We start from the raw sequence: 83,055 nt of genomic DNA, 5'->3' as shown, positions 1-83,055 counted from the left end.
CAGAGTCAAGCGTTTATTTTCGCTTTTCTCTGCTGACCCGGCGGCGTGTGTGCCGTTGTTCCGTGTCAGTGGAGGCGCATTATAGGGAGTTATTCTGAAGTGACAAGCACAAAATACAAAAAACTTTTCGTTCGCTCACTTTTCAAACTTAACGCTTATTTATGTCGCGAATCGCCCGTTAAATGTGCGATTTCTCGCGCAAAACTGGCTACCTGCGACCAGTCGGTATAAACCACTTCTTTACGCGTGTCGGTTTCGCCCCCCGTCATCTTCATAATAAGACGGATCATAAAGCGGTCATACCAACGGTAGCGAGGGTAGCGCAGCGCGCCGGCAAAGACGGCGCACAGTTCTGGCTGCCACGGCGAGTTGAGTAAAAACTTGCGCGTGTAGCTGTTGGTCTGCGGCGTGCGCTTCTCGGGTTTACGCGCGACCAGATTGACCGAGTAGAACGCGCCGGGCAACGTATTAAGCTTCGCCGTATGCTTTTTCACAAAGCGATCCAGCGCCGGATGGAAATGCCCGTAACGAATAGATGCACCAATCACCACGCGATCGTAATCCTGCCAGGTAATCTGATCCGCACGGTTCAGGTTTACCACATCCGAGTAAATCCCGAGCTCTTTGAGTTCAGATGCCAGATAGGCGGCAATCTCACGCGTTTGCCCGTCTCGCGTAGAGAAAAGAATCAGTGTTTTCATCAACGGCTCCTTACTCGCGCCAGAATGTAGGGGTGAACAGCACCAGCAGCGTAAAGACCTCAAGGCGACCAAACAGCATATTGGCGATGAGGATCCATTTCGCGACAGGGTTCATACTGGCAAAGTTATCCGCCACCACGCCCAGGCCAGGCCCGAGGTTATTCAATGTTGCGACGACGGACGCAAAGGCGGAGAAATCATCCACTCCCGTCGCGATAATCGCCAGCATACTGACGATAAAGACCAGCGCATACGCCGAGAAGAATCCCCACACCGCTTCGAGGATACGTTCCGGCAGCGCGCGGTTCCCCAGCTTGATGCTGTAGACCGCGTTCGGGTGGACCAGACGCTTCAGCTCACGGTTGCCCTGCTTAAACAGCAGCAGAATACGAATTACCTTCAGACCACCGCCCGTCGACCCCGCACAGCCGCCGATAAACGCGGAACAGAGCAAAAGCACCGGCAGGAACAGCGGCCAGCGCGCGATGCTGTCCGTGGTAAACCCGGCGGTCGTCGCCATCGACACCACCTGGAAGAAAGCCTGGTTTAGCGTGGTCAACGCGGAGTTATAGACATCATGGAACCAGAGCACCAGGGTGCAGATGATCACCAGCGTCAGCTGGACGCCAATAAACATGCGGAACTCAGGGTCACGCCAGTATACCTTCAGGCTGCGCCCGCTCAGTAAAGAGAAATGCAGACCGTAGTTACAGCCAGAGATCAGCAGGAAAATGGCAATGATAGTGTTAATCGTTGGGCTGTCGAAGTAGCCCACGCTGGCATCGTGGGTAGAGAACCCGCCAATCGCAATCGTTGCAAAACTGTGCCCGATAGCATCAAACGCGGGCATCCCGGCAAACCATAGCGCCAGCGCACAGGCAACAGTCAGCAAGACATAAATCAGCCACAGGGTTTTCGCCGTCTCGGCAATACGCGGCCGCATCTTATTGTCTTTCAGCGGCCCGGGCATTTCCGCGCGATAAAGCTGCATCCCCCCGACGCCCAGTATAGGCAGGATAGCTACCGCCAGGACGATAATCCCCATACCGCCGAACCACTGCAGCATCTGACGATAAAAGAGAATCGCGTGCGGCAGCGAATCCAGTCCTACCAGCGTCGTCGCCCCGGTCGTCGTTAAGCCGGAGAAGGATTCAAAGAAGGCATCCGTGATGCTCAGGTTAGGCTGTTCAGAGAAGATAAAGGGCAGCGAACCGACGCTCCCCAGCACCGTCCAGAACAGCACGACGATCAGAAACCCTTCGCGAGATTTCAGTTCACCTTTCTGACGACGGTTCGGCCACCACAGCAGGGAGCCGATCGCCAGCGCGACAAAGAAGGTCTGGGTAAATGCCCGCCCCGCGCCGTCCCGGTAGATAAGCGCCACCAGTCCAGGGAGAATCATCGTCCCGGAAAAGAGTATGACCAGCAGTCCAACGATTCGGGTTATGGCACGAAAATGCATCTCTGCCGCTTCCTTTGGTATTCAAAAGTGAGGTGGGGATTATTCTTCAATCGGCAGCAATTGCAACGAACCACGACTAAAATCAGCGAGTTTTGCTGAAAAAGCAGCCAGTTCCGCCTGAGGAAGCGCCACGCGTAATTGCACCATTGCCTGATATTCACTGTGTGCGATGACACCGTTAAACTGCCGCAGCAGCGCTTCAATACCCGATAGCTGGGCGTAATCGCATAATAAAGTATATTCGGTAAGCGGCGTTTTGCGGGTAGTGACCAGCATATTAAGCGCCTGCTGCACGCCCCCGCCATAGGCTTTAACCAGCCCACCGGTGCCTAACAAAATGCCGCCGTAGTAACGCACCACCACGGCGGTTATTTCGCCCACGCCGCTGCCCATAAGCTGGGAGAGCATGGGTTTACCGGCCGTGCCCGCCGGTTCACCGTCATCGGAAAACCCCAGCTGCTGCGAATCGTCCGGCGGCCCTGCTACCCACGCCACGCAGTGGTGACGGGCGTCAGGATGCTCAGCCCGGACGGACTCGACAAACGCTTTTGCCGCCTCTACGCCGTCGGTATGCGCCAGCAGCGTAATAAAGCGGCTTTTCTTGATTTCCTCAACAAAGGTGACCGGTTCAGCCGGTATTAGCCAGCTTTCCATCAGGCCAGCTTCAGGTCTCGCGTCATATTCTCGATACCGTTTTCGTGAATCACCACGTTATCTTCGATACGAATACCGCCAAATGGCTTCAGCGCGTCAATTTTTTCCCAGTTGAAGTGCTTGCTGAACTGGCCTTCACGCCACGGCGCCAGCAGGGATTCGATAAAGTAGATCCCCGGTTCAATCGTCAGCACCATGCGCGGTTCCAGAATGCGGGTGCAGCGCAGGTAAGGATATTTAGACGGTGCCGCCAGGTGCGTACCGGTATCATCCTGCATAAAGCCCGCAACGTCGTGCACCTGCAGGCCCAGCGGGTGACCAATGCCGTGCGGCATGAAGGGCCCGGTCAGATCGTTCTCGACCATCGCCTCTTCGCTCATGTCTTTCACAATCTGGTGCTTACGCAGCAGTTTGGCGATGCGCTGATGGAACTGGATGTGGTAATCCACATAGCTGGTGCCCGCCTTCATGGTGGCAATCAGCGCCAGCTGTTCATCGTTCACGTCTTTGATCAGCTGCGCGAACTCGGTGTCCGCATTCGCCGCCCAGGTGCGGGTCAGGTCGGCCGCGTAGCCGTTGTACTCTGCCCCTGCGTCCAGCAGGAAGCTGCGCATTTCCGACGGAACCTGGTGATCCAGTTTGGTGTAGTGCAGGACGGACGCGTGCTCGTTGAGCGCGACAATGTTGCTGTACGGCACGTCGGTATCGCGATGACCGGTGGCGGTCAGGTACGCCTGGTTGATATCGAACTCGCTCATGCCGGACTGGAAGGCTTCATGCGCCGCACGGTGACCGTTCACCGCGGTCTTTTGTGCTTCACGCATGCAGTAAAGTTCGTAGTCGGTTTTATACGCGCGGTAATAGTGGAGGTAATCCAGCACCCCTTTCGGGTTGAGTTTGTCTGCCGCAATATCCAGGCCCAATGCACGCTCCGGAACAGGGCCAATATAGGCGATGTTGCCACGTGCGGCAGGCAGCTGGCTGCCAATACCGTCCGCTTTTGGCAGCGCAATGACCTCAATCTCTTCCGTCCAGAAAGAGGTCGGCAGCGGCTCAACGTTGTGCCAGTAATCGACCGGCAGGTAGAACCACAGTTTCGGCTTGTTCACGCCATCCACCAGCAGCCAGCAATTGGGCACCTGCGTCACCGGCACCCACGCCTTAAACTGTGGGTTCACCTTGAACGGATAAGCGTGGTCATCCAGAAAGGTATTCATCAGCTCGCCGGAGTGGATCAGCAGCGCATCCAGCTTAAAGCGGGCCAGTACATCGCGGGTACGTTCCTGTAGGGTAACGATATGATTTTTATAAAGCGAAGCCAGTGAGTCCATCATTATTCCTTTCGTTTTTTGACCTCAAGTCATCGCATCTTAGCACACCTCACTCCGCCTGCGTGATTTCCACCGACCGTGATCAATGCAGCAATTTCTTAATGAGTAATTTGCATTTTATTAACATAAATCCCACACTCCGATTCATCTGGTATGACCAGATCCAATTGCTGGATTCAGGAGACTGACATGCTCTACAAAGGCGACACCCTGTACCTCAACTGGCTGGAAGATGGCATTGCCGAACTGGTGTTCGATGCCCCCGGCTCAGTGAACAAGCTTGATACCGCGACGGTGGCCAGTCTTGGCCAGGCGCTGGATGTTCTTGAAAAACAACCTGAATTAAAAGGGCTGCTGCTGCGTTCGAACAAAGCGGCCTTTATCGTCGGTGCCGATATCACCGAGTTCCTTTCGCTGTTCCTGGTCCCGGAAGAACAGCTGAGCCAGTGGCTGCACTTTGCCAACAGCGTCTTTAATCGTCTGGAAGATCTGCCTGTCCCGACTATTTCCGCCGTTAACGGCTATGCGCTGGGCGGTGGCTGCGAGTGCGTGCTGGCGACCGACTATCGCCTGGCGACGCCGGACCTGCGCATCGGCCTGCCGGAAACCAAGCTGGGCATTATGCCGGGCTTTGGCGGCTCCGTCCGTATGCCGCGCATGCTCGGTGCCGACAGCGCGCTGGAGATCATTGCCGCGGGTAAAGATGTCGGCGCAGAACAGGCGCAGAAAATTGGTCTGGTCGACGGCGTTGTAAAACCGGAGAAGCTTGTTGAAGGCGCACTCGCTATTCTGCGTCAGGCCATTAACGGCGATCTGGACTGGAAGGCCAAACGCCAGCCGAAGCTGGAGCCGTTAAAACTCAGCAAGATTGAAGCCACCATGAGCTTCACCATCGCCAAAGGCATGGTGATGCAGACGGCGGGTAAACACTACCCGGCGCCAATCACGGCGGTGAAAACCATTGAAGCGGCTGCCCGTCTCGGACGCGATGAAGCGCTGAAGCTCGAAAATCAGAGCTTTGTCCCGCTGGCGCACACCAATGAGGCTCGTGCGCTGGTCGGTATCTTCCTGAACGATCAGTTTGTGAAAGGCAAAGCCAAACAGCTGACCAAAAACGTTGAGACGCCAAAACATGCGGCGGTACTCGGCGCGGGCATTATGGGTGGCGGCATCGCTTACCAGTCGGCCTGGAAAGGCGTGCCGGTGGTGATGAAAGACATCAACGAGAAATCCCTGACGCTGGGCATGACCGAAGCGGCCAAGCTGCTGAATAAACAGCTTGAGCGCGGGAAAATTGACGGTCTGAAGCTTGCAGGCGTGATTTCCACCATTCAGCCCGTGCTGGAATACAGCGGTTTTGATCGTGTCGACGTGGTGGTCGAAGCCGTCGTTGAGAATCCAAAGGTTAAAAAAGCGGTGCTGGCGGAAACGGAAGACAAGGTTCGCCCGGATACCGTGCTGGCCTCTAACACCTCCACCATTCCAATCAGCGAACTGGCGAGCGTACTGAAGCGTCCGGAAAACTTCTGCGGTATGCACTTCTTCAACCCGGTACACCGTATGCCGCTGGTCGAAGTGATCCGTGGGGAAAAAACCTCTGACGACACCATCGCCAAAGTGGTGGCCTGGGCCAGCAAGATGGGCAAAACGCCGATCGTCGTTAACGATTGTCCGGGCTTCTTCGTCAACCGCGTGCTGTTCCCTTATTTCGCCGGTTTTAGCCAGCTGCTGCGCGACGGCGCGGACTTCCGCAAAATCGACAAAGTGATGGAAAAACAGTTCGGCTGGCCGATGGGACCGGCGTATCTGCTGGACGTTGTGGGCATTGATACCGCCCACCACGCCCAGGCAGTAATGGCGGCAGGCTTCCCGCAGCGCATGCAGAAAGACTATCGCGACGCGATTGACGCGCTGTTCGACGCTAACCGCTTCGGTCAGAAAAACGGTCTGGGCTTCTGGCGCTATAAAGAAGACAGCAAGGGCAAACCGAAGAAAGAAGAAGACGCGGCGGTTGATGGCCTGCTGGCCGATGTCAGTCAGCCGAAACGCGACTTCACAGACAATGAGATCATTGCCCGCATGATGATTCCAATGATCAACGAAGTGGTGCGTTGCCTCGAAGAAGGCATTATCGCCAGCCCGGCGGAAGCGGATATGGCGCTGGTATACGGCCTGGGCTTCCCTCCGTTCCACGGCGGCGCGTTCCGCTGGCTGGACACGCTCGGCAGCGCCCGCTATCTCGATATGGCTCAGCAGTATCAGCACCTCGGCCCGCTGTATGAAGTGCCGGAAGGGCTGCGTAACAAAGCGCGCCATAACGAACCCTACTATCCCGCAGTTGAGCCAGCCCGTCCGGTTGGCGAGCTGAAAACGGCTTAAGGAGTCACAATGGAAAAGGTTGTCATTGTTGATGCGATTCGCACCCCGATGGGCCGTTCAAAAGGCGGCGCGTTCCGTAACGTGCGTGCGGAAGACCTCTCCGCGCACCTGATGCGTAGCCTTCTGGCGCGTAACCCGGCGCTGGATCCGGCTTCGCTCGACGATATCTACTGGGGCTGCGTGCAGCAGACCCTGGAGCAGGGCTTCAACATCGCCCGCAACGCGTCGCTGCTGGCGGAGATCCCGCATTCGGTTCCGGCCGTCACCGTTAACCGCCTGTGCGGTTCATCAATGCAGGCGCTGCACGACGCGGCCCGCATGATCATGACCGGCGATGCTCAGGCTTGCCTGGTCGGTGGCGTCGAGCATATGGGTCACGTCCCGATGAGCCACGGGGTCGATTTCCACCCGGGGATGAGCCGCAACGTGGCGAAAGCTGCGGGTATGATGGGTCTGACCGCCGAGATGCTCTCCCGCCTGCACGGCATCAGCCGCGAAATGCAGGATGCCTTTGCCGCGCGTTCTCACGCTCGCGCATGGGCCGCCACGCAGTCTGGTGCCTTTAAGAACGAGATCATCCCTACCGGCGGCCACGATGCAGACGGCGTTCTGAAGCAGTTCAGCTACGACGAAGTCATCCGCCCGGAAACCACCGTCGAAGCGCTTTCCACGCTGCGTCCGGCGTTTGACCCCGTCACCGGTACGGTCACGGCAGGGACCTCGTCGGCGTTGTCCGACGGCGCCGCCGCGATGCTGGTAATGAGCGAAAGCCGCGCCCGCGAGCTGGGATTAACGCCTCGCGCTCGGGTACGCTCGATGGCGGTCGTGGGCTGCGATCCGTCGATCATGGGCTACGGCCCGGTTCCGGCTTCAAAGCTGGCGCTGAAAAAAGCGGGCTTAACCGCCAGCGACATCGATCTCTTTGAGATGAACGAAGCGTTTGCCGCGCAGATCCTGCCGTGCATTAAAGATCTGGGGCTGCTGGAGCAGATCGACGAGAAGATTAACCTCAACGGCGGCGCGATCGCCCTCGGTCACCCGCTGGGCTGCTCCGGGGCGCGTATCAGCACGACGCTGATCAACCTGATGGAACGCAAAGATGCCCAGTTTGGTCTGGCAACGATGTGTATCGGGCTGGGTCAGGGTATCGCGACGGTGTTTGAGAGAGTGTAAGGCTATAACGTAGGCCCGATAAGCATCGCGCCATCGGGCTTTTGCCGGGAGGCGCTGCGCTTTCCCGGCCTACGAGAGGTACCTCGCCGCCAGTCGTGTCACTGGCGAAGAGAAACAGTTTAGTTGCCGTTCTTCCCGCCTGTCAGGGGCGGGTTTTTTATTTAAATGAAGGCAAACGCATCGCCAAACAGGCGGTCTTCACGCGCATCACGTTCGTTACAGAACAGATCGCGGGCGATTTTCGCCATCTCGAAACGCCCTGCAATGTAGATATCATGCCCCGCCAGCGTACCGTGATCCTGCAGCACTGCCGTCAGCACCGTCCCGCTACGCCCGCGCCAGCCCTCTTCCGGCTGCTCAACCACCGGTTCAATGCGCAGGTTAGGATGGGTGACGCTCAGCGCTTCCAGTTCAGACAGGTCATACAGGTGTTTCTCTTCACGGCCACCCCAGTAGATCGTGATATCACGGTCAGGGTTACGCGCCAGGGCGGTCAACAGAATGGAGCGCACGTAGGAGAAGCCTGTACCACCGGCAATCAGGATCAGCGGACGGTCCTCGTCATCGCGCAGCCACGCATCACCGTGCGGAATATCCACTACGATCTCGCGCTCTTTCAGAATGCGGTCCATAACGGCCATCGCATACAGGTTAAGCTCTGACGCACCGATATGAAGCTCAATAAATTCCTGCTCCGCTGGCGTGGAGGCCATGGAGAAAGGACGCTTATCACGCTCATCCATCACGACCATCAGATACTGACCCGCGCGGAAAGAGAATGGCGCTTCTGGCACTAAACGGACGCGATATACGGTGTCGGTGATGGCATCTACCGAGGTCACTTTACAGCTTAAGGTTGTCATTCGCTCTCTCTGTCGGGAAGTCTATAGGGCTTAACGGTCAGCTCAGGGTTTACCGTTATTCATTATGGCCAGCTCGTCCCAGATCGCGTCAATGCGCGCGGTCACAGCAGGATCTTTTTTGATCGGGCGACCCCATTCACGGTCGGTTTCGCCAGGCCATTTATTTGTGGCATCCAGTCCCATCTTTGAGCCAAGACCGGAAACCGGCGAGGCAAAATCCAGATAATCAATCGGCGTGTTTTCGACTAACACCGTATCGCGCGCCGGGTCCATTCGCGTGGTAATGGCCCAGATTACGTCATTCCAGTCGCGGGCGTTAACGTCATCATCGCAGACAATAACAAATTTGGTATACATAAACTGGCGCAGGAAAGACCACACGCCCATCATCACGCGTTTAGCATGGCCTGGATACTGCTTCTTCATCGTGACCACCGCCATGCGATACGAGCATCCTTCAGGCGGCAGATAAAAATCAACAATTTCCGGGAACTGCTTTTGCAGGATCGGCACAAACACTTCGTTCAGCGCCACGCCCAGTACCGCCGGTTCATCCGGTGGACGCCCGGTATACGTGGAGTGATAAATCGCATCTTCACGCTGCGTAATGTGCGTCACGGTAAACACCGGGAAGTTATCCACTTCGTTGTAATAGCCGGTGTGGTCGCCGTAAGGGCCTTCCGGCGCCATTTCACCCGGTTCAATGTAACCTTCCAGCACAATTTCTGCACTGGCCGGGACTTCAAGATCGTTAGAGATACACTTCACGACTTCGGTTTTCGTTCCGCGCAGCAGGCCAGCAAAGGCATACTCCGAGAGCGTATCCGGTACGGGCGTGACGGCCCCGAGAATGGTGGCCGGATCGGCGCCCAGCGCAACGGAGACCGGGAAACGTTCACCCGGGTGCGCAGCACACCACTCCTGGAAATCCAGCGCGCCGCCGCGATGCGACAGCCAGCGCATAATGAGCTTATTCTTGCCAATCAACTGCTGGCGGTAAATACCGAGATTCTGGCGTTCTTTGTGCGGGCCGCGCGTGACGGTCAGTCCCCAGGTGATCAGCGGCGCGGCATCTTCCGGCCAGCACTGCATGATAGGGATTTTAGTCAAATCAACTGCATCGCCTTCCAGCACCTTCTGCTGGCACGGCGCGCCGCGCAGGCGTTTAGTGGGCATGTTCAGCACCTGCTTAAACTGCGGCAGCTTGTCGAAGAGATCGCGGAAGCCTTTCGGCGGCTCCGGCTCTTTCAGGAAGGCCAGCAGCTTACCGACTTCGCGCAGGGCCGTGACGTCTTCCTGCCCCATCCCCAGTGCGACGCGACGCGGTGTACCAAACAGGTTGCACAGCACCGGCATGGCGTACCCTTTCGGATTTTCAAACAGTAACGCGGGGCCACCGGCACGCAGGGTGCGGTCAGCAATTTCTGTCATCTCCAGATAAGGATCAACAGGAAGTGTAATACGTTTGAGTTCACCCTGCTTTTCCAGCAGCGTCAGGAAGTCGCGGAGATCGTGGTATTTCATGCAGTTAATCATGGCCTCTCTGTAAGCGCTTCATTATACGGCGTAAGCCTGCTTGATGCTGTAATTTTGTTAAATTAGCGTGAAGTTATGCGTTCTGTCCCATTTTCGCCCATTATAATCAACTTAGCGATCCCGCCAGGGTTTTGATATGCTTGCGCCCCGAACTAAGGGAAAGAGTGATTATGCAGGCCTGGTATTTACTGTATTGCAAACGCGGGCAACTTCAGCGCGCGCAGGAACATCTTGAACGTCAGTCTGTCAATTGCCTGACGCCCGTGATCACGCTTGAAAAAATGCAGCGCGGGAAGCGCACAACCGTGAGCGAGCCGTTGTTCCCGAACTACCTGTTCGTGGAGTTCGACCCTGAGGTGATCCACACCACCACCATCAGCGCCACGCGCGGCGTCAGCCATTTTGTTCGCTTTGGCGCTCACCCTGCGACGGTTCCCTCATCGGTGATCCACCAGCTGTCGATTTATCAGCAGCCCGAAGGCCTTACCGACCCGGAAACGCCCTACACGGGCGATAGCGTCGTGATTACTGAAGGGGCTTTCGAAGGCCTGCAGGCGATTTTTGCCGAGCCGGACGGGGAAGCGCGCTCCATGCTGTTGCTTAATCTGCTGAACAAGCAGGTGCTGCAGAGCGTTAAAAACACCGACTTCCGTAAACTTTAAACGTTTATCCCGAACAGCTTACGCACGTTGTCATCCGTCTGCGCGGAAAGCCAGTGCGGATCTTCTCCGCGCCACGTCGCGACGCGCTCAACAATGTGCCCCAGATAAGCGGGCTCATTGCGTCGCGATGCCGGTTTGGGTTTCATATCGCGCGGCAGCAGATAAGGCGCATCCGTTTCAAGGAGCAACCGGTCAGCCGGGATCGCTGGCAACAGTTCCCGAAGCTCAAGCCCGCGGCGCTCATCGCAAACCCAGCCGGTAATCCCCAGATAAAGCCCGCGCTCCAGGCACTCCAGCGCCTCCTGCCGTGAGCCGGTAAAACAGTGCAGCACTGCGCCCGGCAGTTTCTCAAGCCACGGATCCAGCAGAGTCAGGAAACGCTCATGCGCGTCGCGGCAGTGCATAAATACGGGCATTTCAAGCTCTGCCGCCAGCGCAAGCTGGGCAGTGAACGCCTTTTCCTGCTCTTCAGGCGTGGAAAAGTTACGGTTGAAATCGAGGCCGCATTCGCCAATCGCCACCACTTCCGGTGTCTTCGCCAGGCTGCGCAGGATTTCACCGCTTTCCGGGTTCCACTGGCTGCTGTCATGTGGGTGTACGCCCGCGGTAGTCCAACAGCGTTCGTAGCGTTGCGCCAGCTGCTGCGCCTGCTCGCTCTCATGCAGGTTGGTGCCCGTCAGCAGCAGTCCTTTCACCCCGGCGGCAAACGCGCGCGCAACCACCTCATCGCGATCTTTCGCAAACTGCGAGCTGGTCAGGTTAAGTCCGATATCAAACATGCGAATCCCCATATAACAACCGCCCTGACGGGCGGCTGGTTTTACTCTTCAGTGGTCTTGTCGGACGTCGCGTCTTCGTCATCCGACCGACGCCCTTTACCCACGTAGAACCGTGAGAAGAAGACGCCGACCTCAAACAGGCAGTACATCGGTATGGCCAGCAGCGTCTGGGAGAACACATCCGGCGGTGTCAGCAGCATGCCAACCACAAATGCGCCGACCAGGATATACGGACGCTTCTTACGCAGGTCATCCGGCGTGGTGACCCCTACCCAGCAGAGCAGCACAATGGCCACCGGTACTTCAAAGGCCACGCCGAACGCCATAAACAGCGCCATCACAAAGCTGAGGTAGCTGGCGATATCTGTCGACACCTGGACGCCTTCCGGCGCGGTATGCGTCAGGAAGCCGAAGGCCAGCGGGAAGACAACGAAATAGGCAAACGCCATGCCGATATAGAACAGCAGCGAACTGGACACCAGTAGCGGGATGACCAGCTTACGTTCGTGCTTATACAGTGCTGGCGCTACAAAGGCCCACACCTGGTACAGAATCACGGGCGCAGAGGCAATCAACGACACCCAAAAGGTCAGCTTGATGGGGGTAAAGAACGGAGAAGCAACGTCTGTTGCAATCATCGTTGCGCCCAGCGGCATCTGCTTGATCAGCGGCGCAGAAACCACCTGGTAGATATCGTTGGCGAAATAGACCAGGCATAGAAAAATAACGAGAACCGCAATAATGCAGTTTAACAGGCGCTTACGCAGCTCTATGAGGTGCGTAATCAGCGGTTGAGTATCATCTACAGCCATGTTTACGCTTTATCACTCGACGAGGGGGATGATTCGGAAACGGGCGCGGCGGGTTTTGCCTCGGCAGCATTAACCACGGGCTTTTCCGGCTGCACCTGCTTTTTCACTTCGGTTTCCTGCGGCGTCTGTTCAGGCGCAGCAGCCTGATGTTCAGCGCTGGCAGGCGTTACGCCCTCACGCTGCTCTTCGCTGCCCTTCACCACCGGGTTATGGATGGTGTTCGCTTCATCGCTCGCTTTTTCAGGATCGTTAATGCTGTAGGAGCGCTTCATGGATTCCGCCGCTTCGCGCAGCTCATCCATTGACGCTTTCAATTCCGGCGTCAGGTTATCCATGCTCGCCTTCTCAACCTTTTTCAGGCTTTCCTGAAATTCCTGCAGCTTAAGCTCCTGAGCCAGTTCATTCTGAACGGTCGATGCCAGCGATCTCAGCGCACGAACCCAGCCCGCAACGGTTTTCACCGCCACCGGCAGACGCTGAGGCCCCAGCACGATCAGGCCAATCACAAAGACCAGCAGGAGCTCACTAAAACCAATGTCGAACACGACTTACACCTGCTCTTTATCGTGGCGTTTAGCGTCTTCCTTTTTGGCTTCTTCTTGCTTGTCGGAGATGGATTTAGCAGTAAAGTCAGCGTCCTGGCTGGTTTTATCCTGCTTGCTCTCATCATCGCTCATCGCTTTCTTGAAGCCTTTGATAGACGCGCCCAGATCGGAACCAATAGAACCGAGCTTTTTGGTGCCAAACAACAGCACGACGATGACGGCAATGATCAACAATTGCCAGATACTGATACCACCCATACACGTTCCTCAGGGATAGATGATTAATGAGTCAGGTCGCATTATACGTATGCGACCCGTCGATAGCGACGCAAACTCAGCGCGTTTTTCGCCATCCGGCAAGCCAGACAACCACCCCGGCGGCCATCAGCCAGGCGGGCATCATCTGCCACTCCGGGCGGTTGATTAGCAGCAGCGTACCGCTCAGCAGCAGCGTTGCGCCAATCCCAAAGAGATAGCGTGACTGGCCCTGACGAACACGGCTGGACTGAAGTTCGCGAGCGATTTTATCCATGCTGTGCTGAAGGTTCTTGCTCTGACGCAAACTGTCATAAACCAGTTCAGGAATTTCAGGCATTTTTTCTATCCAGAACGGGCCTTTCTCTTTCAGCGAGCGCACCAGCGCCGGAATACCCACCTGATCCTTAATCCAGGATTCAAGGAAAGGTTTCGCGGTCTTCCACAAGTCTAACTGAGGATAGAGCTGTCGGCCTACACCCTCAACGTAAAGTAATGTTTTCTGAAGTAAAACTAGCTGTGGCTGAACTTCCATATTAAATCGGCGTGCCGTGTTGAACAGGTTCAACAGCACATGTCCGAAGGAGATTTCCGCCAGCGGTTTTTCAAAAATCGGTTCGCAAACGGTCCGGATCGCAAACTCGAACTCTTCGACGTTGGTGTCCGGCGGTACCCAGCCGGAATCGACGTGCAGCTCGGCCACCTTACGGTAGTCGCGGTTGAAGAACGCGATGAAATTCTCGGCCAGATAGCGTTTATCTTCTTTATTCAGCGACCCCACAATCCCGCAGTCGATACCGATATACTTCGGATCCTCAGGATGCTCGTAGCTTACGAAGATATTGCCCGGGTGCATGTCCGCATGGAAAAAGCTGTCGCGGAACACCTGGGTGAAGAAGACCTGCACGCCACGCTCGGCCAACAGCTTCATGTTCGTTCCCTGCTTCTCCAGGGCCACCACATCCGAAACCGGAATACCGTAGATACGCTCCATCACCATCATGTTCTGGCTGCAGTAGTCAGAATAGACTTCAGGGACATAGAGCATCGGGCTGTTTTCAAAGTTGCGACGCAGCTGAATGGCGTTTGCCGATTCACGCAGCAGGTTAAGCTCATCAATCAGCGTTTTTTCATATTCCCGCACCACTTCCATTGGACGCAAACGACGTCCGTCCGGAAGCAGACGCGGCACCCAGCGCGCCAGACGATAAATCAGCTTCATGTCTGCTTTGATGATGGGCAGGATGTCCGGACGAATGACCTTAATAACCACTTCCTTGCCATTTTCTTTCAGGCGCGCGGTGTGTACCTGAGCGATAGAGGCCGATGCCAGTGGCTGAATATCGAAATCGTCAAACCAGGTCTCAATGGGAATGTTGCCCATCGCCTCTTCAATTTGCTTTTTCGCGCGCGCACCGTCAAACGGTGCGACGCGGTCCTGCAGCATCGCGAGCTCATCAGCAATCAGCGGCGGGAAGAGATCGCGGCGGGTCGAGAGCATCTGCCCGAACTTAATCCATACCGGACCGAGCTCCTGCAATGCGAGGCGCAGGCGCTCACCCAGCGGCTGACCTTTATGGCGATTAGGCATCCAGAAGAGCATCCGCCGCCAGATGCGAAGCGGCAGCGTGATACGCATTTTGGGGATAAGCTCGTCGAGCCCGTAGCTCAAAAAGGTGCGAATAATGAAATAGAGGCGCCGAATTTCACCAGGCGTCATTTGCCCTCCAGTTTTTCCAGCCGTTTGGTTAAGGCATCAACCGCACGTTCAACAGCCGCGGTCTCTTCCGCAAACCATGCCACTTCCAGTGGACCGGGCGCCATTCGCCACTCCTCCGTCAGCACTTCCGCCGCATAGCGTTGCTGACGTAGCAGGCTTTTACGCGCAATGGACGCGCCACCATGAAGAACCTTCCCGATGCCTTCGGCGGCAATGTCGCCGATAAAGGGCGCGAGCAGTTCTGCCGGGTCGAACTCCGCCAGATCTGTGAGCGCAACGAAGTTCTGCACGACCTGAATGTCGCCTTCCACTTCCAGCTCACCGCTGCGGATAAGCGCCGTTAATTGCTGGCGATCGCGCAGTTTTGGCAGCACGCTCATGTGCGTGATGACCGAGCAGTTGGCGTCACCTTCCCACGCCCCCAGAACGTCAAGCTGGCGTTCGCTGAAGACCAGCACAAGCGGCGTCGAGAACTCTTTTAAAACAATACGTAATACCTTCCCGTTTAGCCGCTGACGCGCTGCTTTAAGCGCCGGAGCACGATAGAGAAAAGCATTCAGTACGTTTTCGATACCTGCGGTGACTAAGGGTTTAAAGGGCACGGGACACCTCCACTCAGAACTTGTAACCGCGATGCAGCGCGACGACACCCGCCGTCAGGTTGAAATATTCAACGTTCTCAAATTCTGCATCCTGCATCATGGCTTTTAATGTGTCCTGATCCGGGTGCATACGGATAGATTCCGCCAGATAGCGGTAGCTTTCCGCGTCGTTGGCCACCAGCTCACCGATGCGTGGCAGAACGTGGAAGGAATAGGCGTCGTAAGCTTTGCTCAGCGGCTCAATAATCGGTTTGGAGAATTCGAGCACCAGCAGGCGTCCACCCGGCTTCAGCACGCGATACATGGAGCGCAGCGCTTTTTCTTTGTCGGTCACGTTACGCAGACCGAAGGAGATCGTGATGCAGTCAAAGGTATTGTCCGGGAACGGCAGCGCTTCAGCATTTGCTTGCACATATTCCACATTCCCCACCACGCCGATGTTACGCAGCTTTTCGCGGCCCATTTTCAGCATGGAGTCATTAATATCGGCGAGGACAACGCGCCCGGTTTCGCCCACCAGACGAGAGAATTTCGCGGTTAAATCGCCCGTACCCCCGGCTAAATCCAGCACCGTTTGTCCGCGACGTACGCCGCTACAGTCAATGGTGAAGCGCTTCCACAAGCGATGAATGCCGAACGACATCAGGTCATTCATCACATCGTACTTCGCCGCCACGGAATGAAATACGTGGGCCACCATGTCAGCTTTCTGCGCTTTGGCGACAGTCTGAAAGCCAAAGTGCGTTGTGTCTTGTGAATCGTCAGCCATCTTAGAGCCTGCTTATCAGTAAAATGTTCGTGAAGTGTAACAGATTGGGCGCGTTTGCCCTACGTTTCAACCACCGCGAAAGAAACGCGCCGGAGTCTCGTCTGGTGATAAATCCACCGCTAACGTGTTGTCTTCACTGTTTGTCTTTTGTTCGTCCGCCCCTTCACGCAGGCGAAACTCGTCGTCCTGGGCGGTGGCCTGTTCCACCAATTCCGGATTAATCTCGCGTTTAACCTCTACCCCCAGGCTGCGGAATGATTCGGCCTGCGCCAGCAGATTGCCACGTCCCGAGGCGAGTTTTTTCATCGCCTGACGGTAGTTATCCTGCGCACGGTCCAGGCTCTGCCCGACGGAGGACATGTCGTCCACGAAGAGGCGCATTTTGTCGTACAGCTTGCTGGCGCGGTCAGCAATCTGCTGCGCGTTGCGGCTCTGGTGCTCATAGCGCCACAGGTTCGCAATGGTGCGTAAGGCCACCAGCAGCGTGGTGGGGCTGACCAGCATAATGTTATTTTTGAGCGCTTCGGTGATGAGTTCAGGCTGCCTGTCGAGTGCCAGCAGAAACGCGGGCTCTACCGGAATAAACATCAGGACATAGTCTAGCGATCGCAGGCCAGGCAGCTGCTGATAGTCTTTTCTGCCGAGCAGGCGAATATGATTGCGCACGGAGGCAATGTGCTCCTGCAGCGCCGATTCGCGGGTGTAGTCGTCCTCCGCATTGAAGTAACGCTCATACGCCACCAGGGTCATCTTGGCGTCAATCACCACATCTTTGCCCTGGGGCAGCCGCACGATCACATCCGGCTGCATTCGCGAGCGGGCATCATTTTCAATACTCACCTGCGTTTCGTATTCGTATCCTTCCCGAAGGCCTGAAGCTTCCAGGACGCGGGTCAGCACCACTTCTCCCCAGTTGCCCTGGGTTTTGTTATCCCCTTTCAGCGCGCGGGTGAGGTTGACCGCCTCCTGCGCCATCTGGGCATTCAGCTGCTGGAGATTGCGAATTTCATGCGCCAGGGTATGCCGCTCGCGGGCTTCCTGACCAAAGCTGTCCTGTACCTGACGGCGGAAGCCGTCCAGCTGTTCACGCAGGGGCGTCAGCAGGCTGTTCAGGCTCTGGCGGTTCTGCTCGTCAACGCGTCGGTTGCTGTGCTCAAAAATGCGGTTTGCGAGGTTTTCAAACTGTTCGCTGAGGCGCTGCTCGCTGTTGATCATCTGGCGGATTTTATCTTCCGCATGCAATTGAGTGGATTCCAGGCGGGTGGTCACTTCACGGAGATCGGCCTCCAGCGAGGTGTTGATATCACGGAGATTGCGCAGCTCGTTGTTGAGCAGTTCACACTCGTCGCGCCAGTGTTCACTCAGGGCAAGCTGTTGCCTGGCCGCGCTTAAATCGGCGACGATCTCTTCGCGTTCAGCCAGCTGATCGGCCTTCTGCTGCGCATGCTGATAGCTGGACATCAGCCAGCCTATCGCCACGCCCGCCAGCGCAATCACCGCATAAATCAGGATTGAGATATCCACAATGCCCCCTGCATCAACGCATTACCCGTACAAACTAAGATTGTGCTGTATAAACGTCCAGTTTGAAAGGGTTTTCCTGCGAGGCGCTACGCAAAAAATAAAGGCCGAACGTGTCGGCCTTTAATTTCGAAGGGAGAGGACTAGATCAGGCGACGCGCCGCTTCCACCACGATTTTCACCGCATGACTTTCGGTCTGCTTCATGGTTTCGGCGTTCGGGATCTCCTGCTGGGTACGGTTGACGATAACGCCCGCCACCATACCGGCACGCAGACCCTGGCTTGCACACATGGTCAGCAGCGTGGCGGATTCCATTTCGTAGTTCATCACGCCCATCGACTGCCACTCTTCCATGGAGCCTTTGAAGCGGCTTACCACGCGGCCAGAGAAGGTGTCATAACGCTCCTGGCCCGGGTAGAAGGTATCGGACGAAGCGGTTACGCCCACGTGGGTGGTGGCACCCACGGATTTCGCGGCTTCAACCAGCGCGGTGGTGCACTCGAAATCTGCCACCGCCGGGAACTCCATCGGTGCAAAGTGGAGGCTTGCGCCATCCAGACGCACGGACGCGGTCGTCACCAGCACGTCGCCGACGTTGATATGCGGCTGAATAGCGCCAGTGGTACCGATACGCAGGAAAGTACGAATGCCCAGTTGTGCCAGCTCTTCAACAGCAATCGAAGTTGACGGGCCACCGATACCGGTAGAACACACGATCACGGCTTTACCATCCAGCTCTGCGCGCCAGGTGGTGAATTCACGATGGGCTGCCAGCTTAACCGGCTTATCCATCAGCGCGGCGATCTTTTCCACACGCTCCGGATCGCCAGGGACGATAGCGAGCGTAGCCCCTTGTAAATCGTTTTTAGTGAGGCCGAGATGAAAAACATCAGACTTAGACATAGGTGACTCCTCTGTGGGTCGGTTAGTCAGAAGAAGTAAAACGGTACTTTACAGAAGCAGTAAGCATAATTTCGTGACGCATCTCACCATGAATGAAAATGATTGCATCGAATTTCCATCAAAAAGTGATTTACATCACATTAACAAGTTATATCGTCAGGTGCTGCACAAAAGATAGACCGTTTAAGGCACTGTGAGTTGTTAACCTGGTGTCTATATTTACCTTTGCGCTAACTGATTGGTACGGAGAATGCCATGACTGAAAAAACCGGTTTTGCACCTGCTGCGGCCCCGCATGCCTCAACCATCGTCTCAACGTCTGAAGATGCCATCGCCGCGGGTGAGACCTCTATTCCCACGCAGGGAGAGAACATGCCTGCTTACCATGCACGACCAAAATCGGCAGACGGCCCGCTGCCCATCGTGATCGTGGTTCAGGAAATTTTCGGTGTTCACGAACACATTCGCGACCTCTGCCGCCGGCTGGCGCTGGAAGGCTATCTGGCCGTTGCGCCAGAGCTCTACTTCCGTCAGGGCGATCCGAACGACTACAGCGATATTCCCACCTTGCTCAGCAACCTGGTCAGCAAAGTCCCGGACGCGCAGGTGCTGGCCGACCTCGACCACGTCGCCAGCTGGGCGGCGCGCAACGGGGGCGATCCCCATCGTTTGCTGGTCACCGGTTTCTGCTGGGGCGGACGCATTAGCTGGCTGTATGCCGCGCATAACCCGCAGCTCAAAGCCGCTGTCGCCTGGTACGGCAAACTGGTGGGTGAAAAAACGCTGAATTCACCAAAACATCCGGTTGATATCGCCACCGAGTTAAATGCCCCCGTGTTAGGGCTTTACGGCGGTCAGGACACCGGTATTTCGCTGGATTCGGTAGAAACCATGCGCCATGCGCTCCGCGCGGCAAATGCGAAGGCGGAGATCGTGGTATACCCGGATGCCGGGCATGCGTTTAACGCCGACTATCGTCCGAGCTATCACGCTGAATCGGCTAAAGATGGATGGCAGCGGATGCTTACGTGGTTCCGTCAGTACGGTGGTAAAAAAGGGTAAGCCTTTCCCATCATCATGACGTATAAGGAGTGCGTGTTATGGACAATTCCCTCGCGTTTCCACACGGTTTTTTATGGGGCGGCGCGATTGCCGCCAACCAGGCCGAAGGCGCATGGAACGTGGACGGCAAAGGGCCGTCCGTTGCCGACGCTGTCGCCTGGAAACCCAACCTCTCCGTGAAAGATTACAGCGGCCACATGGCCCTGACGGACGAGAATATCCGCGACGCGTTTGAAGGTAAAAATGATGCGCTGTACCCGAAACGCCGCGGCATCGATTTTTATCACCACTATAAAGACGACATCGCGCTGTTTGCTGAGATGGGTTTTAAGGTGCTGCGCGTATCTATTGCCTGGTCACGTATTTTCCCGACCGGAGAGGACGCCGAGCCAAACGAGGCCGGGCTGCAGTTTTATGAAGAACTGTTTCGCGAGCTGCGTCGTCATAACATCGAGCCGCTGGTCACCCTTTCCCACTACGAAATGCCGCTGGCGCTGAGCGAAAAATATAACGGCTGGGTGCACCGCAATGTGGTCGATGCTTTCGTTCGCTTCAGCAATGTTTGTTTCGACCGCTACAAAGAGCTGGTGCGTTACTGGCTAACCTTCAATGAAATAGACAGTATTCACCGCCATCCCTTTACGACCGCGGGCATTCGCGAAGAGAAAAGCGCGCCGGGCAACGCGAAACAGGATATCTATCAGGGTCTGCACCATCAGTTTGTCGCGTCTGCACTGGTCACGCGCGACTGCCACGCCAAAATTCCGGGCAGCCAGGTCGGGTGCATGCTGACCAAACTGACGACCTATCCGCACAGCTGCCGTCCGGAAGACGTTGAAGCCACGCTGAAGAAAAACCTGGAAAACTATTTTTATGCCGACGTGCAGGTATTTGGCGACTATCCGCCGCTGATCCTGCGCGATCTGGAACGACGAAATATCCATATTGAAATGCACCCTGACGATCGGCGTATTTTAAAGGCGCATACCGTCGATTTCGTCTCCTTCAGCTATTACATGTCGATGACCGAATCCACGCAGCCTGACGCCGAACGCATTCCCGGGAATACCGTTCTCGGTGTGAAAAACCCGTATCTGCCTGCGTCCGAATGGGGATGGCAGATTGATCCGCTTGGGTTGAAAATCTCGCTGCTGGAGCTGTATGACCGTTACCGGAAGCCGCTGTTTATCGTTGAAAACGGTCTGGGCGCGAAGGATGTGGTCGAAAACGGCAAGATCCACGATAGCTATCGAATCGACTATTTCCGCGCGCACTTCGCACAAACGCGGGCCGCGATTAATGAAGGCGTGGAGGTGATGGGGTTCACCACGTGGGGCTGTATCGACATCATTAGTGCGGGCACCTCGCAGATGTCCAAACGCTACGGTTTTATCTATGTCGATCAGGACGATGAAGGCAACGGTACGTTGAAACGGCTGAAAAAAGACTCCTTCTGGTGGTACCAAAAGGTGATTGCCAGCAACGGCGCAGATCTGCGCTAAGCATGCGCATTCCAGGCCGGGCAGACGCCCGGCCATCGCGCGTCACAATTATGCCTGACGCAAATTCTGTGCTGCCTTCACCATGTTCGCCAGCGCGGCGCGGGTTTCCGGCCAGCCGCGGGTTTTCAGGCCGCAGTCCGGGTTCACCCACAGGCGCTCAGCCGGAATGCGCTGGGCCGCTTTTTTCAGCAGGGCTTCAATCCACTCCACGCTCGGCACATTCGGGGAGTGAATGTCATATACGCCCGGTCCGATTTCGTTCGGGTACTCGAACTCTTCGAACGACTCCAGCAGCTCCATGTCTGAGCGCGACGTCTCAATGGTGATCACGTCAGCGTCCAGCGCGGCAATCGAATCCATGATGTCGTTAAATTCGCAGTAACACATGTGGGTGTGGATCTGCGTGTCGTCCTTCGCCACCGCGGCGTTGATGCGGAACGCCTCCACGCCCCACTTCAGGTAGGCATCCCAGTCGCTGCGACGCAGCGGCAGACCTTCGCGCAGGGCCGGTTCGTCAATCTGGATGATGCCTATGCCTGCAGCTTCCAGATCTGCCACTTCATCACGCAGCGCCAGCGCGATTTGCTTCGCGATGGTTTCACGGGTGACGTCTTCGCGCGGGAAGGACCAGCAAAGGATGGTCACCGGACCGGTGAGCATGCCTTTCACCGGCTTGTCGGTCAGAGACTGCGCGTATTTCGCCCACTCCACGGTGATCGCTTCCGGACGGCTGACGTCGCCGATGACCACCGGCGGCTTCACGCAGCGGGAGCCGTAGCTCTGCACCCAGCCATTCTGGGTAAACACAAAGCCGTCGAGATGCTCACCGAAGTACTCCACCATGTCGTTACGCTCGGCCTCACCGTGCACCAGCACGTCCAGCCCCAGCCGCTCCTGCTCGATAATCGCCTGCTTGATGTGTTCGGCGATACCGGTGCGGTAGTGATTCGCATCCAGGTTGCCCTTTTTGAAGTCCAGACGCAGGCCACGGATTTCGGTGGTTTGTGGGAAGGAACCGATGGTGGTGGTCGGCCACGCAGGCAGGTTGAAGCGGGCACGCTGCGCTTCGGCGCGCACCTCATATGGGCTCTGACGCTGGCTGTCCTGGGCGGTGATGGCCGCCAGACGTTTTTCCACCGCCGGGTTATGCACGCGCGCCGAGTGACGACGAGCCTGGATCGGCGCACTCCATGCGCTGATCGCCGCCGTGTCGCCGCTGTTCAGCGCATCGCGCAGCAGCGTCAGCTCTTCACATTTTTGCAGGGCGAAGGCAAACCAGCTTTTGACCTCAGCATCAAGACGGGTTTCCACGCTCAAATCGATCGGGCTGTGCAGCAGGGAGCAGGACGAGGCCACCCACAGCTCACGTTTGCCGACGATGTCCTTAATCTGCGCGTATTTCTCGGTCAGATCGGCGCGCCAGACGTTACGACCGTTAACCAGACCCGCGGAGAGCAGCCAGTCGGCGGGCAGTCGCTTGTGCAGTTCCGCTACATCGTCTTTGCCGTGAACCAGGTCAACATGCAGGCCCTGAACCGGCAACGCGGTAATGGTGTTCAGGTTCGGCGTGACGCCCTCAAAATAGGTGGTCAGCAGCAGCTTCACCTGCCCCGCCAGCGCGTCATACGCCGGTTTGAAGGCATCGAGCCAAACCTTGGGCAGTTCGAGCACCAGCGCCGGCTCGTCGATTTGCACCCACTGAATGCCGCGCTTGCCCAGCTCAATCAGCACCTGTTTATAGACCGGCAGAATATCCTTCAGCAGGCTGAGCCGGTCAAACGGCTCGCCTTTTACTTTGCCCAGCCACAGGTACGTTACCGGCCCAAGCAGCACGGGTTTCACCTGGTGGCCCAGCGCCAGCGCTTCGTCCACTTCATCCAGAAGCTGCGTCCAGGTCAGCCTGAACTGCTGACCTTTTACGAACTCCGGCACCATATAGTGATAGTTAGTGTTAAACCATTTAGTCATTTCCGCCGCTGCCGCTGGCTCACCCGTTGGCGCACGGCCACGGCCGATGCGGAACAGAGTATCGATATCTACCGATCCATCTTTGTTCTGATGACGAGCCGGCACGTTGCCAAGCAGCAGGCTGGTCGTCAGAACATGGTCGTACCAGGCGAAATCGCCCACCGGCAGCAGGTCAATTCCCGCCTGTTTTTGCTGATCCCAGTGACGGGCGCGCAGCTCGCGTCCCACCGCCAGCAGTTCTTCACGGGTGGCGTTACCCGCCCAGTAGCTTTCTTGCGCTTTTTTCAGCTCGCGACGCAGGCCAACGCGAGGGAAACCGAGTGTGTGATTGCGGATTGTCATGGTGTGCCCCTTATGAAATTCGTTATTTAGACGTCCAGATGTTTACACATCTATAATTGGCAGGTACTGTATATTCCTCAAGCGCAAAATGTTCATGCCGAAGTGAAGGACTTTCATGATCGAGATAAAACACCTGAAAACGCTACAAGCGTTGCGGAACTGCGGCTCGCTCGCGGCGGCGGCGGCCACGCTGCACCAGACCCAGTCCGCCCTTTCTCACCAGTTCAGCGATCTGGAACAACGCCTCGGCTTCCGTCTTTTTGTGCGCAAGAGCCAGCCGCTGCGCTTTACGCCCCAGGGCGAGATCCTGTTGCAGCTGGCGAATCAGGTCCTGCCGCAGATCGCCAGCGCGCTCCAGGCGTGCAACGAACCGCAGCAGACCACGCTGCGTATCGCCATTGAGTGCCATAGCTGTATTCAGTGGCTGACCCCCGCGCTTGAGAACTTCCGCCAGAAGTGGCCGCAGGTGGAGATGGACTTTAAATCCGGCGTGACGTTCGACCCGCAGCCCTCACTGCAGCAGGGCGAGCTGGATCTGGTGATGACGTCCGATATTCTGCCGCGCAGTGGCCTGCACTATTCGCCGATGTTTGATTATGAAGTACGCCTGGTACTGGCGCCGGATCATCCGCTGGCGGCCAAAACGCGCATCACGCCGGAAGACCTGGCGACGGAAACGCTGCTGATTTACCCGGTTCAGCGCAGTCGTCTGGATATCTGGCGACACTTCCTGCAGCCCGCGGGCATCAGTCCGCAGCTGAAAAGCGTGGATAACACCCTGCTGTTGATTCAGATGGTGGCGGCCAGAATGGGTATCGCGGCGCTGCCGCACTGGGTGGTAGAGAGCTTTGAGCGCCAGGGTCTGGTGGTGACCAAAACCCTGGGTGAAGGACTGTGGAGCCGGCTGTACGCCGCCGTGCGCGATGGCGAGCAGCGTCAGCCGATTACGGAGGCGTTTATTCGCTCAGCGCGGAACCACGCGTGCGACCATCTTCCGTTTGTGCGGAGCGCGGAGCGACCCAGCGGCGATGGACCCACAGCGAAGCCAGGATCACCGCTCCCCCAATAAGGAAGCTCGGCCAGTGCGGCTGTTGCTGCCAGATGGCAAGGTTGACCAACAACCCAGCCGGGACATGCACGTTGTTCATGATCCCCAGCGTACCGGCGTCGACCTGCGTCGCGCCGTAATTCCACATGAAGTACCCCAACCCGGAAGCCACGACGCCCAGCCAGATCAGCACGCCCCACTGCACGGGGGTAGTCGGCAGCTTTTGCGGGTTACCGAGCATAAACCACGCCGCCACCGCGACCATCGCGGCCCCCATGTAGAACCACGCGAACGCGTTATGCTGCGGCATCGGACGGGTTTCCATCAGGCGTTTGTAGCCCACCATGCCAATGGCGAAACTGATATTGGCGAGCTGGACGAACATCAGCCCGGTCCAGAAGTGATCGCTCACTTTGTCGTAGCGAATAATCGCCGCGCCGATCACCGCCAGCGCCGCGCTCAGCAGGTATCCCCAGCGCAGACGGCGTTTACTCAGCAGATCGTAAATCAGCGTGATGTAGAGCGGCGTCAGCACGGTAAAGAGCAGGAATTCCGAGACGGACAGATAGACGTAAGCCCGGAAGCTGAACAGGTACATGATGCCGAGCTGCATCGCCCCCACCAGCATGTACAGCACAATCGTTTTCAGCGACTGTCCGCGCGTGCGCAGAAACGGCAGGAACACCAGCGCCGCCAGCCCTACGCGCATCAGCACCGAGAAGTAGCTGTCGACTGAACCGGCAAGGTATTCGCCAATCAGGCTAAAGGAGAAGGCCCACAGGATAGTGGTGATAATGAGTAGCGCCACAATGCTTGTCTCTCAGAAAGAAGGACAGGCATTGTAGCGAACTCTTTAGTTGACATCTGAGCAATAAACAATCAAATGAAGATTATTCAAGGAACAGCTTGCGCAGGTATTTCGGTACCGCGTTGTCAGCATTAGAACCAATCACCTCCAGCTCCGGGTGCAGATCTTTCAGACGCTGATGCGCGTTCTGCATGATGCAGCCCTTGCCCGCCATCGACAGCATTTCGGCATCGTTCATGCCGTCACCAAAGGCGATACAGTCTTTCAGCTCGAAGCCCAGACGTTTCGCGACCGCTTCCAGGGCGTGGCCTTTGGAGACACCTCCCGCCATCACTTCCAGACAGGTGAGCGTTGAGAAGCTGACGTTAACACGATCGCCCCAGCGGGCATTGATCGCCTGTTCCAGCGGGAGCAGTTCTTCGTGGCTGTCGCAGGTGAAGAACACCTTACTGATCCCCTCTGGCTCAAGAAGGCCCGGCTCGTACAGGGAGTAGTTAAATACCGCTTCTTTGAAGAAACGCATTTCATCCGGACGGTGGCGGTTCATGAACCAGTCGTCGTCACGGTAAACGTTCGTGACGATAGCCGGATTATTGTGCACCACGCCAAACAGATCGGCGGCAATATCGCGATCCAGGTTGTGGGTGAAGATCAGGTTGCCGTCGGTATCATGCACGCGCGCACCGTTGGAGGTGATCATGTACGATTTGATCTCAAGATTATCGCGGATCTGCCCCACGTCGACGTGGTGGCGGCCGGTGGCAAACACAAAGTTCACGCCCCGTGCCGTCAGCAGCTTTAGGGTCTCTTTCGCGTAAGGCGACAGGGTGTGGTCAGGGGAAAGCAGCGTGCCATCTAAATCAGATGCAACAACCTGGTACATAGGGATTTCAACCTCTGGTGGAAAACGATAATCAATTATGCCTGTTGAAAAATTCAACAATGGCGTTGAGCGCGACTGAGCGCATAGCGTCCTTTTCGAAAAGGATCTCATGGTACGCGCCGTTGATGACCAGCGGTTTTCCCCCTTCGCAGGGATGACCGGCGGCGGCGCGCAGTTCACAATAGCGGTCATGCATGCGGTTATCCACCACACGCTCTTCTTCCGCCTGGATCAGAAGCGTTGGCGTGTCATCATCGCCCACGCCTGCCAGCACTTGCTCACCGGCCAGAATACCTTCCCGCACCCAGTGCCAGGTCGGGCCACCGACGCGTAAGCGTGGTTCATCGGCATAAAAGCGCAGGTTACGGCGATAACGCTGCCGACTGTGGGTTAAGACGTTGATGGCGAACGGCAGCGCGCGCCAGCGTCCGGTTCCGATGGCATAGCCTTCACGAATGCGCTGATGGCCCTCAGCCCAGTCGAGAAGATGGCGCACCATCCAGTCCGGGAATCGTATGACGATACCGTACATCGGCGCGGTCAGCGCAATGGCATCGCACTGGTGTTCATAACGCTGCAAAAACAGCGTCGATATCGCGCCCCCCATGGAGTGCGCAAGGATGTATCGCTTACGCCAGGGACCGGGCTGAACTTCCTGCTGCCAGAACGCGGCAAAATCGTCGACGTAATCGCTGAAGCGATCGACGTGCCCACGGTGCGTATCCGGAAGCATGCGCCCGGACAGCCCCTGTCCTCGATGGTCGATGATGAGCACATCGAACCCCATATGGACCAGGTCGTAGGCCAGTTCGGCGTATTTAACGTAGCTTTCAATACGCCCCGGGCAGACCACGATGACCCGATCATTTTTTTCATTACGGAAACGAACGAAGCGCACCGGGATGCCCCCGACGCCCGTAAACGCATCTTCCTCACGCTGGCGCCAGAAATCGGTCAGCGGCCCCATGGAGAAAGCAGCAAATGCGTTTTCTCGTGTTTCCCAGTCCTTTTTCTGCTGAAACATCGGGTTTCTACTCACCTAAGCCAAGGAATATCGTTTTTTCGTAACCGGTCACAAAATGACTCAACAATAGCGTATTGTGGCATAAAAACAGACGTTTCGGGAGTTTCAAATGACCTTCGAGTGGTGGTTCGCTTACCTGCTGACATCCATCATCCTTAGCCTTTCACCGGGCTCGGGCGCCATTAACACCATGACCACCTCCATCAACCACGGCTATCGCGGTGCGGCGGCATCCATTGCCGGTTTGCAGACCGGGCTGGGCATTCATATCGTGCTGGTCGGGATTGGTCTGGGGACCCTGTTCTCCCGCTCCGTGCTGGCCTTTGAAGTGCTGAAATGGGCCGGGGCGGCGTATCTGATTTGGCTCGGCATCCAGCAGTGGCGCGCGGCAGGCTCCATCAACCTCAACACGCTCGCGCAGACGCAAAACCGCGGTCATCTGTTTAAGCGCGCGGTGTTCGTCAACCTGACCAACCCGAAAAGCATTGTGTTCCTCGCCGCGCTGTTCCCGCAGTTTATCGTGCCGCATCAGCCCCAGGTGATGCAGTACGTGGTGCTGGGCGCGACCACCATTATTGTCGATATCATTGTGATGATTGGTTACGCGACGCTGGCGCAGCGGATTGCGGCGTGGATTAAAGGGCCTAAGCAGATGAAGGCCCTGAATAAAGTCTTTGGTTCGCTGTTTATGCTGGTTGGCGCGCTGCTTGCGTCAGCGCGTCATGCTTAGCGAGAAATAATAAGATGAATGCCGAAGCCGGCGAACAGCGCGCCGGCGAAGCCGTCAATCCACTTCGCGATACGCTGGTAGCCACGGCGCATCGCCGGTAAGGCAAACAGGCTGGCCACGATGGTAAACCAGGCAAAGGTTTCCACAACGATCAGCAGGAAGATGCCCCAGCGTGCGCCCGCACCGACGCTATCACCCACAAACAGCGAGAACACGGAGCCGAAATAGATAATCGCTTTCGGGTTCGCCAGGTTGGTCAGCAACCCTTTTACAAAGCTGCGGCCGCCCGTTGCCAGCTCTACCTTTGGCTCTTCCGGTTTTTTCTCTTCTTTCTTCAGCGCCCCACGCAGCATCTGGTAGCCCATCCAGCACAGGTACAGCCCGCCGCCAACCATAATGATGTTATGCAGCCAGGCCATCTTCGCCAGGATCAGGTTCAGACCAAGCAGCGCAACGGCCGCCCAGACCATAACGCCCATGGTGATACCGAGCACGCCCATCATCGCCTCTTTGCGGGAGCGGCTGACGGCCGTTTGTGACACGAAGAAAAAGTCAGGTCCCGGGCTCATCAGCGCAACAATGTGCACTAACGCCACGGTGAGAAATAGCATCAACATAATTAACTCGCGGGGAAATAATTCAGTGAGTCATCATCCTGGCACTTTTTCGCCCGGCTGACTACTCCTCATCATCACCGTCGGCGTGAGAACGGATGAGCGCCATAAACTCTTTACCGAAGCGCTCCAGCTTGCGCGTGCCGACGCCGTTGACGCTGAGCATTTCGCTGGCGCTGAGCGGCATCTGCTCGGCCATCTCAATCAGGGTCGCGTCGTTGAACACCACGTAAGGCGGGATATTCTCTTCATCGGCGATGGCTTTACGCAGCTTGCGCAGTTTGGCGAACAGCTTGCGGTCGTAGTTGCCGCCGTACGATTTTTGCATCACCCGCGGCTTGAGGGCGACCACGCGCGGCACGGCGAGCTTCAGTTCAACGTCACCGCGCAAGACCGGACGCGCCGCTTCAGTCAGCTGTAGCGCGGAGTGCTGAGCAATGTTCTGTGTGGCAAAGCCGAGGTGGATCAGCTGACGAATAATGCTGACCCAGTGCTCGTGGCTCTGGTCCTTGCCAATACCGTAGACAGGCAGCTTGTCGTGGCCCATGTCGCGGATACGCTGGTTGTTGGCACCGCGAAGCACCTCCACCACGTAGCCCATCCCGAAGCGCTGGTTCACGCGGTAAATGGTCGAGAGTGCCTTACGTGCGTCCATCAGACCATCGTACTGTTTCGGCGGATCCAGGCAGATATCGCAGTTACCGCACGGCTCCTGTCGCCCTTCGCCAAAGTAGTTGAGCAGCACCAGACGACGGCAGGTTTGCGCTTCGGCAAACGCGCCCATCGCGTTGAGCTTGTGGCGTTCGATATCCTGCAACTGCCCCTGCGGTTTTTCCTCCAGACAGCGGCGCAGCCACGCCATATCGGCCGGATCGTAAAACAGCATCGCTTCCGCAGGCAGGCCGTCACGCCCGGCGCGGCCAGTTTCCTGATAGTAGGATTCGATATTGCGAGGAATGTCGAAGTGCACCACAAAGCGCACGTTCGGCTTGTTGATGCCCATCCCGAACGCCACCGTCGCAACCACGATCTGCAGATCATCGCGCTGGAATTTCTCCTGCACGTCAGCGCGGATGTGGTTCTCTAACCCGGCATGATACGCGGCGGCGCTAAAGCCGCGGTTTTGCAGCCGCGCGGCGGTGTCTTCCACCTTCGCCCGACTGTTGCAGTAGATGATGCCGGACTTGCCGCGCTGCTCCTGGACGTAGCGCAGGAGCTGATCCAGCGGCTTGAATTTTTCCATCAGCATGTAGCGGATGTTGGGGCGGTCGAAGCTGCTGACCTGAATATAGGGGTCGTTCAGCCCCAGCAGACGAACGATGTCCAGACGGGTGGTATCATCTGCCGTGGCGGTAAGCGCCATAAACGGCAGCTCGGGGAAGCGCTGACGCAGCTGGCCGAGGGCGGCGTATTCCGGGCGGAAATCGTGTCCCCACTGGGAAATACAGTGCGCTTCATCCACCGCCAACAGGACCGGATTCCAGTGCGCGAGATGGTCGAGGAAGTTATCCAGCATCAGGCGTTCCGGCGCGATATACAGCAGGCGGATCTGCCCGGTGCGGCACCCGGCCATCACCTCTTGCTGCTGCTCCCGGGTTTGGGTCGAGTTAAGGCAGGCCGCCGCGACGCCGTTGGCGAGCAGCTGGTCAACCTGGTCTTTCATTAGCGAAATAAGCGGGGATACCACGACCGTCAGGCCGTTAAGCACCAGCGCGGGCACCTGATAACAGAGGGATTTACCGCCGCCGGTCGGCATCACCACCAGGCAGTCACGGCCTTCCAGCACCGTTTCAATGATGGTTTCCTGGCCAGGGCGGAACTGCTGGTAGCCAAAGGTTTCATGCAAAACCTGTTTAGCCAGCGACTCCTGATTCAATACTTCCGCCTGCGCCACATTAACCCCATATGCCTGAAATGAAACAGGCGCTATTTTCAGCGCCTGAGAGAGAAACTTCAACGTTTAACGCAAAAACATTCGAGCAACCTAGAGAATATCGTTCAGCATCACGCCCACGCCGACGCGGGTCTGGTTGAAGTTGTAATCGATAAGCGACTCGCCGTAGCCGCTGTAGACTTGCGTATAAAGGCGAACATGCTTGCTTACCGGATAGCTTAAGCCCACTTCCGCACCGCCGTAGCCGGTGTTCCAGTTGTACTGGCCTTTCGCACTCAGCACGGCATCACCTAGCTGGTAGCCGACTTTAAGCTGATAGTAGCCCATATATTTGGTGATGTCCGGGTTGTCATCCGTGCTGCCGACCACATACCACGGCTTCACTTCCACCATCCAGTTACCGTTCTGCGCCATCAGGCGCGTATAGGCGCGGTTCCAGCTACGGGATGTCGGATCGGAACGGCCGTTAGAATCATGGTTAAAGCCCACTTCGACGTCGCGCAGCGTCCAGCCGGCAAATTCATAGTCCGTAGCGAAGCCGAGGAACAGCTGCGGCTCATAGTTAGTTTCGCGGAACGGCGAGGATTCCCCGCTGTTAGAGAGCTGCCACCAGGACTTCTGCGTATAAGAGGCACCAAACACCGAGTTCGGCCCCAGAATGCCGCGCCAGAACGGGAAGGCGAGGCTGAGCTGGAACTTCACCTCATCTTTACGCGCATTATCAGACCAGTTATAGGAGCTTATCGCCTCTTTGTTGAGATCGCTGGTCTGGGTATAAATCACGTAGTTGGTGTCATACGGATAGAGCGTGAACGGATTGTCATGCTCCTGAAGAAGGTTCGCGATAATGCTACCGTGAACGGCAGGCTTATCGTGCACCTCTTTGATTGTCGCTTCCTGCGCATAGGCTGTGAGGGGCAGCGAAACCGCCGCCAGTAACCAGGCCAGATACGTCCGCATCGGTGGTGTTCTCCTGCAAAAGAGTAAAATTGATTGAATAGTTATGTGGCGAACATTCTACAGACTTCTGCGACAACTGCTGCATCCTCGTTTCTGAAAGTGGCATTCCTCGTTGCTGAGGCATAAAATCAACATTTCGTTAACAATAAGGATGTGATGCCTCATGTCAGCCATGCTTACCGCCGAAGAAGTGTTAAAACTCGTGGGCGAGATTTTTGTTTACCATATGCCGTTTAACCGCGCGCTGGGACTGGAGCTGGAGCGTTACGAGAAGGACTTTGCCCAACTGAGCTTCAACAACCAGCCGATGATGGTAGGGAACTGGGCGCAAAGTATTTTGCACGGCGGGGTGATTGCCTCCGCGCTGGACGTGGCGGCAGGTCTGGTCTGCGTGGGCAGTACGCTGACGCGCCATGACACCATTAACGAAGACGAGCTTCGCCAGCGTCTGGCGCGCATGGGCACCATTGATTTACGCGTCGACTATCTTCGTCCGGGGCGCGGAAATCGCTTTACCTGTACCAGCAGCCTGCTGCGCGCGGGGAATAAAGTTGCCGTGGCGCGCGTTGAGTTACACAACGAAGAACAGGTTTATATCGCCAGCGCAACCGCCACTTATATGGTGGGTTGAGGCGGCAAAATCGGGTAAAATTGATTCACTTTTTTGTAACGGATTTTCCCGATGGATGCTAAACAGACGCGGCAGGGCGTTTTACTCGCCCTTGCCGCTTATTTTATTTGGGGTATCGCCCCGGCGTACTTCAAGCTTATCGCCTACGTTCCGGCTGACGAGATCCTCACTCACCGCGTCATCTGGTCGTTCTTCTTTATGATTGCGCTGATGAGCCTCAGCCGTCAGTGGTCGGGCGTCAAAACGCTACTGCAGACCCCGAAGAAGATCTTCCTGCTGGCACTCTCTGCCGTGCTGATTGGTGGTAACTGGCTGCTGTTTATCTGGGCAGTGAATAACCATCACATGCTCGAGGCGAGCCTGGGATACTTTATTAACCCGCTGGTGAACATCGTGCTGGGGATGATTTTCCTTGGCGAACGCTTCCGCCGGATGCAGTGGTTAGCGGTGATTCTGGCCTTCTGCGGCGTACTGGTGCAGCTGTGGACATTCGGCTCGCTGCCAATTATCGCCCTCGGCCTGGCGTTCAGCTTTGCCTTCTACGGCCTGGTACGCAAGAAGATTGCGGTGGAAGCGCAGACGGGGATGCTGTTTGAAACCCTCTGGCTGCTGCCGGTGGCGGCGATTTATCTCTTCGGCATCGCCGACAGCCCAACCAGCCACATGGGCAGCAACCCGTGGTCGCTGAACCTGATGCTGATGGCGGCGGGCGTGGTAACTACCATTCCACTGCTGTGCTTCACCGGTGCAGCGACGCGCCTGCGTCTCTCCACGCTGGGCTTCTTCCAGTACATTGGCCCGACGCTGATGTTCCTGCTGGCAGTGGTGTTCTACGGCGAAGTGCCGGGGGCAGATAAGATGGTGACGTTCGCCTTTATCTGGGTGGCGCTGGCGATTTTCGTTGCGGATGCGATTTATACCCAACGCAGAGTGCGTAAAGGGCTGTAGTGCCTTTTTGCCGGATGGCGGCTGCGCCTTATCCGGCCTACAGGATCTGTAGGCCCGGTAAGCGTAGCGCCACCGGGCGGATTCTCAAAGCCAGTTACGACGCTTAAAGTACAGATACGGCGCCAGGCCCGCGAGGATCATAAAGATAATCGCCCCCGGGTAACCAAAGCTCCATTTCAGCTCCGGCATAAACTCGAAGTTCATCCCGTAGCTGGAGGCCACCAGCGTCGGCGGCAGGAACACCACGGACACCACCGAGAAGATCTTGATGATGCGGTTCTGCTCGATGTTGATAAAGCCCATCGCCGCCTGCATCAGGAAGTTGACCTTCTGGAACAAGGATTCGTTGTGCGGCAGCAGGGATTCGATATCTCGTAAGATCTCACGCGCCTGCTCCAGCTGACCGCCCGGCAGACGCGCCTTGCGCACCAGGAAGTTCAGCGCGCGCTGGGTATCCATCAGACACAAACGCACCTTCCAGCCGATATCTTCCAGCTCCGCCAGCGTCGAAAGCGCTTCGTCGTACTCATCGCCCTGATGGCCTTCCATGATCACGCGGCTCAGCTTTTCCAGATCGCTGTAGATGTTTTCAATTTCATCCGCCAGCTGTTCAATTTTGGTCTCGAACAGATCGAGCAGCAGCTCGTATGCGTTGCCGTCTACCATCGCCTGGCTACGGGCACGCATGCGGTAGAGACGGAATGCCGGTAGCTCACGCTCGCGCAGGGTAAACAGACGACCGTCGCGAATGGTAAACGCCACGGTGGAGTTGCCCGCGTGGTCTTCGGCATCTTCAAAGAAGAAGAAGGAGTGAATATGCAGACCGTCTTCGTCTTCAAAAAAACGCGCGGATGCTTCGATGTCTTCCAGTTCCGGGCGCGTTGCCAGGCTTTGCCCCAGCTCAGATTGTACGCGAAGGCGCTCATCGTCGTCCGGCTCGACCAGATCCACCCATACGGCATCAATGAGGGGCTGTGACTCTTCGGCTTCAAGCCGAGTCAGTCGGTTATTTTCGAGTTGAAATGCGCTCAACATGACCGGGACTCCCAATGCAAAAAATATCGGACAGTTCGGTGGGCACACAGAAACAAATTGGGTTTCAGACCATTAAACAGCCTGACTCAGCGCGACGGGAATAGAGCAGTCGCTGACAACCACTAAGGCCATCAGCAAGAGGAGATAGCCTTAGGAGTTGTTCCTGGATGACAGGGAATTGAGCCAGTATCTACTGGGTGTGTCCAAGGCGAATGTCCTCTTAGCGTAATCGTGCGCGCATGTTACGCCAGCTATAACTGTGGCGTCAACACGCAACGGAACGCTGAAGGGCATTAATTGACCTTCACTGTATAAGGCTAGCAGATTATTGCAAAATAATGATATTTTTCTGAATGTTAGACTGTTTCCAGCTTCGCGTAGGCCGCCACCAGCCATTTGATCCCCTGCCCCTGGAACGCCACCTGCAGGCGGCTGTGCTCGCCGCTGCCTTCCAGATTCACAATGGTACCTTCGCCAAACTTCGAATGGCGCACGCGCTGGCCCAGCTTGTAGCCGGTGTCGGTTTCCGCAATCGGCGAGCCCATGCGCTGATGGCTGACCGGACGGCTGATGCTCGCCCGCAGACGCACCTCCTCCACGCACTCTTCCGGCAGTTCACCGATAAAGCGCGACGGACGGTGATAGACCTCTTTACCGTACAGACGGCGGGTTTCGGCGTAGGTTAGCGTTAGCTTTTGCATCGCACGCGTCACACCCACGTAGGCCAGACGACGCTCCTCTTCCAGACGCCCGCCCTCATCCAGCGACATCTGGCTCGGGAACATCCCCTCTTCCATGCCAACGATGAACACCTGTGGGAACTCCAGACCTTTGGCGGAGTGCAGGGTCATGAGCTGAACCGCATCCTGCCAGGTGTCCGCCTGCCCTTCCCCCGCTTCCAGCGCGGCGTGAGAGAGGAACGCCTGCAGCGGCATCAGGTCTTCGTCTTCTTCGTTGTAGCTGAACTGGCGCGTTGCCGTGACCAGTTCCTCTAAGTTCTCAATGCGGGTCTGGCCCTTCTCGCCTTTTTCCTGCTCGTACATGGTGCGCAGGCCGGAGTCTTTAATCACCCGGTCGGTCTGCACGTGCAGCGGCATGTCGGCGGTTTCCTGCGCCAGGGCGTCAATCAGTTCAAGGAAGCGCTGCAGGGCGCTGGCCGCGCGTCCTGCAAGGGCCTTTTCCTGCAGCAGCTCGCGGCACGCCTGCCACAGCGTCAGCTGGCGGTCGCGCGAGGCCTGACGCACCACGTCCAGCGTACGGTCGCCAATCCCGCGGGTTGGGGTGTTCACCACACGTTCAAACGCCGCGTCGTCGTTACGGTTGGCAATCAGACGCAGATACGAGAGCGCATCTTTGATTTCCTGGCGTTCGAAGAAGCGCATGCCGCCGTAAATGCGGTACGGCATGCCCACCTGCAGCAGCGCCTCTTCCAGCACGCGCGACTGGGCGTTGCTGCGATAGAGAATGGCGCACTGCTCCAGCGCGCCGCCGTTGTTCTGCCAGGTTTTGATGCGGTTGACCACGAAGCGCGCTTCGTCGAGTTCGTTAAACGCGCAGTAAATCGAAATCGGTTCGCCGTCGACGCCGTCGGTCCACAGCTTTTTACCCAGACGCCCGTTGTTGTTCTCAATCAGGGCGTTGGCCGCGCTCAGAATGTTGCTGGTTGAGCGGTAGTTCTGCTCCAGACGGATAGTTTCCGCGCCGGGGAAATCGTTGAGGAAGCGCTGGATGTTCTCCACCTGCGCCCCGCGCCAGCCGTAGATCGACTGGTCATCATCGCCCACGATCATTACCTTGCCGGTATCACCGGCCAGCAGGCGGATCCACGCGTACTGGATGTTGTTGGTATCCTGGAATTCGTCCACCAGGATATTGGTGAAGCGTTCACGGTAGTGCTGCAGGATGTGCGGCTTGTTGAGCCACAGCTCGTGGGCGCGCAGCAGCAGCTCGGCAAAATCCACCAGGCCGGCGCGATCGCACGCTTCCTGATAGGCCTTGTAGACGTTCTGCCAGGTCTGCTCGACCGGGTTGCCGAAGCTCTGAATGTGATGCGGGCGCAGCCCTTCGTCTTTCTGGCCGTTGATGTACCACATCGCCTGACGCGGCGGCCACTGCTTCTCATCGAGGTTCATCGCCTTGATCAGGCGCTTCAGCAGACGGAGCTGGTCTTCGCTGTCGAGGATCTGGAAATCCTGCGGCAGGTTGGCGTCCATGTGGTGCGCACGCAGCAGGCGGTGCGCCAGACCGTGGAAGGTACCGACCCACATGCCGCCCTGGCTGGTGCCCATCAGCTGCGCGATGCGGTGGCGCATCTCCGCCGCCGCCTTGTTGGTGAACGTCACCGCCATGATGGAATACGGGGAGCAGTTCTCCACGCTCTGCAGCCAGGCGATACGGTGAACCAGCACGCGCGTCTTACCACTGCCCGCTCCAGCCAGCACCAGCAGGTTGGTGCGCGAGGCGGCAACCGCGTCACGCTGTTTGTCATTAAGGCTGTCGAGTAGGTAAGAAACGTCCATTGGCACCGTCACATAGTATTCAGGAACAGAGCAAAACGCCCGGTGGCGCTTCGCTTACCGGGCCTACAACTGCAAAACCCTGGTAATTTATACAATATTACTGGTGATTATATCAGCGTCGTGAGGGATGCCAACCGCGAAATTTCCACGTGCGGCAGAAGACGGCTATCAGAGGCGATCATCAGGTCAGCGTTTTCCGGCTTGATCCAGCAGGCCTGCATGCCGCAGCGGATAGCGCCCGCCACGTCTGTGGTCAGGTCATCCCCCACGTGCAGGATCTCACCCAGCGGCAGGTTAAGCTTATCTGCCGCCAGATGGTACATGTCACTGAACGGCTTCGCGCGCCCGTGAGGACCCGCACGCAGCACGAATTCAAAGTAATCGCTCAGGCCAAACAGCTCCGGCTGGGCATTGCCGTTGGTGATGGCCACCAGCGGCCACTTTTCGGCAAGCTTCGCCAGCGTGTCGTGGGTTTCCTGCGGCACGTCGATACGGCTGCGCCATTTGGCGAAGTTTTCCATGGCCGCTTCCGCGCCAATGGCGGCATCCTGCGCGCTCAGGCCCACATTCAGCATCGCCTGCTCAACCGCGCGACGACGCCATTCGGTCACGTCGTGGTAAATGTCCGGCTCGGTCTCCCGCAGGGACTGGCGCAGCTTCTGGAAATCCTTGTTCTGTATCGCCTTCAGCGCGGGATGGTAGTTCTGCACAAACGCCAGAGACTCCTGCTCGGTACGCAGGATCACCTCGCGGTTGTCATAAAGAGTGTCATCCAGGTCAAACGTCAGGGCTGAGATCTGACCGAGTGGGCGGTAAAAACGCATTATTTCCCCCGTTTGGCGCGTGGATGCGCCGCGTCATACACCGAGGCAAGGTGTTGGAAGTCTAAGTGGGTATAAATTTGTGTTGTCGACAGGTTCGCATGGCCAAGCAATTCCTGCACGCCGCGGAGATCGCCGCTCGACTCAAGCATATGTGTTGCAAAGGAGTGGCGCAGCTTGTGCGGATGCACGTGGCTGTTTAGACCCTGCTTAATGCCCCACTCCGCAAAGCGCTTCTGCACGTTACGCGCCGAGATCCGCTTGCCGAGTTTCGACAGGAACAGCGCATCTTCGTCGGAGCCAAACAGCCCGCGCAGGTCAAGCCAGTGCTCAATCCAGGAGACCGCATTGCGGCCAATCGGCAGGCGGCGCTCTTTGCTGCCCTTACCCATTACCCACACTTCGCCCGATTCCAGATCGAGATGCTTGAGATCAAGGTTGACGAGTTCAGACAGACGCAGCCCGGCACCGTACATCACCTCCAGCATCGCGCGGTCGCGCACGGCCAGCGGATCGTTCAGATCGATATCCAGCAGACGGTTTACGTCGTCAACGTCAATATTTTTAGGCAGATGGCGCGGCGCCTTCGGCGTGGCGATCCCTTTTGCCGGGTTGGCTTTTAAGCCCCCCTGGCTGACCAGCCAGTCGAAGAAGCTGCGCAGCGCTGAGAGCCTGAGCGCCAGGCTCGCCGGGCTGAGGTTTTTTTTACGGCTACGCACAACAAACCCGCGTACCGTCGCAGCATCACATTGTTGCCAGCTTTTCAGGCCGATTTCGTCGGCGATCTGCATGATGGCATCAAGCTGACGCTGATAGTTAAGCAGCGTAATCGGGCTAAGTTGACGTTCCACGCCGAGATAGCGCAGAAAGCGCGAGACGTCAGTGGCGAGCAGTCCGTCCGTCATACGCGCTCAATCCAGCGCTCCAGCAGCTCAGGCAGCATCAGGGCGATCTCCTGCAGCAGGTGCGTGGCTTGCCCCTGCTCATAGTGATGCGCGTCGCGGCTGGTAAATAAGATGACGCCCAGATCGCCATCGCGCCCCATCAACGACATCGCCACCGAGCCAATCGCTTTGGCCTCCGGCAACACCACCAGCAGCTCAGGTCCATTAAGCGGCCCCAGATAGTGGTGCTCATGGCCCAGACGCTGTATGCGCAGCGGTTCAAACGCCTGACGGCTCAGTGCCAGATGGGTAAATCCCGACGGCGCGCCGATGCGCCAGCGGTCAGGGAAAAGACGAATCGTTGCGCCCGCCAGCCCCAGCTCCCGCGCCCAGCGGTGGAAGCGGCTGAGGAACTCGTCAAGGCTGTGCGCCGACGCCAGACGCGCCTGCAGATGCAGCAGACGATAGAACAGGCTTTCGTTGGTGCTGGCCTGCTCCATCAGCAGCGTCATGTTCTCTTCGAGCTGGTTGATGTGGTTGCGCGCGCGCGCCATGTGCCATTCCACCAGCGACACGGTCCCGCGAACCGGATGCGGCACGCGCATTTCTTCGACGACGCGTGCATTGCGAATAAAAAACTCAGGATTGCGCAGCAGATAATCAACAACAGCCCTGTCGTCCAGTTCCGTCACTGTTTCCTGCAGTTCTTCCCCTGGTTGTTTCATAGATGGATAAACCCGTCATAGACATGTGCCGCCGGGCCAGTCATATACAGTGGATGACCCGGTCCTTTCCAGGCGATATCAAGCCGACCGCCCGGTAATTCCACGCGAACCTCTTCTGCCAGTAGCCCCTGGGAGATGCCCACGGCCACTGCCGCACAGGCTCCGCTTCCGCAGGCCTGAGTCTCGCCCGCGCCGCGCTCATAAACCCGCAGACGAATGTGCTCGCGCTTCACCACCTGCATAAAACCGATGTTCGCGCGCTCCGGGAAACGTTCGTGGCTTTCCAGCACCGGGCCGAGCGTTTCGACCGCCGCGGTTTCCACATCATCAACCTGAATTACGCAGTGTGGGTTACCCATTGAGACGACGCCGCACAATACTGTCTGCTCGGCCGCCCGCATAATATAGGTCTTTTCCGCTTTGTTTGCGCGAAACGGCACGACGGAGGGCTCGAAGTTAGGTTCGCCCATGTTCACGCGCACCAGCTCATCATCGGTGACGCTGAGCACCATGCGACCATTCGCCGTGCTGACGCGAATATCACGCTTGTTGGTCAGCCCTTTCAGGCGCACAAAGCGGGCGAAACAGCGCGCGCCGTTGCCGCACTGGTTAACTTCGCTGCCGTCCGCATTAAAAATACGGTAGTGGAAATCGAGGTCGGGATCGTACGGCGGCTCAACCACCAGCAACTGATCGAACCCCACGCCCAGATGCCGATCCGCCAGACGACGGATCAGTTCCGGGGAGAAAAACACATTCTGCGTTACCGCGTCGACGACCATAAAATCGTTGCCAAGGCCATGCATTTTAGAGAACTGCATCATTTGCTCCATTGCGCGGGTACAGAACGTTGTCGTCAGAGATTAACCTGAGTCGGGCCGCCGTTGTCGCCACGGTCGTTAGTGTTTGGCGTGGAAGACTCAATGCCGCTGTTAACCGGTTTCGTCGGCGGCGGTGCGGTTTTATCCGCAGGCGGAAAGTACAGTGGTCCCTTCAGTCCGCAGCCAGTCAGGCTAAACAGCGTGATGAGAACGGCAAGCGTTCGGAAAGCGTTTTTCATTATAAAGTTGCCCGTAAGTTCAAATCTGTTTCTATCATCGCAGGAGAAGACACAAAAGCAAGAGTTTGCCGCTTTCCTGCAACGGGAATTATTTAGGGTTATACTGCCGGCATCACGAAAAACAGGAACAAAACCATGAACGACAGTGAATTCCATCGCCTTGCCGACAACCTGTGGATGACCATCGAAGAGCGTATTGACGACTGGGACGGCGACAGCGATATCGATTGTGAAATCAACGGCGGTATTCTGACCCTGAGCTTCGAAAATGGCAGCAAAATTATTATTAACCGCCAGGAGCCGCTTCACCAGGTCTGGCTGGCCGCTAAACAGGGCGGCTATCATTTCGATCTGAAAGACGGGGAATGGGTTTGCGACCGCAGCGGCGTGCCGTTCTGGGATCTGCTGGAACAGGCCGCGACTGCACAAGCGGGTGAGGCGGTGAGTTTCAGGTAGTTTTGTCGCCCGGCAACAGCGACTCGAACCGTAGGCCGGGTAAGCGTAAGCGCCACCCGGCGAAAAGGCTCAGGAGAAATACTGCTGCAACAGCGGCGCGGTGTCCTGATTGGCAGGCGCGGCAGGCGTGACGGCCTGGGTGCGGAACGGAATCACCTGCGTACGACCGTCGACGTTCACAATCTGGTAGAACTGCGGCAGGTTAAAGTTGATAAAGCTTGAGCCGTAGGTAAAGCGGTCATGCGAAGAGGAGTAGAAGCGGCTGACGTCGCGCACCAGCTCCTCTTTACTGCCTTCACAGTGGTGATACACCTCGGCGCGGTTGGTCTCATCCAGAATGTAGATGTTAAACCCGGCGTTATCACCCGACTCCTCAAAGAAGAACTGAATAATCCCTTCACTGGCAAAGCCGTCCACCACCTGCGGAAGCTTAACGTGGTTGGTTTCCACCTGCACCGACAGGCCATGCAGCTTGTTATGCGAAATCGCGCCGTAGAATTCGATGGCGTTTTCCAGCTTCTGTACCGACACGTTGAGACGTTCAAAGAACAGGCCCCAGGTCTGACCGGAGACGCGCAGCGCCTTAAAGCGCCCGGTTTCCTGACGGGTACTGGAGAGACGCAGTTCGATACATTCCGAGACCAGCTGCTGCACGCGGGTACGAATCAATCCACGCAGGTGCTGGCTGTAGCAGAACACTTCTACGCTGTCCGGCGGCGCGGCATCCTGGTGCATCTTGCCGAGAATGGTTTTCAGCGCCTCGATCATCGCCTGCTCGCCGTTGAAGTGCAGGGTACGCACTTCGTTCCACGAGTTGCGGTAGAGCAGGTCCACGCTGCCGACCAGGCAGTTTTGCTGCTCGCCAAAGCTAAAGACGTCCAGCTTGCGGAAGTCAAAATGGACCACCTGATTGCGGAAGGCCGCCGTCGGGTCATATTCCAGGTTGACGATGATCGCCAGATGGCGAATCTCGCACGGGCTGTAGAGGGCTTTTGGCGTCGGCGCAGGCAGACGCAGCGGGAAGTGGTGCGACACATCCGCGACCATCTCCTGCAGCTTAGCGAGATCGACCACCTCGTTGCCTTTGATGAACAGGCGCGTGCGCGAGGTCAGCAGGCCGTTAAACCAGGCCCAGGCCACCAGCTTGTTCAGATAGCGGTTATATTCCAGCGGCTGATGGCTGATGATGGAATCCATGCTTGGCGCACGGTTATACAGATACCACCCGGTGCGGTTCGCGCGGCCCGGCGGCACATAGATAAAGGTCAGGTTTGGTTCTGACAGGTCAGGCGAAATCTGTGGGTTAACCAGCGTGACTTTACCCGGCAGCGCTTCAAACGCGGCGTACAGCTTACGGGTCAATACCCCAATGTCCTGCGGACTGGCGGAAACGCTGAGGTTGTTACGGCGCGCAAAGCGGATCAGGTTACGGTAGCTTTGCATCATCGCATCGAGCAGTTCGTTGTGTGCTTCACGCACCTGATCGATTTTCCAGTTGGCCCGGTTGTCGAGCATGGACAGACGCGCTTCGTCCCATCCCCACTCTTTGACTAACTGACTGACCACTTCACGACGCCAGCCCACGCAGGCGCGCTCGCGGCTCAACTTCTCACAGACTTTGAGATAGAAACATCGACGCACCAGGTCAAGACGCGTGGTGTCATCAATGGCTTTCAGGTATTCGGTCACGCGTTCCAGCATCATGCAGTAGGCGTCGAGCCCGAAGGAGACGATTTCCCCGTCGTGCAGTCGCTGCTTGATGTCTTTCGCCAGCAGGCGCGGCGTCGGGTATTCCCAGGAATAGGCTTCAAGCAGCAGCGTTTTGAGCACCGCTTTGTACGGCGAGTCGATACTCTTATAGAGCTGCCAGAGGCTTGCACCGAAGTACTCTTCCGCAGACAGAGAGCTGAGACCGCCGAGGTCCAGCCATTCGTTTGGCGTCAGTACGCCCTGCGCATAAAGCGACATGACGTAATCGTCGTAATGCTCTTCCTCTTCACACGGGACCATATTCCACAGAATACGCTTCCCGGCCAGGCGCACAGCAGTACGGTAAAATTCATCCAGCAACAGGATGTGCTGGGTCGAGCCGCAGTCCTCACCACCCAGACTGCCGCTTTCGTTATGGCGGAAACGGTTTTCATCAATCAGGAAGAAGCTCACTTCCACACCGAGCGATGCCGCCCAGCTCTCCAGCAGGCTGCATTTACGCTGCAGCAGCTGACGCTCTTCGTTATCGAGCCAGGACTGATGGCAGACCCAGATGTCCAGGTCCGAAGAACAGCTTTGCCCTACCGATGAGGTGCTCCCCATTGAGTAAACGCCGGTAATCGGCAGTTCACCTTTTGGGGACTCCTGCGGCGGCATGCCACGGTAGAGTTCCAGCTCGTTCAAATAATGCTGTTGGGTTTCATCAGGCGTGAAAAGGCAAATGCCCTGGGGAACGTTACCATCAAGGTAGCCAGGCATCAGCGGGTGGTGATAGTGCAATAATGTCGGCAGCAGACTGTATACCTGCTGGAAAGCAGGGCCCATAGCAGCAAGCGCGCGATCCACACGCAGTTGATTTATGGCATCCAGTCTCTGTTTCAGAGTCTCAATATAGAGGTACAAGACGTATCGCCTGATGTTTCCGGGTGTCGCAGCTATTCAAAACACGAGTAACAGCGGACCCGCAGTATTTCGAAAAGATAACCGTTACCCTTTTTCGCCCTTATCATTTTTGGTGGTACCGACGAAAAAATGGTCTAAAACGTGATCAATTTAACACCTTGCCGATTGACCGTAAAGAAAGATGCGCTACATACAAGTGTAGCACCGTTCTGTACGTGTAAATTCCTGAATACGGCTATGGCTGACGAATACGCCGCCTTGTCCCTCTCACGCTTCATCAACCGTAAAACTGCCATCCCAGAGTCAACAATGTTAGGATGGTTAGCGATTGATAATGACGGTAACAAGCATGTTAGACAATGTTTTGAGAATTGCCACACGCCAAAGCCCTCTCGCGCTCTGGCAGGCACATTATGTGAAGCAGCGCCTGGAAGCCTGCCACAGCGGATTGCGCGTCGAGCTGGTGCCGATGGTCACGCGCGGTGACGTGATCCTCGATACGCCGCTGGCGAAAGTGGGCGGCAAAGGCCTGTTCGTCAAAGAACTGGAACTGGCATTGCTTGAGAACCGCGCCGATATCGCCGTACATTCGATGAAAGACGTGCCCGTCGAGTTCCCGGAGGGGCTGGGGCTGGTGACCATCTGCGAGCGCGAAGATCCGCGCGATGCGTTTGTCTCTAACCGCTATGACTCGCTCGACGCGCTGCCAGCGGGTAGCGTGGTTGGCACGTCCAGTTTACGCCGTCAGTGTCAGTTGGCGGAGCGTCGTCCCGATCTGCTCATTCGCTCGCTGCGCGGTAACGTCGGCACGCGTCTGGGCAAGCTGGATAACGGCAATTACGATGCCATTATTCTCGCCGTTGCCGGCCTGAAGCGTCTGGGGCTGGAGGAACGTATTCGCGTGGCGCTGCCGCCAGAGCTGTCGCTGCCGGCTGTTGGTCAGGGTGCTGTCGGCATCGAGTGCCGTCTGGACGATGCGCGTACCCGCGCGCTGCTTGCTCCACTGAATCATGACGAAACCGCTACCCGCGTAAAAGCGGAGCGGGCGATGAATACCCGCCTCGAAGGCGGGTGCCAGGTTCCGATTGGCAGCTATGCTGAATTGACGAATGGCGAACTGTGGCTGCGCGCGCTGGTAGGCGCCCCGGACGGTTCGCAGATGGTGCGCGGCGAACGTCGCGGAAAAGCGCAAGATGCCGAGCAGCTTGGCGTGTCGCTGGCGGAAGAATTGCTGGATAACGGCGCCCGCGAGATTCTGGCTGACGTTTACAACGGAGAACCCCCTGCATGAGTATTCTCGTCACCCGCCCTTCTCCCGCAGGAGAGCAGTTAGTGAGCCGTCTGCGCACACTGGGGCAGGTGGCCTGGAGTTTTCCGCTCATTGAATTCTCCCCCGGTCGCGAGCTCTCTGCGCTCGCCGACCAGATGAATACCCTTCAGGACGGTGACCTGCTGTTTGCGCTGTCGCAGCATGCCGTGGAATTTGCCCACGCACAGCTACAGCAGCAGGGACAGGCCTGGCCAACCGCCCCCCGCTATTTCGCGATTGGCCGTACAACGGCACTGGCACTGCATACCGTAAGCAGCGCGGACGTTCGTTACCCGTTAGATCGGGAAATCAGTGAAGTCTTGCTACAATTACCTGAATTACAAACTGTTGCCGGCAAGCGTGCGCTCATTTTGCGCGGCAATGGGGGCCGCGAGCTGCTGGGCGAAACGCTGCGTGAACGTGGTGCGAACGTGACGTTCGTTGAGTGCTATAAGCGCTGTGCAAAACACTACGATGGTGCGGAAGAGGCGATGCGCTGGCACGCGCGAGGCATCAATACGCTGGTGGTGACCAGCGGTGAAATGTTACAACAGCTTTGGGCGCTGATACCGCTTTGGTATCGCGAAAACTGGTTACTCCGCTGTCGGCTTCTGGTCGTCAGTGAGCGTCTGGCGAACCAGGCCCGGGAACTGGGCTGGCAGGATATTCGGATCGCTGATAACGCCGACAACGATGCGCTGCTGCGCGCATTACAATAACTCTCAAATGGGAAGCCATAATGACGGAACACGACAAATCCTCCGCCGTGGTTGAAGAGACCAGGGAGACTGTGGAGACGACGCCACAGCCAGAGACGACTGAGAAAACCGCTGAGAAGAAAAACGGCAGCAACAAAACAAGCCTCACGCTGAGCGCGATTGCCATCGCCATTGCGCTGGCAGCGGGGGTTGGCCTGTACGGGCTGGTGAAGCAACAGAGCGCTAACCAGACGTCTACCAGCGACGCGCTGGTGAATCAGCTCACGGCCCTGCAAAAAGAGCAGGAGACGCAGAAAACCGAGCTGGAAGCCGTGATTAAGCAGCAGGCCGCGGCGCTCGCCGAAGCGAACAGCAAACAGGAAGAGCTGACCAAACAGCTGGGTGAAGTACAGCAGAAAGTCGCCACCATTTCCGGTACCGATGCCAAAACCTGGCTGCTCTCGCAGGCTGACTTCCTGGTGAAGCTCGCCGGACGTAAGCTCTGGAGCGATCAGGACGTCACCACCGCTGCCGCGCTGTTGAAAAGCGCTGATGCAAGCCTGGCGGACATGAACGACCCAAGCCTTATTACCGCCCGTCGCGCGATTACCGAAGACATCGCCAGCCTCTCCGCCGTCTCGCAGGTGGATTACGACGGCATTATCCTTAAAGTGAATCAGTTGTCGAATCAGATTGATAACCTTCAGCTGGCGGATAATAACGACGACGACTCCCCGATGGATTCCGACGGTACCGAGCTTTCGAGCTCCCTGAGCGAATGGCGCATTAACCTGCAAAAAAGCTGGCAGAACTTTATGGACAGCTTTATCACTGTCCGCCGTCGCGACGAAACTGCCGTACCGCTGCTCGCCCCGAACCAGGACATCTATCTGCGCGAGAACATTCGTTCCCGCCTGCTGGTCGCAGCCCAGGCCGTGCCGCGTCATCAGGAAGAGACCTACAAACAGGCGCTGGATAACGTCTCAACGTGGGTACGCGCCTACTACAACACCGATGATGCGACGACCACCGCCTTCCTCGAAGACATTGATAAGCTCAGCCAGCAGAACATCACCATGAACGTGCCGGATAAGCTGGCCAGCCAGCCGATTCTGGAGAAACTGATGCAGACGCGCGTACGTAACCTGCTGGCACAGCCGGGCGTACCGGCAGAGCAGACGAGCGGAGCAGCACCTGCTCCGGCTCCTGCGCCTGAAAGCGCACCGCAGGGAGAGTAATGATGCTAAAAGTCCTCTTACTCTTCATCCTGCTGATCGCCGGGATCGTCCTGGGGCCTATGCTTGCGGGTCATCAGGGTTACGTCCTGATCCAGACCGATAACTACAACATTGAAACCAGCGTAACGGGTCTGACGATCATTCTGATCCTCGGCGTGGTGGTGCTGTTTGCGATCGAGTGGATCCTGCGCCGTATTTTCCGTACCGGCGCCCATACCCGCGGCTGGTTCGTTGGCCGTAAGCGCCGCCGCGCCCGTAAACAGACCGAGCAGGCGCTGCTTAAGCTCGCAGAGGGTGACTATCAGCAGGTTGAAAAGCTGATGTCGAAAAACGCCGACCACGCCGAACAGCCGGTGGTGAACTATCTGCTGGCGGCCGAAGCAGCGCAGCAGCGCGGTGACGAAGCCCGCGCTAATCAGCACCTGGAGCGAGCGGCTGAGCTGGCTCACGGCGACCCGATTCCGGTGGAAATCACGCGCGTTCGTCTGCAGCTGGCACGCAATGAGAATCACGCGGCTCGCCACGGTATCGACCGTCTGCTGGAAGTCGCGCCGCGTCATCCGGAAGTGCTGCGTCTTGCCGAGCAGGCCTATATTCGTACCGGCGCCTGGGGCTCACTGCTGGACATCATTCCATCGATGGCGAAGGCCGAGGTGGGCGACGATGAACATCGTGACGAGCTTCAGCGTCTGGCGTGGATTGGCCTGATGGATCAGGCGCGCGCTGACCTGGGCAGCGACGGTCTGAAAACCTGGTGGAAGAATCAGAGCCGTAAAACGCGCCAGCAGGTTCCTCTGAAGGTGGCGATGGCGGAACATCTCATCGAGTGTGACGATCACGACACGGCTCAGGAGATCCTCCTCGACGGTCTGAAGCGCCAGTACGACGATCGCCTGGTGATGGTGATCCCGCGCCTGAAAACCAACAATCCTGAGCAAATCGAAAAAGTGCTGCGTCAGCAGATTAAAACCGTTGGCGATCGCCCGCTGCTGTGGAGCACGCTCGGCCAGTCGTTGATGAAGCACGGCGAATGGCAGGAGGCGAGCCTCGCCTTCCGCGCCGCGCTCAAGCAGCGTCCGGATGCCTTCGACTACGCATGGCTTGCCGATACGCTGGACAAGCAGCATAAGCCGGAAGAGGCGGCCGCCATGCGCCGTGATGGGCTATTACTGACGCTGCAAAATAACGGTACGCAGCAGTAATTCATCAGGAGGCCAGATGGCCTCCTTTTTTTATCGCTTTTCTCCTGCTACATTCTTTACACCCGCATCTGCAAACGAACCCGCCAATGTAACGATGTCTTTTCATTAACTTTTTTCACACACGCGCACTTGCTGCGGCGTGGACTAAATCGTTTTTGAAAGGAATCGTCATGAACTCGCTTTTATATGCGCTTATTGAAGCGCTGCGCTGCCACCGCTGGCTGCGCCTGCTTGCCTGTGCTTTTATCTTTTCTTCGCTGGGGAATGGCTTAACCCAGGTTGTGGTCTTCGGCTTGCTGTTAGCGTGGTCAGCTCCGCCCGCTCTGCTCACCCTTGCTTTTCTTTTCGCGACGGTACCGGGATTTATCGGCAGTACGATCGGCGAAAAGCTATGCTCACGCTGGTCTCCGATATCCCTGCTGATACTGACCGAAGGGCTGGGCCTGCTCGCCCTGCTCTTTCCCCTGCTTGGTGTGGGTTATCACAGCGTTGCCGCATTACTCGCCGTACAATCCACCGAGGCGCTGCTCAGCGGGATGAGCTGGCCCGCGCTGACGTTGCTCTTTAAGCGCGGACTTAGCGAAGCAGAGCTGCCTGCTGCGACCTGTCTGGAAAATGTGATTTTTGCTTCGCAGGTATTGTTAGGGACTGGCCTGGGCGTGGTGCTGTTCCAGAAGACGTCCGTATTTACCCTGCTGGCCATTGATGCCGCCAGCTTTCTCGGGTCACTGCTCATGCTATGGCTGGCTGGACGCCGGTTTTCTGCGCCATCACTCCCGTCCTCCGGGGAAGAGGAAGCCCCTGCGGCATTACGCTGGCGGACGTTGACCGTTCGGCAGAAACGCAGTCTGCTCCTTCTGCCGTCGCTGGCGGCCGTCGGCTCACCGGCTATGGCGCTGCTTCCGGCGCTGGCACAGCAAATCCATCCTCAGGATGCGGCGGGCCTTGCTCTGCCGCTGCTTTTCGCAAGAAGCATGGGTCAGCTTTGCGGTCCCATGCTGCTAAAGAAAGAGAGCCTGACGCGTTTTGCCGCTCATACGCCGCGCATCATCGTTTGTCTCGGCATCTTTCTGGCCGCTTACGGAACGCTACCGTTGTTGTCCGGATGGATGGCATGTGCACTGGGGGCGATTTTTATCGCACATCTGGCCTCGAATATTCTCTTCGCTGCCGGGACGTTTGGCGTACTCAGTAGTTTTCATCTCACGCAAACCGCTTCAGCCAGTGGGAAAGCCTGGCGCTGGCAAACGCTCAGCGCCTCTCTTTTCACCGGCATCGCTGCGGCAGTGGCTGCCGGGTTTGGCTCAGTAACGGCACTCTATGCCGTCTCGTCAGCAGCCCTGGTGATGGTTGCCCTGATCGTGCGCCGGTATCGGGAATAAGGCATAAAAAAACGCCTGCTATAAAAGCAGGCGTTAAAACAGGTCTGTAAGACAACATATTTGGTGCTTCACTCAACGTTATGTCCATGGTGTCTGATGAGGCCGAAGCGACATCTGTCAGTGGACGATAAGCACCGTAAATGGCTCTGCGTCATTCCGGAGTTTATGAGGCACGAAGGCGAACATAAGAGATGGAATGAGCATCTACACGCATATTATTGCACGTAACGTGCCAGGTTCGCACCCAAAACGTTTACATGACGCAACATTTTAAGATAAAAGGAAATTATGCTGTTAAGCGCCGTCTTAAGCCCCACAATGTATCGGTAAGGACAGAATTCTGTCGCCAGGAGGAGACAGCAAAATGGAAGTATGAGTAATTCTTTTATTTTCAATGCATTGTATGTCGCTGAATCGCGACAATGAAACCGGACGCTGTCGGGGAATCACTACAGGGATGAAAATGGCAGAAAACAAAAAACCCCGCCGAAGCGGGGTTCAAAATTGGTCGGCGAGAGAGGATTCGAACCTCCGACCCACTGGTCCCAAACCAGTTGCGCTACCAAGCTGCGCTACTCGCCGATGTACTGCTTTTTTGAATTTTTAGTTCAATTCATTTAAAAAGTCGTGGTGCGAGGGGGGGGACTCGAACCCCCACATCCTAAGGACACTAACACCTGAAGCTAGCGCGTCTACCAATTCCGCCACCTTCGCAATTCACAACTCTTTCAATAATGGGGTGGCTAATGGGATTCGAACCCACGACAACTGGAATCACAATCCAGGGCTCTACCAACTGAGCTATAGCCACCACTGTATTCTTTCACGCGGTACTGACTACTTCTCAGACCACCGCAGCTCTAGCGCCGGGACTAAAATGGCGCGCCCGACAGGATTCGAACCTGAGACCTCTGCCTCCGGAGGGCAGCGCTCTATCCAGCTGAGCTACGGGCGCTTAGCGCCGTTGCGGGGCTGGATATTACGTACCTCCGTCCCCGCTGTCTAGTGCTTTTTTGAAAAAAATGCGCGTTTGGTTATGGTTTGCACATTTTGCCGCTTATTCCTCCACTTTCTGCGTGGTGGCACGGCGACCCAGGCCAAAAAGCTTATAGGCAGCCGTCACGGCGGCCAGGAAGATCACCCCGACAAACAGCGACATGCGGGTATCTTCATTAAAGTACATTCCGATTAATACGCAAATCAGGAACGCCATCGTCAAATAGTTCGCATAGGGGAACAGAATTGAACGGAACGGATGGCTTTCAATCGCCTTTTTATGCGCATGACGGAAACGCAGCTGGCTGATGAGAATAACAAACCACGGCACCATGCCCGGCAGGACGCTGGCGCTGTAGACGTAAACGAACACCCGCTGCGGATTAGGAATGATGTAATTCAGGCAAGACCCAATCAGCAGGATTGCAATGGAGACCGCCACGCCCGCCACCGGCACCCCGGCACGTGAAACTTTACTCATTGCCGCAGGCAGCTGGTTATTCTTCGAGAGCGCATAGAGCATACGCCCACAGCTGTACATCCCGCTGTTACAGCCTGACAACGCGGCCGTCAGGACCACAAAGTTGATGATACCCGCCGCCGCCGTGATACCAATTTTGGCGAAGGTTAAAACAAACGGGCTGCCCGTCGAGCCTATTTCGTTCCACGGGAAGATGGTCACGATAACGAAGATGGCGCCCACATAGAAAATCAGGATGCGCCACAGCACTTTGCCCACCGCGCTACGCAGCGTGACCTGTGGATTTTTCGCTTCACCGGCGGTAATACCGATCAGCTCTACGCCCTGGTACGACGCTACAACGATACACAGCGCCGTCAGGAAGCCCTTCCAGCCGCCGGCAAAGAAGCCGCCGTTTTCGGTCAGGTTACCAAAGCCGATAGCATGTCCACCGTTGCCAAAGCCGAAGAAAATCACGCCCAGGCCGACGACAATCATCACGATGATGGTGGTGACTTTGATCATCGCAAACCAGAACTCGATCTCACCGTAAAGACGCACGGCGGCCAGGTTTGCCAGCGCCACCAGCCCCACGGCAATGAGCGCGGGTATCCACTGAGCCATATCCGGGAACCAGAACTGGACGTAGACCCCTATCGCGGTGATCTCTGAAATGCCCACCGCCATCCACATAAACCAGTATGACCAGGCCGTCAGGTAGCCGAAGAACGGGCTCATATAACGATGCGCGTAAACGGCGAAAGAGCCGGTTACCGGCTCCAGGAAGAGCATTTCGCCCATGGAACGCATGATGAAGAAAACAAACAGCCCGGCGATAATGTACGCCAGTAATACGGAAGGGCCTGCCCACTTGAGCGTGCTTGCGGAGCCCATAAACAGGCCCACGCCGATAGTGCCGCCCAGCGCTATCAGTTCAATATGACGAGCTTCCAGCCCACGCTGCAGCTCCGGTTTTTTCTCTGCCATAGATCCTCGATTGTGTTTGCTGTTTCCCGGCTTAAGACCGGGTATTGTTTTTTAGGGGGACTAAAATACGGTGCGAATGGTTTCTTAAAATCTGCCAAATGGCAAACGATGCATTAAAAAAATGAATGCATTGCACAGATTATCAGCAGTTTTGCAGGCGAGTTGCAGCGCGAATAGCATATCGCGCTACATTTTGATTACATTTTTCCGGTGTAATGCCAGACGAGGTAGCGAAGCAGACGGATCTGTCGTTTAATGCGTGTCGGTTGCGATAGCAGACGATACAGCCACTCCAGCCCAAGATATTGCCAGACTGTTGGCGCACGCTTAACGTGGCCGGTAAAGACGTCGTACGTGCCGCCGACGCCCATGTAGAGGGCATCCGGGCAGACCAGGCGGCAGTCACGCATCAGGATCTCCTGGCGCGGGGACCCCATCGCCACGGTGACAATCTTTGCCCCACTGTCACGAACGCGCTCAAACAGCGTCTGCCGATCTTCCGGTTTGAAGTAACCATCCTGGCTGCCGACAATATTAACATTCCATTGACGACGCAGTTTCTCCTCCGTCTGGGCCAGTATCTCCTGCTTCCCGCCAATCAGGAACACGGGCGTACCCTGCGCGCCTGCGCGGGCCATAAGCTGCTCCCAGAGATCGGCCCCCGCGACGCGGGAAACATTAGCGTCAGGATACTTTTTACGGATAGAGCGGACCACGCTGATCCCGTCCGCGTATTTAAATTCGGCCGCTTCAATCAGGCTTTTGACTTCCGCGTTATCCTCAACCGCCAGCATTTTTTCCGCGTTGATGGCCACCAGCGTACCGGATTTCATCTGGCCGTCGGCGAACAGAAAGTCCAGCGCGTGCTGCATGTCGCGCCAGCCAATAAGCTGCAGGCCACGTAGCGCATAGCGCGGTGCAGAAATTCTATCAGTCATTACTATCCTTACTCAGACTTGCGACAGCGTTGTGCTGCCCTGCCGCTCGCGCTTGTGCACAAGCCCGGCGCTGTCAAACAGCCAGTACAACAGTTTGGCCAGTAACAGGCAGACGCCGAAAACAACCATGAAGAACACTACGCGCGAAACGAACGAGTCCAGCCCTTCGCGCGCCAGAACGATCATATTGAAAATGGCACCAAAGCAGAAACTGTGCAAAATGGCTGCTTTATAGCGGTTGGTCTCTTCGTTGCCACGCACGTAAAGCCAGTCGAACCACTTGATAATCAGCCCCACGGCAACCGCCCCGGGCAGAATGAACCACGCCCCGCCCATCACCACCAGGGAACCGATCAGCGTGGGTGAAATTGCCAGACCGGAATGGTTGTTCAGCACTTCCCAGGTAAAATAGTTCGCGGTATTGAGCACCACACCAGGGCGGTCCGGCCATAGCCAGGAAGGGATAAAGACGTAGAAGTCGCGAACAATCGGCGCCAGCCCCTGAAAATCAATCTTGTCGTAGTTTTGCAGCAGTAATGCCAGGTTTTCCCACGGCGAGAACGTATCGCGCGTGAGGTAGAGGAACGTATAAAACGCCTCATCACCCGCCACGTTCATTCCGTACCGCTTCAGCGCCAGCCAGAACATCCCCACAATGCCAAACACGCCTGCCGCAACCAGCATCCACAGCGAGATCCAGCCGCGGATGATGCCGATAAACAGGAAGATGGCGAAGGCGATGATAATGTTCGCGCGCGTGCCGCCCACAATCATGTAGGTCAGGATGCCAAACGCGACGGTACTGACCAGGAAGAACAGCCACGCTTTGCTGTCCTGGCGCAGGAAGAAGATCACCAGCATCGCCGGGATGAAGAAGTAGAAGAAACGCTTAAGCGCCACGCCCGAAACCTCGGCCGAAAAAATCTGGCTGTAGGAGTGAAGCTTAAACAGCAGGAAGCCGTTATGCATGAAGAAGATGCCGACGCTGACCAGGGCGATGGTCATCAGCATCACCCATGTCAGGTGGGTTTCCACCCTATTCATGTTAAAGAGCGCCCGACGCGGGGCAGCTGTCTGCGCTGAACGCAGACGCGTTTTATAGGTGACGTAGTAGACCGCATAGAAGCAGATCGCCGCCAGAAGCGCCTGGAGCAGAATATCCGGCGGCGCGACGCTCACGTCAAAACGGAAGACCAGAATGCTGGTGAGCGGGAAGCCGAAAAAGAACGTCAGCAGGAACAGTAACGAGAAGAAGACGTTAAAGTTGAAGCGCACCCGGCGGAATTCAAACCAGGTGAGCGTGGCGATAAACAGGGCGCTCAGAAGCCAGACAACCAGTAAGCCGCTGAATTGCAACTGACTCATGCTTTGTCTCCTGAAGCGATACGCAGCGCGCGGTGCCACGGCGTGAGGTAATTCGGGCTGAAAAAATCGATGCTGTTTTTATCCACCAGCGTGAGCTGACGTTGAGCTTCACGTACCACCTCGACGTTCAGCGTGTCTGAGGTAAACAGCACCGGAATATGCTGCTCGGCCATGTCCTGCCAGAACGGGTTGTCGCGGTTGAGCACGCACGGTACCCCCGCCTGAATCAGCAGACACAGTGTGCCAACTCCCTGCTGTCGGGCAAAGATGAAATAGCCGAGATCGCATTTTCTCAGCAGTGCAAGATATTCCTCAAATTCCAGCTTATCGCTGAGGATGTGCAGATTTTCTGCGCTAAACAGCGCCAGTCCCTGCTGGCGAACCTCGTCAATGTAGGCATCGTTGTTGGCGGGATAGCCCATCGGCACCACCACGTTCACCGTGTCGCCAAATTGCTGATGCACCGCCCTGAGCGCCGCGACATGTTCGTTACTGCGATCGCCGGAATTCCCCACCAGGATCGTCAGCTTGCCTTCACGCACCGCGTCATTGACCATGGCGTTCAGCGCCGGATCCATGCGGGTGGGGAAATAAAGCAACTCGCCGCGCACGTTGGGGTGCTGTTTAGCAAAATAGTTGAGATCGCCGCGGGTAGCAAAAACGCAGCCCACGCGCCCCTGCGCCATGCGACGCAATGGATAGAAAAGACGGAATTTCCAGCCGCGGGAGACTTCGTAGAGATCGGCTCCCCAGATATGCCAGCTGCACTGAGAGGGTTTAATCCCTCCGCTGAGAAGTGCCAGCCACAGGCCGGTGTTAAACTGCCCGTGGAAGAAGAATCGTTGCTCGCGGTCGGCTTTCGCCCTGGCAACGACCGCCTTTGCCAGCGTGGCCTTATCTGGCCAGAAGCGAATCGTCAGCGCCGGAAACGCCTCGCTCAGGCCCTTATCCTGACCTGCAACCATAAACTCACGCGCATCAGGATCCCCCGATGCAAGCTCGTCGTTGAAGAACCGCAAAACGGTCTGGTTATGGTGTGGGATATCCGATCCCAGGATGTGAATCAGTGCAGTCATGCGCGTTTACGCCACAATAAAAATACACCGCAACAGGCGGCGAAATAAACGATATAGGTTGCCATGTAGGCCTGAGCCGCCCCCAGCGCGCCGTGCGCGGGTATCAGCCAGTGCGAGAACGAGGTCAGTAATGCAAACTGGCTAATTTCCGCCAGGATATACAGCCGCAGGGAGGCTTTTGCTATCACCAGATAGCCGAAAACGTAAGCCCCCACTTTCAGTACATCACCCACCAGCTGCCAGGCAAAGAGATCGCGCATGGCGATGAATTTCGCCGAAAACAGCAGCCAGATGGCGACATCGCGCAATAGCCAGACGCTAAAGCTGGCAGCCGCAACCGCCGGCAATACAAAGCGCAGCGACCGGAAAATCTCACGCGTAATATCCTGTCTGGAGGTCAAACGCGATAAGGTTGGCAGCAAATAAACGCTAAAGGAAGCCGTAATAAACTGGAGATAAGCGTCGGAAATACTGCTTACGCCCTGCCAGATCCCCACTTCATCCCAGCTATAATGCGCCGCCAGCAGGTTACGCATCATCACGTAGGCCACCGGCAGCGTGACGGAGGTGATGAGCGCCATCAGGGTAAATTTACCCAGCTGGCTGGCAAGCAGCGTGTCCCATTGCGGCCTGAGGAAGCTCAGGGGGATGACGCCCCGACGCATCAGCATAAATGCCGCAGGCACAACCACCAGCGCCGGAACCAGCGCCAGCCCCAGCAGTGCGCCTTCGTAGCCCCCCAGGCGATAGCAGAAATAATAGGCAATCACGCCGATAACGCTGCCCAGGATTAACGCAATCGCGTTCCCGGCCGCATCACGAAAGCCTTTCATCAGCGCCAGCAGCAGGTTAGCCCAGGCAATCCCCATCTGCACCAATGCGATCAGACGCACCAGCCCCTGATAGTGGGTGTGACCGAATAATCCCTGGCTGATGGGCGCCGCCGCCAGCAGAAAGATAATCGCCATCAGGGTCGAAAAACCCGTGACCATCGCCGAGGAGGTGCCCACGACCCTGCGAAGCTGGGCCGCATCATCATGATACTGCGCAACGTATTTGGTCACGCCGTTGAAGATACCGGCACCGGCCAGCACCCCAAGGACGGTGACAAGCTGGCGGAAATTACCCGCCAGCCCCACGCCAGAGGGGCCAAATGAGACAGCCAGCAGCTTGACGACCAGCAGCCCGGCGCCAATTTTTACAAGCGTGGACGCGGCGGTCCACACCGATGCTTTTGCCAGAGACATATCAGCCGAAATAGCTCAGAAGGGTATTAATCACCGTACGCTGGTTAACTGGCGCGAGGTTGTAGAACAGTGGCAGACGAAGCAACCGCTCACTTTCTTTGGTGGTGTAACGGTCTTCACCCGCGAAGGTTCCAAACGCTTCGCCCGCCGGGCTGGAGTGCAGCGGAATATAGTGGAACACCGCCATAATTTCGGCTTCTTTCAGCCAGGCGATAAGCTCGCTCCGGTCGTCGTTATCGCGCAGCTTGATGTAGAACATGTGCGCGTTGTGGACGCAATCTGCCGGGATAGTCGGCAGCTCAATACGCCCGGCTTTGGCCAGAGGCTCAAGCGCATCGTAATAGGTTTGCCACAGGGAGAGGCGCTGCAGGTTGATGCGATCCGCGGCTTCCAGCTGCGCCCACAGGTACGCGGCCTGCAGATCCGCCATCAGATAGCTGGAGCCAATATCGCGCCAGGTGTATTTGTCTACCTGGCCGCGGAAGAACTGACTGCGGTTGGTGCCTTTTTCGCGGATCACCTCCGCACGCTCCACGAGCGCCCGGTCGTTAATCAGCGTCGCGCCACCTTCTCCGCCAGCCGTGTAGTTTTTGGTTTCGTGGAAGCTAAAGCAGCCGATATGGCCGATGGTACCCAGCGCGCGTCCCTTGTAGGTCGACATCACGCCCTGGGCGGCATCTTCCACCACAAACAGGTTATGTTTTTTGGCGATGGCCATGATGGTGTCCATTTCACAGGCCACGCCCGCGTAGTGAACCGGCACGATCGCGCGCGTTTTGTCGGTGATCGCCGCTTCAATCAGCGTCTCATCAATATTCATGGTATCCGGGCGGATATCCACAAAGACGATTTTCGCCCCGCGCAGGACAAACGCGTTCGCCGTGGAAACGAAGGTGTAGCTCGGCATGATCACTTCATCGCCGGGCTGGATATCCAGCAGCAGCGCGGCCATTTCCAGCGATGCCGTACAGGACGGGGTCAGCAGCACTTTGGCGCTGCGAAAACGCTGTTCCATCCACTGCTGACAGCGACGGGTAAAACCGCCGTCACCGCAGAGTTTGCCGCTGCCCATGGCAGACTGCATATAGTCGAGTTCCGTTCCGACGACGGGTGGTGCGTTAAATGGAATCATCTTGTCACCTGTATAACCAGTAGGCGGTGGCGTCGATGTTGGCACCACTCGCAATATAACGTTTAAGCGCGGCGGTGTTGCCCACCTGGGTCGCCACCCGCAGCGTCTCAACCTGCTGCTGCTGCGCCCAGTGCAGCGCCGCCTGCATGAGCTTCTCACCCATGCCACGCCCGGCTAATAAGCCAATACGCGCCTCGCGCGCGTTGAGCTTGCGAAGCGAGACGAACCCCTGGAGTTGACCGTCCCCTGCGCGGAAAACCAGGCAGACGTGATCAAAGGTGCCTTTAACCGCATTCTCTATCCACTGGGCATAGAAACGTCCGCTATCGTCAGGTGCATACCAGGGCGTACGAAAGCGACTCTGCGCAAACGCCTGAGCCGCCATCTGACGCAGCACGGGAATATCCTGTTCGGTTGCCATTTCCACACCGGGCGCATCGTGCCGGGTGAGGGTTATAGAAAGGTCTGCCTCACCTTCAACCAGCTGAAAGCCGCGTTGCTGGAGCGCGTCAAGCAGGTCGGTACGGTCCGCAGGGATCTTCGCCTGAATCCGTTGCCAGGCGTTCAAATCTGATTCAGCCAATACCGGCGCATCATCGCGCAGGCGCACAATGGCCGACGGCAGGCCGAAAAAGGCACTCTCCCACTGCAGGGGCTCGAGTACCCCGTTCAGGCTGTTCAACGCCAGACGCCTTTGGTATCAACCACATACTTCTGACGCACCGCATCACCAGGCGTCGCTTTAAACGCTTTATGATCCACCAGCAGCACCAGTACGTCCGCCGTCGCCAGCGCCTCATCCAGCGCTGTCAGCGTGCAGTGCCCCGCCAGTTTTGCCGGCAGTTCATGAATATTCGGCTCAACCACCAGCGTTTCACCCTTGTGCCATTCGGCAATCATCTGAGCAATTTCCATCGCCGGGCTTTCACGCAGGTCGTCAATATTCGGTTTGAAGGCCAGACCAAAGCAGGCAATTTTCAGCTCGCTGGCGCGCTTGCCGCTCTCTGCCAGACAATCCGCTACCGTGGTTTTGACCTGATTGAGCACCCAGTGAGGTTTGCTGTCATTGACTTCACGCGCGGTGCGAATCAGGCGCGCCTGCGCTGGGTTCTGCGCCACAATAAACCACGGATCGACGGCGATACAGTGTCCACCCACGCCCGGGCCTGGCTGGAGAATGTTGACGCGCGGATGGCGGTTCGCCAGGCTAATCAACTCCCATACGTTAATCCCCTGATCGGCACAGATCAGCGACAGTTCATTCGCAAAGGCGATATTGACGTCGCGGAAGCTGTTTTCCGTCAGCTTACACATCTCGGCAGTGCGGGAGTTGGTCACCACGCATTCGCCTTCCAGGAAAATCTTGTACAGCGCGCTGGCGCGTTCGGAACAGACGGGCGTCATACCGCCAATGACGCGGTCGTTTTTAATCAGTTCGACCATAACCTGGCCCGGGAGTACGCGCTCCGGGCAGTAGGCGATATTGATATCTGCCTGCTCCCCCGCCTGTTGCGGGAAGCTTAAATCAGGGCGCGCGTCGGCCAGCCACTGCGCCATCTGCTCGGTAGCGCCGACGGGAGAGGTCGATTCCAGAATCACCAGCGCCCCTTTCTTCAGCACAGGGGCAATGGACTTCGCCGCCGCCTCGACGTAGACCATGTCGGGCTCATGGTCGCCTTTAAAGGGCGTTGGAACGGCAATCAGGTAGGCATCCGCTTCAACGGGCGTCGTGCTGGCACGCAGGAAGCCGCCCTCCACCGCCTCTTTCACTACACGATCCAGATCGGGCTCGACAATATGAATTTCGCCACGGTTAATGGTTTCCACCGCGCGGGCGTTGATATCCACACCGACAACCTGTTTCTGACGAGAGGCAAACGCCGCCGCGGTGGGCAAGCCGATGTAGCCAAGACCAATGACAGAGAGGGTAGTAAAACTCATAGCGATACCTGATTGTGTTTAAGTGCATGCAAAATACGGCCACAAGCCTGCCCGTCTCCATAAGGATTATGGGCCCGGCTCATCGCCTGATACGTTTCATCGTCATGCAGAAGGCGCGTGACTTCTTCGACAATGAGCTGCGCGTTGGTGCCAACCAGACGCACCGTCCCGGCTTTCACCGCTTCCGGACGTTCAGTGGTTTCACGCATCACCAGAACCGGCTTGCCGAGAGAGGGCGCTTCCTCCTGAATGCCGCCGGAATCGGTAAGGATCAGCCAGGAATGGTTCATCAGCCAGACAAACGGCAGGTAGTCCTGCGGTTCAATCAGAAGGACATTTTCCACATGACCCAGGATGCGGTTAACCGGTTCGCTGACGTTAGGATTGAGATGGACCGGATAGACAATCTGCACATCGTCGTTCTGCGCGGCGATTTCAGCCAGCGCGTGACAGATTTGCTCAAAGCCCCGGCCAAAGCTTTCGCGTCGGTGGCCCGTCACCAGTATGGTTTTTTTACCGTTGTGCAGGAAGGGATAGCGGGCAGCGAGTTCTTTCTTAAGATCGTCGTTTGCGAGGACGCGGTCACGTACCCAAATTAACGCATCGATGACCGTATTGCCGGTCACAAAGATTTTGTTATCGGCGATATTTTCACGCAGCAGGTTCTGACGCGAGTTTTCCGTTGGCGCAAAGTGGTACATCGCCAGGTGGCCCGTTAGCGTGCGGTTGGCTTCCTCCGGCCACGGCGAATACAGATTGCCGGTACGCAGACCCGCCTCGACATGCCCCACGGGAATACGTTGATAAAACGCGGCCAGGCTGGTCGCCACGGTCGTGGTGGTATCTCCGTGTACCAGCACCACGTCAGGCTTGAATGACTCCAGGATCGGCTGGAGATCTTGCAGTATGCGACAGGTTATCTCCGTCAACCCTTGCCCCGGTTTCATAATATTAAGGTCGTAATCCGGGACGATGGAAAAGAGCGTTAAGACCTGGTCAAGCATCTCACGGTGCTGGGCCGTGACGCAGACTTTCGCTTCAATATCAGGATCGCTGGCCAGGGCATGAACCAGAGGTGCCATCTTAATGGCCTCCGGCCTGGTGCCAAATACGGTTAGTACTTTCACATCGATTCTCTTCGATTAGGCGATGAAGGCCGCAGCCTTCATCGTAGACGGCATTCTTAGTTTGTGCGACGACGCGTTAACGCCACGCCAGCGCCCGCCAGTGCACCGACAATCCCCCACATGATCATCAGGAATGCACGACGCGGACTGTCGCGTTTTACAGGTTCTTCAGGCGTTCGCAAATAACGATAGGTCTGAAAACGCGGGTCCAGAGAGGGACCGACATTAAGCGTATTGAGCATCGCGCGATTTTGATCGTAATCGAGGTCAACATCAGGACCGACGGCCTGGAGATTTTCCAGACGTGCCTGCAGCATAGGGCGACCAAGAAGGAACATTTCAGAGTCAGGCAGTTCATCAGCCGGCACGTCCGTCTCACTACGGGAAATATTGTGCTGTTCCGCAATTTTCAGCGCCTGCTCAATATTGTGTACACGGCGAGTGAAAATCGCTTTAGCCACCTCTTCCTGACGTTTCACCTGGGCTTTCATCTGGATGGTACGGGCCGCCCAGGCGCCTTTAAGCTCTTCGTTAAGATGGCTTGCGGCACGCTGGCTGGCAAACGCGACGTATTGACGCAGCAGGTTGTTGGCATCCGGCGCGGTTTCTGCAATCAGCTTGACGCTGTCATTCACGTTCCGCAGCGCATCGCCCGGCATAAACTGAATATTGTTAATCAGATCGTCCAGCAGGGCGGCATCGGCTTTGGTGTTATCAACCCGACGCTGCTTGTAGTAATCCGTCTGGGACCAGAAGTCGCGACGCGTATCCCACGAAGCCAGTTGCATCACAAACTCTTTGTAGGCCTCATCCATAACGGAAACCTGATCTGGCGTGGCGAGGTTGGCTTTGATATCCAGGTTTCGCAGAAATTGCTGCTGGGAATAGTATCCCCCAAGCATGTTAACCGTTGGTTTGTCCGTGATTGCCGTGGCGCTCCATTCCTGTTTTGCAAAGAACGTATAGGCCAGCGCTAACAGTGCAAATCCCAGCGCGATCCCCGCAATCCAAAGTTTGCCTGCCCATAACACGCGAAACAAACCCCGAATATCCAGTTCATTCTCTGTTACCACTGATTTCGCTCCCGCCAACGGTTGAGTCATCATAGTCCCGGTTTTATTTAGTTAATGTTGTGTTTTTGCCACTGTTACGACGCATCCGGCGTTTAATACGTTTTATGAACCGCGCCACTTTCCATGCGCGCTTAATGCAGTAGCCGTACAGGAAAAATGCTAGCAAGAATAATACCAACATGACCCATTCTGGCACAAAATGAGCATACTCCGCGGCAACACCCACTCCCGCAAGGATAGCAGCCGCTACGGTTATCAAAACAAATGCCTGTCTGGAGGTGAATCCAGCTCGCATGATCAAATGATGAATATGCTGTCGGTCGGCTGAGAAGGGACTCATCCCTTTGCGCAAGCGGCGATACATTATCGCAACCATATCCATTAACGGGATAGCGATAATCCACAACGCGGTAACAGGGCTGATAGGATGGACTTGTCCCTGAGTCGTTTCCAGCAAGATCCAGATGACGGTAAACCCAATAAGTGTACTGCCCGCATCACCCATAAAGACTTTATAGCGACGCCCCAGCGCACCGAGGTTTAACAGGATATAAGGCAGGATGGCGGCAATCATGGCGAAGCACCACATAGCAAGACTATATTGTCCGTCAAACCACAAAATAAAACCGATCGCGGCAAATGAGACGCAGGAGAGTCCCCCCAGCAAGCCATCAATACCATCGACCATGTTGAATGCGTTTATAGCCACCCATACGGCGAAAAGCGTCAGAAAATAGCCGAACGGGCCGAGCACCATCTCCCACGAGCCAAAAATATAGCCCAGGCTACTCAAGTAGAGTTTTGCTGAGACCATCATGGCAATGCCAACTGCCGCCTGCACAAAGGCGCGAATTTTAACGCTGATGTCATAACGATCGTCAAGCGCGCCGACGATAACCAGTACCGTTGAACACATCAGGTATAATTTGACATGTGGGACATAGTAGTTAGCAATTGCGAAGGCATAGCAAATACCAGCAAATACTGAGATACCACCCACCAGGGGGATCATACCCTGATGACGTTTCCGGAAGTTGGGTTTATCCACTAACCCCACGTATTTCGCCACCTTACGCGCAATAAACAGAAAACAGGTGGTGAATAAAAAAATACTGGTTAGATCAGTAAACGTATCGAATAGGTTCACAATGGATTCTCAACAAATGTTAGTCTCGGAAGTATAACCATGAAGGCTCATAGCCCGAAGGTAAAAGTAAACCTCTTGTGACCTCATTTGTATATTATTCAAGCTATTAATGTTTTTACTCTACGAATCGTCTTATTGTTACACCTACACGTCAAAATTGGGAGTAGGTGGTACTAGCGTATAGTCCATAAAAGAAAAACGCCACGTAAAAACGTGGCGTTCGCTGGCTTTATTTGCGTTACGAGCGTTTCATCATGTCGAAGAAATCGTCGTTGGTTTTGGTCATCGCCAGTTTGTTAATGAGGAACTCCATCGCGTCGATTTCACCCATTGGATGGATGATTTTGCGCAGGATCCACATTTTCTGCAGCTCTTCCTGAGTGGTGAGCAGCTCTTCTTTACGGGTACCGGAACGGTTGTAGTCGATAGCCGGGAAGACGCGTTTTTCAGCGATCTTACGAGAGAGGTGCAGTTCCATGTTGCCTGTACCTTTAAACTCTTCGTAAATCACTTCGTCCATTTTGGAACCGGTATCGATCAGCGCCGTCGCGATGATGGTCAGGCTGCCGCCCTCTTCGACGTTACGTGCAGCACCGAAGAAACGTTTTGGACGATGCAGGGCGTTAGCATCCACACCACCGGTCAGGACTTTACCAGACGCCGGGACCACGGTGTTGTAGGCACGCGCCAGACGGGTGATGGAGTCGAGCAGGATGATCACGTCTTTCTTGTGCTCAACCAGGCGTTTTGCCTTCTCGATAACCATTTCCGCAACCTGAACGTGGCGAGATGCTGGCTCATCGAAGGTTGAAGCAACCACTTCACCTTTAACCAGACGCTGCATCTCGGTCACTTCTTCCGGACGTTCGTCAATCAGCAGCACCATCAGCACACAGTCTGGGTGGTTATAGGCGATGCTCTGCGCGATGTTCTGCAGCAGCATGGTTTTACCCGCTTTTGGCGGCGCCACAATCAGACCACGCTGGCCGCGACCAATAGGTGATGCCAGATCCAGAACACGCGCGGTTAAGTCTTCGGTCGAACCGTTACCACGTTCCATACGCAGGCGAGAGTTCGCGTGCAGCGGCGTTAAGTTCTCAAAGAGGATCTTATTACGCGAGTTTTCAGGTTTGTCGAAGTTAACTTCATTGACTTTCAACAGCGCAAAGTAGCGTTCACCCTCTTTAGGAGGACGAATCTTACCTGAAATGGTGTCACCAGTGCGGAGGTTGAAACGGCGGATTTGGCTGGGGGATACGTAGATGTCGTCAGGGCCGGCGAGGTAGGAGCTGTCTGCAGAGCGGAGGAAACCAAATCCGTCTTGCAATATCTCCAGCACACCGTCGCCAAAGATATCTTCGCCACTCTTAGCGTGCTGCTTCAGGATGGCGAAAATGATGTCCTGCTTGCGCATACGAGCCTGGTTTTCCAGCCCCATATTTTCGCCGAGAGTGATCAGCTCAGAAACCGGCGTATTCTTTAATTCGGTAAGATTCATAATGGTGTGGGTTCTTAAACTCGGGGTGATTCTCGAACTTAATGTTGTGAATGGTATGGCAGGGTCATCCATGCCTGTTTAGCGGCCATCAACTCATGTCTGTTCGCTGTCTGGTCACAGGGAAAGAACGCAGAACTGAAACGACAAGACGGATTGAGTGACAAGCCCGGAATTTAGCCACTTCACGCACTGGATATGTCAACAGCGGGAAGTATCGGGTAAAACAAGATTCAAACAACAAGATATGTTTAAAACGAAGTCATAGCTAACTTAGCACGACTTCAGCCGGGCGTCCAGAGTTCCAGATCATTTAGCCGGGAGCTCTGAACGCGCAGCGGAGAAACCTTACGCCAGGTTAGCGTCCAGGAACTCTTTCAGTTGACCTTTGGACAGCGCGCCCACTTTGGTCGCCGCCACTTCGCCGTTTTTGAACAGCAGCAGGGTCGGAATGCCACGGATACCGTATTTTGGTGCGGTGCCCGGGTTCTGGTCGATGTTCAGCTTGGCAACGGTCAGTTTGCCCTGATATTCGTCGGCGATCTCATCCAGAATCGGGGCGATCATTTTGCAAGGACCACACCATTCAGCCCAGAAATCGACGAGGATCAGCCCGTCAGCCTTAAGTACGTCCGTGTCAAAACTGTCGTCAGTCAGGTGAATAATTTTATCGCTCATATATAACTCCACAGGAATAAGCCTGGTACGTTGGTTTTGTCTCCACCAACGACGTGTTGATGTCGCATTAACCAACTAAAGGTTGACTTTATTTCACCGGATACGCTTTCGTAAAGCAATAGTAAGCTGATATTCTACCACACTATGAGCAAAACACATTTAACAGAACAGAAGTTTTCCGACTTCGCGCTGCACCCGAAGGTGATTGAAGCCCTTGAAAATAAAGGGTTTCATAACTGCACGCCCATTCAGGCCCTCGCGCTGCCGCTGACGCTGGCCGGTCGCGATGTTGCCGGGCAGGCGCAAACCGGTACCGGCAAAACGATGGCGTTTTTAACGTCAACGTTTCATTATTTACTTTCTCACCAAGCGATTGCAGACCGCAAAGTTAACCAGCCGCGCGCGCTAATTATGGCCCCGACGCGAGAACTGGCGGTACAGATCCACGCAGACGCTGAACCCCTGGCGCAGGCTACCGGCCTGAAGCTGGGCCTGGCCTATGGCGGCGACGGCTACGATAAACAGCTGAAAGTGCTGGAAAGCGGTGTGGATATCCTGATCGGTACCACCGGCCGTCTTATCGATTACGCCAAACAGAACCACATTAACCTCGGTGCCATCCAGGTTGTGGTGCTCGATGAAGCTGACCGCATGTACGATCTGGGCTTCATTAAAGACATCCGCTGGCTGTTCCGCCGTATGCCTCCGGCTAACCAGCGCCTGAATATGCTGTTCTCTGCAACCCTCTCCTACCGTGTGCGCGAACTGGCGTTCGAACAGATGAATAACGCCGAGTACGTGGAAGTGGAACCGGAGCAGAAAACGGGTCACCGCATTAAAGAAGAGCTCTTCTATCCTTCGAATGAAGAGAAGATGCGCCTGCTGCAAACGCTGATTGAAGAAGAGTGGCCAGATCGCGCCATTATCTTCGCGAACACCAAACACCGCTGTGAAGACATCTGGGGCCATCTGGCTGCAGACGGCCACCGTGTTGGCCTGTTGACTGGCGACGTCGCGCAGAAAAAACGCCTGCGAATTCTCGAAGAGTTCACCCGTGGCGATCTCGATATTCTGGTCGCCACCGACGTGGCTGCACGTGGTTTACACATTCCAGCCGTAACGCACGTCTTTAACTACGATCTGCCAGACGACTGTGAAGACTACGTACACCGTATCGGTCGTACCGGTCGTGCGGGCGCAAGTGGTCATTCGATTAGCCTTGCGTGTGAAGAGTATGCGCTGAATCTTCCGGCCATTGAGACCTATATCGGTCACTCTATTCCGCAGAGCAAATACAATCCGGAAGCGCTGTTAAGCGAACTGCCGCCGCCTAAGCGTCTAACCCGCCCACGCTCCGGCAATGGACCGCGTCGTTCAGGCGGCGCACCGCGTAATCGTCGTCGTTCAGGTTAAGAAAATATGCTCAGCTCCACCTCGCTTTATGCAGCAATCGATCTCGGTTCGAATAGTTTTCATATGCTGGTTGTGCGCGAGGTGGCAGGAAGCATACAAACGCTGACGCGCATTAAGCGCAAGGTCCGCCTCGCGGCGGGCCTGAGCAGCGACAATCACCTCTCACCTGAAGCCATGGAACGTGGCTGGCAGTGTCTGCGACTCTTTGCCGAGCGTCTGCAGGATATCCCGCATGCCCAAATCACCGTCGTCGCCACCGCGACACTCCGCCTGGCGGTTAACGCCGTGGATTTTATTGCCAGAGCGCAGGAAATTCTCGGTTGCCCGGTTCAGGTTATCAGCGGTGAAGAAGAAGCTCGCCTGATCTATCAGGGGGTTGCACATACCACGGGGGGTGACGATCGCCGCCTGGTGGTGGATATCGGCGGTGCCAGTACCGAGCTGGTGACCGGCACCGGCGCGCAGGCAACGTCGCTGTTCAGCCTGTCTATGGGCTGCGTGACCTGGCTTGAGCGCTACTTTACCGATCGTAATCTGGGTAAAGAGAACTTCGACGAGGCAGAAAATGCGGCGCGCGAGGTGCTACGTCCCGTCATGGACGAGCTGCGCTATCACGGCTGGAAAGTGTGCGTGGGTGCGTCGGGCACCGTGCAGGCCCTGCAGGAAATCATGATGGCGCAGGGAATGGACGAGCGGATTACGCTTGCCAAGCTTCAGCAGCTAAAACAGCGCGCCATTCAGTGTGGACGCCTTGAAGAGCTGGAAATTGAAGGCCTGACGCTCGAACGCGCGCTGGTTTTCCCGAGCGGGCTGGCTATTCTGATCGCTATTTTCACCGAACTGAACATCCAGTGTATGACCCTGGCCGGCGGCGCGCTGCGTGAAGGTCTGGTCTACGGGATGCTGCATCTGTCGGTCGATCAGGACATCCGCAGCCGTACCCTGCGCAACGTGCAGCGTCGTTTTCTGGTTGATATCGATCAGGCAGGACGCGTATCGCAGCTGGCGTCACGCTTCGCCGATCAGGTCGCTAACGTCTGGGATCTTGAACCACTGAGCCGCGATTTACTGCTGAGCGCCTGTGCGCTCCATGAAGTGGGGCTGAGTATTGATTTTAAGCAGGCTCCTGCTCATGCAGCGTATCTGGTGCGCAACCTGGATTTACCGGGCTATACACCCGCACAGAAAAAATTGCTGGCAACGCTGCTGCTGAACCAGACCAATGCCGTCGATCTCTCGTCTTTGCATCAGCAAAACGCCGTACCGCCGCGTGTGGCCGAACATCTGTGCCGCCTGCTGCGTCTGGCGATTCTGTTTGCCAGCCGACGTCGCGATGATTTGCTGCCTGCGATCGGCCTGGTGGCCGATGACGAAAAACTGTCGCTGACGCTGCCGGAAAACTGGATTGAACGTCACCCGCTTGGGGCAGAGATGATCGATCAGGAGTGCCAGTGGCAGAGCTATGTGCACTGGGTGCTGGAAGTGAAGTAATACGCTGAACATTGCCGGGTGGCGGCTTAGCCTTACCCGGCCTACTCATCCTTATCCTTTCTCTTTGGCTTTTGCCAGCATGGCGCGAATGTTCGCCACGTTAGCCTGCCCCTTGTGCATCCGCTCTTCCGCAGTAATTACTTTGCGTTCCTGCTCCCAGATCAGGTCATCCTGCGGCAGTTCCAGCAGGAAACGGCTCGGCTCCGGGCGGACAAGTTCGCCATACTGACGGCGCTCTTTACACAGTGTGAACGTCAGCTCTTTCTGCGCGCGGGTGATCCCCACGTAGGCCAGGCGGCGCTCCTCGTCGACGTTGTCTTCATCAATGCTGCTCTGATGCGGTAACAACCCCTCTTCCATACCGACCAGATAGACATACGGGAACTCCAGACCTTTTGACGCGTGCAGCGTCATCAGCTGTACCTGATCGGCCTCTTCTTCGCTCTCGCCGCGCTCCATCATGTCGCGCAGGGTAAAGCGGGTGACGACCTGCGTCAGGGTCATCGGCTCGTCGATTTCAGAGCCCTCCAGCATTTCGGTCATCCAGCTGAAGAGCTGGTTGACGTTCTTCATGCGCATCTCAGCGGCTTTCGGGCTGGCCGAGGTTTCGTACAGCCAGGACTCATAGTCGATGCCGTGAATGAGATCGCGCACCGCCGCCACTGGCTCGCGCTCCGCGAGACGCTGCACTTCGCCGAGCCAGTGGGTGAATCGCGTTAACGAATCATAGCCGCGACCGGTTAATGTCTGGCTTAGCCCCATGTCGAAGCTGGCGGTAAACAGGCTTTTGTTACGCGTCATCGCCCACTCGCCGAGTTTTTGCAGCGTCGCCGGGCCAATCTCGCGTTTTGGCGTATTCACAATGCGCAGAAACGCGCTGTCGTCATCCGGGTTAGTGAGTACGCGCAGATAGGCCAGCAGATCTTTGATCTCTGGCCGTGAGAAGAACGAGGTCCCGCCCGAGATTTTGTACGGAATGCGGTTCTGCATCAGCATCTTTTCAAAGACGCGCGACTGGTGATTCCCGCGATAGAGGATCGCGTAATCCTTATATTCGGTTTTATTGACGAAGTGATGGGCGATCAGTTCACCGGTGACGCGCTCCGCTTCATGCTCTTCGTTATTGGCGCTGAGCACTTTCAGCTCCGTCCCGTAGCCCAGCTCGGAGAAGAGACGCTTCTCGAACACGTGCGGGTTATTGGCGATCAGGATATTTGCCGCTTTCAGGATACGCCCGGAGGAGCGGTAGTTCTGCTCCAGCTTAATCACCTGCAGCGCCGGAAAATCTTTGCTCAGCAGCACCAGGTTTTGCGGACGCGCGCCGCGCCAGGAGTAAATTGACTGGTCATCATCGCCGACCACGGTGAAACGCGCGCGCTGCCCCACCAGCAGCTTCACCAGCTCGTACTGGCTGGTGTTGGTGTCCTGATACTCATCCACCAGCAGGTAACGGATTTTGTTCTGCCAGCGCTCGCGAACCTCTTGATTACGCTGCAGCAGCAGCGTCGGCAGCAGGATCAGGTCGTCGAAGTCCAGCACGTTGCACGCTTTCATGTGCGCATCGTACAGACCGTAGCAGTGGGCAAAGATGCGATCCCGTTCGCCTTTGGCGATCGCCGCGGCCTGGGCCGGGGTCATCAGATCGTTTTTCCAGTTTGAGATCGTCGAGATCAGCTGCTGCAACAGAACCTTGTCATCTTCGATCAGCCCCTCGGTGAGCTCTTTGAGCAACGCCACCTGATCGGTATCATCAAAGAGGGAAAAGTTGGACTTCATGCCCAGCGCCGCATACTCGCGCTTGATGATATCCAGCCCCAGCGTGTGGAAGGTGGAGATCATCAGGCCGCGCGCCTCTTTGCGCCCCAGCGTCTGGCCGACACGCTCTTTCATCTCACGCGCCGCTTTATTGGTAAACGTCACCGCCGCAATGTGCCGGGCCTGATAGCCACAGCCGCGGATCAGGTGCGCAATTTTGTTGGTGATCACGCGGGTTTTACCGGATCCAGCCCCCGCCAGCACCAGACACGGTCCGGTGACAAATTCGACGGCTTGTTGTTGTCCGGGGTTTAAACGCATAAATGATCACTCAATGAAAGTCAGGAGGGGAGAATAACAGCGTGGTAGTATAGCGAGCCTAATCCATACCACTCAAGGCACGATCATGGCAAAAACAGCAGCAGCACTGCATATTCTTGTTAAAGAAGAGAAACTGGCTCTGGATCTTCTGGAGCAGATCAAAAACGGCGCCGACTTCGGCAAACTGGCGAAGAAGCACTCCATCTGTCCGTCAGGCAAACGCGGCGGCGATCTGGGTGAATTCCGCCAGGGTCAGATGGTACCGGCGTTCGATAAAGTGGTCTTCTCCTGCCCGGTGCTGGAGCCAACCGGCCCGCTGCACACGCAGTTCGGCTACCACGTGATTAAAGTGCTGTATCGCAAATAAAAAAGCCGGGTGGCGGCTACGCCTTACCCGGCCTACATCTTACGGTTTTGTAGGTCGGGTAAGCGAAGCGCCACCCGACAAAGTTGTTAACCCGCTACCGCGATACGCTTCATATCGGTCATGTAGCCACGCAGTTTGTGGCCCACTTTCTCGATCTGGTGGCTGCGAATCGCTTCATTCACATCGCGCAGCTGCGCGTTGTCCACGGCACCTTCTGCAATCGCTTTACCCAGATCGCCCGTCTGCAGAGTGGTCATAAACTCTTTCAGCAGCGGTACGCAGGCGTAAGAGAACAGGTAGTTACCGTATTCTGCGGTATCAGAGATCACCACGTTCATTTCGTACAGACGCTTACGAGCGATGGTGTTCGCAATCAGCGGCAGCTCGTGCAGTGATTCGTAGTACGCAGACTCTTCGATGATGCCGGAATCCACCATGGTTTCGAACGCCAGCTCAACGCCCGCTTTCACCATCGCGATCATCAGCACGCCTTTATCGAAGTACTCCTGCTCGCCGATTTTACCTTCATACTGTGGCGCGGTTTCGAACGCGGTTTTACCGGTCTCTTCACGCCAGGTCAGCAGTTTCTTATCGTCGTTCGCCCAGTCCGCCATCATGCCGGAAGAGAACTCGCCGGAGATGATGTCGTCCATATGTTTCTGGAACAGCGGCGCCATGATGGTTTTCAGCTGTTCAGACAGCGCGTAAGCACGCAGTTTTGCCGGGTTGGACAGACGGTCCATCATCAGCGTAATACCGCCCTGCTTCAGCGCTTCGGTGATGGTTTCCCAGCCGAACTGAATCAGTTTTTCCGCGTATGCCGGGTCGGTATCCTCTTCCACCAGCTTATCGAAGCACAGCAGAGAACCGGCCTGCAGCATGCCGCACAGGATGGTCTGCTCGCCCATCAGGTCAGATTTCACTTCGGCAACGAAGGAAGATTCCAGCACGCCCGCACGGTGGCCGCCGGTCGCCGCTGCCCATGCTTTGGCAATCGCCATACCTTCGCCTTTCGGATCATTTTCCGGGTGTACCGCGATCAGGGTCGGCACGCCGAAACCACGCTTGTACTCTTCACGTACTTCGGTACCCGGGCACTTCGGTGCCACCATCACCACGGTGATGTCTTTACGGATCTGCTCGCCCACTTCAACGATGTTAAAGCCGTGGGAGTAACCCAGCGCGGCACCGTCTTTCATCAGCGGCTGTACGGAACGCACTACGTCAGAGTGCTGCTTGTCCGGCGTCAGGTTAACCACCAGATCCGCCTGCGGGATCAGCTCTTCGTAGGTACCCACTTTGAAGCCGTTTTCGGTCGCTTTACGCCATGAAGCGCGCTTCTCGGCAATCGCTTCTTTGCGCAGGGCGTAGGAGATATCCAGACCGGAGTCACGCATGTTCAGGCCCTGGTTCAGACCCTGTGCGCCACAGCCGACGATGACCACTTTTTTACCCTGAAGGTAGCTTGCGCCATCGGCAAATTCGTCGCGCGCCATGAAGCGGCATTTGCCCAGCTGCGCCAGCTGCTGGCGCAAGTTCAGTGTATTAAAGTAGTTAGCCATGGGTGATACCTCGTGATGTTGTGTGTCTTATTGTTCGGTTCGCGTTTCAGCGAGAATGTACCCACATTACAACAGGAAATTTATTGCGGAAATTGATATATTCACAACGTCACATTGCAATTTTTGCAATGTAAAAAGAGGGAGTGGAATCGGTGGATTTACGCGATCTGAAAATGTTTCTTCACCTGGCGGAAAGCCGTCATTTTGGCCGCAGCGCGCGGGCGATGCACGTTAGCCCCTCCACGCTTTCACGCCAGATCCAACGCCTTGAGGAAGACCTTGGCCAGCCGCTGTTCGTGCGCGATAACCGCACCGTCACCCTCACGGAAGCGGGCGAAGAGCTGCGCATTTTTGCCCAGCAGACGCTGTTGCAGTACCAGCAGCTGCGGCACTCTATCGATCAGCAGGGGCCGTCACTCTCCGGCGAACTGCATATTTTTTGCTCCGTGACCGCCGCCTACAGCCATCTGCCGCCCATCCTTGACCGCTTCCGCGCGGCGCATCCGTCCGTTGAAATTAAGCTCACTACCGGTGACGCCGCCGACGCAATGGAAAAAGTGGTGACGGGCGAAGCGGATCTCGCCATTGCCGGGAAGCCGGAAACCCTGCCGGGCGCGGTAGCGTTCTCGATGCTGGAGAATCTGGCGGTGGTGCTGATTGCCCCGGCGCTGCCCTGCCCGGTGCGTAACCAGGTGTCGGTGGAAAAACCGGACTGGTCGACGGTGCCGTTTATCATGGCCGATCAGGGGCCGGTGCGACGTCGCATTGAGCTGTGGTTCCGCCGCCAGAAAATCAGCAACCCGTCGATTTACGCCACCGTCAGCGGTCATGAGGCGATGGTGTCGATGGTGGCGCTCGGCTGCGGCGTGGCGCTACTGCCGGAAGTGGTGCTGGAAAACAGCCCGGAACCGGTGCGCAATCGCGTGATGATTCTGGAACGCAGCGACGAGAAGACGCCGTTTGAGCTTGGCGTATGCGCACAAAAAAAGCGGCTGCATGAGCCGCTTATTGATGCGTTCTGGACGATATTGCCAAATCACTAAAGCCGGGTGGCGCTACGCTTACCCGGCCTACGCGCAGCTCACCCCTTAGCCTGCCAGGAAGAAGCGGAACGCCGGGTTATGGGTTTCGTCGTGACACTCATAGCCCAGCTCGTTCAGCCGCGTTTCGAAATCGGGCTCGTGCTCGCCCAGTTCAAACGCCGCCAGCACGCGGCCGTAGTCGGTGCCGTGGCTGCGGTAGTGGAAAAGGGAGATGTTCCAGTGCGTGCCCAGCGTGTGCAGGAACTTGAGCAGCGCGCCCGGCGATTCCGGGAACTCAAAGCTGAACAGGCGTTCTTTGAGCGGCTTCGAAGGACGGCCACCGACCATGTAACGCACGTGCAGCTTCGCCATCTCATCGTCGGAGAGATCGACCACGCTATAGCCGCCTTCATGAAGCAGGTTGAGGATCTCTTTGCGCTCCTCCACGCCACGGCTCAGACGCACGCCGACAAAAATGCAGGCATCTTTGGCATCGGCAAAACGGTAGTTAAATTCCGTCACCGAACGACCGCCCAGCAGCTGACAGAACTTCAGGAAGCTGCCCTTCTCTTCCGGAATGGTCACCGCCAGCAGCGCTTCACGCTGTTCGCCCAGCTCGCAGCGTTCGGACACGTAGCGAAGACCGTGGAAGTTCACGTTGGCACCGGAAAGCACGTGCGCCAGACGCTCGCCGCGGATGTTGTGCTGTGCGATGTATTTTTTCATGCCCGCCAGTGCCAGCGCGCCGGAAGGTTCCGCCACCGCACGCACGTCTTCGAACAGATCTTTCATCGCCGCGCAGATGGCATCGCTATCCACCGTGACGATATCGTCGAGATATTCCCGGCACAGGCGGAACGTTTCATCGCCAATACGCTTCACCGCCACGCCCTCGGCAAACAGCCCGACGCGCGGCAGGTCGACCGGATGCCCGGCCTCCAGCGCCGCTTTCAGGCAGGCGGAGTCTTCCGCTTCCACGGCAATGACTTTGATCTGCGGCATCAGCTGTTTGATCAGCACCGCCACGCCTGCGGCTAAACCGCCACCGCCCACCGGGACAAAAACGCGGTCGAGATGGGCATCCTGCTGCAGCAGTTCAAGCGCCAGCGTCCCCTGCCCGGCAATCACCATCGGGTGGTCGAATGGCGGCACCCAGGTGAACCCCTGCTGCTGCGCCAGCTCAATCGCTTTGGCTTTGGCTTCGTCAAAGTTGGCCCCGTGGAGTAAGACTTCGCCGCCGAAACCGCGCACCGCGTCGACCTTGATGTCTGCGGTAGCAACCGGCATCACAATTAGCGCTTTCAGACCCAGGCGAGCAGACGAGAACGCCACGCCTTGCGCATGGTTACCTGCCGAGGCGGTAATCACGCCGCGCGCTTTTTGCTCGTCGGTCAGTCCGGCCATCATCGCGTAGGCACCGCGTAGCTTAAAGCTGTGCACCGGTTGGCGGTCTTCGCGCTTCACCAGGATAACGTTGTCGAGGCGCGAAGAGAGTTTTTCCATTTTCTGCAGGGGGGTGACCTGCACGGCTTCATAGACCGGCGCGCGCAGCACCGCTCTCAGGTACTCCGCCCCCTCAGGGGCGGCGGATAAGGGTTGCGACTCGGCCATCGTTAGCCCCCAAGTTTCGATTTATCGCGCACCGCGCCTTTATCTGCACTGGTGGCAAGGCTCGCGTAGGCGCGCAGGGCGAAGGAGACTTCACGCTGACGGTCTTTCGGCGTCCAGGCTTTGTCGCCGCGCGCTTCCTGCGCTTCACGACGGGCCGCGATCTCCTGGTCGCTCAGCTTGAGCTGAATGCCGCGATTCGGAATGTCGATTTCGATCAGGTCGCCGTCTTCGATGATGGCGATGTTGCCGCCGCTTGCCGCTTCCGGCGAAACGTGACCGATAGAGAGGCCGGAGGTGCCGCCGGAGAAACGCCCGTCGGTGATCAGCGCGCAGGCTTTACCGAGGCCCATCGATTTCAGGAAGGTGGTCGGGTAGAGCATCTCCTGCATACCCGGGCCGCCTTTTGGCCCTTCATAACGGATGACCACCACGTCGCCTTCCACCACTTTACCGCCCAGGATAGCGTCTACCGCTTCATCCTGGCTTTCGTACACTTTCGCCGGACCGGTGAATTTCAGGATGCTGTCGTCCACGCCAGCGGTCTTCACGATGCAGCCATTTTCCGCAAAGTTACCGTACAGCACGGCCAGACCGCCGTCTTTGCTGTAGGCGTGTTCCAGCGAGCGGATGCAGCCTTCGGCGCGGTCATCGTCCAGGGTGTCCCAGCGGCAATCCTGCGAGAATGCCTGCGTGGTACGAATACCGGCAGGACCGGCGCGGAACATTTTTTTTACCGCGTCGTCTTTGGTCAGCATCACGTCGTACTGGTCCAGCGACTCCGGCAGCGTCAGCCCTAGCACGTTCTTCACGTCACGGTTCAGCAGCCCGGCGCGATCCAGCTCGCCGAGGATACCGATGACGCCACCGGCACGGTGCACGTCTTCCATGTGGTACTTCTGCGTACTTGGCGCAACCTTACACAGCTGCGGCACTTTACGGGAAAGCTTGTCGATGTCGCTCATGGTGAAGTCGATTTCGGCTTCCTGCGCGGCGGCCAGCAGGTGCAGAACGGTGTTGGTGGAGCCGCCCATGGCGATATCCAGGGTCATGGCGTTCTCGAATGCCGCTTTACTGGCGATGCTGCGCGGCAGCGCGCTGGCGTCGTCCTGCTCGTAGTAGCGCTTAGTCAGCTCAACGATACGTTTACCGGCATTGAGGAACAGCTGCTTACGGTCGGCATGGGTCGCCAGCAGCGAGCCGTTGCCCGGCTGAGACAGACCCAGCGCTTCGGTCAGGCAGTTCATGGAGTTAGCCGTGAACATACCGGAACAGGAGCCGCAGGTCGGACACGCGGAGCGTTCCACCTGATCGCTCTGCTCGTCAGAAACCTTCGGATCCGCACCCTGAATCATCGCATCGACCAGGTCGAGCTTGATGATTTTGTCGGAGAGCTTGGTTTTCCCCGCTTCCATTGGGCCACCGGAGACGAAGATCACCGGAATATTCAGGCGCAGGGAGGCCATCAGCATCCCCGGGGTGATTTTGTCGCAGTTGGAGATACAGACCATCGCATCGGCGCAGTGGGCGTTAACCATGTACTCCACCGAGTCGGCGATCAGCTCGCGCGACGGCAGTGAATAGAGCATGCCCCCATGGCCCATCGCGATACCGTCATCCACCGCAATGGTGTTGAACTCTTTCGCCACGCCGCCGGAGGCCTCGATTTGCTCGGCAACCAGCTTACCCAGATCGCGCAGGTGCACATGGCCCGGTACGAACTGGGTGAAGGAGTTCACCACGGCGATAATTGGCTTGCCGAAATCGGCGTCGGTCATTCCGGTGGCGCGCCACAGTGCGCGGGCACCCGCCATGTTACGGCCGTGGGTGGTGGTGGCTGAACGATACTTAGGCATGCTTTATTTACTCCCGTCTGACTATGTAATGGGACGGTGCGTGCCGTCCCAAATTTATATTTAGTGATTAACCTGATCCAACCAGCCGTATTTATCTTCTGTTTCGCCGGTGAAGAGGCCAAAGAACGCTTGCTGAATGCGTTTGGTGACCGGGCCACAGCGGCCTTCGCCCACCTGGATACCGTCTACGCTGCGTACCGGCGTGATTTCAGCCGCAGTACCGGACATAAATACTTCATCGGCCAGATAGAGGGATTCGCGGGACAGCACCTGCTCGCGCACTTCGATACCCAAGTCTTTCGCCAGCTTGATGATGGCGTCACGGGTGATGCCCGGCAGCGCGGACGAGGTGAATGGCGGCGTAAACAGAATGCCGTCTTTCACTTCAAACAGGTTTTCACCTGCGCCTTCGGAGATGTAGCCATTTACATCGAGTGCGATACCTTCCTGGTAACCGTGACGGCGCGCTTCGCTGCCGACCAGCAGGGAAGAAAGGTAGTTACCGCCCGCTTTAGCCGCGGTCGGGATGGTGTTTGGTGCAACGCGGTTCCAGGAAGAGACCATTGCGTCGATCCCCTGTTCCAGGGCTTCTGCACCCAGATAAGCCCCCCACGGGAACGCGGCAATGATCACATCCGTGGTATAGCCCGCTGGCGGGTTCACGCCCATACCGACGTCGCCCACGAAGACCAGCGGACGAATATAGGCGCTGGTCAGGTTGTTCTTACGGATCACGTCGCGGCAGGCTTCCATCAGCTCATCCACGCTCTGAGATACCGGGAAACGATAAATTTTGGCTGAGTCATGCAGACGCTGCATGTGTTCGCGATGGCGGAACACCACTGGCCCTTTGTGAGAATCGTAGCAGCGGATGCCTTCAAACACGGAGGTACCGTAATGCAGCGCGTGGGACATCACGTGGACCTTCGCGTCCTCCCAGCGAACCATCTCACCGTTGAACCAAATGTAATCAGCTTTTTTTGTCGTCATTTTTTCGTCCTGTCACGCTTAAGCGCGGATTTGTTGTGATGTGGTTGTGCTCTGGCAGATGGCAACATGGGCAACGTCTACCAGCTTTGATAACTGACTAAACAGTAAGTCGACCGACCGCGGGCTGGCAACGGTTAATTCGATACTGATGTTTTGGGCGTCAGTGGCCGTCTCCATATTCATAGAGCAAATCTGAAAACCACGATGACGCACCACACGCAAAACGCGCTCTAAGGTTTCCGGGTTGAAGCGAGCCTGTACGGCGACCTGATGCTGCATCATGATAATTTCTCCATCATTTGTGAGTTACTGGCACCAGGCGGTACCAGCGGCCAGACGTTCTCGAGTTCGTCGATTGAGACATGAAGCAGGTAAGGCCCCTCGCTGTTCAGCATGGTGTCGAGCGCCGCTTCAACCTGATCTTTACGGGTGATGTGCTGACCAGGGATGCCAAAAGCGCTGGCCAGCGTGAGGAAATCGGGGTTATCGGTAAGGGTCGTTTCGCTGTAACGCTCCTGGAAGAACAGCTGTTGCCACTGGCGAACCATCCCTAAACGCTGGTTGTCGAGCAAGACGATTTTCAGCGGTAACTGCTTGCGCTTAACGGTGCCGAGCTCCTGAACGTTCATCATGAAGGAGCCGTCACCGGAGATACAGATTACGGTATCGTTCGGGCGGGCAACCTGTGCGCCAACGGCGGCTGGCAGACCGAAGCCCATCGTCCCTAACCCGCTGGAAGTGATGAAATTCTCCGGACGGGTGTAGGTCATGTGCTGGGCTGACCACATCTGATGCTGGCCGACATCGGTCGTCACCACGCTGTTTGCCGGTTTACGGTCGGACAACTGCTTCAACAGCAGCGGCGCGTAGATGGCCTCGCCCGGGTGATCGTAACGCCAGGCGTGTTCAGCGCGCATATCGGCGGTGTGCTGACGCCATGCGTTGATATCCAGCGGCTGCTGCAATGCCGGTAACAGCGCGTTGAGATCGCCCTGCAGTGCGACGTGCGCCTGACGCAGCTTGTTCATCTCCGCCGGGTCGATATCCATATGGATGACTTTGGCGTTCGGCGCAAAGGTATTCAGCTTGCCGGTAACGCGGTCGTCAAAACGGGCACCGACGGCGATGAGCAGATCGCACGCCTGCACCGCCAGGTTTGCCGCTTTAGTGCCGTGCATCCCGAGCATGCCCAGATAGTACGGGTAGTCTGCATCTACCGCACCCAACCCTTTCAGCGTGCAGGTGGCAGGCATTTGCGTTACCGCAATAAATTCACGCAGGGCGGGAACGGCCTGCGCCATGCCTACGCCACCGCCAACGTACAGCATCGGCTGTTTTGCCTGCGCCAGCATCTGACGCGCCTCTTCAACTGCCGCATGCGGAAACGCGTCGTCGCTTCGAACGGTGGAGAAGTGCGGCTCCAGTTCGCCGAGTGCGACCTGGATATCTTTCGGGATATCCACCAGAACCGGGCCAGGGCGGCCGGAGCTGGCTACCTCGAATGCTTCAGCCATGACGCGCGGCAGCTCTTCCAGAGACTGAACGAGAAAACTGTGTTTGGTGCAGGCCAGCGATAAACCCAGTACATCGACCTCCTGAAAAGCGTCGGTACCGATGAACGGAGACGCCACCTGCCCGGTGATGGCGACAACGGGAACAGAATCCAGCAGCGCGTCAGCCAGGCCGGTGATCAGGTTAGTTGCGCCAGGGCCTGACGTCGCCATACACACGCCGGTTTTACCGGTCGCGCGGGCGTAACCAATGGCCGCCATCACTGCGCCCTGCTCGTGTCGGCACAAGAGATGTTCCACGCCGCCGTCATACAGTGCATCGTAAATCGGCATAATTGCGCCACCCGGATAACCGAATACTGTCTCGACTCCCTGCGCGCGCAACGCATGTACTACCCACTGTGCCCCATTCATAGTTAGTTCCCCGTCATAAATCGGGAGAAACAGAATTTTGTGCTAGTCGTCATTCTCTGCTCCTCATTTGCTTTTTTTAGTCATAAAAAAACCCCCGGACCTTTCGGTGCGGGGGTCTTAGTTCGTTAAGGCTTGATTTCTAAGCCTTTCCTCGTCCAAGTGCAGCCCCGCACGGTGGGATAATAATCACCACCACGCTAATCACGACCAGGCTAATCACTCGTAGAAGGGCTGTCATTTTCAGTTCTTTTTGCATCTTGTTCGAAGGAATACCTAAAGAGTTATCACAGTTTTCAAATTAAACACAAGATTTATTTATGACGGATTTGGTTAGCCCGCGAATCATATTTCTTAAAAGCGTTGTTTTATATACGGAAATTAGAAAATGAATATTTTTCATTTTTTTACTGTGGTGCTAACCGTCAAAACAGGATTTTTCCGTTCTGCGAGGAGCTTTCCACGATTATGAAATTGTTGCAATGCGCCATTAAAATCCCTGAACAAGCTGCGTAAATTCACGAAATGGCAATAAACAAACATAACGAGCACTGACATAGTCACACCAGGAGGTAGTGCAAATGTCACTGTCAGTTGTTTATACGCGTGCGGCCCTCGGGGTAAAGGCACCGCTTGTTTCCGTAGAGGTGCATTTGAGTAATGGGCTGCCCGGACTCACGCTTGTCGGGTTACCTGAAACGACGGTTAAAGAAGCCAGGGATCGCGTCCGTAGCGCAATAATAAATAGCGGTTATACCTTCCCTGCGAAGAAGATCACCATCAACCTTGCTCCCGCCGACCTGCCTAAAGAAGGGGGACGATACGATTTACCTATCGCAATTGCCCTTCTCGCGGCTTCTGAGCAGCTTAATACGACAAGGCTAGGCTCGTATGAGTTCGTGGGTGAACTCGCGCTCACAGGCGCGCTGAGAGGCGTTCCCGGCGCGATATCAGGAGCGCTGGAGGCCATACGAGCAGGCCGGCAAATCATTGTGGCCAATGAAAACGCATCAGAAGTGAGTCTTATCGCGGAAAAAGGATGCCTCATCGCGGGACATTTACAGGAAGTTTGTGCCTGGCTGGAAGGACGACATGAACTGTCCGAACCGGAGGAGTGTGACGAGGTTATAGCCGACGTCCCGGAGGATCTCAGCGAGATTATGGGACAGGAGCAAGGGAAGCGGGCGCTGGAGATTACGGCCGCAGGTGGACACAATCTTCTGTTGATTGGCCCGCCAGGTACGGGGAAAACGATGCTGGCGAGCAGGCTGAGCGGGTTACTTCCACCGCTCAATAACCATGAAGCGCTGGAAAGCGCCGCCATATATAGCCTCATCAGTTCTGCATCGTTGCAAAAACAGTGGCGCCGTCGTCCTTTTCGTTCCCCACATCATAGCGCTTCACTGACGGCGATGGTCGGCGGCGGGTCTATCCCCGGGCCGGGTGAGATCTCACTGGCGCACAATGGCATTCTGTTTCTCGATGAACTGCCCGAGTTTGAGCGCCGCGTGCTGGATGCGCTGAGAGAACCTATTGAATCTGGCGAAATACATATCTCGCGCACGCGGGCCAAAATAAGCTATCCCGCGCAGTTTCAACTGGTCGCTGCGATGAATCCCAGCCCGACGGGCCACTACCAGGGCAACCATAACCGCTGTACGCCAGAGCAGACGCTGCGCTATCTGGGAAAGTTATCCGGTCCGTTCCTCGACCGTTTCGATTTATCTCTCGAAATCCCGCTTCCTCCTCCGGGCCTGCTCAGGCAGACGGGCATCACGGGTGAAAGCTCTGCGAAGGTACGCGAGCGGGTGATCGCCGCCCAGGCACGACAGTACACTCGTCAGAACAGGCTAAATGCGCGGCTGGATAATGCCGGGATCCGGCAGTTTTGTGCCCTTAACAGTCAGGATGCGGTATGGCTGGAGGAGACGTTGACGCGCTTTGGGCTATCTATACGTGCGTGGCAGCGTTTGCTAAAAGTGGCCAGAACCATTGCTGACGTGGAGGGATGTACTGACATTGAGAGGAAACACTTGCAGGAGGCGCTGAGCTATCGCGCTATCGATCGTTTGCTGCTGCATCTGCAGAAGTTGCTGGCATAAAAAAAGGGGCCGTAGCCCCTTCTTATCATCTTAGTCATCAGACTCGGTGTAGTCTTCTGCACCTTCCATCTGCGGCTTACCGCCAGACAGCGTATGGAAGCGCTTTGGACGCTTAATGCGTGCCATATACTTGATCCACACACGTTCCGCTTCAGACTGCGGCTCACGCTCACCACGGCAAACAGAAACAAACTGTTTTTCGTCTTCGGTTGCAGGTTCACGCTTACCCAGATCCAGCTCGTTAAAGGCATAACCATGGCGCTCAAGCAGTTGAGCTTCTTTGATGGTGAAATCGCCGTGACGAGAGAACCCGCGCGGATAATGTTTATTGTCGAAAAAACGATTAGTCGTCGTAAAGCTTTCCGCCATCCTACACGCTCCTAATTCTTTGGCCGAGCTATTTATGGCGCGGAGTATTAGTTACGCTTGACAGAGTGTAAAACAAAACATTTAAATCATAACGACAAATAATTTTGCGGAGAAAGATGTGGATACGGAATTGCTTAAAACTTTCCTTGAAGTGAGCAGAACACGCCACTTTGGGCGAGCAGCGGAAGCCCTTTACCTGACGCAGTCAGCAGTCAGTTTTCGTATTCGACAGCTGGAAAATCAACTGGGTGTGAATCTTTTTACCCGCCATCGCAACAATATTCGACTCACGCCCGCCGGTGAAAAACTGCTGCCGTACGCAGAAACGCTGATGAATACCTGGCAGGCGGCACGCAAAGAGGTTGCACATACTTCGAGGCATAATGAGTTCTCGATAGGGGCCAGCGCTTCCCTGTGGGAATGTATGCTAAGTCAGTGGCTTACCCGGCTTTATCACTCTCATAGCCACCTGCAATTTGAAGCCAGGATTGCGCAACGGCAGTCGCTGGTTAAGCAACTTCATGAGCGCCAGCTTGATCTTCTGATCACAACCGAAGCCCCCAAGATGGACGAATTTAGCAGCCAGATCGTCGGTCAGTTTGGTCTGGCACTGTATGCCTCTGAACCGTCGATGATGAAGGCAGACCTGACCTATTTGCGCCTCGAATGGGGGCCAGATTTTCAGCAGCATGAGATGGGATTGATTGCACCTGATGATGTTCCACAGTTAACGACCAGCTCTGCGGAGATCGCCTGTCAGCAACTGCCCTTGCTGAGAGGTTGTACCTGGTTACCTGTTCGCTGGGCAGACACTAAAGCGGGGCTGCATACGGTGCTGGATTCCACCACGCTTACCAGACCGCTGTATGCGATTTGGCTGCAAAACAGTGATAAGCAGTCACAGATAAAAGATCTATTAAAAATCAATGTAATGGATTGATACATCAGCCAGCAGGAATGCTGGCTGAATAGTAAGAAGAGGCGTTTTTACAGGATTACAGGCAAAAAAAAATCCTTTGCCGAAGCAAAGGATTATATATGGCAGGGGCGGAGAGACTCGAACTCGCGACACCCGGTTTTGGAGACCGGTGCTCTACCAACTGAGCTACGCCCCTAAAGTTTTTTGCCATTAAGCCTGCCAGTAAGGCAGGCTTAATGTCTTAATAAGTGGCGGAACGGACGGGACTCGAACCCGCGACCCCCTGCGTGACAGGCAGGTATTCTAACCGACTGAACTACCGCTCCACCGAAGACTGCTTGTAACCACCGGATTAATGCACCGGCTTACTACTTAATTTGATGCCTGGCAGTTCCCTACTCTCACATGGGGAGACCCCACACTACCATCGGCGCTACGGCGTTTCACTTCTGAGTTCGGCATGGGGTCAGGTGGGACCACCGCGCTAAAGCCGCCAGGCAAATTCTGTTTAATCTGTATCAGGCTGAATTTTGATTGTTCGTCTCTTCGCCAAAACATCTTCGGCGTTGTAAGGTTAAGCCTCACGGTTCATTAGTATCGGTTAGCTCAACGCATCGCTGCGCTTACACACCCGACCTATCAACGTCGTCGTCTTCAACGTTCCTTCAGGA

75 protein-coding genes, 6 tRNA genes and 2 rRNA genes are annotated in these 83,055 nt (G+C 56.5%); 21 read left to right on the top strand and 62 right to left on the bottom strand.

Annotated features, from left to right (window positions below; all coding sequences use genetic code 11):
• Window positions 1-155: 155 nt before the first annotated feature.
• The 4 genes from hemG to pepQ are packed head-to-tail and all read right to left on the bottom strand — an operon-like array spanning window position 156 to window position 4,148.
• Entirely contained in the window at window positions 156-701 is a 546-nt protein-coding gene (gene hemG / locus BMW97_RS22385) for a menaquinone-dependent protoporphyrinogen IX dehydrogenase (RefSeq protein ID WP_045909212.1), read from the bottom strand.
• Between the two features lie 10 nt (window positions 702-711).
• Window positions 712-2,163 (bottom strand): Trk system potassium transporter TrkH, encoded by a 1,452-nt coding sequence (trkH, locus tag BMW97_RS22380; protein ID WP_023309600.1) that lies wholly within the window; start codon window positions 2,161-2,163, stop codon window positions 712-714.
• Window positions 2,164-2,202: 39 nt separating this feature from the next.
• Window positions 2,203-2,817, bottom strand: a complete 615-nt coding sequence (locus BMW97_RS22375) for an IMPACT family protein (RefSeq protein ID WP_024908007.1) — start codon at window positions 2,815-2,817, stop codon at window positions 2,203-2,205.
• Complete coding sequence (gene pepQ, locus BMW97_RS22370; RefSeq protein WP_045909213.1) at window positions 2,817-4,148, bottom strand: Xaa-Pro dipeptidase; 1,332 nt, start codon at window positions 4,146-4,148, stop codon at window positions 2,817-2,819. Before pepQ ends, BMW97_RS22375 begins: the two co-directional genes overlap by 1 nt.
• 189 nt (window positions 4,149-4,337) lie before the next feature.
• Here pepQ and fadB point away from each other — a divergent pair, with 189 nt between their 5' ends.
• Window positions 4,338-6,527, top strand: a complete 2,190-nt coding sequence (gene fadB / locus BMW97_RS22360) for a fatty acid oxidation complex subunit alpha FadB (protein ID WP_045909214.1) — start codon at window positions 4,338-4,340, stop codon at window positions 6,525-6,527.
• Window positions 6,528-6,536: 9 nt separating this feature from the next.
• Window positions 6,537-7,700, top strand: coding sequence for an acetyl-CoA C-acyltransferase FadA (fadA, locus tag BMW97_RS22355; protein WP_045909215.1), 1,164 nt, complete (start codon window positions 6,537-6,539; stop codon window positions 7,698-7,700).
• A 161-nt stretch (window positions 7,701-7,861) separates the two neighbouring features.
• On the opposite strand, the gene fre is transcribed toward fadA, so the two are convergent.
• Together fre and ubiD are read right to left on the bottom strand one after the other, a co-directional pair.
• Complete coding sequence (fre, locus tag BMW97_RS22350) at window positions 7,862-8,563, bottom strand: NAD(P)H-flavin reductase (RefSeq protein WP_008501516.1); 702 nt, start codon at window positions 8,561-8,563, stop codon at window positions 7,862-7,864.
• 42 nt (window positions 8,564-8,605) lie between these two features.
• The gene (gene ubiD / locus BMW97_RS22345; RefSeq protein WP_045909216.1) at window positions 8,606-10,099 is read right to left on the bottom strand and encodes a 4-hydroxy-3-polyprenylbenzoate decarboxylase; all 1,494 of its coding nucleotides are present in this window, start codon (window positions 10,097-10,099) and stop codon (window positions 8,606-8,608) included.
• Window positions 10,100-10,269: 170 nt separating this feature from the next.
• Here ubiD and rfaH point away from each other — a divergent pair, with 170 nt between their 5' ends.
• A complete protein-coding gene (gene rfaH, locus BMW97_RS22340; protein ID WP_028015881.1) occupies window positions 10,270-10,761 on the top strand; it encodes a transcription/translation regulatory transformer protein RfaH in 492 nt (163 codons plus the stop codon).
• On the opposite strand, the gene tatD is transcribed toward rfaH, so the two are convergent.
• From tatD to udp, 9 genes are all read right to left on the bottom strand, one after another.
• The gene (tatD, locus tag BMW97_RS22335) at window positions 10,758-11,540 is read right to left on the bottom strand and encodes a 3'-5' ssDNA/RNA exonuclease TatD (RefSeq protein WP_045909217.1); all 783 of its coding nucleotides are present in this window, start codon (window positions 11,538-11,540) and stop codon (window positions 10,758-10,760) included. The two genes, rfaH and tatD, sit on opposite strands and share 4 nt — an antisense overlap.
• A gap of 41 nt (window positions 11,541-11,581) precedes the next feature.
• On the bottom strand, window positions 11,582-12,352 hold the full coding sequence (gene tatC, locus BMW97_RS22330; RefSeq protein ID WP_045909218.1) for a Sec-independent protein translocase subunit TatC: 771 nt from the start codon (window positions 12,350-12,352) through the stop codon (window positions 11,582-11,584).
• A gap of 2 nt (window positions 12,353-12,354) precedes the next feature.
• A complete protein-coding gene (tatB, locus tag BMW97_RS22325; RefSeq protein WP_008501521.1) occupies window positions 12,355-12,897 on the bottom strand; it encodes a Sec-independent protein translocase protein TatB in 543 nt (180 codons plus the stop codon).
• Between the two features lie 3 nt (window positions 12,898-12,900).
• A complete protein-coding gene (tatA, locus tag BMW97_RS22320) occupies window positions 12,901-13,155 on the bottom strand; it encodes a Sec-independent protein translocase subunit TatA (RefSeq protein WP_020882874.1) in 255 nt (84 codons plus the stop codon).
• Between the two features lie 76 nt (window positions 13,156-13,231).
• Window positions 13,232-14,872, bottom strand: a complete 1,641-nt coding sequence (gene ubiB, locus BMW97_RS22315; RefSeq protein ID WP_045909219.1) for a ubiquinone biosynthesis regulatory protein kinase UbiB — start codon at window positions 14,870-14,872, stop codon at window positions 13,232-13,234.
• The gene (gene ubiJ, locus BMW97_RS22310) at window positions 14,869-15,474 is read right to left on the bottom strand and encodes a ubiquinone biosynthesis protein UbiJ (protein ID WP_045909220.1); all 606 of its coding nucleotides are present in this window, start codon (window positions 15,472-15,474) and stop codon (window positions 14,869-14,871) included. The genes ubiB and ubiJ overlap by 4 nt, the downstream gene beginning before the upstream one ends.
• Window positions 15,475-15,487: 13 nt before the next feature.
• Entirely contained in the window at window positions 15,488-16,243 is a 756-nt protein-coding gene (gene ubiE / locus BMW97_RS22305) for a bifunctional demethylmenaquinone methyltransferase/2-methoxy-6-polyprenyl-1,4-benzoquinol methylase UbiE (protein WP_023309612.1), read from the bottom strand.
• Window positions 16,244-16,309: 66 nt separating this feature from the next.
• Window positions 16,310-17,767, bottom strand: coding sequence for a DNA recombination protein RmuC (gene rmuC / locus BMW97_RS22300; RefSeq protein WP_024907997.1), 1,458 nt, complete (start codon window positions 17,765-17,767; stop codon window positions 16,310-16,312).
• Window positions 17,768-17,907: 140 nt separating this feature from the next.
• A complete protein-coding gene (gene udp / locus BMW97_RS22295; protein ID WP_003860792.1) occupies window positions 17,908-18,669 on the bottom strand; it encodes a uridine phosphorylase in 762 nt (253 codons plus the stop codon).
• A 255-nt stretch (window positions 18,670-18,924) separates the two neighbouring features.
• On the opposite strand from udp, the gene BMW97_RS22290 reads away from it, so the two are divergent.
• Both BMW97_RS22290 and BMW97_RS22285 read left to right on the top strand, forming a co-directional pair.
• Window positions 18,925-19,731 (top strand): dienelactone hydrolase family protein, encoded by an 807-nt coding sequence (locus tag BMW97_RS22290; RefSeq protein WP_045909221.1) that lies wholly within the window; start codon window positions 18,925-18,927, stop codon window positions 19,729-19,731.
• Between the two features lie 38 nt (window positions 19,732-19,769).
• Window positions 19,770-21,233: a glycoside hydrolase family 1 protein gene (locus BMW97_RS22285; RefSeq protein ID WP_045909222.1), complete on the top strand. Its 1,464-nt coding sequence runs from the start codon at window positions 19,770-19,772 to the stop codon at window positions 21,231-21,233.
• Between the two features lie 48 nt (window positions 21,234-21,281).
• On the opposite strand, the gene metE is transcribed toward BMW97_RS22285, so the two are convergent.
• Complete coding sequence (gene metE / locus BMW97_RS22280) at window positions 21,282-23,543, bottom strand: 5-methyltetrahydropteroyltriglutamate--homocysteine S-methyltransferase (protein ID WP_045909223.1); 2,262 nt, start codon at window positions 23,541-23,543, stop codon at window positions 21,282-21,284.
• A 115-nt stretch (window positions 23,544-23,658) separates the two neighbouring features.
• Between metE and metR the strand changes: the two genes are divergently transcribed.
• Complete coding sequence (gene metR, locus BMW97_RS22275; protein ID WP_024907993.1) at window positions 23,659-24,612, top strand: HTH-type transcriptional regulator MetR; 954 nt, start codon at window positions 23,659-23,661, stop codon at window positions 24,610-24,612.
• On the opposite strand, the gene BMW97_RS22270 is transcribed toward metR, so the two are convergent.
• The 3 genes from BMW97_RS22270 to pldB all read right to left on the bottom strand — a co-directional run bounded on the left by BMW97_RS22270 (window position 24,500) and on the right by pldB (window position 27,306).
• The gene (locus BMW97_RS22270; protein WP_045909224.1) at window positions 24,500-25,399 is read right to left on the bottom strand and encodes a carboxylate/amino acid/amine transporter; all 900 of its coding nucleotides are present in this window, start codon (window positions 25,397-25,399) and stop codon (window positions 24,500-24,502) included. The two genes, metR and BMW97_RS22270, sit on opposite strands and share 113 nt — an antisense overlap.
• Before the next feature lie 82 nt (window positions 25,400-25,481).
• Complete coding sequence (gene yigL, locus BMW97_RS22265) at window positions 25,482-26,282, bottom strand: sugar/pyridoxal phosphate phosphatase YigL (RefSeq protein WP_021242854.1); 801 nt, start codon at window positions 26,280-26,282, stop codon at window positions 25,482-25,484.
• 31 nt (window positions 26,283-26,313) lie between these two features.
• A complete protein-coding gene (pldB, locus tag BMW97_RS22260; RefSeq protein ID WP_045417641.1) occupies window positions 26,314-27,306 on the bottom strand; it encodes a lysophospholipase L2 in 993 nt (330 codons plus the stop codon).
• 109 nt (window positions 27,307-27,415) lie between these two features.
• Here pldB and rhtB point away from each other — a divergent pair, with 109 nt between their 5' ends.
• Complete coding sequence (rhtB, locus tag BMW97_RS22255) at window positions 27,416-28,036, top strand: homoserine/homoserine lactone efflux protein (protein WP_008501533.1); 621 nt, start codon at window positions 27,416-27,418, stop codon at window positions 28,034-28,036.
• On the opposite strand, the gene rhtC is transcribed toward rhtB, so the two are convergent.
• The 3 genes from rhtC to pldA form a co-directional block, all read right to left on the bottom strand.
• The gene (gene rhtC, locus BMW97_RS22250; protein WP_010426287.1) at window positions 28,033-28,653 is read right to left on the bottom strand and encodes a threonine export protein RhtC; all 621 of its coding nucleotides are present in this window, start codon (window positions 28,651-28,653) and stop codon (window positions 28,033-28,035) included. The two genes, rhtB and rhtC, sit on opposite strands and share 4 nt — an antisense overlap.
• A gap of 61 nt (window positions 28,654-28,714) precedes the next feature.
• The gene (recQ, locus tag BMW97_RS22245; RefSeq protein WP_032644788.1) at window positions 28,715-30,544 is read right to left on the bottom strand and encodes an ATP-dependent DNA helicase RecQ; all 1,830 of its coding nucleotides are present in this window, start codon (window positions 30,542-30,544) and stop codon (window positions 28,715-28,717) included.
• A 90-nt stretch (window positions 30,545-30,634) separates the two neighbouring features.
• Window positions 30,635-31,504, bottom strand: a complete 870-nt coding sequence (gene pldA / locus BMW97_RS22240) for a phospholipase A (RefSeq protein ID WP_023615553.1) — start codon at window positions 31,502-31,504, stop codon at window positions 30,635-30,637.
• Window positions 31,505-31,667: 163 nt separating this feature from the next.
• Here pldA and yigI point away from each other — a divergent pair, with 163 nt between their 5' ends.
• Both yigI and rarD read left to right on the top strand, forming a co-directional pair.
• A complete protein-coding gene (gene yigI, locus BMW97_RS22235; protein ID WP_008501538.1) occupies window positions 31,668-32,135 on the top strand; it encodes an acyl-CoA thioesterase YigI in 468 nt (155 codons plus the stop codon).
• Window positions 32,136-32,186: 51 nt separating this feature from the next.
• Entirely contained in the window at window positions 32,187-33,083 is an 897-nt protein-coding gene (gene rarD / locus BMW97_RS22230) for an EamA family transporter RarD (protein WP_045909225.1), read from the top strand.
• Between the two features lie 84 nt (window positions 33,084-33,167).
• Here rarD and corA read toward each other — a convergent pair whose 3' ends face one another.
• The 8 genes from corA to BMW97_RS22190 all read right to left on the bottom strand — a co-directional run bounded on the left by corA (window position 33,168) and on the right by BMW97_RS22190 (window position 40,127).
• Window positions 33,168-34,118, bottom strand: coding sequence for a magnesium/cobalt transporter CorA (corA, locus tag BMW97_RS22225; RefSeq protein ID WP_008501540.1), 951 nt, complete (start codon window positions 34,116-34,118; stop codon window positions 33,168-33,170).
• Window positions 34,119-34,268: 150 nt separating this feature from the next.
• Window positions 34,269-34,325, bottom strand: a complete 57-nt coding sequence (ysgD, locus tag BMW97_RS24200) for a YsgD/CorL family protein (RefSeq protein ID WP_212743980.1) — start codon at window positions 34,323-34,325, stop codon at window positions 34,269-34,271.
• Window positions 34,326-34,474: 149 nt separating this feature from the next.
• Complete coding sequence (gene uvrD, locus BMW97_RS22215) at window positions 34,475-36,637, bottom strand: DNA helicase II (protein ID WP_045909226.1); 2,163 nt, start codon at window positions 36,635-36,637, stop codon at window positions 34,475-34,477.
• Between the two features lie 107 nt (window positions 36,638-36,744).
• On the bottom strand, window positions 36,745-37,461 hold the full coding sequence (gene yigB, locus BMW97_RS22210; RefSeq protein ID WP_045909227.1) for a 5-amino-6-(5-phospho-D-ribitylamino)uracil phosphatase YigB: 717 nt from the start codon (window positions 37,459-37,461) through the stop codon (window positions 36,745-36,747).
• A complete protein-coding gene (gene xerC, locus BMW97_RS22205) occupies window positions 37,461-38,363 on the bottom strand; it encodes a tyrosine recombinase XerC (protein WP_024907983.1) in 903 nt (300 codons plus the stop codon). Before xerC ends, yigB begins: the two co-directional genes overlap by 1 nt.
• On the bottom strand, window positions 38,360-39,067 hold the full coding sequence (locus tag BMW97_RS22200) for a DUF484 domain-containing protein (protein ID WP_032646075.1): 708 nt from the start codon (window positions 39,065-39,067) through the stop codon (window positions 38,360-38,362). The genes xerC and BMW97_RS22200 overlap by 4 nt, the downstream gene beginning before the upstream one ends.
• Complete coding sequence (gene dapF, locus BMW97_RS22195) at window positions 39,064-39,888, bottom strand: diaminopimelate epimerase (RefSeq protein ID WP_008501545.1); 825 nt, start codon at window positions 39,886-39,888, stop codon at window positions 39,064-39,066. Before dapF ends, BMW97_RS22200 begins: the two co-directional genes overlap by 4 nt.
• Window positions 39,889-39,923: 35 nt before the next feature.
• On the bottom strand, window positions 39,924-40,127 hold the full coding sequence (locus BMW97_RS22190) for an LPS translocon maturation chaperone LptM (protein WP_032646076.1): 204 nt from the start codon (window positions 40,125-40,127) through the stop codon (window positions 39,924-39,926).
• Window positions 40,128-40,262: 135 nt separating this feature from the next.
• Between BMW97_RS22190 and cyaY the strand changes: the two genes are divergently transcribed.
• Entirely contained in the window at window positions 40,263-40,583 is a 321-nt protein-coding gene (cyaY, locus tag BMW97_RS22185; protein ID WP_045909228.1) for an iron donor protein CyaY, read from the top strand.
• A gap of 69 nt (window positions 40,584-40,652) precedes the next feature.
• On the opposite strand, the gene cyaA is transcribed toward cyaY, so the two are convergent.
• A complete protein-coding gene (gene cyaA, locus BMW97_RS22180) occupies window positions 40,653-43,196 on the bottom strand; it encodes a class I adenylate cyclase (RefSeq protein WP_045909229.1) in 2,544 nt (847 codons plus the stop codon).
• Between the two features lie 349 nt (window positions 43,197-43,545).
• Between cyaA and hemC the strand changes: the two genes are divergently transcribed.
• The 5 genes from hemC to BMW97_RS22155 all read left to right on the top strand — a co-directional run bounded on the left by hemC (window position 43,546) and on the right by BMW97_RS22155 (window position 49,025).
• Complete coding sequence (gene hemC / locus BMW97_RS22175) at window positions 43,546-44,487, top strand: hydroxymethylbilane synthase (RefSeq protein ID WP_045909230.1); 942 nt, start codon at window positions 43,546-43,548, stop codon at window positions 44,485-44,487.
• A complete protein-coding gene (gene hemD, locus BMW97_RS22170) occupies window positions 44,484-45,224 on the top strand; it encodes a uroporphyrinogen-III synthase (RefSeq protein ID WP_045909231.1) in 741 nt (246 codons plus the stop codon). The genes hemC and hemD overlap by 4 nt, the downstream gene beginning before the upstream one ends.
• 20 nt (window positions 45,225-45,244) lie before the next feature.
• Window positions 45,245-46,441: a uroporphyrinogen-III C-methyltransferase gene (gene hemX / locus BMW97_RS22165; protein WP_045417670.1), complete on the top strand. Its 1,197-nt coding sequence runs from the start codon at window positions 45,245-45,247 to the stop codon at window positions 46,439-46,441.
• 2 nt (window positions 46,442-46,443) lie between these two features.
• Window positions 46,444-47,643 (top strand): protoheme IX biogenesis protein HemY, encoded by a 1,200-nt coding sequence (gene hemY / locus BMW97_RS22160; RefSeq protein ID WP_045909252.1) that lies wholly within the window; start codon window positions 46,444-46,446, stop codon window positions 47,641-47,643.
• A 170-nt stretch (window positions 47,644-47,813) separates the two neighbouring features.
• Complete coding sequence (locus tag BMW97_RS22155) at window positions 47,814-49,025, top strand: MFS transporter (protein WP_045909232.1); 1,212 nt, start codon at window positions 47,814-47,816, stop codon at window positions 49,023-49,025.
• A 505-nt stretch (window positions 49,026-49,530) separates the two neighbouring features.
• Here BMW97_RS22155 and BMW97_RS22150 read toward each other — a convergent pair.
• From BMW97_RS22150 to trxA, 17 genes are all read right to left on the bottom strand, one after another.
• Window positions 49,531-49,607 (bottom strand) — tRNA-Pro (locus BMW97_RS22150).
• A 46-nt stretch (window positions 49,608-49,653) separates the two neighbouring features.
• Window positions 49,654-49,739 (bottom strand) — tRNA-Leu (locus tag BMW97_RS22145).
• A 21-nt stretch (window positions 49,740-49,760) separates the two neighbouring features.
• Window positions 49,761-49,836: transfer RNA gene (locus BMW97_RS22140), tRNA-His, on the bottom strand.
• Window positions 49,837-49,903: 67 nt separating this feature from the next.
• Window positions 49,904-49,980, bottom strand: a tRNA-Arg gene (locus BMW97_RS22135).
• A gap of 102 nt (window positions 49,981-50,082) precedes the next feature.
• Complete coding sequence (locus BMW97_RS22130; RefSeq protein WP_045909233.1) at window positions 50,083-51,468, bottom strand: bifunctional threonine/serine APC transporter ThrP; 1,386 nt, start codon at window positions 51,466-51,468, stop codon at window positions 50,083-50,085.
• A gap of 197 nt (window positions 51,469-51,665) precedes the next feature.
• A complete protein-coding gene (gene wecG / locus BMW97_RS22125) occupies window positions 51,666-52,406 on the bottom strand; it encodes a lipopolysaccharide N-acetylmannosaminouronosyltransferase (protein WP_045909234.1) in 741 nt (246 codons plus the stop codon).
• A 12-nt stretch (window positions 52,407-52,418) separates the two neighbouring features.
• Complete coding sequence (wzyE, locus tag BMW97_RS22120; protein WP_045909235.1) at window positions 52,419-53,771, bottom strand: ECA oligosaccharide polymerase; 1,353 nt, start codon at window positions 53,769-53,771, stop codon at window positions 52,419-52,421.
• The gene (locus BMW97_RS22115) at window positions 53,768-54,847 is read right to left on the bottom strand and encodes a TDP-N-acetylfucosamine:lipid II N-acetylfucosaminyltransferase (protein ID WP_045909236.1); all 1,080 of its coding nucleotides are present in this window, start codon (window positions 54,845-54,847) and stop codon (window positions 53,768-53,770) included. The genes wzyE and BMW97_RS22115 overlap by 4 nt, the downstream gene beginning before the upstream one ends.
• Window positions 54,844-56,094 (bottom strand): lipid III flippase WzxE, encoded by a 1,251-nt coding sequence (gene wzxE / locus BMW97_RS22110; RefSeq protein WP_045909237.1) that lies wholly within the window; start codon window positions 56,092-56,094, stop codon window positions 54,844-54,846. Before wzxE ends, BMW97_RS22115 begins: the two co-directional genes overlap by 4 nt.
• A gap of 1 nt (window position 56,095) precedes the next feature.
• Window positions 56,096-57,226, bottom strand: coding sequence for a dTDP-4-amino-4,6-dideoxygalactose transaminase (gene rffA, locus BMW97_RS22105; RefSeq protein WP_045909238.1), 1,131 nt, complete (start codon window positions 57,224-57,226; stop codon window positions 56,096-56,098).
• Window positions 57,227-57,230: 4 nt separating this feature from the next.
• On the bottom strand, window positions 57,231-57,908 hold the full coding sequence (gene rffC, locus BMW97_RS22100; RefSeq protein WP_045909239.1) for a dTDP-4-amino-4,6-dideoxy-D-galactose acyltransferase: 678 nt from the start codon (window positions 57,906-57,908) through the stop codon (window positions 57,231-57,233).
• On the bottom strand, window positions 57,905-59,167 hold the full coding sequence (gene wecC / locus BMW97_RS22095; protein WP_045909240.1) for a UDP-N-acetyl-D-mannosamine dehydrogenase: 1,263 nt from the start codon (window positions 59,165-59,167) through the stop codon (window positions 57,905-57,907). Before wecC ends, rffC begins: the two co-directional genes overlap by 4 nt.
• On the bottom strand, window positions 59,164-60,294 hold the full coding sequence (gene wecB, locus BMW97_RS22090) for a non-hydrolyzing UDP-N-acetylglucosamine 2-epimerase (RefSeq protein ID WP_065365946.1): 1,131 nt from the start codon (window positions 60,292-60,294) through the stop codon (window positions 59,164-59,166). The genes wecC and wecB overlap by 4 nt, the downstream gene beginning before the upstream one ends.
• 56 nt (window positions 60,295-60,350) lie before the next feature.
• A complete protein-coding gene (wzzE, locus tag BMW97_RS22085) occupies window positions 60,351-61,397 on the bottom strand; it encodes an ECA polysaccharide chain length modulation protein (protein ID WP_045909242.1) in 1,047 nt (348 codons plus the stop codon).
• 13 nt (window positions 61,398-61,410) lie between these two features.
• Window positions 61,411-62,514 (bottom strand): UDP-N-acetylglucosamine--undecaprenyl-phosphate N-acetylglucosaminephosphotransferase, encoded by a 1,104-nt coding sequence (gene wecA, locus BMW97_RS22080; RefSeq protein WP_045909243.1) that lies wholly within the window; start codon window positions 62,512-62,514, stop codon window positions 61,411-61,413.
• Between the two features lie 238 nt (window positions 62,515-62,752).
• Window positions 62,753-64,012: a transcription termination factor Rho gene (gene rho / locus BMW97_RS22075; RefSeq protein ID WP_008501566.1), complete on the bottom strand. Its 1,260-nt coding sequence runs from the start codon at window positions 64,010-64,012 to the stop codon at window positions 62,753-62,755.
• 345 nt (window positions 64,013-64,357) lie between these two features.
• Window positions 64,358-64,687, bottom strand: a complete 330-nt coding sequence (gene trxA, locus BMW97_RS22070) for a thioredoxin TrxA (protein WP_006179218.1) — start codon at window positions 64,685-64,687, stop codon at window positions 64,358-64,360.
• Between the two features lie 144 nt (window positions 64,688-64,831).
• Here trxA and rhlB point away from each other — a divergent pair, with 144 nt between their 5' ends.
• On the top strand, window positions 64,832-66,100 hold the full coding sequence (rhlB, locus tag BMW97_RS22065) for an ATP-dependent RNA helicase RhlB (protein ID WP_045909244.1): 1,269 nt from the start codon (window positions 64,832-64,834) through the stop codon (window positions 66,098-66,100).
• Window positions 66,101-66,106: 6 nt separating this feature from the next.
• Window positions 66,107-67,591: a guanosine-5'-triphosphate,3'-diphosphate diphosphatase gene (gppA, locus tag BMW97_RS22060; RefSeq protein ID WP_032654053.1), complete on the top strand. Its 1,485-nt coding sequence runs from the start codon at window positions 66,107-66,109 to the stop codon at window positions 67,589-67,591.
• A 51-nt stretch (window positions 67,592-67,642) separates the two neighbouring features.
• Here the strand turns inward: gppA and rep are convergent, their stop codons facing one another.
• Entirely contained in the window at window positions 67,643-69,667 is a 2,025-nt protein-coding gene (gene rep, locus BMW97_RS22055) for a DNA helicase Rep (protein WP_045909245.1), read from the bottom strand.
• 85 nt (window positions 69,668-69,752) lie between these two features.
• Here rep and ppiC point away from each other — a divergent pair, with 85 nt between their 5' ends.
• A complete protein-coding gene (gene ppiC, locus BMW97_RS22050; protein WP_008501570.1) occupies window positions 69,753-70,034 on the top strand; it encodes a peptidylprolyl isomerase PpiC in 282 nt (93 codons plus the stop codon).
• An 86-nt stretch (window positions 70,035-70,120) separates the two neighbouring features.
• Here the strand turns inward: ppiC and ilvC are convergent, their stop codons facing one another.
• Window positions 70,121-71,596, bottom strand: a complete 1,476-nt coding sequence (ilvC, locus tag BMW97_RS22045; protein WP_045909246.1) for a ketol-acid reductoisomerase — start codon at window positions 71,594-71,596, stop codon at window positions 70,121-70,123.
• A 152-nt stretch (window positions 71,597-71,748) separates the two neighbouring features.
• On the opposite strand from ilvC, the gene ilvY reads away from it, so the two are divergent.
• Window positions 71,749-72,639, top strand: coding sequence for an HTH-type transcriptional activator IlvY (ilvY, locus tag BMW97_RS22040; RefSeq protein WP_008501572.1), 891 nt, complete (start codon window positions 71,749-71,751; stop codon window positions 72,637-72,639).
• Between the two features lie 45 nt (window positions 72,640-72,684).
• Here ilvY and ilvA read toward each other — a convergent pair whose 3' ends face one another.
• The 7 genes from ilvA to ilvL all read right to left on the bottom strand — a co-directional run bounded on the left by ilvA (window position 72,685) and on the right by ilvL (window position 79,235).
• A complete protein-coding gene (gene ilvA / locus BMW97_RS22035) occupies window positions 72,685-74,229 on the bottom strand; it encodes a threonine ammonia-lyase, biosynthetic (protein WP_045909247.1) in 1,545 nt (514 codons plus the stop codon).
• Window positions 74,230-74,231: 2 nt separating this feature from the next.
• The gene (gene ilvD / locus BMW97_RS22030; protein WP_045909248.1) at window positions 74,232-76,082 is read right to left on the bottom strand and encodes a dihydroxy-acid dehydratase; all 1,851 of its coding nucleotides are present in this window, start codon (window positions 76,080-76,082) and stop codon (window positions 74,232-74,234) included.
• Window positions 76,083-76,142: 60 nt separating this feature from the next.
• Window positions 76,143-77,072 carry a branched-chain-amino-acid transaminase gene (gene ilvE, locus BMW97_RS22025; RefSeq protein WP_023309654.1) on the bottom strand — a complete coding sequence of 310 codons (930 nt, stop codon included), beginning with the start codon at window positions 77,070-77,072 and terminating at the stop codon, window positions 76,143-76,145.
• Window positions 77,073-77,090: 18 nt separating this feature from the next.
• On the bottom strand, window positions 77,091-77,354 hold the full coding sequence (ilvM, locus tag BMW97_RS22020; protein ID WP_006179206.1) for an acetolactate synthase 2 small subunit: 264 nt from the start codon (window positions 77,352-77,354) through the stop codon (window positions 77,091-77,093).
• Window positions 77,351-78,997: an acetolactate synthase 2 catalytic subunit gene (gene ilvG / locus BMW97_RS22015; protein ID WP_045909249.1), complete on the bottom strand. Its 1,647-nt coding sequence runs from the start codon at window positions 78,995-78,997 to the stop codon at window positions 77,351-77,353. Before ilvG ends, ilvM begins: the two co-directional genes overlap by 4 nt.
• A 2-nt stretch (window positions 78,998-78,999) precedes the next feature.
• Window positions 79,000-79,050 (bottom strand): peptide IlvX, encoded by a 51-nt coding sequence (ilvX, locus tag BMW97_RS24195; RefSeq protein ID WP_166792073.1) that lies wholly within the window; start codon window positions 79,048-79,050, stop codon window positions 79,000-79,002.
• Window positions 79,051-79,136: 86 nt separating this feature from the next.
• Window positions 79,137-79,235, bottom strand: a complete 99-nt coding sequence (gene ilvL, locus BMW97_RS22010) for an ilv operon leader peptide (protein ID WP_001311244.1) — start codon at window positions 79,233-79,235, stop codon at window positions 79,137-79,139.
• Between the two features lie 340 nt (window positions 79,236-79,575).
• Here ilvL and BMW97_RS22005 point away from each other — a divergent pair, with 340 nt between their 5' ends.
• A complete protein-coding gene (locus BMW97_RS22005; protein WP_045909250.1) occupies window positions 79,576-81,096 on the top strand; it encodes a YifB family Mg chelatase-like AAA ATPase in 1,521 nt (506 codons plus the stop codon).
• A 30-nt stretch (window positions 81,097-81,126) separates the two neighbouring features.
• Here BMW97_RS22005 and BMW97_RS22000 read toward each other — a convergent pair whose 3' ends face one another.
• Complete coding sequence (locus BMW97_RS22000) at window positions 81,127-81,465, bottom strand: MaoP family protein (RefSeq protein ID WP_008501577.1); 339 nt, start codon at window positions 81,463-81,465, stop codon at window positions 81,127-81,129.
• A gap of 118 nt (window positions 81,466-81,583) precedes the next feature.
• Between BMW97_RS22000 and hdfR the strand changes: the two genes are divergently transcribed.
• Window positions 81,584-82,405 (top strand): HTH-type transcriptional regulator HdfR, encoded by an 822-nt coding sequence (gene hdfR / locus BMW97_RS21995; RefSeq protein WP_045909251.1) that lies wholly within the window; start codon window positions 81,584-81,586, stop codon window positions 82,403-82,405.
• Window positions 82,406-82,504: 99 nt separating this feature from the next.
• Here hdfR and BMW97_RS21990 read toward each other — a convergent pair.
• The 4 genes from BMW97_RS21990 to BMW97_RS21975 form a co-directional block, all read right to left on the bottom strand.
• A tRNA-Trp gene (locus BMW97_RS21990) sits at window positions 82,505-82,580 on the bottom strand.
• A gap of 53 nt (window positions 82,581-82,633) precedes the next feature.
• Window positions 82,634-82,710 (bottom strand) — tRNA-Asp (locus BMW97_RS21985).
• Between the two features lie 56 nt (window positions 82,711-82,766).
• A 5S ribosomal RNA gene (rrf, locus tag BMW97_RS21980) occupies window positions 82,767-82,882 on the bottom strand.
• A 72-nt stretch (window positions 82,883-82,954) separates the two neighbouring features.
• A 23S ribosomal RNA gene (locus BMW97_RS21975) occupies window positions 82,955-83,055 on the bottom strand; the annotation flags it as partial.

Origin of the sequence: Enterobacter sp. NFIX58 (assembly GCF_900110475.1) — a bacterium.
Taxonomy (GTDB): Bacteria; Pseudomonadota; Gammaproteobacteria; order Enterobacterales; family Enterobacteriaceae; genus Enterobacter; species Enterobacter quasiroggenkampii.
Note: the sequence above shows the minus strand (reverse complement) of the source record. Positions and strands in the feature narration are given on the sequence as shown.

Excerpts from the sequence above, each read along its gene's own strand:
- pldA (WP_023615553.1), bottom strand. The coding sequence starts at position 31,504 with ATGCGGACGTATCTGGCCTGGTTACTGGCGGCGGTTTCGCTGCCCCTC.
- wzyE (WP_045909235.1), bottom strand. The coding sequence starts at position 53,771 with ATGAGTCAGTTGCAATTCAGCGGCTTACTGGTTGTCTGGCTTCTGAGC.
- wecG (WP_045909234.1), bottom strand. The coding sequence starts at position 52,406 with ATGACTGATAGAATTTCTGCACCGCGCTATGCGCTACGTGGCCTGCAG.
- ubiD (WP_045909216.1), bottom strand. The coding sequence starts at position 10,099 with ATGATTAACTGCATGAAATACCACGATCTCCGCGACTTCCTGACGCTG.
- ilvE (WP_023309654.1), bottom strand. The coding sequence starts at position 77,072 with ATGACGACAAAAAAAGCTGATTACATTTGGTTCAACGGTGAGATGGTT.
- rho (WP_008501566.1), bottom strand. The coding sequence starts at position 64,012 with ATGAATCTTACCGAATTAAAGAATACGCCGGTTTCTGAGCTGATCACT.
- hemD (WP_045909231.1), top strand. The coding sequence starts at position 44,484 with ATGAGTATTCTCGTCACCCGCCCTTCTCCCGCAGGAGAGCAGTTAGTG.
- tatD (WP_045909217.1), bottom strand. The coding sequence starts at position 11,540 with ATGTTTGATATCGGACTTAACCTGACCAGCTCGCAGTTTGCGAAAGAT.
- BMW97_RS22130 (WP_045909233.1), bottom strand. The coding sequence starts at position 51,468 with ATGGCAGAGAAAAAACCGGAGCTGCAGCGTGGGCTGGAAGCTCGTCAT.
- ilvG (WP_045909249.1), bottom strand. The coding sequence starts at position 78,997 with ATGAATGGGGCACAGTGGGTAGTACATGCGTTGCGCGCGCAGGGAGTC.
- rffA (WP_045909238.1), bottom strand. The coding sequence starts at position 57,226 with ATGATTCCATTTAACGCACCACCCGTCGTCGGAACGGAACTCGACTAT.
- rhlB (WP_045909244.1), top strand. The coding sequence starts at position 64,832 with ATGAGCAAAACACATTTAACAGAACAGAAGTTTTCCGACTTCGCGCTG.
- hemY (WP_045909252.1), top strand. The coding sequence starts at position 46,444 with ATGCTAAAAGTCCTCTTACTCTTCATCCTGCTGATCGCCGGGATCGTC.
- rarD (WP_045909225.1), top strand. The coding sequence starts at position 32,187 with ATGGATGCTAAACAGACGCGGCAGGGCGTTTTACTCGCCCTTGCCGCT.
- BMW97_RS22155 (WP_045909232.1), top strand. The coding sequence starts at position 47,814 with ATGAACTCGCTTTTATATGCGCTTATTGAAGCGCTGCGCTGCCACCGC.
- wecC (WP_045909240.1), bottom strand. The coding sequence starts at position 59,167 with ATGAGTTTTACTACCCTCTCTGTCATTGGTCTTGGCTACATCGGCTTG.
- BMW97_RS22000 (WP_008501577.1), bottom strand. The coding sequence starts at position 81,465 with ATGGCGGAAAGCTTTACGACGACTAATCGTTTTTTCGACAATAAACAT.
- ilvA (WP_045909247.1), bottom strand. The coding sequence starts at position 74,229 with ATGGCCGAGTCGCAACCCTTATCCGCCGCCCCTGAGGGGGCGGAGTAC.
- dapF (WP_008501545.1), bottom strand. The coding sequence starts at position 39,888 with ATGCAGTTCTCTAAAATGCATGGCCTTGGCAACGATTTTATGGTCGTC.
- ubiE (WP_023309612.1), bottom strand. The coding sequence starts at position 16,243 with ATGGCTGACGATTCACAAGACACAACGCACTTTGGCTTTCAGACTGTC.
- BMW97_RS22200 (WP_032646075.1), bottom strand. The coding sequence starts at position 39,067 with ATGAAACAACCAGGGGAAGAACTGCAGGAAACAGTGACGGAACTGGAC.
- wzzE (WP_045909242.1), bottom strand. The coding sequence starts at position 61,397 with ATGACTCAACCGTTGGCGGGAGCGAAATCAGTGGTAACAGAGAATGAA.
- hemX (WP_045417670.1), top strand. The coding sequence starts at position 45,245 with ATGACGGAACACGACAAATCCTCCGCCGTGGTTGAAGAGACCAGGGAG.
- yigB (WP_045909227.1), bottom strand. The coding sequence starts at position 37,461 with ATGCGTTTTTACCGCCCACTCGGTCAGATCTCAGCCCTGACGTTTGAC.
- fadB (WP_045909214.1), top strand. The coding sequence starts at position 4,338 with ATGCTCTACAAAGGCGACACCCTGTACCTCAACTGGCTGGAAGATGGC.
- cyaY (WP_045909228.1), top strand. The coding sequence starts at position 40,263 with ATGAACGACAGTGAATTCCATCGCCTTGCCGACAACCTGTGGATGACC.
- BMW97_RS22005 (WP_045909250.1), top strand. The coding sequence starts at position 79,576 with ATGTCACTGTCAGTTGTTTATACGCGTGCGGCCCTCGGGGTAAAGGCA.
- wzxE (WP_045909237.1), bottom strand. The coding sequence starts at position 56,094 with ATGTCTCTGGCAAAAGCATCGGTGTGGACCGCCGCGTCCACGCTTGTA.
- trkH (WP_023309600.1), bottom strand. The coding sequence starts at position 2,163 with ATGCATTTTCGTGCCATAACCCGAATCGTTGGACTGCTGGTCATACTC.
- hemC (WP_045909230.1), top strand. The coding sequence starts at position 43,546 with ATGTTAGACAATGTTTTGAGAATTGCCACACGCCAAAGCCCTCTCGCG.
- hemG (WP_045909212.1), bottom strand. The coding sequence starts at position 701 with ATGAAAACACTGATTCTTTTCTCTACGCGAGACGGGCAAACGCGTGAG.
- corA (WP_008501540.1), bottom strand. The coding sequence starts at position 34,118 with ATGTTGAGCGCATTTCAACTCGAAAATAACCGACTGACTCGGCTTGAA.
- ppiC (WP_008501570.1), top strand. The coding sequence starts at position 69,753 with ATGGCAAAAACAGCAGCAGCACTGCATATTCTTGTTAAAGAAGAGAAA.
- tatC (WP_045909218.1), bottom strand. The coding sequence starts at position 12,352 with ATGGCTGTAGATGATACTCAACCGCTGATTACGCACCTCATAGAGCTG.
- fadA (WP_045909215.1), top strand. The coding sequence starts at position 6,537 with ATGGAAAAGGTTGTCATTGTTGATGCGATTCGCACCCCGATGGGCCGT.
- metE (WP_045909223.1), bottom strand. The coding sequence starts at position 23,543 with ATGACAATCCGCAATCACACACTCGGTTTCCCTCGCGTTGGCCTGCGT.
- ilvM (WP_006179206.1), bottom strand. The coding sequence starts at position 77,354 with ATGATGCAGCATCAGGTCGCCGTACAGGCTCGCTTCAACCCGGAAACC.
- BMW97_RS22290 (WP_045909221.1), top strand. The coding sequence starts at position 18,925 with ATGACTGAAAAAACCGGTTTTGCACCTGCTGCGGCCCCGCATGCCTCA.
- yigL (WP_021242854.1), bottom strand. The coding sequence starts at position 26,282 with ATGTACCAGGTTGTTGCATCTGATTTAGATGGCACGCTGCTTTCCCCT.
- yigI (WP_008501538.1), top strand. The coding sequence starts at position 31,668 with ATGTCAGCCATGCTTACCGCCGAAGAAGTGTTAAAACTCGTGGGCGAG.
- uvrD (WP_045909226.1), bottom strand. The coding sequence starts at position 36,637 with ATGGACGTTTCTTACCTACTCGACAGCCTTAATGACAAACAGCGTGAC.
- pepQ (WP_045909213.1), bottom strand. The coding sequence starts at position 4,148 with ATGGACTCACTGGCTTCGCTTTATAAAAATCATATCGTTACCCTACAG.
- ilvD (WP_045909248.1), bottom strand. The coding sequence starts at position 76,082 with ATGCCTAAGTATCGTTCAGCCACCACCACCCACGGCCGTAACATGGCG.
- BMW97_RS22115 (WP_045909236.1), bottom strand. The coding sequence starts at position 54,847 with ATGACTGCACTGATTCACATCCTGGGATCGGATATCCCACACCATAAC.
- ilvC (WP_045909246.1), bottom strand. The coding sequence starts at position 71,596 with ATGGCTAACTACTTTAATACACTGAACTTGCGCCAGCAGCTGGCGCAG.
- fre (WP_008501516.1), bottom strand. The coding sequence starts at position 8,563 with ATGACAACCTTAAGCTGTAAAGTGACCTCGGTAGATGCCATCACCGAC.
- xerC (WP_024907983.1), bottom strand. The coding sequence starts at position 38,363 with ATGACGGACGGACTGCTCGCCACTGACGTCTCGCGCTTTCTGCGCTAT.
- rep (WP_045909245.1), bottom strand. The coding sequence starts at position 69,667 with ATGCGTTTAAACCCCGGACAACAACAAGCCGTCGAATTTGTCACCGGA.
- tatA (WP_020882874.1), bottom strand. The coding sequence starts at position 13,155 with ATGGGTGGTATCAGTATCTGGCAATTGTTGATCATTGCCGTCATCGTC.
- udp (WP_003860792.1), bottom strand. The coding sequence starts at position 18,669 with ATGTCTAAGTCTGATGTTTTTCATCTCGGCCTCACTAAAAACGATTTA.
- rhtC (WP_010426287.1), bottom strand. The coding sequence starts at position 28,653 with ATGTTGATGCTATTTCTCACCGTGGCGTTAGTGCACATTGTTGCGCTG.
- pldB (WP_045417641.1), bottom strand. The coding sequence starts at position 27,306 with ATGTTTCAGCAGAAAAAGGACTGGGAAACACGAGAAAACGCATTTGCT.
- trxA (WP_006179218.1), bottom strand. The coding sequence starts at position 64,687 with ATGAGCGATAAAATTATTCACCTGACTGACGACAGTTTTGACACGGAC.
- gppA (WP_032654053.1), top strand. The coding sequence starts at position 66,107 with ATGCTCAGCTCCACCTCGCTTTATGCAGCAATCGATCTCGGTTCGAAT.
- BMW97_RS22190 (WP_032646076.1), bottom strand. The coding sequence starts at position 40,127 with ATGAAAAACGCTTTCCGAACGCTTGCCGTTCTCATCACGCTGTTTAGC.
- BMW97_RS22375 (WP_024908007.1), bottom strand. The coding sequence starts at position 2,817 with ATGGAAAGCTGGCTAATACCGGCTGAACCGGTCACCTTTGTTGAGGAA.
- ilvL (WP_001311244.1), bottom strand. The coding sequence starts at position 79,235 with ATGACAGCCCTTCTACGAGTGATTAGCCTGGTCGTGATTAGCGTGGTG.
- metR (WP_024907993.1), top strand. The coding sequence starts at position 23,659 with ATGATCGAGATAAAACACCTGAAAACGCTACAAGCGTTGCGGAACTGC.
- rhtB (WP_008501533.1), top strand. The coding sequence starts at position 27,416 with ATGACCTTCGAGTGGTGGTTCGCTTACCTGCTGACATCCATCATCCTT.
- BMW97_RS22285 (WP_045909222.1), top strand. The coding sequence starts at position 19,770 with ATGGACAATTCCCTCGCGTTTCCACACGGTTTTTTATGGGGCGGCGCG.
- ubiB (WP_045909219.1), bottom strand. The coding sequence starts at position 14,872 with ATGACGCCTGGTGAAATTCGGCGCCTCTATTTCATTATTCGCACCTTT.
- rfaH (WP_028015881.1), top strand. The coding sequence starts at position 10,270 with ATGCAGGCCTGGTATTTACTGTATTGCAAACGCGGGCAACTTCAGCGC.